Below are 115,343 nucleotides of genomic sequence, written 5' to 3'. Positions count from 1 at the left end.
GGCACGCGCTCGGCGACCGACACCGCTCCCCCGAGCGTCTCGCGCGCCGCGCTCGCGTCGCCGTCGGACAGCCCGGCCGGAAGCGTGAGGCCCGTGCGGTAGCTCGCGGTGAGGATGCTGCCGAGCACGGCCGTGCCGAGCACCGCGCCCACCTCGTACGCCGTCTCCGAGACCGCGGACGCCGCGCCCGCCTTGGCCGGCGGGACGGCCGCGATGATGAGGTCGTTCGAGATGGTCTGCGAGGCGCCGATGCCCGCGCCCAGCAGGCAGAACGCGAACACCAGCAGCCCGACGGACGCGTCGCGGCCCGTGGCCGCGAGGATCACGTAGGCGGCCGCCGAGAGCGCCAGCGCGATCGCGACGACGCGCGACGGGCGGGCGCGCGCCACGATCGGCACGATCACGAGGCCCGAGACGATGACCACCACGGATCCCGGGATGAGCGCGAACCCGGCCGCGAGCGGGTCGAGGCCCGCGACCAGCTGCAGGTGCTGCGTCACGAAGAAGAGGAAGCCGACGAGCGAGACGACGCTCAGCAGGTTGACGAGCACCGCGCCCGTGAAGACCGGCTCGCGGAAGAGCGCGACGTCGAGCATGGGATTCCGGGCGCGCGACATGCGGCGCACGAAGAGGATGCCGGCGACCACGCCCACGACGGGCGCGGCGATCGCGAGCGGCGTGGCGCCCTCGGTCGCGAACGTCTTGATCGCGTAGACGATGGGCGCCACGGTCGCGAGCGACAGCAGGATCGCGATCCCGTCGATCGGACCCGGTGCCGGGTCCTTCGACTCCGGCACGAGCAGGGGCGTGAGGATCAGCAGCGGCAGCATCACGGGCACGGCGACGAGGAACACGGATCCCCACCAGAAGTGCTCGAGCAGCACGCCGCCCACGAGCGGGCCGAGCGCGGACCCGCCGGAGAAGCCCGACGCCCAGATCGCGATGGCGAGGCGGCGCTGCTTCCGGTCGGTGAAGATGGTGCGCAGGAGCGACAGCGTGGAGGGCATGAGCATCGCGCCGAAGAAGCCGAGGGCGGCGCGCGCGGCGATGAGCTGCGACGCGTCGGTCGCGAACGCGGCGAGGGCCGAGACGAGGCCGAAGCCGGCCGCGCCGATCATGAGGAGGCGCCGCCGGCCGTAGCGGTCCCCCATGTTGCCCATCGCGACGAGGAGCCCCGCGAGCACGAGCGGGTACGCGTCGATGACCCAGAGCTGGGCGGCGCCCGACGGCTCGAGGTCGCGCGCGATGGACGGCATCGCGAAGCTCAGCACCGTGTTGTCGATGGAGACGAGGAGCACCGGGAGCATCAGCACCACGAGCGCGGCCCACTGGCGTCGCCCGGCGCGGCCGGTGCCGGCGGTCACGGGGACGGATGCGGTGCGGGGCGTGGACATGACGGGGCTTCCTGACGTCGGGAGGCGCGGGGCGCGCGGACGGGGCCGCGGGAGCGACGGATATCACTGTACCGTCCGGTCGGTACAGCGAGCAAGCCGCCGCTACGCTGGATCCATGCCCGCCGCCACGCCCGACGACCCCGCGCCCGAATCCGAGACCGACGCCGCATCCGACCCGGCGTCCTCCTCCGGCGGGACCGCGCGCGACCGCATCCTCGACGCCTTCGAGGAGCTGCTCGTGCAGCAGGGCGAGCGCGGCACGACCCTCGAGGCGGTCGCCGCCGCGGCCGGCGTCTCCAAGGGCGGGCTGCTCTACCACTTCGGCGGCAAGGAGGCGCTCGTCGACGGCCTGCTCGCGCGCATGGCGGCGCTCGCGCGCGAGGACGTCGAGCGGTTGCGGCGGGCGGAGCGCGGACCCGTCGATCGGTGGATCCGCGGATCGCTGTCCACCGCCACGCCCTTCGACCGCGCGTACGTCGCGACCTCCCGGCTCGCGCAGGGCAACCACCCGCGCGCCCGCGACGCCCTCACGCACCTGCAGGACGAGTGGGCCGCCGTGATCCTCGAGGCCGTGGGCGACCCGGCCGTGGCGCGCGCCGTGCTCCTCATCGGCGACGGCCTCTACTACAACAGCGCGCTGCAGCCGTGGCTCGGCGGATCCGCGCCCGCCGACGAGGCGCTCGACGAGCTCATCCGCGTGGTCGACGACCTCGTGCGGCTCCGCTCGACGCGCGGCTGACCGGGCCCGCCGGTCCCGGACGCGCCGCGAGGGCGGCCGCCGCAGCAGCCGCCCTCGCGGTGGTCGATCCGAGCGGGGATCAGTCGGCGATGTCGATCTCGCGCAGCGACGTCGCCTGGATGGCCCGCCGCACGTTCTCCAGCACGCCGTCCGGCACGGGCGAGTCGACGCTGAGCACGCTGAGCGCGCGGCCGCCGGCCTCCTGGCGGGCGATCTGCATGCCGGCGATGTTGACCTCGGCGTCGCCGAACTCCTTGCCGTAGACCGCGACGATGCCCGGGCGGTCCTCGTACTTCATGACGATGAGGTGGCGGCTGAACGGCACCTCGACGTCGTAGCCGTCGATCTCGACGAGCTTCTCGATCTGCTTGGTGCCCGTGAGCGTGCCTGACACCGACACCTGGGTGCCGTCGGACAGCGCGCCGCGGATGCTGAGGACGTTCCGGTACTCCTCCGACACGGCGTCCGTGATGAGGCGCACCTCGAGCCCGCGCTGCTCGGCGAGCAGCGGCGCGTTGACGTAGGAGACGTTCTCGCTCACGACGTTGGTGAAGACGCCCTTGAGCGCCGCGAGCTTCAGCACGCTGACGTCGTAGCCGGCGAGCTCGCCGCGGACGACCACGTCGATGCTCGTGAGCGCCTCGTGCGCGAGGCCGGAGAACACCTGGCCGAGCTTCTCCATCAGCGGGATGCCGGGGCGCACGTACGGGTCGATGACGCCGCCCGCGACATTCACGGCGTCCGGCACGAGCTCACCGCCGAGGGCGAGGCGCACGCTCTTCGCGACCGAGACGCCGGCCTTCTCCTGGGCCTCGTCGGTGGAGGCGCCGAGGTGCGGCGTGACGATGATGTTGTCGAGGTCGAGCAGCGGGGATCCCGTGGGCGGCTCGCTGACGAACACGTCGAGGCCGGCGCCCGCGATGCGCTTCGACTTGAGCGCCGTGTACAGCGCGTCCTCGTCGATGATGCCGCCGCGGCTCGCGTTGACGATGCGCAAGCTCGGCTTCGCGAGCGCGAACTGCTCCGTGGAGATGAGGCCCGTGGTGTCGGGCGTCTTGGGGATGTGGATGGTGATGAAGTCCGAGGCCTGCATCAGCTCGTCGAGCGGGAGGAGCTGCACGCCGAGCTGCTGCGCGCGGGCCGGCGTGACGTAGGGGTCGTACGCGACGAGCGTGGCGCCGAAGCCCGCGAGGCGCTGGGCCACGAGCGTGCCGATGCGGCCGAGGCCGACGATGCCGATGGTCTTCTCGTAGAGCTCGACGCCCGTGAAGGACGAGCGCTTCCAGAGGCCCTGCTTGAGCGAGGCGCTCGCGTCCGGGATGAAGCGCGCGAGCGAGAGGATGTGGCCGATGGCGAGCTCGGCGGCCGAGATGACGTTGGAGGTCGGCGCGTTCACGACCATGACGCCCGCGGTGGTCGCGGCCTTGATGTCGACGTTGTCGAGGCCCACGCCCGCGCGGGCGACGACCTGGAGGCGCGGGGCGGCGGCGATGGCCTCCGCGTCGATCTTGGTGGCGGAGCGCACGAGCACGGCGTCCGCGTCCGCGAGGGCCGCGAGCAGGGCCGGGCGGTCGGTGCCGTCGACGGATCGGACGTCGAAGTCGGGCCCCAGGGCGTCGACGGTGGCGGGCGAGAGTTCTTCGGCGATGACGACGACGGGCTTGGTCAAGAGCGGTCCTTCGGGCGGGGGCGGCTGGGACCCTCACATGCTAGTGGCCCCAGAATGGGGCGATGAGCGATGTGACGTGGACGACGATCCAGCTCGCCGTGCGGATCCTGCTGGCCCTCGTCTTCGTCGGCATGGGCGTCAACCACTTCGTGCCGAAGGCCGCGCGGGCCATGGCGGCGATCATCCCGCCGTCCTTCCGCCGCCCCGGCGTGCCCTCTCCCCTGGCGCTCGTGCGGTTCACCGGCGTGTGCGAGATCGCGGGCGGGATCGGCCTGCTGGTCGAGCCGCTGCGGCTCGCGGCGGGCATCGCGCTGGCGGTGTTCCTGGTCGCGGTCTTCCCCGCGAACGCCTACGCGGCCCGGCACCCGGAGCGCTTCGGCCGCATCGCGATCCCGCTGGTGCCGCGCCTCGTGGCGCAGGCGGTGCTGATCGGGCTCGTGCTCTTCGCGGGCTGGCCGCTCTAGCGATCCGCCGCCGCTAGACGAGCGGCAGCAGGGCCGCGAGGCCGACCGTGAGCGCGCTCGCCGCGGCGAGGCCCGCGAGCATGACGAGGACGCGCGCGGCGACGGGCCGGCCGCGCGTCGCCAGCGCTCCGAGGACGAACGCGACGACGGGCACGAGGATCGCGCCCACGAGCGTCGCGAGGGTGCCCGGCCGGAGCGATCCGCCGAACGCCGTCGCGATGTCGCGGAACGCCGTGTACTGGTCGACGGCCTGCCACACGAGGATGCCGTGGGCCAGCGCGCCGAGGATCCCGACGACCCACCCGGCGCGCGTCGGCCGGCCGCGGCGCGTCCGCGCGGGAGCCGTCGCGGTCACGCGGACGCTCGCCTCGTCGCCGCTCACCGGGTCACCAGCCAGGGCCACGGGAAGAGGACCACGGCACCCGCGGCGAGCACGAGCATGCGGGGGCCGACGCGCATCCCCCGCAGCGCGGCGACGACGGCGGCCAGCCACAGCGGCGGCGCGAGCACCGTGAGCGCCTCGGTCGCCTGCGCGACGCCGACCTGGAACGCGGACCCCGCGCTCGACGGGTTGTCGCGCACGACGAAGAACCAGGCGATGGTCTCGAGCACCGCGACGGCGCCGAAGAAGGCGAGCCCCACCACCTCGGGCGAGGCGTCGGGGGCGGCGTGGTCGTCGTGGTCGGCCGCGAGGCCGACACGCGGCTCATCGGATCCCGCAGCGGATCCGGACGCGGCGGCCCGGCGCGCGGCCGTCGCCCCGAGGGCGGTCGCCCGGCCGCTCCCGGTCACGGGTGCGGCGTCCGGTCGGCGGCGGGGCACGGCGCGCTGCGGCTCGGGCGACCGGGCGAGCGTGGGATCCGCCTCCTCGCCGGCCCAGCTGAGGGCGTCGTCGTCGGGGGTCCTGGGCATCCCCCGATCGTACGTGCTCGCATCCGGACGCCCGCCTGGTGCCGGGACGCCCTGGGGACGCGCGGACGCCCGGCCGCGCGAGGCGACCGGGCGTCCGGTGGGGATGGGGCGTCGCCTAGCGGGCGACCGAGCCGTCCGTGTAGTCGTCGTCGGCCTTGTTCCACGCGAAGAGCTTGCGCAGCTCGCGGCCGGTCGACTCGATCGGGTGCTCCTCGCCCTTCTTGCGGAGCTCGAGGAACTCGGGCGCGCCGGCGTCCTGGTCCTTGATGAAGCGGTCGGCGAACGCGCCGGACTGGATGTCCGCGAGGACGGCCTTCATGTTCTCCTTGACGTCCGGCGAGATGACGCGCGGGCCGGAGACGTAGTCGCCGTACTCGGCCGTGTCGGAGATGCTCCAGCGCTGCTTCGCGATGCCGCCCTCCCACATGAGGTCGACGATGAGCTTGAGCTCGTGCAGCACCTCGAAGTACGCGATCTGCGGCTGGTAGCCCGCCTCGATCAGCGTCTCGAAGCCGTACTGCACCAGCTGCGAGGTGCCGCCGCAGAGCACGGCCTGCTCGCCGAAGAGGTCGGTCTCCGTCTCCTCGGTGAAGGTGGTGCGGATGCCGCCGGCGCGGAGGCCGCCGATGCCCTTGGCGTACGACCACGCGAGGTCCCACGCCTTGCCCGACGCGTCGACCTCGACGGCGACGATGACGGGGACGCCGCGGCCGGCCTCGAACTCGCGGCGCACGGTGTGGCCCGGGCCCTTCGGGGCGACGAGGACGACGTCGACGCCCTCGGGCGCCTCGATGTAGCCGAAGCGGATGTTGAACCCGTGCGCGAAGACGAGCGTCTTGCCCTCGGTGAGGTTGTCGCGGACGCTGTCCGCGTAGAGGCCGCGCTGGTGCTGGTCGGGCGCGAGGATGACGATCACGTCGGCCCACGCGGATGCGTCGGACGGCGTCTTCACCGTGAAGCCCTGCTCCTCGGCCTTGGCGCGGCTCGTCGAGCCCTCCTTGAGGCCGATGACGACCTCGACGCCGGAGTCGCGGAGGTTCAGCGCGTGCGCGTGGCCCTGCGAGCCGTAGCCGATGACGGCGACCTTGCGACCCTGGATGAGCGAGAGGTCGGCGTCCTTGTCGTAGACGATGTCAGTCACGTGATGGATCTCCTTGTTCTGTCGTCCCCGAGAGGGGCGAGGGGCGGTCGTGCCTGGCTGCCCCGCGCTCGGGCGGGGCGTGGTCGTGATCGTGCGGGAGGGTGCGTGCATGCGCGGAGGGCGCGGTGCGCGGGGAGCCTAGCGGCTGTCCCGCACGGCCCGCCGCGGTCGGCGCTAGGGGGTGCGGAAGACGCGGTCGGTGATCGACTTGGACCCGCGCCCCATGGCGAGGAGCCCCGACTGCGCGAGCTCCTTGATGCCGAAGGGCTCGAGCACCCGGAGGAGCGCCTGCACCTTGCCCGAGTCGCCCGTGACCTCGATGATCAGTGCGTCGGTGGCCACGTCGACCACGCGGGCGCGGAAGAGGTTCACCGCCTCGAGCACCTGCGAGCGGGTCGTGTTGTCGACACGCACCTTGACGAGCAGGTGCTCGCGCTCGACGGCCTGCCCGGGGTCGAGCTCCACGATCTTGATGACGTTGATCAGCTTGTTGAGCTGCTTCGTCACCTGCTCGAGCGGGAGAGCCTCGACGTCCACGACGACCGTGATCCGCGAGAGGCCCTCGATCTCGCTCGCGCCGACCGCGAGCGACTCGATGTTGAAGCCGCGACGGGCGAAGAGCCCTGCGACGCGGGTGAGGAGGCCGGGCTTGTCCTCCACCAGGAGGCTCAGGATGTGGCTCACTTCTCGGTCCTCCCGGTCTCGGCGAGGTCGTCGTCCCAGTCGGGCGCGTGGTCGCGGGCGTACTGCACCGCGCTGTTGCTGAGGCCCTGCGGCACCATCGGCCACACCATCGCGTCACGGCTCACCACGAAGTCGATGACGACGGGGCGGTCGTTCGTCGCGAGCGCCAGGCGGATCGCGTCGTCCACCTCCTCCGGCTTCGTCACGCGGATCCCGAGGGCGCCGTACGCGTCGGCCATCTTCACGAAGTCGGGCACCATGCGGGTGCCGCCGCCCGTGTTGAGGTCGGTGTTCGAGTAGCGGCCCTCGTAGAAGAGGGTCTGCCACTGGCGCACCATGCCGAGCGACGAGTTGTTGATGATCGCGACCTTGATCGGGATGTCGTTGATCGTGCAGGTGGCGAGCTCCTGGTTGGTCATCTGGAAGCAGCCGTCGCCGTCGATCGCCCACACGTGGCGGTCCGGCTGGGCGACCTTGGCGCCCATTGCGGCGGGCACCGAGTAGCCCATGGTGCCGGCGCCGCCGGAGTTGAGCCACGAGTTGGGGCGCTCGTACTTGATGAACTGCGCGGCCCACATCTGGTGCTGGCCGACGCCGGACGCGAACACGCCCTCCGGCCCCGTGATCTCGCCGATGCGCTGGATGACGTACTGCGGCGCGAGCTGGCCGTCCGCGGGCTCCGCGTAGCCGAGCGGGAACTCCTCGCGGAGGCCGTCGAGGTAGGTCCACCAGTCGGCGATGTCCTGCTCGACCTCGGACGCGGCCTTCGCCTCGCGGAACGCCACGGCCAGGTCGGCGATGACGTCCTTCGCGTCGCCCACGATCGGGACGTCCGCGATGCGGATCTTGGAGATCTCGGCGGGGTCCACGTCGACGTGGACGACCTTGGCGTGCGGCGCGAAGAGCGACGCCTTGCCGGTGACCCGGTCGTCGAAGCGCGCGCCGAGCGACACGAGCAGGTCGGACTCCTGCAGCGCGAGCACCGCGGGCACCGTGCCGTGCATCCCGGGCATGCCGAGCTGCTGCGGGTGGGAGTCGGGGAACGCGCCGCGCGCCATGAGCGTCGTGACGACGGGGGCGCCGACCGCCTCGGCCAGCGCGAGCAGCTCCTCGTGCGCCTTCGCGCGGATCACGCCGCCGCCGACGTACAGGACGGGCTTCTTCGCCTCGACGAGCAGCTGCGCGGCGGCCTGGATCTGCTTGCCGTGCGCCTTGACGACGGGCCGATAGCCGGGCAGGTCGATCTTCGGCGGCCAGTGGAACGGCGCCTCGAGCTGCTGCGCGTCCTTCGTGATGTCGACGAGGACCGGGCCCGGCCGGCCGGTGGAGGCGATGTGGTACGCCGACGCGATGGTCGACGGGATGTCCTCGGGCCGCGTGACCAGGAAGCTGTGCTTCGTGATGGGCATCGTGATGCCCACGATGTCGGCCTCCTGGAAGGCGTCGGTGCCCATGAGCGTGGAGAAGACCTGGCCGGTGATCGCGAGGAGCGGCACCGAGTCCATGTATGCGTCCGCGATGGCCGTGACGAGGTTCGTCGCCCCGGGGCCGGAGGTGGCGATGCAGACGCCGGTGCGTCCGCTCGAGGACGCGTAGCCCTCGGCGGCGTGGCCGGCGCCCTGCTCGTGGCGGACGAGGATGTGGCGCAGCTTCGTCGAGTCCATGAGCGGGTCGTAGGTGGGGAGGATGGCACCGCCGGGGAGGCCGAAGATGTCGTCGACCCCGAGGAGCTCGAGCGTGCGGACGACGGCCTCGGCGCCCGTGAGGATCTCGTCGCCCTGGTGGGCGGTCGGCGCCTGCGGCGTGGGGGGCGGGGTGGGCAGAGCTGGCATGTGTGCGCGATTCCTGGGAGAGGGTGCTGGAGGTGAGGAGGGGGTCATCCCGTGATCGCGCCCTCGGCGGCCGAGTGCACGAGCTTGGCGTACTTGGCGAGGACCCCGCGCGTGTAGCGCGGCGGGAGAGGTGCCCACCCCTCACGGCGGGCGGCGAGCTCGGCCTCGTCGACCAGTAGGTCGAGCGTGCGAGCGGCGATGTCGACGCGGATCCGGTCTCCATCGCGCACGAAGGCGACGGGACCTGCGTCCACCGCTTCGGGAGCCATGTGGCCGATGCACAGTCCGGTTGTGCCGCCTGAGAATCGACCGTCCGTCAAGAGTAGTACATCCTTGCCGAGGCCGGCCCCCTTGATGGCGCCCGTGATGGCGAGCATCTCGCGCATGCCGGGGCCGCCCTTCGGGCCCTCGTAGCGGATGACGATGACGTCGCCCTTCGAGATGCGGCCCTCGGTGAGCGCGTCCATGGCGGCGCGCTCGCGCTCGAAGACGCGGGCCGGGCCCTCGAACACGTCGAGGTCGAAGCCGGCGGTCTTCACGACCGCGCCCTCGGGGGCGAGCGAGCCGTGCAGCACGCTGATGCCGCCGGTGGCGTGGATGGGGTCGTCCATCTTGCGGAGGACCGTGCCGTCGAGCTCCGCGAGGTCCATCGACTCGAGGTTCTCGCGCATGGTGCGGCCGGTGACGGTCATGACGTCGCCGTGCAGGAGGCCCGCGTCGAGCAGGGCCTTCATGACGACGGGCACGCCGCCGACGCGGTCGACGTCGTTCATGACGAAGCGGCCGAAGGGCTTCAGGTCGCCGAGGTGCGGCACGCGGTCGGCGATGCGGTTGAAGTCGGACAGCTGCAGGTCGACCTCGGCCTCGCGCGCGATGGCGAGGAGGTGGAGGACGGCGTTGGTGGATCCGCCGAACGCCATGACCACGGAGATGGCGTTCTCGAACGCCTCCTTCGTCATGATGTCGCGCGCGGTGATGCCCTTCGCGATCAGGTTCACGACGGCCTCGCCCGAGCGGTGCGCGAAGTAGTCGCGGCGGCGGTCGGCGCTCGGCGGGGCGGCGGATCCCGGGAGGCTCATCCCGAGGGCCTCGGCCACGCTCGCCATGGTGTTCGCGGTGTACATGCCGCCGCAGGCGCCCTCGCCCGGGCAGATGGCCTTCTCGATGCGGGTCAGGTCCTCCTGGCTCATCGTGCCGGCCTTGCACGCGCCGACCGCCTCGAAGGCGTCGATGATGGTGACCTCCTTCTCGGTGCCGTCCGAGAGCTTCACCCAGCCGGGCGCGATGGATCCCGCGTAGAGGAACACCGAGGAGAGGTCGAGGCGGGCCGCGGCCATGAGCATCCCGGGGAGCGACTTGTCGCAGCCGGCCAGGAGCACGGATCCGTCGAGGCGCTCGGCCATCATGACGGTCTCGACGCTGTCGGCGATGACCTCGCGCGAGACGAGCGAGAAGTGCATGCCCTCGTGGCCCATGGCGATGCCGTCGCTGACGGAGATGGTGCCGAACTGGAGGGGGTAGCCGCCGCCCGCGTGCACGCCCTCCTTGGCGCCCTGCGCGAGGCGGTCGAGGCTGAGGTTGCACGGGGTGACCTCGTTCCACGAGCTGGCGACGCCGATCTGGGGCTTCTCCCAGTCCTCGTCGCCCATCCCGACGGCGCGGAGCATGCCCCGCGATGAGGTGGCCTCGATCCCGTCGGTGACGTCGCGGCTCCGGGGCTTCATGTCGATCTCAGGCATGGCATGAGTTTATGTCCTGCCGTGGAGCAGTCCCGGCCCCCTGGGGGCGGGCGGCCACGGGTGTCGTCAGCCGAAGCCCGGGGGCAGCCGGCCCGCGTCCGCGTCGCCGTCGCGGGCCGGGTCGGCGGGCGTCGGCGCGGCGACCGCCGACTCCGCGTCGCGCGGTCCCGCCCCGCCCGCGACGTGTCCCGCCTCCTCGGCGGCGATGTTCTCGGCGGACCCGACGGGGAGCGTGGACGCGTCCACCTCGTCGGCCGCGCGCAGCTCGTCGTGGGCCCGGTCGATGGCCTCCTCGAGCTCGTCGACGAGGAGGTCCTCGCGGAGGAAGTGGCGGAGGCGGTAGCCCGCGCGGCCGACCATGTGCGCGGAGATCGGGGCCGTGAGCATCTGGAAGAGGAGCACGGGGACGAGCATCGCGACCGTGCTGAGGCTCTGCGACTGGAGGGCGAGGGCGAGGAGCACGAGGATCACGCCGAGGATCTGCGGCTTGGTGGCCGCGTGCATGCGGGCGAGCGGATCCGGGAAGCGGAGGAGGCCCACGCCGGCGGCGACCGAGAGCACGCCGCCGAGGATGAGGAGCACGAGGCTCACGACGTCGAGGGCGTCGGCCAGCGGGCCGGACACGAGGACGCCGCTCACGACGGATCCTGCTTCGAGACGTAGCGGGCGACCGCGACCGTGGCGAGGAACGCCGTCATGGCGAGCACGAGCATCACGGGCACCGTGCGGGTGTGGCCGTTGTAGATCATCTCGGCGCCGAGAACGCAGATGAGCGTGGTGAGCAGCACGTCGGACGCGATGATCCGGTCGAGGATGCTCGGACCGCGCACGATGCGCACGAGCGCCATGGCGGCGGTCGAGAAGAACAGGGCGCCGACGACGACCCAGCCGACCTGCATCACGATGCTCATGCGAGCTCCTCCCCCGTGGTCGAGATGAGCCCCGCCTCGAGGTCGCGGTCGCGCACCAGCTCGTGCGCGCGCTGCCGGCGGGTCTGCAGCAGCGGCTCGCGGCCGGAGTCGCGCCGCTCGCGGTTGACGCGCCACACGTCGTCGGCGGTGCCGAGCGTGAAGACGATGCGGCTCTCGACCTGCAGCGTCGTCTCCCGGACGCGCTCGACGTCCTCCGGCGTGGAGGTTCCGAGCGCGTGCAGGTAGAGGATCGAGCGCTCCCGGTCGGCCTCGACCACGATCGATCCCGGCACGAGCGACACGAGCTCGGCCGTGAGCGTCATGACGAAGTCGCTGCGGGTGTGCAGGTGCACCGCGATGACGGAGTTGACCGGCACGCGGCGCCAGTCGAACGCCATGGCCGCGACCTGGAACGACGCGCGCACGAGGTCGACCGCGAAGCGACCGAGCAGGATCAGCGCCCAGCGGATGTCGAACCGGCCGGACAGCTCCACGGGCGGCAGGTAGAACACGCGCGTGACGAGGAGCGCGAGCACGATGCCGGTGACGACCGAGATGACGGTGACGTGGCCCCAGAGCAGGAGCCAGAGGATCACGAGCCAGACGAGGAGCGGCAGCTGCACGAGGAGCGAGAGCCGCTCGGCGCGGGCCCGGGCCTTGCGCGGGCTCATTCGACGCCTCCCGGGAAGACGGTCTCGACGTAGCCGAGCTCGCCGGATCCGTTGCCGGACCCGGGTCCGGTGAGGCTCTCGCCCGCGCGCTCGGCGAGGGCGTACACGGGACCCGCGAAGACCGTGAGCGCGACGCTGACGACGACCATGCCGGCCGTCGCGCTCGTCATCAGCACGGGCGTCTTCCGCACGGTCGTCACGGCCTCGCCGCCGGGCCGCTCGGAGAGCTGGTCGAGCAGGGGCGACTCGTAGTCCTCGACCTCCTCCGCGCCGCGCCAGAACGCCATGTTCCAGACGCGGGCGAGGGCGTAGAGCGTGAGGAGGCTCGTGGCCGCGCCGGCCGCGATGACGGCGTAGGTGAGCCAGCCGCCGACCTCGGCGCCGGAGTCGAAGAGCGCGACCTTGCCGATGAAGCCCGAGAACGGGGGGATGCCGCCGAGGTTGAGCGCGGGGATGAAGAAGAGGATCGCCATCACGGGCGCCGCCTTCAGCAGGCCGCCGAGCCTGTTGATCGAGGTGCTGCCGCCCGTGCGCTCGATGAGGCCGGAGGCGAGGAACAGCGTCGTCTGCACGACGATGTGGTGGATCACGTAGTAGATGGTCGCGGTCATGCCGGCCACCGTGTTGAGCGCGATGCCGAAGATCATGTAGCCGATGTGGCTCACGAGCGTGAACGAGAGCAGCCTCTTGATGTCGGCCTGGGCGACCGCGCCGAGGATGCCGACGACCATCGTGAGCGCCGCCACGACCATGAGCGCCGTGGAGAGCTGGTCGGTGGGGAACATGACCGTCTCGGTGCGGAGGATCGCGTAGACGCCGACCTTGGTGAGGAGCCCGGCGAAGACCGCGGTGACGGGAGCGGGCGCCGTCGGGTAGGAGTCGGGCAGCCAGAACGACAGCGGGAAGACGGCCGCCTTGATGCCGAACGCGACCAGCAGCATGATGTGCAGGATCAGCTGCACGTCCGGCGGGATCTCGTCGAGCCGCACCGAGATCTGCGCGATGTTCACCGTGCCGAGGGCGCCGTAGATCATGGCGATGGAGGCGAGGAACAGCATCGACGAGACGAGGCTCACCACGATGTAGGTGACGCCCGCCCGGATGCGCGCCTCCGTGCCGCCGAGCGTGAGGAGCACGTAGCTCGCCACGAGGAGGATCTCGAACCCGACGTAGAGGTTGAAGAGGTCGCCCGCGACGAAGGCGTTGAAGACGCCGGCCGCGAGGATCAGGTACGTGGGGTTGTAGATGGACACCGGCGTCTCGCCGTCCCCGTCCTCGAGCCCCTGGCCGATCGAGAACATGAGGACCGCGAGCAGCACGATCGACGAGATCAGCAGCATGAGCGCCGAGAGCCGGTCGACCACGAGGACGATGCCGAACGGCGCCGCCCAGCCGCCGACCTCGACGGACTGGCCGCCCTGCTGGTCCACGAGCACGAGGAGCACGCCGCTGATCACGACCACGACCAGGAGCGCGAGCACCGACACGGCGACCTGCAGGCGGCGCTGACGCGCGGCGACGAGGGCCGCCGCCGCGCCGAGCAAGGGCACGAGGACGACGAGCGGGATGAGGGTCTGGAAGATCGTCAACGGTCCTCCCCCGTCTCCTTCTCGGCGCGCCTCGTACGGAAGTCGCGGTCGTCGTCGTCGTCGGCGGAGTCGTCGATGGCCTCTTCCAGGTCGGATCGGTTGTCGCGCAGCTTGCGGGCGGAGGCGATCGCGGCCTCGGCGTTGGTGCCGAACTCGGTGTCGTCGTCGTCGGGGACCGTGGGCTCCTCTCCGAGGCCCGTGCGGGGACCGCGCATCGCGAGGTCGTCCTCGTCGTCCGTCACCACGTCGGCGTTGGCCAGCCGCCAGGAGCGGTAGATGAGCGCCATGAGGAAGGCCGAGACGCCGAAGGTGATGACGATGGCCGTGAGGATGAGGGCCTGCGGCAGCGGGTCGGCGTAGTCGGCCGGATCCACGTCCGGGTCGTAGATGGGCGCCAGCCCCACGCGGCCGGACATGATGAGGATGAGGATGTTGGTCGCGTTGCCCACCAGCAGGAAGCCGAGCAGCACGCGCGTCATGCTGCGCTCGAGCATCAGGTAGATGCCCGTGGCGTACAGCGCGGCCATGATCACGATGAGGGTGACGGAGACGCTCACACGCTCACCCCCTGCTCGGTCTCCATGCCGTCCGCTCCCTGCTCGACCGTCCGGTCGCTCTCCTCCTGGCGGTCGACCTCCGCGCCGAGGCTGCGGAGCACGTCGAGCGTGAGGCCGACGACGACGAGGTAGACGCCGACGTCGAAGAAGGTGCTCGTGACGAACTCGACGTGGCCCACGAAGGGCACCTCGGTGTCGATCCACGTGGAGGTGAGGGCGTCGGCGCCGAAGACGAGCGGGACGATCGCCGTGCCGACCGCGAAGACGAGACCCGTGCCGAGGACGCGTCCCGCGTCGACCGGGGCCGCGGCGCCGAGCTCGTAGCGGCCGCCCGCCAGGTAGCGCGCGACGAGCGCCATGCCCGCCAGGAGCCCGCCCGCGAATCCGCCGCCCGGCAGGTTGTGGCCCGAGAAGAGGAGGTACACGGACACCACGATGAGGCTGTGGAAGAGGAGGCGCACGACGACCTCGAGGAGGATCGACCGGTTCTGCGGCGCGAGCGTGCGGCCGGCGAGGAGCCAGGGGCTGCGCTGGTCGCGGTGCGAGTCCGTGACCGCGTCGCGCGCGTCCATGCGCGGCCCGCCGACGCCGGCCTCGACCTCGAGCGGCGCCTCGGCGCCCGCGGAGGACGGGTCGTGCCGCCCGGTGAGCCGCGCGAGGAGGCTGCGGCGCGACGGCGCGGTCAGGCGCGGCAGCGAGTCGGTGCGGCGGTTGAGGAAGATGAGGCTCGCGACGCCCGTGGCCGCGACGATGAGCACCGAGATCTCCCCCATGGTGTCCCAGCCGCGGAGGTCGACCAGCGTGACGTTGACGACGTTGCTGCCGTGGCCCTGCTCGTAGGCGAGGCGCGGGAACTCCAGCGAGATGGGCGACGCGACGCGGGCGCCGAGCGCGACGACCGCGACGGTGGACATGAGCGCGGCGACCGCGATGCCGATGGACGCGCGCCAGATCGGGTGCACCGACCGGTTCCGCTCCCCCAGCCGGACGGGCAGGCGGCGGAGCACGAGGACGAAGGCGACGAGCGTGATCGTCTCGATCAGCACCTGCGTGAGCGCGAGGTCGGGCGCGCCGTGCAGGGCGAAGAGCGCGGCCATGCCGTACCCGGTGACGCCCACCAGCACGACGGCCTGGAAGCGCTTGCCGGCGCGGGCGGCGGCGATGGCCGCCACGATCATCACGACGCCGATCACGGGCTGCGCCGGGTGGTCGAACGGCACGGCGGTGGTGGGCCACGAGCGGTTGAGCGCGAGGGCGGATCCGACGGAGCCGATGAGCACGAGCAGGATCACGCCGAGGTAGAACGGGAGCGAGCCGCGCTGCGTGGTCGCGGTGGTGCGCGCGGCGACCCGGTCGATCAGGCGCATCGACGCCCAGTAGATGCGCGCCGCGTCGATCCAGGACGGCACGCGCGACTGCAGCGCGAAGACCCCGTCGCGCAGGCGGAACATCGTGAGGCCCACCACGAGCGTGCCCGCGGAGATGAGGAGCGCGGGCTCGATCCCGTGCCAGAGCGCGAGGTGGTACGTGTGGTCGGGCTCGCCGGAGGCGCCGGCGCTGACGGCCGGGAGCGTGTCCGCGTATCCCGCGATCCAGCCGTCGACGGACGACGCGAGGAAGCCGAGCACGAGGCCGGTGGCGGCGAGCACGGCCGGCGGCACGAGGAAGTCGAGGTGCTCGTGCACGGGCTGGACCTCGTCCACGCCGCGCTTGCGGGCGAACGCGCCCCACATGAAGCGCGCGCTGTAGGCGACCGTGAGGCAGGAGCCGACCGAGACGCCGATGAGCGCGACCCAGCCGAGCCCGCCGCCGAGCTCCGCGTCGGTGAGGAACGCCGTGAGCACGGCCTCCTTCGCGACGAAGCCGAGGAAGGGCGGGAGGCCCGCCATCGAGGCGAGCGCGAGGGCGGCGACGACCGCGAGCACGGGGGCCTTCCGGCCGAGGCCGCTGATCTTGCGGAGGTCGCGCGTGCCGGCCCGGTGGTCGACGACGCCGACGACGAGGAACAGCGTCGCCTTGAACAGCGCGTGCGCGAGCAGCAGCGCGACGCCCGCGAGCGCCGCGTCGCGCGTGCCGTAGCCGACGACCACGGTGAGGAACCCCAGCTGGCTGACCGTGCCGTAGGCCAGGACGAGCTTGAGGTCCATCTGCTTGAGCGCGCGCCAGCCGCCGACGAGCATCGTCGCGACGCCGAGCGAGACGAGCAGGACGCGCCAGCCGGGCACGTCGGCGTAGCCGGGCGCGAGGCGGGCCACGAGGTAGATGCCGGCCTTCACCATCGCGGCGGCGTGCAGGTACGCGCTCACCGGCGTCGGCGCGGCCATGGCGGCGGGCAGCCAGAAGTGGAAGGGCACGAGGGCGGACTTCGAGAGCGCGCCGAGGAGGATCAGCACGACCGCGACGGGGATCAGCGGGCCGCCGGGCGGATCCGCTACGAGGGCGGCGAGGCTCGTGGTGCCGCCGGTGACCGACAGGATCACGAGACCGACGAGCATGGCGAGCCCGCCCGCCGTGGTGACGAGAAGCGCCTGCAGCGCCGCGCCGCGGCTCGCCTTCTTGCCCGTGTAGTGGCCGATGAGGAGGTAGGAGAGGACGCTCGTCGCCTCCCAGAAGGTGAAGAGCACGAACACGTCGTCGGCGAGGACGAGCCCGAACATGACGCCCGCGAACGCCACGAGGAGACCCGCGAACCGGCCGAGCCCCTCCTCCGAGCTGCGGAAGTAGCGCGCGCAGTAGAGGAGGACCAGGGCGCCGACGCCCGTGACCACGAGGGAGAGGAGCCAGGACAGGGCGTCCATCCGCATGTCGAGCGTGATGCCGAGCGACGGGATCCACTCGACGCGCTCGACTACCTCGCCGTCGGGCAGCACGGCCGGGCCCTGCGCGACCGTGTACGCGAACGCGGCGGCCGGCACGAGGGCGGCCACGACGAACGCCCGCACGCCCATGACGCGGGCGAGCAGCGGGATGCCGACGGAGGCGACCAGGAACACCGCGAGGAGGACGATCACGTGCGGTCTCCTCTCACGAGTCGGCTATTTCCCCAGTCTACCTGAGCCCTACCTGAGAGGCCGGGGCGGCCGCCTCAGTCGGGATGGACGGCCGGCTCGGCCCGGAGGTCGGCGAGCACCTGGAGCACCCGCGCGACGTCGTGCGGTCCGTCGACGCGGAAGTCCGCCGCCGTGGCGCCCGTGCCGCTCTTGAGCCCGAGGTCGCCGGCCTGGAGCGCGGCGAACGCGTCCTCGTCGGTGACGTCGTCGCCCGCGTAGAAGACGGCCGTCGCCTCGGCGTACCGGCGCAGGTGCTCGACCGCCTCGCCCTTGGTGGCGTGCCGGACGCTGAACTCCAGCACGTCCTTGCCGGAGCGCACCTTGAGGCCTTCGACCTCCGCGTGCGCCTCCTGCGTGGCGACGAGGTGCGCGATGCGGCTGTGCTTCTCGGTGGCGAGGCGCGTGTGGAGGGCGAAGCCCGCGGGCTTCTCCTCGATCCACACCTCGTCGAGCGAGTCGGCGACCTGGCCGAGCACGTCGGACAGCACGCCGCGCTGGGCGAGCTCGCCCTCGTCGAGCGTGAGCTCGATGTCGTCGCTGTCGAGGCGGATCTCCACCCCGTGCGACCCGACGAGCAGCACCTCGTCCGGCAGGTCGGCCACGGCCTCGAGGCTCCGCAGGGCCCGGCCGGACACGAGCGCGACGCGCGTCTCCGGCAGGGCGAGCAGCGCGAGGACGGCGGCGCGCGCCTCAGGGACCGCGCGCGCCTTCTCGGGATCGTCGACCTCGGGCGCGAGCGTGCCGTCGAAGTCGAGCGCGACCAGCAGGCGCGGCGTGCGCGCGAGCTCGGTGAGCGCCTCGAACAGGCGGCCCGGGAAGCCGCGGCCGCCCTTGGCCTGGATGTCGGTGGTCAGCTCGGCCACGCGCGCTACCAGCCCTCGTCCATGAGGGGCTCGACGACCTCTTCGTCGGGACCCTCGTGGATCGAGGCGGCATGCGTGCGCCCGAGGTCGGCGAGGAACGAGCTCGACCACGCGGCCACGTCGTTCTCGAACACGCGCTTGCGGAGCGACCGCATGCGCTTGCGCTGCTCGGCCTTCGGCATCTCGATGGCGCGGAGGATGGCCTCCTTGAGGCCCTCGATGTCGTGCGGGTTCACGAGGAGCGCGGCCTTCAGCTCGTCCGCGGCACCCGCGAACTCGCTGAGGACGAGCACGCCCTCGTTGGAGTGCTTGGTGGCCACGTACTCCTTGGCGACGAGGTTCATGCCGTCGCGGAGCGCGGTCACGAGCATGACGTCGGCCGCGAGGCACAGGGCCACCATCTCCTCGCGCGGGTAGCCGTGGTGCAGGTAGCTGATGGCGGTGTGGCTGATGGAGCCGTAGTCGCCGTTGATGCGGCCGACCGTGAGCTCGATCTCGTCGCGCAGCTGCTTGTAGGTCTCCACGCGCTCGCGGCTCGGGCTCGCGACCTGCACGAGCGTCGCGTCCTCCACCGTGACGCGGCCCTCGGCGAGCAGCTCGCCGAACGCCTTCAGGCGGTGGCCGATGCCCTTCGTGTAGTCGAGCCTGTCGACGCCGAGCAGGATCGTGCGCGGGTTCCCGAGGTCGGCGCGGATCTGACGGGCGCGCTCCTGGATGGCCGGGTCCTTGGCCATCTCCTCGTAGCTCTTCGCGTCGATCGAGATCGGGTAGTGCTTGGCGACGACCTGCCGGGTGCGGAGCTCGCGGACGGGCTTCGACGGCTTGGTGCCGGGGACGGTGAGCGGGATGCCGCCGCGCACGGGCACGTCGACGGTGGATCCGCGGGTCGTGTACCCGAAGAGCCGCCGGACCGCGCGCGTGAAGTTGCCGGCGTCGGCGACGCGCTGGAAGCCGATGACGTCGGCGCCCAGGAGCCCCTCGATGATCTGCGTGCGCCACGGCAGCTGCGAGTAGATGCCGTAGGGCGGGAACGGGATGTGGTTGAAGAACCCGATGGTGAGGTCCGGGCGCTGCTCGCGCAGCATCTTCGGCACGAGCTGGAGCTGGTAGTCCTGCACCCAGACGGTGGCGCCCGGCGCGGCGGCCTTCGCGGCGGCGTCGGCGAAGCGCTGGTTGACGGAGACGTAGGTGTCCCACCACTCGCGGTGGTAGCTCGGCTGCGCGATGACGTCGTGGTACAGCGGCCACAGGGTGTCGTTGGAGAAGCCCTCGTAGTACTCGGCGAGGTCCTGCTCGGTGAGGGTGACGGGGATGATCGAGATGCCGTCGTCGACGAAGGGATCGACGTCGTGGTCGGCGATGCCCGGCCAGCCGACCCACGCGCCCTCGTTGGCGCGCATCACGGGCTCGAGCGCCGTGACCAGGCCGCCCGGCGAGTGCCGCCAGGAGGTGGTGCCGTCGGCGGCGACGACGCGGTCGACCGGGAGGCGGTTGGACACGACGACGAGGTCGTAGGCGCCGGGCTCGACGGCGCCGTCGCGCGCGTCGGCGGTCGTCGGCTCGGCCGCGGAGGGCGTGGATGAGGGTGGCGGAGTCACGGTTCCCGTCTCGGTTGCGCAGAGCTCTGTGGTACCTGCTCGGTGGGTTGAGGCTACCAGCCCCACCGCCGCCTGACCGGGGGTCGCGCGTCCGCCGGCGTCACATCCGGAGCACCGCGCGGGCCGCGTCGTGCAGCGCGTCGCCGTACGCCGGGCCGTGCGAGGCGGCGTGCACGGCGAGCGGATGCAGCTGGTGCAGCGGCACGCGGGCGCGCCAGCCGGCGGCGAGGGATCCGGTGTCCGCGTACGCGCCCAGGAGGTCGTCGAGGCCCGGGCAGCCGAAGAGCGCGAGCATCGCGAGGTCGGTCTCGCGGTGGCCGCCGTGCGCGGCCGGGTCGATGAGGACGGCTCCGGCGTCCGTCCACTGCACGTTGCCGGACCAGAGGTCGCCGTGGATCCGCGCGGGCGGCGCCTGGTCGTCGAACCGGCCGTCGGCGGCGCGGGCGCACGCGCGCTCCACGTCGGACGCCTGCGCGGAGGTGGCGTTGCCCGCGTCGACCGCGCGGCGGAGGTACGGCAGCACGCGCTCGCGGGCGTACCAGGCGCCCCAGCCCTCCCCCGCGCCGGGTCCGTCGGCGGTGCGCACCGACAGCGGCTGCCGCCCGATGAACGCCGGGCCGTCGAGCCCCGCGGGCGGGGACCCGAACGCGGGCGCGCCGGCATCGTGCGTGACGGCGAGCGCCGCCCCGAGCGCCCGGGCGGCCTGGCGCGTGGGGCGCGCGGGCGCGAGGCGCTCGAGGTCGATGCGGCCGGGCGCCACGCCGAGGACGCGGACCACGCGCGCTCCCCCGTCGCGCTCCGCCTCCGCGAGCCACGCGAGCCCGGCCGCCTCGGCCTCGAAGAAGCCGTGCGGCGCGTCGGGACGCTCCTTCCGGAACGCGTCCGCGCTCCCGCTCGTGCCGGATCCCGCAGTCGCCATGCCCGCTCCTCGCCTCACGGGCGGCGCGTCAGCCGCCCTCCCCGAAGGATCCAGCATGCCCACCCGGCCTGTCCGCGTCGCGCACCCGACACGCGCCGGACCGCCCGCGTATCCCGGGGGCACAGGGGCGGCGGGTAGGGTCGCCGACGTGATCCGAGTAGGCATGAGCACCACCTGCGTGTACCCCCAGCCCGTCGAGAACGCCTTCGTCATGGCCAAGCGCGCCGGCTTCGACGGCGTCGAGATCATGGTGACGAACGACCAGGTCACCCAGGACGCCGACGCCCTGCGCGGCCTGTCGGAGAAGCACGGCCTGCCGATCCTCTCCATCCACGCGCCCGTGCTGCTGCTCACGCACTTCGTGTGGGGGCGGGACCCGAAGGTCAAGCTGGAGCGGTCCGCCGAGCTCGCCCGCGCGGTCGGGGCGCCCGCCGTCGTGGTGCACCCGCCGTTCCGCTGGCAGGCCGGCTACGCCGAGTCGTTCCTCGAGATCGTGCGCTCCATCCAGACGGAGACGGGCGTCGAGATCGCGGTCGAGAACATGTTCCCGTGGCAGGTCGCCGGCCGCAGCATGAAGGCCTACGCGCCCGGCTGGGATCCGCGGGACATGGACTGCGACGCCACCACGCTCGACTTCTCGCACGCCTCCCTCTCCGGACAGGACGCGCTCGAGATGGCCAAGGCCCTCGGCCCGCGCCTGCGCCACGTGCACCTGTGCGACGGATCCGGCTCGCAAGACGACGGCCGCATCCTCGACGAGCACCTCCTCCCCGGCCGCGGCACGCAGCCCGTCGCCGAGACGCTCCGCTGGCTCGCCGAGCAGGGCTGGCAGGGCGGCGTCGTCGCCGAGGTGAACACCCGGAAGGCCAAGACCGAGGAGCAGCGGCTCGCCATGCTGGTCGAGACGCGCGAGTTCGCGCAGCGGCAGCTCCGGCTCGACATGGCGCCGGAGAAGACGCCCGTCGCGCCGCCCGTGGTGTCCGGGTACCAGCGGCTCCGCACGGCGCTCCGTCGCGACCGGTGACCCGCGGGGCGCCCCTGTCGGGCGCCCGCCGCTCCCTCCCGACACGCCCGCGCGTGCCCGTCGGGAGTGCCGCCCGGGCGCACGCGGTTGGATGGGGCAGGGGAACGTCCCCGCACATGATCGACGTCGCGCGCGGCCCCGCCCGCCCGCCGTCGGGACCGGAGACACCATGAGCACCACCGTGCACCTCGAGATCCAGGTCGACGAGAGCCGCCTGGCCGACGTCGCCGACGTCCTCGCCGAGACCCTGCAGGCCACGCGCGCCTTCGCGGGCAACGAGGGCCTCGAGGTCCTCGTCGACGACGCCGACCCAGCCCGCATGATCGTCGTGGAGCAGTGGGCGTCCACCGCCGACCACGACGCCTACGTCGCCTGGCGCGCCACGCCCGATGGCGCCGCGCGCCTCGGCGAGGTCCTGGCCGCGCCGCCCGTGACCCGCGTGTTCAGCGGGCGCATCGCGCTCGCGCTGTAGCGGCGCGCGCACGACGCACGACGAGGGCCGCCCGGATGTCCGGGCGGCCCTCGTCGTCGGTGCGGGCGGGATCCGCGGTCAGCGCCCGCTGAGGTCGTAGGGCCGCTGGTGGGGATCCACCGTGGCGAGGTAGCCGCCGTCCGGGAGCGTCGACGGGACGGCGATCGTGCCGCGCACCGTCGCCGTCGTGCCCGCGACGTCGATCTCGAGGACGGATCCCGTGCCGGCCCGGGAGAGGAACAGCTCGGAGCCGTCGTCGGAGGCGGCGAGGAAGCGCGCGGCGGATCCGGCGCCCGGCGTCTGCCCGAGGGCCGGCAGCCGCACGGTCGTGACCGCGCCGTCGTACAGCCCCGACCGGCCGCGGGCGACGAGGGACAGCGTGTCCGCGCCGCCGGCGGTCACGACCGCGGCCGCGTAGCCCGGCGTGACGACCGCGCGCGTCGACGTGCCCGAGCCGAGCGCCACGCTCGCGACTCCCCGCCCATGCATCGACGATGACGTCAGCAGCGTGGGCGCGCCCGGTCCGGTGCCGGTCTGCGTGCCCACGGCGGTCTCGCCGTCCGGAGCCATGCGCGGCCGGTAGCTCTGCACGGCGGGCTCGGGGTAGGCGCGGGAGAAGGCGGCGCCGAAGCCGGTCCGCGTGAGCGGCACCGTCTCGATCCCGTCGTGCAGCGTCGAGCCGATCACGGTGCCGCGCGCGTCGGCCACCGGGCCGTGCGGGTACGCGCCGAGCGGGGTCGTCGCCACGGGCGCCGGCGTGGTGTCGCCCCCGAGGATCGCCGACACGTCGTACGCGTCGAGGCGCCCGCCCGCGCTCACGACGAGCCGGAGCGGCGAGCCGACGAGGAAGGTCTCCATCTCCTCGGTTCCGCGCTCCCCCGTCGTGGCGAGGGTCACCTCGCTCGTGCGGATCGTCGCGGTGCGCGCCAGCTGCCTGCGGGTGTCGACGACCGTGACCTGCTGCGTGGTGGACCCGTCGATGTCCGAGCCGACCGCGACGAAGCGGTGGCCGGGGTCGTCCGAGATCCAGCCGGCGCGGGTCCACGCGCCGGCGACCGCGGGGATCGGCGTGGACGAGGCGATGCGCGGGACGCCCGACGAGCCGATGTCGACCACGTCGAGCCGCGGCCCCGCCTCGTCGACGAAGGCCACGCGGCCGTGGCCCATCTGGATCACGCCCGCGTGCGTGCCGAGCACGGCGCCGGGCAGCGCGCCCGTGATGCGCCCGGTCAACGCGTCCGCGACGGAGACGGCGTGCGCGGACGGGTCGGCCACGAGCAGCCAGCGGGCGCGCGGTGCCGCCTCCGCGGCGGGGCCGGGTGCCGCGAGGGAGCCTGCGAGGAGGCCGGCGGCGGCGAGGCCGACGGCGAGGAGCGAGGGGATGCGCATGGTGACCGCTTTCTGAGAATGGTTCTCAGAACGATACGGGTCTCCGGGCGCGGGTGCGGCCCGCCGTGCACGGATCGCGCCGCGGCGACCGGCCGACCATGGCCGGCCGCCGCGGGCGTCAGACCGCGACGGCCACCGAGGAGGGCGCCGTCCCGGGCACGAGCCCGAGGCTCTTCGCCCGGCGGGAGCGCCGCGTCACGAGGTACGACACCGCGAGGCTCAGCAGCAGGAACACCGCGAGCACGCCCGCCGCGCCCCACGCGAGGCCCGGGGCACCGCCCGCGATGATCGCCTGCATGCCCGACGCCGCGTAGGTGAGCGGCAGGAACGGGCTGATCGCCTGGAACGGCGCGGCCACGAGCTGCATCGGGATCACCCCGCCCATCGCCGCGGCCTGGATGGCCAGCAGGATCAGCGACACCACGAGTCCCGCGCGCCCGAACGCCTGCCGGAGCAGGTAGTGGATCGCCGTGAAGGCCGCCGCGGTGACGGCCGCGAACCCGAGGGTCGCGGGCAGCAGCGCGAGGGACAGGCCGAGGGCGGCGTGCACGAGCGCGACGAGCAGCACGACCTGGGCGAGCGCGATGAGGGCCGCGCGCGCGAGCACGCGCCCCATCACGCGGCCGGTCCCGGCCGAGGAGGCGAGCAGCCGCCGCGCGGCCGGACGCAGCACGAGGAAGGTCGCGAACGCGCCGAGCCAGAGGCCGATGGGCACGAAGATGGCGGCGATCGCGTCGCCCGGGTTGCCGATCTCGTTCTCGCGCTCCACGGTGAGGCCGACCGGATCCGCGACGACGCCCGACGCCTGGGACGCCTGGTCGGCATCGAGCGACGGGATCTGCTCCGCGCCCTGCGTGAGCCCGGTGCCGAGCTCGGTCGCGCCGGACGAGAGCGCGTCCGCGCCGGTCGCGAGGTCGCCCGCGCCCGTCGCCGCCGAGGTCGTGCCGGTGCGCAGCTGGCCGAGGCCGTCGCTCAGCTGGCGGGCGCCCGAGACGAGGGCGCCGCCGTTGGCCGCGAGCTGCGATGCGCCGGACGCGCTCTGCCCGATGCCCTGCTGCACGCCCTGGATCCCCGCAGCGGCCTGCGTCGCGAGGGCCTGCCCCTGCGCGGCGTACTGGTCGAGCCCCTGCTCGAGCGGCTCGAGCTGAGCGGCGATCGGCGCGCTCTGCGGGTTCGCGGCGAGCTGCTGTCGGATCCCCTGGACCTGCGCCGCGATCTGCCCGGCCCCGCCCGCGTACTTCCCCACGCCGTCGGACACCTGCGAGAGCCCGGCGGCCCCCGTCTGCAGCCGGTCGAGCCCGGAGGAGAGCTGCGAGACGCCGCCCGTGTAGGTGCCGAGGCCGTCCGCGAGCTTCGACGCCCCCTGCTGGGACTGCCCGACGCCGTCGCCGAGCTGCGTGATCCCGTCGCCGAGCGTCGTCGCCCCCGCGGAGAGCTGCGTGGCCCCGTCGGCCAGCTTGTCCGCCCCGGCCCCCGCGTCCGTGAGCGATCCCTTGAGGCCGCCGAAGGTCGTGTAGATGCCGGAGACGAACTGCGAGGTGATCGCGTTGCCGAACACGCTCGTCATGCCGACGCCCACGGCCTGGGTGGCCGCGCCCGTCAGGTATCCGTGCGCGTCGTCCGTCTTCACGCTGATCTCGGCGCGCTTCGGGGCGTCCGTCGACAGCGACACGATCGAGGAGGAGAAGTCCTTCGGCACCGTGAGCACCGCGTAGACCTCGCCGTCGTCGAGCATCCTCTGCGCCTCGTCGGCGTTGGTGATGGTCCAGTCGAAGGCCTGGTTGTCGTCGCTGGTCAGCTGGGTGACGAGCAGGCGGCCGGCGAGCACGGGCGACTCGGTGCCGTCCTGGGCCTTCTGCTGGACGATCTCGTCCTGGTTGACGATGGCGGCGGGCACGCGCTCGACGCCCGTCGCGACGTCCGAGAGCGAGCCGATGAAGAGGCCGGCGACCGCGAGGGGCACGATCGCGACCAGGGCGACGGCGAGGCGTCGGCGTACGGTGCGGGTGGTCATCGGCGGGTCTCCTTGCCGGTCGTGACGGGCTGGTCGATGTCGGGGCGCCCGAGGGCGTCGGGAGCGGGCGCGTCGTCCGCCGCGAGGCGGAGGCGCACGGTGGGCCTGCCGGGGATCCCGTGCTCGTCCGGGAACCACGGCGCGCCCAGGAGCACGGTCGTGCTCTCGTGCACGAGCGCGGGCAGGGCGGCGAGGAACGCGCGCTCGGCGGCGGCGTCCGGGAACGGGTCCACCACGTCGAGCACGAGCACGGGGGCGCGCCCGGCGGCGGCGACGGCCGTCAGGGCGATGGCGCGCTCGAGCGGCAGGAGCGATCCCACGGGGTCGTCGGCGCCGATGCGCCGCGCGCCCGCCGCATCGGCGGCCTGGTCCAGGCGCCCGAGCCACTCCTCCTGACGCGCGCGGGCGCCGCGGCGGCGGCCCATCGGCTCGGACAGGTCGATGCGCTCGGCGAGGAGGTCCCCCACCGTGACGCCGGAGTCGACCCGGTCGACGCGGCCGAGGTCGGCCATGGCGACGCTCGTGAGCACGCGACCGGACTCGGAGGCGAGCGGGTGCCCGGCGACGTGCGCGCGGCCGGACATCGCAGCGAGCCGCGCCCCGAGCGTCGCGCCGAGGAGGCGCCGGTCGGCGACCTCGCCCTCGACGAGCACGAGGGATCCGGCGGGCGCGCTGAGGTCGACGGGCGCGAGCCGGCGGCCCGGTACGCCCACGACGAGCCGCTCCGCCGCGACGGCGGCGCCGGACGCGCGCGCCCAGTCGACGTCGTCCTGGTGCTCGCGGAGGCCCTCGCCCTCGATGTCGACGTCCGGCAGGATCCGGTCGAGCCAGCGCGGGATCCACCACGCGCGCTTCCCGAGCAGCGCCATGGCGGCGGGCACCAGGGTCATGCGCACGAGGAACGCGTCGAAGAAGATGCCGACCGCGAGGCCGAGCGCGATGGTCTTGATGACGCCGGCGCCCTCCGGCACGAAGGCCGCGAAGACGAAGAACATGATGAGCGCGGCGGCCGTGACCACCCGGGCGGCGCCCGAGAAGCCCGTGACGATGGCGCGCTTCGCGTCGCCGTGGTGCACGAAGTCCTCGCGCATGCCGGAGACGAGGAACACCTCGTAGTCCATCGCGAGCCCGAACAGGATCGCCATGAGCAGGATCGGCATGAAGCTGAGGATCGGACCGGGCGTCACGCCGAGCGCGTCCGCGAAGAGGCCCTGCTGGAAGATCAGCACGACGGTGCCGAACGAGACGACGACGCTCAGCAGGAAGCCGACCGCGGCCTTGATCGGCACGAAGATCGAGCGGAACACGATCATCAGCAGGATGATCGAGAGCCCCACCACCACGATGCCGAACGGCACGAGCGCCTGGTCGAGCCGCTGCGAGATGTCGTTCTGCACGGCCGTCGTGCCCGTGACGGAGACGCGCGTGTCGTAGCGGTCCTGGAGGCCGGGCGCGAGGTCGCGGATCGACTGCATGAGCGCCGTGGTCTCCGCCGACTCGGGCGGGCTGTCCGGCACGACCTGGATGATCGCGGTGTCGACCGACGGGTTCGGCGTGCCGGTGCCGACGAACGCCACGTCGTCGAGCCCGCGGATCTCGTCGCCGATCTGCCCGAGCACCCCGATCGGGTCGGTGGTCTGCGTGATGTCGACGAGCACGACGAGCGGTCCGTTGTGGCCGGGCCCGAACGCGTCGGAGACGGTGTCGTACGCGACGCGGCTGGTGGATCCGGCGGGCTCGGTCGCCCCGCTCGGCAGCCCGAGCTGCAGCTGCGACGCGGGCACGGCGAGCAAGCCGGCGATGCCGATCACGATCACGACGGGGATGATCGGCACCTTGGTGACGATCTTGACCCAGCGCGCGCCGAGCGTGCGCTGGGTACCCTCGGCCTGCGCCTTCGCGCGGCGGGCGGCCCGCGAGCCCTCCTTCGGCCGGAGGCGCTCCCCCGCGAGGCCGAGCATCGCCGGCAGGAGCGTGGTCGCGACGCCCATGGCGAGCAGCACTGCGAACGCCGCGCCGAGGCCCATCACCGTGAGGAACGGGATCTGCACCACGAGGAGCCCCAGCAGCGCGATGATCACGGTCACGCCCGCGAAGATCACGGCGCTCCCGGCCGTCGCCACGGCGGTCGCCGCCGAGCGCTCGACGGGCATGCCGTTGGCGAGCTGCGTGCGGTGCCGCATGAGGATGAAGAGGGCGTAGTCGATGCCGACCGCGAGGCCGATCATCACCGCCAGCAGCGGCGAGGCGCTCGACACCGTGACGAACTTCGAGGCGGCCATGAGCGCGCCCGCGGACGCCGCGACGCCGACGAGCGCGCCGATGAGCGGCAGGCCGGCGGCGAGCATCGACCCGAACGTGAGCACGAGCACGAGGCCGGCGAACAGCACGCCGAACGCCTCGGTGACCGTGACGCCGTAGTGGACGTCCTGGAACACCTGGCCGCCGAACGACACCGTCAGCCCCGCGTCCTCCGCCGCCTGCGCGGACTCCTTCAGCGCGTCGAGCGTCGCGGTGGTCACCTGGTCGCTCTGCCCGGAGAACTGCACGGTCGTGATCGCCACGGTGCCGTCGTCGGACACGGCGTCGGTCGCGTACTCGGAGAACGGGGACAGCGCCGTCGTGACGCCGGGGACCTCGCCCGCGGCCGTCGCGGTCGCCTCGATGGCGGCCTTGTCGGCGTCGTCCGTGACCTTCGCGCCGGCCGGCGCCTCGGTCACGATCTGCGCGCTCGCGCCCGCGGCCTGCGGGAACACGGCGGCGAGCCGGTCGATGGCCTCCTGCGACTCGGTGCCCGGGATCGAGAACGACTCCTGGGTCTTCCCGCCGAGCGCGAGGCCGCCGCCCAGCAGGATGCCGAGGACGAGGATCCACGCGGCGACGACGCACCACGGGTGGAGGAACGAGATCCGGCCGAGCCGGTACAGAAGCGTGGCCATGGGCGGGTGGCTCTCCTTGCGTGGGACGTGCGCGTGGGGACGTGCGGGTGCGGAGCGGGATCAGGCGGAGCGGGTGCCGAGGGGGGCGAGGAGCTCCCCCACGACCACGACGAGAGCAGCCCTGATCTCGTCGTCGGGCAGCGGTTCGTTGGTGGACCAGTCGTCGCTCGCGGCGAGGATGTACGCCGCGCCGCCGAGCGCGACGCCGAAGCGCAGCTGGTCGAGCGTGCTGTCGAGCGCGCCGGCCGTCTCGCCGAGCGCGCGCACGAGGTCGTTGGCCCGCTCGATCACGGCGAGGTGCCCGAGCGAGCGGCCCTGCGTGATGAAGAGGGCCACCTCGTGCCGGTGCAGCAGGAGGAAGTCGATGAAGCGCTCGACGAACTGGCGCCTGGCGTCCTCGTCCCCGCGGATGGAGTCGGCGCGGTCGATGACCGCGGCGAGCGCGTCGATCGTCGGCTCGAGGAGCGCGTCGAGCAGCGCCTCCTTGGAGGCGAAGTGGTAGAGCACGCTCGACTTCGAGTAGCCCGCCTCGTCGGCGATCTGCTGGAGCGACGTCGCCTGGAAGCCGTCCCGGGCGAATCGGGCGGCGGCGATGGACCGGAGCTCGTCGCTCGCGGAGGCGCGGGGGGTGCGGGTCACGCGGAGAGCCTATGTCGACCGATCGGTCAGTCCCTGCACGATCGGTCAGACTGCCAGTCGCCTGCCAGGTGGGAGCGGTCGGTCAGCGCGTGAGCACGAACGCGAGCATCGCGAGGCCGACCGTCAGCGGCGCGACCACGAGCCCCAGCAGCATGTAGCGCGACCACTTGATGTGGACCCCCATGCTCACGAGCCGCTCGTGCCAGAGCAGGGTCGCGAGCGAGGCCCACGGCGTGATGAGCGGGCCCGCGTTGACGCCCACGAGGATCGCGACGAGGCGCTCCGGGGATCCCGCGACGGGCTCGAGCGCGAGGTAGGCCGGCAGGTTGTCGACCGCGTTGGCGCTCAGCGTCGCGACGCCCGCGAGCCGGAATAGCGCGGCCGCGTCCTGGCCCTGCCCGGAGACCGCGGCCATGACGGCGGTGAGCCCGAGCGACTGCGCCGCCTCCATCACGATGAAGAGGCCCGACGCGAACACCACGAGCTGCCACGGCAGGAGCCCGAGCCGGAGCACGCGCCGGCGTCGGACGGCCGTGAGGATCGCGAGGACGACGGCCGCGGCGAGCGCGGGGATCCACACCTCGACGCCCGAGACGAGCGCCGGCACGAGGAGCCCCACCACGACGGCGCTGCCCACGAGCAGCACGCGGTCGGTGGGCGCGGTCGGCGGCCCGACCTCGTAGCGCGTGAAGAGGTCCTTGCGGTGGATCACGAGGATCGCGAGCACGGGCACCGCGATGGCGACGAGCGCGGGCGCGACCGTGAGGGCCGCGAACCCGGCCGGCCCGAGGCCGCCGAGCTCGTGCTCCGCGAGCAGGTTGGTGAGGTTCGAGACGGGCAGCAGGAGCGACGCGGTGTTGGCGAGCCACACGGTGGTCAGCGCGAACGGGAGCGGCGGCAGCCCGCAGTGCCGGGCGAGCACGACGACCACGGGCGTGAGCAGCACCGCGGTCGTGTCGAGCGACAGGAAGATCGTGCAGAGGCAGGCGAGAACGACGGTGGCGAGCCAGAGCGCCCACGTGCGTCCGCGGCCGAGGCCGGCGGCCCGCTCGGCGATCCAGGTGAAGAGCCCCGCCTCGCTCGCGAGCTCGGTGACCACGGTGATGGCGACGACGAAGAGGAGGATCGGCCAGACCCGCTCGTACAGGACGCCGAGGTCGTCGAGCGGGAGGGCTCCGGTGGCCACGGCGACGGCGCCGACGACGAGGAGCACCACCCCGATGAGGGCTGTGCGCACGGGCGCCTCCTGTCTGATCCGCGATCACTGTACTCACCGGCCGCCGGGAGTCGGCACCGCCTGCGGAAAGGGGACGCCGTGCGCGACCGGGCGCGCTGCGGCGGCCGGGCGGCGGACGCGGCGGTCGGATCCCGGTACCGTGGAAGCACACTGGGAGGTGTCATGCGCAAGTACATCCTGAACGGCAGCGTCCTCAGCGCCCTCGTCGGCGGCTGGAGCACCATGCAGACGACCCGTCGGGGTCCGCGCGACTGGAAGCTCGGCCTCATGTGGCTCAGCTGGGCCATCACGGTGGCCATCGCCATCGGCACCGTCATCGAGGACTCGCGCGACGGGCAGATCGGCAACTAGCCGCTCCACCACGTGACGCGCACGCCCGCCCGGGCGTGCGCGTCCGTCGTGCGTGCGCTCAGTCGCGCGTGCGCCAGCGGTCGCCGTCGACCTCGAGGTCGATGCGCTCCTCCGCGGGCACCGTGGAGATCGGCCCGGTGAACAGGCCCGCGCGCGTGTCCGCCTGCGCGGTGCCCGAGAACAGGCCCGTCGGCTCGGCATCGGCGGCACGGCGTCCCGCGCGGGGCGCGTCGCCGCGCTCGTCCGGATCCACCATCTGCACGCGCGTCCGCGGCAGCGACTGCGGGCTGTGCTCGTGCAGGAACGCGACGAGGCGCTCGCGCACGAGGCAGCGCAGGTCGAACAGCGTGGGCGCGTCGACGGCGGAGACGAGCACGCGGATCCGCACGAAGCCGCCGACCGCGTCCGTCACCTGGAGCACGGAGACGCGGCCGTCCCAGAGGTCGGTCGTCGCGAGCACCCGGTCGAGCTCCTCGCGCATGCTCGCAGGCGTCGCGCGCCAGTCGAGGTCGAGCTCGACCGCGCCGAGCAGCTCGGACTTCGTGCGGGTCCAGTTCTGGAACGGCGTGGTCGTGAAGTAGGTGGACGGCAGCACCATCCGCCGGTCGTCCCAGATGTGGACGACCACGTAGGTCAGCGTGATCTCCTCCACGCGCCCCCACTCCGTCTCGACGATCACGACGTCGTCCACGCGGATCGCGTCGCTGAAGGCGAGCTGCATCCCGGCGAACACGTTGGCGAGCGTGGACTGCGCGGCGAGGCCCGCGACGATGGACACGAGGCCGGCGGAGGCGAGGACGCTCGCGCCCGCGGCCCGGGCGCCGGGGAACGTCAGCAGGATCGCGCCGATCGCGACCACCACGATCGCGACCACCGTGAGCCGCCGGATGATGAGGACCTGCGTGCGGACCCGGCGCGCGATCCGGTTGTCGGCCACGTCCATCCGGTAGCGGCTGAGCCCGAGGTCCTCGAAGAAGATCGCGAGGGCGCACACCAGCCAGGCGGCGGCGACGATCGTGATCACGTGCAGCAGGTGGTCCAGCCCGTCGCGCACCTCGCCCGGCATCACGGAGGCGCGGAGCGCGATCCAGACGGCGACCACCACGAGCAGCACGCGGAAGGGGCGGCGGACGCGGGCGACCAGCTGCGCCGCCCACTCCCGGCGGCGGGCGACGACGCGGACGGCGAGGGCGACGACCGCGGTGACGAGCAGGGCGGCGGCCACGGCCACGAGCAGCGTGACGGTCACGGCGACGGCGGGCACGGCGAGCAGGGCGGGCAGGTCCACGGATCCTCCAGACGGGTCGGGCGGACCGCGCTGTCCCGGGCATCCAGTCTCGCAGGCGCTCCGGGTGGCGGGCCGCGCGAGGGGCGGGCGGGGGCGCCCGGCGGCGCCCCCGCCCCGGGATCCCCGGCGTGTCGCGGGTTCTCCCGGGCGTGTCGCGCACGAGGATGGTCCCGATCGCGGCGGTGCGATCGGGGAGGCCGTGGATCATGTTCCGGTGGCGCAGAGGCAAGTCCGTCCCGACCGAGGCCGCGCCCGCGGCGTCCGATCCGCGGCAGGCGGGACGGGGACCCGTCGCCGCGCAGGCCGCTCCCCCGCCGCCCGTCGTCTCGACCGCCACCGGTGAGCTGGCCGCGATCGCCGCCCGGCTCCACGGCGGCCCGGTGCGGCCGACGCACGTGCCCGCGCACAAGGCCGATCCCGACGCGCCGACCGCTCCCCCGGCCGACGCCGCCGACCCGGGGCCCGCGGCCGATCCGGATCTCCGCCCGCTGGCGCTCATCGTGCAGGCGGCGCTCGCGCACCACTTCGGCCCCGACGGCGCGTGGGCGCTCGTGCGCCGCACGCCCGACACGACGGCCGGCTTCTTCGACGAGCTCATGACCGCGCACATCGCGCGCGACGTGGCGCTCGCGCTCGGCGCCTCCCCCGCCGCGGCAGCCCTCCCGCTCGAGGACGCCCGGGCGACGGGGGCGTCGGAGCCCGATGCGTCCGGGAGCGACGCCGTCGTGCGGCAGGACGCGGTCGCCCGTGAGCTCGCGGTCTTCGACGAGGATCCGCTCGAGGGCTCGCTCGCCGAGCTCGCCGGGGACCCGCGCCGCGTCCCCGCGGCGCTCCGGGCCGTGCTCCGCGCCTAGGCGACCGCGGCGCGAGCGGGCGCTCAGCCCTTCGGCGCCACTTGCGGGCCAACCCACGGACCCGCGGATCCGGCCGGGTACTCCTCGAGCGGCACCTCGCCCGCGCGCCACGCGGCGACGACCGGCTCGACGATGCGCCAGCACTCCTCCGCCGTGTCCCCGCGCACCGACAGGCTCTCGTCCTCCGAGAGGATGCCGTCGATGACCTGTCCGTAGGGCGGCAGGTCGCCGGGATCGAAGGCGGTGACGAGCTCGGCGCGGTCGATGACGTCGGGGTCGGCCGGGCCGTTCACGTTGAGCTCCAGGTGCAGCTCGTCGGGGGCGATGAGGATGCGGATCCGGTCGGGCTCGTCCGCGCCCGTGAGACCGGTGGGCACGTGCGGGGCGGGCTGGAAGGTCACGACGATCTCGCGCCGGTGGTCCTTCAGCGCCTTGCCCGAGCGCAGCCGGAACGGCACGCCCGCCCAGCGCCAGTTCGCGATCTCGACCGTCATCTCCGCGAGCGTCTCCGTGCCGCGCGCGGGATCCACGCCCTCCTCGTCGGCGTAGGCGGGCAGCTCGCGCCCCTCGACGTCGCCGGCCGAGTAGCGCGCCCGCCGGGAGGAGGCCACCGGGTCGCCTCCCCACGGCCGCGTCGCGCGGAGCACGAGCGCCTTCTGGTCGCGGATGTCGCGCGCGTCGGTGGTGGCGGGCGGCTCCATCGCGAAGACGGCCATCACCTGCAGCAGGTGGCTCTGGATCATGTCGGCCAGGGCGCCCGCGCCGTCGTAGTAGCGGGCGCGCCCCTCGAGCGCGAGCTGCTCGTCGTAGACGATCTCGACGCTCGCGATGTGCTGCGCGTTCCACACCGGCTCGAGGAGGCGGTTGGCGAAGCGGAGCCCCAGGAGGTTGCGCACGGTCGACCGGCCGAGGAAGTGGTCCACCCGGTGCGTGCGCTCCTCGGGCACGAGCGTCGCGAGCAGGCGGTTGAGCGCCTGCGCGCTCGCGAGGTCGGTGCCGAACGGCTTCTCGAGCGACAGCGACGTGCCCTCGGGCAGCGTGATGCGGGTCATCGCCTCGCAGGCCTTCTCCGTCACGGCGGGCGGCAGGGCGAAGTACACGGCAGGTGCGGCCTCGCACGCTCCGATGAGGCGCTCGAGGTCGGCCTCTGCCGTGACGTCCGCGGCCTGATAGGTGGTGCCGGCGAGCACGCGGTCGACCGCGGGGCCCTCGGCGCCGAGCGAGGCGAACGACGTGCGGACGACCTCGCGCCAGCGCTCGTCGTCCCACTCCTCCGTGCCCGCGCCCACCAGCTGGAGGTCGAGGTCGGGGCGGTGGGCGAGGAGCTCGCCGAGGCCGGGGAGGAGGAGGCGCGCGGAGAGGTCGCCGCTGGCGCCGAGGATGAGGAGCGTGGAGGTCGCGGGCATGCCGTCAGGCTACGCGGGGCGGCGGGGATCGGCAGGTGCGCCGTGGGACGATGGGCCATGGCCATGCGCATCGAGGACTACGCACTCATCGGGGACTGCCACACGGGAGCGCTGGTCGGCCGCGACGGCTCCATCGACTGGCTGTGCCTCCCCCGCTTCGACTCCGCCTCCATGTTCGGGGCCCTCCTCGGCACCGAGGAGCACGGCGCGTGGAAGCTCGCGCCCGCCTCCCCCGAGGCCACCGTCTCCCAGCGCACCTACCTCGGCAACACGTTCGTGCTCTGGACGAGGTGGGAGACGCCCGAGGGTGCGGTCGAGGTCACCGACTTCATGTCCATGGGCGACCGGCGGGCCGACGTCGTCCGGCGCGTCCGCGGGATCAGCGGCACCGTGCGGATGCAGGGCGACCTGCGCCTGCGCTTCGGCTACGCGACCGCGCTGCCGTGGATCCGCAAGCTCGACGGCGACGACCCGCGCCTCGTCGCCGTGGCCGGGCCCGACGCGGTCGTGGTGCGCGGTCCCGAGCTCACCGCGACGAACCGCCACCACGGGGTCGCGTTCGACGTCTCCGCGGGCGAGACGGTCGACACGACGCTCACCTGGTACCCCTCCCACCGCAGCGAGCCGCCGGCCTTCGACGTCGACGCCGCCGTCGAGCACACCACAGAGTGGTGGGAGTCGTGGGCCAGCTCCATCGAGCACTCCGGCCCGCACCAGGCCGCGGTCCGCCGGTCGCTGCTCGTGCTCCGCGCGCTCACGCACGAGGACACCGGCGGCATCGTCGCGGCGGCCACCACGAGCCTCCCCGAGCAGTTCGGCGGCGCCCGCAACTGGGACTACCGCTACGTGTGGCTCCGCGACGCGTCGCTCACCCTGGAGGTGCTCCTCGCGCACGGCTTCGAGCACGAGGCCGACGAGTGGCGCACCTGGCTCCTGCGCGCCATCGCGGGCGATCCGGGCGACGTGCAGATCATGTACGGCCTCAGCGGTGAGCGGTACCTCCCCGAGCGCGACCTCGACAGCCTGCCCGGCTACCAGGGCTCGGGCCCGGTTCGCGTCGGCAACGGCGCGTTCGAGCAGTACCAGGCCGACGTCATCGGCGAGGTGATGCTCGCGCTCCAGGCCGCGCGCGACGCGGGCGTCGGCGAGACCGAGTTCTCCTGGCCGCTGCAGCGCGCCCTCATCGGCTTCGTCGAGGAGAACTGGGAGCGGCAGGACAGCGGCATCTGGGAGATCCGCGGCGCCGAGCAGCACTTCACGCACTCGCGGGCCATGATCTGGGCGGCTCTCGACTGCGCCGTGCAGGGCGTCGAGCGGCACGGGCTCGACGGGCCGGTGGAGCAGTGGAAGGCGCTGCGCGACCGGGTGCGCGACGAGATCCTCGACAAGGGCGTGGACCCCGCGACCGGCGCCTTCCGCCAGCACTACGGCACGACCGAGGTCGACGCCTCGCTCCTGATCCTCGCCCAGGCCGGCTTCTGCGCCTACGACGACCCGCACATGCTCGCGACGGTCGAGGCGATGGAGCGGACGCTCATGCACGAGGGGTTCCTGCTGCGCTACGACACGAGCGCGGGCGTCGACGGCCTGCCCGCCGGCGAGTACCCGTTCCTCGCCTGCTCGTTCTGGCTGGTCGAGCAGTACGCCCGGTCCGGCCGCGAGGCCGACGGCCGCGCGCTGATGGAGCGGCTCGTCGCGCTCGGCAACGACGTCGGGCTGCTCTCGGAGGAGTACGACCCGGTCGGGAAGCGCCAGGCGGGCAACATGCCGCAGGCCCTGTCGCACCTCGCGCTCGTGCGAGCGGCGGACGCCCTGGAGGCGGCGGCGGCCGCGCATCCGGACGACCTCGACCGCGCGCACCGGGAGGGCAACGCCGCCCTGGCGCACGCCGAGGCGGCGCGCGGGGCGTAGGCGACGGCGGCGGGATCCGGGTGATCGGGTCCGCGCGCGGAAGGCCCAGGCGGCCCGCCCGTCAGAGCGCGTCGAGGAAGCGCGCGACGGCCGGCAGCGCGTCCGGGTGCCGCGGGGTGTCGGCGTGCGTGGCGCCCGCGAGCTCCACGAGCGGCGCGTCCGGTCGGAGCGCCTTCACGTGGTGCGCCGCGCGCAGCCGCTCGGGGTCCCGCGTGCCCGCGACGAGCAGCAGCGGCACCGCGGATCCGGCGACGACCTGGTCGGGCACGCCCGCGTCCCGCTCCGACTCGCGCATGTAGGCGGCGAGCGCCCGCGCGTCGTCCGCGAGGAAGGCCCCGCGCGTCGCCGCGTCCACCGGGTGCCCGCTGTGCCGCTCCCACGCCTCGAGGAAGCCGGGCATGCCGCCGGTCTCCAGCGCCTCGATGCAGCCGGGGAAGAACACGCGGTCGAAGACGCCGACGCCGCTGCGCGGGGATCCGCCGAGGCTCGACGTGGAGAGGAGGCGGTCGGGGTGGGCGGCGGCCAGCGAGAAGCCGACGCGCGCGCCGAGGCTGTAGCCCACGTGGTGGACGGCGGACGCGCCGACCGCGTCGAGCACGGCCACGACGTCGGCGACCATCAGGTCCATCGCGTAGGCGGCCGGCTCGTGCGGGACGTCGCTCCGCCCGTGGCCGCGGAGGTCGAGCGTGATCACCTGCCGCGTCGGCGACAGCGCGCGCACCCAGCCGAAGCCGCGCCAGATCGCCTGCGACAGGGCCGTGCCGTGCACCAGGACGACGGGCGCGCTGGCCGGGTCACGGGGATCCCCGTCGGCTGGCCGGGAGCCGAAGGTCCGGTAGGCGATGCGCGTGCCGTCGAGGGGGTTGGTCGCGATGTCCACGGGGATCCAGGCTACGCGGATGCCGCGGCGCGACCGGCCGGGTCGTCGCCGTGGAGCGGACGACCCGGTGCACGCGCTGGCCGCGGGCGCCGGGTCGAGCGGGCTAGGCGCCGTCGCCGTCCTCGTCCGTGTGGTGCGGCGTGTCCTCCTCGGGCTCGAAGTGGTCGTTCCCGCCGTCGTGGCCGGCCGCGACGCCCGTCGCGCCCGCGGGGATCGTGCCGTCGTGGTGGGTCATGTCCGTGCCTCCTCTGGTCGCGCGGCCCGTGCCCGCGTCATCGTGGGTGCGTCGCGGCCGGCGGTGTCCTCCCATCCTGCCCGCACGAGCCGCCGGCGCCCCGGAGCATGTCCGTCCGCGGCGCGCTCGCAGGATCCCGTCACGCGGGAAGACGTAGTTAGCATGCCTAATGAGCTAGCCTAAGCACATGCCCGACTCCCCCGACCTCAGCCAGAGCCTGCGCGCCGGCGTGATGCGCCTCGCGCGCCGCCTGCGCGCGGAGAAGGCCGACCACGAGCTGAGCGACAGCCAGTTCGTCGTGCTCGCCCTGCTCCTCCGCGACGGGCCGACGAGCCCCGGCCGCCTCGCCGAGATCGAGCGCGTCACCGCCCCGAGCATGAACCGCACGGTCAACTGCCTCGTCGAGGCGGGCTACGCCGAGCGCTCCCCCGCCCCGGACGACGGCCGCCGCGTCACCGTCTCCATCACGGACGCCGGCCGGACGGTCGTGCAGGAGACCCGCCGGCAGCGGAACGCCTGGCTCTCCCTCCGCCTCGGCGAGCTCACCGCCGCCGAGCGTGCCACCCTCGGCGAGGCCGCGGCCCTCCTCGGCCGCATGGCCGCGTCGTGAGCGCCGTCTTCCGGAGCCTCCGCGCCCCGAACTACCGCATCTGGTTCGCCGGCGCGCTCGTCTCCAACGTCGGCACGTGGATGCAGCGGACCGCCCAGGACTGGATCGTCCTCACCGAGCTCACCCGCTACGACGCCACGGCCGTCGGCATCGTCATGGCGCTGCAGTTCGGCCCCATGCTCCTGCTGTCCCCCTACGCCGGCCTCATCGCCGACCGGTACGACAAGCGCCGCGTGCTCATGATCACGCAGGGCACCATGGCGGTCCTCGGCCTCGGGCTCGGCCTCGTGGTGCTCTCGGGACGGGCCGAGCTCTGGCACGTCTACCTCTTCGCGCTCCTGCTGGGCATCGCCTCCGCGCTCGACGCCCCCGCCCGCCAGTCCTTCGTCTCCGAGCTGGTCTCCGACGACGACCTGTCGAACGCCGTCGCGCTCAACTCGGCGTCGTTCAGCGCCGCCCGCATGATCGGCCCGGCCGTCGCGGGCGTGCTCATCGCCGGGGTCGGCACCGGCTGGGTCTTCCTCATCAACGCCGTGAGCTTCATCGCCGTGCTCATCGCGCTCACGCGGCTCCGCGTCGGCGAGCTCCGTCGCCCGGAGCGCGTCGCCCGGTCGCGGGGACAGCTGCGCGAGGGCTTCCGCTACATCGGCGGGCGTCCCGACATCATGGTGATCCTCGTGATCGTCTTCCTCGTCGGCGCGTTCGGCTACAACTTCCCGATCTTCACCTCCACCATGGCGAGCGTCGAGTTCGGCAAGGGGGCGACCGAGTTCGGGCTGCTCTCCTCGAGCCTCGCCGTGGGATCCGTCGCGGGCGCCCTGCTGTCGGCCCGCCGCGAGCGGCCCCGCATCCGCCTGGTGTTCGTGGGCGCCGCGCTCTTCGGCATCGCGACCGGGCTGGCCGCGATCGCGCCCACCTACCTGCTCTTCGCCGGGGCGCTCGTGATCGTGGGCGTCGTCTCGCAGACCCTCATGACGAGCGCCAACAGCACCGTGCAGCTCACCGTCGAGCCCCGCATGCGCGGCCGCGTGATGGCCGTCTACATGGCGATCTTCGTCGGCGGCACGCCGCTCGGCGCGCCGATCGTGGGCTGGGTCGCGAACACGTGGGGCCCGCGGGCCGCCGTCATGGTGGGCGCGGCCAGCGGCATCGTCGCCGCCCTCATCGCCATCGCGTGGCTCGTGCTGCACCGGCACCTGCGCGTCTCGTACCGGATCCACCGCACGCCGCACCTGCTCGTCACGCACGACGGCGACGGCCGCGGCCGCGACCGCCGAGAGGATGCGCGCGAGGACATCGAGGCCGACGAGGCGGTCGCCCGCCGCACCTGACGCGGGCACACGCGCCGGGCCGGCCCCAGGGTCAGGGCGCGGGCGTCGGAGCCGCGGTCTGCGGCACGTAGCCGACGTCGTCGAGGCAGTAGTCGAGGAACGCGCTCGTCGCGCGGAGGTACTGCCCGGTGTCGAGCGAGGCGCCGTCCGTGTCCGCGCCCGAGCGCAGCGCCTCCAGCTCGTCGACGATCGTCGAGAAGGACGCCACGAGCGGCTTCATGTTCTCCGGGGCCATGCCGGCGAGCGCGGCGTCGCCCTGCTTGACGCGGTCGAGGAGGGGCGGGTCCACCTGCTTCCCGTCGCCGAGCGCCTGCACCAGCTTGGTGGAGTCGGGCAGCACCTGCGCGAGCGTCGAGCAGGTGGCGAGCTCGGCCTCGGTCGGCGGGCCGGGGGCGCGCGTGACGGTCGGCTCGGGGCTCGCGGTGCCGCCGGGAGCGGCTCCCGCGCCCGGGGTCGCGCCGGCGGCCGGCGTCGTCGCCGACGGGGCAGGCGCCTCGGCCCCCGTCGTGCACCCGGCGAGCACGAGCGCTCCCGCCGCCGCCGCGATCACGGGCGCCCACGATCGGATCCGGCGTGCGGGTCTGGGCGTTCGGGCCATGCGGGCCTCCTCGGCGCCTATCACAGGTGATCTGCCCCACGGAAGTCGATCGACGCGGGTGTCAGGGCGAATGCCCCGGACCACTACCGTATTCGGATGACACGAAGCGAGAGCGACCGCAGCACCGTCACGCCCGATCCGGATTTCGTGGCGCAGGACTTCAGCCACGAGCAGGAGGGCTACCAGCACGGCTTGAAACCCCGCCAGCTCCAGATGATCGCCATCGGCGGCGCCATCGGCACCGGCCTCTTCCTCGGCGCCGGCGGCCGGCTGGCCTCCGCCGGTCCCGCCCTCGCGATCGTCTTCCTGATCTGCGGCGTCTTCGCCTTCTTCATCCTCCGGGCGCTCGGCGAGCTGGTGCTGCACCGGCCGAGCTCCGGGTCCTTCATCTCCTACGCCCGCGAGTTCTACGGCGAGAAGTTCGCCTACGCCGCGGGCTGGATGTACTTCCTCAACTGGGCGACAACCGCCATCGTCGACGTGACCGCCGTCGCGCTTTACATGCACTACTGGTCGGCGTTCACGGCGGCCCCGCAGTGGCTGCTCGCCCTCATCGCGCTCGCCGTCGTGCTCGCGCTGAACCTCGTCGCCGTGAAGGTCTTCGGCGAGATGGAGTTCTGGTTCGCGCTCGTGAAGGTCGCCGCCCTCGTCGTCTTCCTCATCGTCGGCATCGTGTGGCTGGCCTGGAGCTTCCCCGTCACGGTGGGCGGCGCCGAGGTGCAGACCGGCTGGACCGTCCTCCAGCAGAACGGCGGGGTCTTCCCGCAGGGCCTCGTCCCCGTCGTCCTGGTCGTGCAGGGCGTCGTCTTCGCCTACGCCGCCATCGAGCTGGTCGGCACCGCCAGCGGCGAGACGCAGGACGTCGAGAAGGTCATCCCGCGCGCCATCAACTCGGTCGTCTTCCGCATCGCGATCTTCTACGTCGGATCCATCGTGCTGCTCTCGCTCCTGCTCCCCTACACGGCGTACAGCGCCGACCAGAGCCCCTTCGTCACCTTCTTCTCGAGCCTCGGATCGCCCCAGGTGGGCGCGATCGCCGGCTCCGTCATGAACTTCGTCGTGCTCACGGCCGCCATGTCGAGCCTGAACGCCGGCCTCTACAGCACGGGCCGCGTGCTCCACTCCATGGGCATGAACGGGTCGGCGCCGAAGTTCACGACCGTCATGTCGAAGGGCGGCGTGCCGTTCGGCGGCATCATGCTGACCGGATCCATCACGCTGCTCGGCGTCGGCCTCAACGCCCTCGTGCCGAAGCAGGCGTTCGAGATCGTGCTGAACGTCGCCGCGCTCGGCATCGTCGCGGGCTGGGGCACGATCATCCTGTGCCAGATGCGCCTGCGCACCTGGGCGAAGCAGGGTAAGGCGAAGGAGCCGACGTTCCGCCTGCCGGGCGCGCCCGTGACCTCGTGGCTCACGCTCGCGTTCCTGGTCAGCGTGCTCGTGCTCATGGCCATCGACTGGCCGATCGGCACGCTCACCGTCGCCTCGCTCGTCGTGATCATCCCGCTCCTGGTCGTCGGCTGGTACCTCCAGCGCGACCGGATCCTCGAGATCGCCCGCGTGCGCGAGGGCATCACCGGCCCCTTCCCCGTGACCGGGCGCGACGCGGCCGACCAGCGCAAGCGCTGACCGCCGCCTGTCAGCCCTCCTCGACGCCGCCGTCCCCCGCCTCGGGGGCGGCGGCGTCGGCGTCCGCCCGGGCGGAGGGCTGCGCCGGATCCGGCCGCAGCCGCCGCCCGAAGGCCACCAGCTCGGCGTCGTGCTGCATGACCCACGCGACCGCGGCGTTGAGGCTCTCCCGCCGCTGGACCCACACCCGCAGCCCATCGGCGCCGAGGCCGCACGCGTAGACCTCGTAGGAGAACGGCGCCGCGAGGTCGTCCCGGTGCCGCAGCACCCAGCCGAGCGCCGGCCCGTCGCCCACGCGGACGAGCCACGCGCCCCGCACGGGGTGGGCGTGCGGGTGCTCCGGCACTGGGCTGATCGCGCCGGTCGCGTCGCCGCTCTGCTTGCTCCACATCCGGATCCCCTCGGGTTCGCCCGACGCGTGCACCGTGCTCGCGCCGACGCCCGGCCGCGTCGAGCCGAGCGTACGCGCGCGCACCGACGCCGCCCCGGGTGCGCCTCACGAGCAGGCCTGGAGGACCCGGTCGATGGCGGCCCGATCCGCGTCGTCGATCGTCATCCCGTACCTGCTCACGACGAAGGCGAAGCGGGTGACGTACAGGCAGCGGTAGGCCGCGTCCGGCGGGAGCCACGTGCCCGGCCCCTGATCCGACTTGTCCTGGTTGGTGGGCCCGTCGACCGCCTGCAGCTCGTCGAAGTCCGTCGCGAGGCGCTCGCGTCGCTCGTCCGTCCACGACCACGCGCCGTGCTGCCACGCCCAGGACAGGGGCACGAGGTGGTCGATCTGCACGGCCGCGCTCGTGCGCGGTCCGCGCACGAAGTCGATCCGGCGCCCCGTGTACGCGTCGTCGAGGTGGCCGGCGACCACGGTGCAGGTCGGATCGGACGACGCGAAGGCGACGCGGACGAGGTCGCGGACGAGCACGTCGTCGCGCTGGTCGCAGCCGTTCCCGTCGGCGTCCGCCCAGGCCGGGCCGAAGGCGTCGCGGTCGTAGCGCGGGTGGCGCTCGCGCCCGTCGGCGCGGATGGCGCCGGCGATCCCGCGCGCGGCCGCCGCGTCGATCCGGCCGTCCCGCACGAGACCCGCCCGCACGAGCGTGCGCACGACGGCGCCGTCGGGGACGTCCGCGCTGAGGTGGCCGCCGCCCGCATCCGGGCCGAGGGCCGTCTCGCGCGCTCCCACGACCACCGCGACGGCCACGATGGCGACGGCGACGGCCGCGAGGAGGACGCGCAGCGCCTGTCGCCTGTCCCGCGGGAGCCGGACGAGCACGCGCCGCCGTGCAGCTCGTGCTCCGCCATCCCTCCGCCACCCTCGCCCGCCCATCGCGCCCCCGTCCCGGGACATGGGTACACGAGCGCCGCGGCTGCCATGCCGCCGTCGAGGGGACCGTGGGCGCGGAGGACCAGGACGACGCGGGGAGGAGGCGTCAGGCGATGTCCGTCCGTGCCCGCCCCCGGACGGGACCGGATCAGATCAGGGCGCGCGCCGCCCCCGCGAGCTGGAGCACGGCGCCCAGGGACGACGGCCCGGGCGTGTTCTGCCCGGCGGTCGCGAGGCGCACGAGCGCGAAGGCGATCACGGCGATGACCACGACCGCGGCGATCACGTAGATCCATATCCGCAGCCCCCCGCGGGCGGGCCGCAGCGGGTTCTGCTCGAGGGGGCCGCCGTGGTCGGGTCGTTCGGGGTGATCGCGCATGATCGCACCCTACGCCGATGGATGCGCCGATCGACGGGCGCTCCGGATGCGCCGACGGGCGGTCCCCCGGAGTCGGGGGACCGCCCGTCGGCGGTGACGCGCTCGATGGAGCGCACCGGGTGGGTCAGGCGGAGATGCTCTGAGCGAGGACGCCGTCGAGGACGACGGACGCCTCCTCGTCGGTGGACTTCTGCGCGAGCGCGAGCTCCGAGACGAGGATCTGCCTGGCCTTGGCCAGCATCCGCTTCTCCCCGGCCGAGACGCCCGAGTCCTGGTCGCGGCGCCACAGGTCGCGGACGACCTCGCTGACGCGGCGCACGTCGCCGGACCCCATCTTCTCGGTGTTGGCCTTGAAGCGGCGCGACCAGTTGCCGGCCTCCTCCTCGACGTCGCCGCGGAGCACGTCGAACACGGCCTCCACGCCCGAGCTGTCGATGACGTCGCGCAGCCCGACGAGCTCGGCGTTGTCGACGGGCACGTCGATGACCAGCTCGCTCTGGTGGATCTGGAGGGTGATGTACTTCTTGTCGACCCCCTTGATGGTGCGGGTCTTGACCGCGGTGATCGTGGCGGCGCCGTGGTGGGGGTACACGACGGTCTCCCCTACTTCGAAAATCATGCAGTGCTGTCCTTCGATACCTCGAGATGTGTGCCGGAGATGTCGCGCACGCGCATGCACAGCCGCGTGGGCGCCGGCGTCGCGCTCCGCGTCGCACGCCGTGGGCGTGGCCGTGGTGCGTGGCCGGTGCACCGAGATCACCGGCCGCCGCGGCGCTCGGCTAGGGGCGTCCGCGGTGATGGTCCGACCCGTATTCTCTCACGGTTCTCCCCCGACCTCCGACGCGGCCGACGGAGGCGGGGGGGGCGGTGGCATCGGTCGGACGTCGCGACGCCCCACCCCGGACGCGGACCTCGAGCGCACGCCCGCCGCCGGGCGCTAGCGGACCTCGATCTCGAAGATCGAGTAGCCGTACGGCGTCGCGCGCTCGACGCCCTGGACGCGGATGAACCGGTGCTCGCCCTGCACGTCGAACGTCTCGGTGCCGCCCGCTCCCGCCCTCTGGGTGGCGAGCGTCGTGAACGGACCCGCCGCGCTGGTCGCCCCCTGGATCAGGTACTCCGACGCGTAGGCGGCCTCCCACTCCACGGCGACCGACGCGACCTCGGCCGCCCGTCCGAGGTCGACGGTGATCGACTGGTCGTCGCTCGCCTCGCTCGCCCACCGCGACGAGGGATCGCCGTCCACCGCGTTCTCCGCCTTCGTCCCCGGGGCCGCCTCGCTCGTGGCGCTGACCTCCGCGCCCTCGGCCAGGTTCCTCGCGACGACGGTGCCGTCCGCCGACCACACCGAGAGGCCGAACAGCGAGTAGCCGTACGGCGTGGCCCGCTCGACGCCCGTCATCCGCACGAAGCGCGCGCGGGCGTCGACGGCGTGGCTGTCGTGCCCGCCGTCGCCGGCGGACTCGGTGACGACCGTCTCCCAGGCGTCTCCGGCCGCGGCGCGGGTCTGCAGCAGGTACCGGGACCCGTACGCGGCCTCCCAGTCCAGGTCGATGCGCGCGACCGACGCCGCGGAACCCAGGTCGACCTCGATCCAGGCGTCGTCGACGGCCGTGCTCGACCAGCGCGAGGTCGGCGATGCGTCGACCGCGAACACGGCGGGGGTGCCCGCGTTCTCGGTGGACGACGCCGTGACGCTCCTGCCGTACGCCACGTCGGCGAGCGCCCCCGGTGCCGGGACCTCCGGCTGCCCGGATCCACCGTCCCCGTTCGCGCGCACGGTCACCGTCGCCGAGGCCCGTGCGCCGTCGAACTCGGCCGTGACCGGGAACGCCCCCGCGGTCGCGCCCGCGGTGTAGGTGCCGTCGGCGGCGATCGTGCCGCCCTCCGCCGCGAACGACGCGGCGGTCCGGCCGCCGTTGCCCTCGGCGTCGAACGCCCAGGCGGCGAACCCCACGTCCCGCCCGCTCACGACCGCGGGATCCTGCGGGGTGACCAGGAGCTCGGCGGTGTCGATCGCGGAGGCCGACGGGGTCCCGGTCACGCCGAGATCCCAGATCGAGTAGCCGTAGTCGGAGAGGCGCTCGAGCCCGAGGATCCGCAGGTACCGGCCGGTGGCCTCCACGGCCACGTCGTCGGTCGTGGGGGCGGACTTGGACACCGTCCTCACGGTCGTCCACGGACCGTCCGCGTCGTCAGCGACCTGGATCTCGTACTCCGCGGCCGCCGCGGTCTCCCAGCCGACGTGCACCGACGAGATGTCGTGCTGAGCGCCGAGATCGACCCGCAACCACTGCTCGCCCGCGCCGTGCGCGCTCTCCCAGCGCGTGCTGGACGAGCCGTCGACCGCCGCCTCCGCCGTGTTGGCGCCGTCGGAGGTCGACGCCGCGACGGGCTTGCCCCGCGCGATGTCCGTCCCGGGCGCGATGACCGCGACGACCGACGTCCCGGATGCGCCGTCCGCCGAGGCGCGGACGTAGCCGGCGCCCGTGGCGCGGGCGCTCAGCACGCCCGTGCCGTCGACGCTGCCGTCGGCGGTGGTCTCCCAGCTGACCGGACCGGTGCCGATCGGGTCGCCGTACTGGTCGAGGCCGGTCGCGGAGAACGGCGTGGTGCCGCCTTCCGTGACGCGCACGAACTCGGGCGACACCGCGAGGGCCGTCAGGACGGGGCGGGGTGCCACGCGCAGCTCGTACGCGGCCGTCGTCGACCCGGAGGCGGCGGTGACGGTGATCGGATCCGCGTCCTCCGTGGCCGAGAACGTGCCGTCGGCGTCGATGGACCCGCCGCCGTCGACGCTCCACCGCAGGTCGTCCAGGGGGATGGTCGCGCCGTACTGGTCGTAGCCGACCGCGGTGAACCGGAGAATGTCGCCGCGCTGCACGGTCTTCGCGGACTCCGGAGCGGTGACGACGATGCGGTCGAGCGCGGCGTCGAGGTGGTGCTGCACCAGGGTGCGCGCGGGGACCTGGATGGTGCCGATCACCGCGTCGCCGTCGTAGACGTCGTAGCCGGCCTGAGCGTCCGTGCCGTTGAACACGGCGTAGCTGTAGACCCCCGTCCGGGCGTCGCGGTACACCTGGCTCGTCGGGTTGGCCACGTGGCGCGTCAGCACCTCGCTGCCGAGCGAGCGGTTGGACATGGCGTTGTAGTACACCGCGCCGGCCATCGAGTCGCTCGTGACGACGGGGTCCCCCGTCTTCGACAGCTCCGCGTGCATCTCGGCGTAGAAGTCGGGGTCGCTCTGCGCGGTCAGGCCGAGCACCACGTTCCCGAGCGCGTCGCCCATGCGGCTGTAGACGCCGGCGGCCTGCGCGGTGTCGACGCCGCTCTCGTAGCCGGACACGTCGTAGGCGTGCAACGCCCGCTGCACGTCGGGGTCGGCCGTGTAGCCGGTCGAGAGGTAGTCGAAGAGCGCCCAGCCCGGCGCCCACTCGTCCGGGTCCGCGTCCGGGCGATCCGCCGGCGGGGTCGCGGGAGCGAACCCGGCAGGGAGCGACCCCGGCGTCCAGTGCTCGTCGGGGAAGGTCAGCTGGTCGTCATCGCCGACCGCGAAGCGGAGCTCACCGGTGGCGGCGTCGAAGAGCGGATTGGCAGCCACCTCCGCGGTCGTGTGGTCCGGGTTGTTGAGGTAGGCCTTGCGGACGACGTCCTTGAGCGTGTTCACCGAGTCGGTCGGGCTCTTCGTGACGACACCGCCGTACCAGGTGCCGGTGCCGGAGGCCTGCTTGGCCGCGAGACCGAGCAGACCCTCGATCTCGTCCTCCGCCCCTCGACCGACGATCGCGGGGCGCTCGTCGAACATGTCGTCGAGCAGGCTCTTCGAGAAGCCGCGGTCCCAGCCGAGGTAGTTCAGCCACGGCCCGGTCGGCAGCCACTGGATGCCGAAGATCCACGCCGGGTCGCCGCTGAAGTAGGTGGCGAACGCCTGTCCGGAGTCGCCGAGGATGCCCGTGGTGCTGTGCGCGTACGCGTCGGGGAACACGCCGACGCCCGTGCCGTGGGCCGCGTCCGGGTTGCCGTTGTAGTCGAGGTAGTAGTCCATGACCGCGGCCCGCTCGGTGACGTAGCCCATCGCGCCCGTGGCCTGCATCCCGGTGTCGCCGAGCGCCGAGCCGAGCAGGAAGAGGCCGGCCCACGACTGGATCGCCTCGGAGCTCGACTCCTGGTTGTTGCCGGTGCTGGAGCTGTACCCGCCGGCGTAGGAGTGGCCCTCGAATACGTCGAAGGTGCGCAGGTACGGGAAGTCCTCGTCGTCCCTGTCCCAGTTCGCGTACTGCTTGGCCACGAGGGTGGCCATGGGGCCGTACTCGGCCGCCCACTCGGGGTCCTCGAAGGCGAGGAGGCCCGCGGCGAGGGTGAAGTAGCCGTAGTGGAAGTGGTTGTCGGTGAACTCGAGCGATCCGTAGGAGTCGCCGAACCCGACCAGGGCCTTCCACGTGTCGTACCGGGCGAAGAACCTCTCCTGCTCGCCGGGCGCGTAGGTGAACCAGTCGCTGAGCGCGGTCGTCAGCGAGGCCTTGAGCTTCTCGTACGACGCGGTGTCGCCGATCTGCTTCGCCATCGTCATGTACTCGGCGAGCTGCAGGACGTCCTTGCCGCCCCAGTAGGTGTCGCCGCCGTACCCGGTGCGCTCGGCGTAGCTGCGGACGAAGTCCCTCATCACGGCCACGTCGTAGTCGTCGGCGCGCCCGGTCTCCTGCGGCGCGGGCGCCACGGGCGTGATCCCGGTGAACGGGTAGGCGACCTCCCAGCCGCCGTGCCCGACCGCCGTCCTCATGAGGCCGCGCGGCGTCGCGTAGGTGGACGGCGCGAAGTCGATGTTCGTGGTCGTGCTGTTGTACGTGTGGGGCAACCAGCCCTGGACGGTGTCGAGGTCGGTGCCCTGCAGCGCCTCGGTCTCGATCGCGTAGGTCTCGACGACCTCGGCGCGCTCGACGCTGTACTCGTGCTCCATGGTGGTGTCGCGAGGGACGGCGAAGGCGTGCTCCGACATGGCGTCGAGGTCGGCGCCGGTCGCCGGGAGGGCGCTCACCACCAGGTATCCCGCGGTGAGGGAGGCCTCGATCGTGTCACCCGCGAGGTCGAACGAGCTGCCGTGGGGCGCGTGCACGCCGAAGGCGCGGTCGTCCTGGGTGATGGTGAACGCGTCGACCGTCGCGGGGAATCGCAGCGGCGTGCCGTCCGCGGCGGCGAACGTGGCGCCGGCGCCCACGGAGATCCTCGGCACGACGTCCTGGAACTCGAACCAGGCGTAGGGCGCGCCGCGGGCGATGGTGACGTCCATGAACCGGGTCGCGGACTGGGGCATCCGCCAGCTCACGTTCCAGTCGCCCCAACGCAGCGCATCAGCCCGCGTGGCCCGGAACGCGGTGCCGAACCGGTCGCCGATGCCCTCCGGCACGTCGGTGCGGACGATCTGGTCGACGAGCACGTGCGCCCAGCCGGCCGGCATGTCGTCGACGATCTGGATGGTGGCCCTCTGCCCCGCGTGGGCCGTGACGTCCCAGGTGACCCAGCGCAGGATCTCCGACTGCTCGCCGGTGGCCGCCGCGACCGTCGCGCCGTCGATGACGAGGCGCGCCTCGGTGCGGCCCGGGTGGGCTCCGCCACCGACCAGGAGGCTGATGAAGTCGCGGTCCACGGTGAACTCGGGCGAGGTGAGCGTGCCCATGGCGCCGTCGCCCTTCTCGGCGGTGAAGGAGTTGACGAGCCCCTTCCCGAGGTACCCCTCGACCGCGGTCTGCCCCGCCGCCGTCCCCTTCGTCGGGGCGGCGAACGCGTCGCCGGTCGAGGTCCAGCCCGCGGGGAGCGCGGCGTCCTCGAAGCCCGCCATGTCGACGTCCGAGGGGTCGGGCTGCGGCGGCACGCTGCCCTGCACCTGGATCGCCGAGTCGTCGAGCATGCTGGTGCCCTGGTCGTTCCACTCGGTCGGGTACGCGATGCGGGTGCCCCGCTCGGTGTTCGACACGACGAACGGATCGGCCCAGAGGTTGCCCGAGTACCTGCTCACGAGGAGATCCGACCACCACTCGTTGGTGGGGACCGGTTCGCCGCTCATCGACGGATCGATGTACAGCTCCTTGTCCACCACCGCGCTCACGTCGCGCCCCGGACGGTCGAGCGACTTCGGAGGCGCCGCGGCGTAGGAGCCGGCGCCCACCGGCACGGGCGTCGAGGCGCCCGGCGCGGCTGCCGCAGCCGCTGACGCGGCCGGCGCTGCGGGGCTCGAGACGGTGAGGGTGAGCGCGGCCATGGCTGCGGCGACCAATGCGGCGGATGCGCGGAGGGTCGGCAGCGAGGAGGGTCGGATCATCGGTCTCTCTCGGAACGTGGGAGGAGCGGCGGGGAAGGGACGCGGGCGCTGGTGCGCACGGTCCGGCACCGCCGTGACGGAGCACAGCGGGCACGGCGTCAGCGGTCGCCGGGGACATCGCCCCCTCCGCCCTGATCCCGCCCGCTCGATCGCACGTCGATGCCGAAATAATTCTATGAGCCGGGAAATGGGGCTGTCCTAGCCCAGAACGGGGCTGATCCCGTCGAGTCGAGGCTGCCCTCCTCGGGCAGCCTCGCTCGCGCGGGTGCGGCGAGAGCTCCTCCCGCCCCGACGCTCCTCGCACCGTCCGGCGGCGCACGGTCCGCCCGGTCGCGTCCGGCGAGGACCATCCCCGGCGCCGGGTCGGGGCCGCGCGACGACGAGGATCGCGCCCTCGGCCGGGAGGCGCGGGACGAGGAGGATCCGACGGCATCCGCCGCGTCGAGCGATCCGGAATCGCCCCGTCGTCGCGATGGCGGCGTCAGGGACGACCGCGGTGACGGCGAGAGGAAGGAGGAGACCGGCGAATGGGGAAGAGGGGACGCCGCTGGATCTGGTGGTGCACCCCCTCGGACTTGAACCGAGAACCCACTGATTAAGAGTCAGTTGCTCTGCCAATTGAGCTAGAGGTGCAGGTGAGGACCCTGTCGTGCGGGGTACCGGACCGAGAGATGACACTAGCACCACGGCGAGGGCCGACGCGAATCGACGCCGTGGAGCCCCGGATCGGGCGTCGGCCGAGCGGCCCTAGCATGGTCGTCGACACCCGCGAACGAGAGGCTCCCCCATGACCGAGACCACCCGCCTCGAGAAGGGGCAGACCGCCCCGGACTTCACCCTCCCCGACCAGGACGGCTCGCCCGTGAGCCTCTCCGACCTCCGCGGCCAGGACGTCATCGTGTACTTCTACCCCGCCGCGGGCACGCCCGGCTGCACGACGCAGGCGTGCGACTTCCGCGACAGCATGGACTCCCTCCAGGCCGCCGGGTACCGGGTGCTCGGCATCTCGAAGGACCCGCAGGAGGACCTCGCCCGCTTCCGCGAGGAGCAGGGCCTCGGCTTCACGCTCCTGTCGGACCCCGACCTCGAGGTGCACCGCGCCTACGCCGCGTACGGAGAGAAGTCGCTCTACGGCAAGAAGGTCACCGGCGTGATCCGCTCGACCGTCGTCGTGGACGGCGAGGGACGCGTCGCCCTCCCGCTCTACAACGTCAAGGCGACGGGGCACGTCGCGTCGCTGCGCAAGAAGCTCGGCGTCGACGCCTGACGCCCGGCAGCGGGACGCCGCCGCTCAGTCGCGACGACGGGTGGCGGCCATCACCGAGCGCGTGAACAGCAGCACGAACACGAGCACGGACGGCACGATGAGGCCCCACCCGAGGTCCTGACGGGCGTCCGGGCCCTGCAGGCTGCCCACCCCGACGGCGATCTGCAGCACCTGCCACGTCACGGCCGCCGGCCGCACCCAGCTCCGGCCACGCAGGATCCCCCGGACGACGGCGGCCAGGAACACCGCGGCGAGCGCGGCCAGGGCGATGAGCGCGACAGCGCTCGCGAGCGACGCCGGCGTCGAGGTGAGCAGGTCGACGACGAGGAGGGCCGTGACGCCCGCCATGCCGAGAGCCTCCAGCGCGACGACGACCACGAGGAGGATCACGGCAGGAGAACGGCGGGCGGGTTCCGCGGACTCGCGCGGATCGAGGGCATCACCGGTTCCGGTCACAGCACGTTCCCATACAAAGCTATTGATTGATCGTTGGCTCTATGCGACGATATTCGAGGTCGAGTTCGTTCACAGGGTGGTGAGCAGATCCGAAACCGAGCTTACAAGGGACGAATCCCCGAAGCTGAGCATCTCACGAGGAGGGGCCACGTGCCCCGTCCCGATGCGGTTCCCGGACGCCTCGCCCCACCCCCATCCCGCGGCAGATCTGCCGTGCAACGAGTACCGACCCGAGGAGCACCCCTATGGACTGGCGTGACAAGGCAGCCTGCCTGACTGTGGACCCCGAGCTGTTCTTCCCCGTGGGGAACACCGGCCCGGCCGTCGACCAGATCGACAAGGCCAAGGCCGTCTGCGGCCGCTGCTCCGTCACCGAGATGTGCCTGCAGTACGCCCTCGAGACCGGACAGGACTCGGGCGTCTGGGGCGGACTCAGCGAGGACGAGCGTCGCGCGCTCAAGCGCCGCGCCGCACGCGCCCGCCGCGCCAGCTGACGCACGCACCACGCACCACCGACGAGAGCCGGGCCGCCCACGGGCAGCCCGGCTCTCGTCGTCCGGCGCGCTGGTCGACCGGTCGGAGCGCTGGCTCAGGCCGTGACGGGGGCCAGCCAGCGCAGCGGCACCTCGATGGTCACCTCGGTGCCGCTGCCCATGAGCGTGTGCCAGTCGATCGTGCCGCCGAGCTCCCCCTGGATGAGCGTCCGCACGATCTGCGTGCCGAGCCCCGTCCCGACCTTGCCCTCGGGTAGCCCCACGCCGTCGTCGCGGACGCTGACGGTGAGCGTCTCCTCGGTGCGCGCTGCCTCGATGGCCACCTCCCCCGAGCGCCCCGCCAGGCCGTGCTCGACCGCGTTCGTCACGAGCTCGGTGAGCGCGAGGGCGAGCGGCGTCGCGTAGGCGCTCGGCAGCACGCCGAAGCTGCCCAGGATCTTCGGATGCACCCGGGTGTTGTGCGCGGAGGCCACCTCGGCGATGAGCAGCAGCACGCGGTCGAACACCGCGTCGAAGTCGACGTTCTGGTTCAGCCCCTCGCTGAGCGTGTCGTGCACCACGGCGATGGCGCCCACCCGGCGCTGGGCGTGGCCGAGCGCCTCACGCGCCTCCTCCGTGTGCGACCGGCGCGCCTGGATCCGCAGGAGGCTCGCGACCGTCTGGAGGTTGTTCTTCACCCGGTGGTGGATCTCGCGGATCGTCGCGTCCTTGGTGATCAGCTCGCGCTCCTGGTGGCGCAGCTCCGTCACGTCGCGGCAGAGCACGACCGCGCCGACCCGCTCTCCGTGGCTGCGGATCGGGATGGCGCGGAGCGACACGGTGACGCCGCGCGACTCGATGTCCGTGCGCCACGGAGCCCGACCGGCGACGATCAGCGGCAGCGACTCGTCGACCGTCAGCCGCTTTCCGGTGAGCAGGCTGGACGTCGCGTCCGCGAGGGACTCCCCCTCGAGCTCCTCGGAGAAGCCCATGCGGTTGAAGGCGCTGAGGGCGTTGGGGCTCGCGAAGGTCGTGATGCCGTCGACGTCGAGACGCAGGAGACCGTCGGACGCGCGAGGCGCACCGCGCCGGGGACCGGTCGGCGAGCCGAGGTCGGGGAAGTCGCCGTCGGCGATCATCGCGAAGAGGTCGTTGGCGCACTCGTTGAACGTCAGCTCCTGGCGGCTCGGAGTGCGGGTCTCGCTGAGGTTGGTGTGGCGCGTGATCACGGCGATGGGGGTGTCCGTGACCTCGGGGCTGCCCTGCGCCAGGCGACGCAGCACCGGCACGGCCCGCACGCGGGTCGGCGTCTCCTCGTACCAGTCCGGCGCGGACGAGTCGATGATGCGGGCGGTCTCGTGCGCGTCGGTGACCTGCTTGCGCCACTCCGCCTTGATGGGCTGCCCGACGAAGTCGCGGTAGAACAGAGTGGCTGAGCTCGACGGCCGGGCGTGCGCGACCGCGACGAAGCTGCCGCTCACGGTGGGGACCCACAGCACGATGTCCGCGAACGCGAGATCGGCGAGGAGCTGCCAATCGCCGACGAGGAGGTGCAGCCACTCGACGTCCGCGTCGGAGGACAGACCCTGGGCATGCACGAGATCGCTGAGCGTGGACACGGCTACAGCCTATGCGGGCCGGGCGGGCGCCTCCCCCGCCGGATCGACGCCTCGACGCCGGGCGGCTTCCGCACGTCGCACCCGCCGCGGTGCGTCCTCGGGAGGCAGGAGCGTCGTGCGGGTGAAGCGCGACCACTCGACGAGCGCCGGCGACCTCGGTGCGACGTCGCGGAGCGTCGCGCCGGCCAGCACCGCGGCATCGAGCGATTCCCTATCCTCCGGGACGTACGCCGCGGCCTCCACGCTCCCGAACCGGAAGAGGGTGCGTCGCACCTGGCTGGCGGCGTCCCATCCCCCGGCGCTGGGGCGGACCCGGTTGACGAGCACGGAGACCCGCGACGGGTCCACGATCTCCAGGAGCTGCACGTACGCGCGGAAGAAGCGCGACAGACCTACCGTGTCGGCGGAGACGACGGCGACGACGTGGTCCGCGCCGCGCAGCACCGCATGCGTGGCCGCGTTGCGGCGGGGCGCGAACATGTCGCTCGAGATCTCCTCGTCGTCCTCCAGGTTGAACGAGGCGTCGACCACGGTGTAGTCGCGCCAGCCCCGGCACGCCTGCAGCACGGCGGAGACCCGGCCCTCCGCGAGCTCCGGCCACCTGTCCGGGCGCGAGATGCCGGTCAGGACCGAGAACCCCGGCGCCCGCGTCGACGGGTGGTGCTGGGCGATCCGCTCCAGCTCCTGCACCGTGAGGCTGTCGGCCGCGGCGAGGCGGCAGGCGGCGGCGAACCCCGGTGCCTCGTCCAGCAGACCGAGCGTGGCAGCGACCGTCCCGCCGTGGACGTCGGCGTCGACCAGCACGGCCGATCGACCCGCCGCCGCGACCTCGCCCGCGACGGCCAGCGCCGTCGTGGTGCGCCCCGGAGCTCCCTGCGGGCCCCAGACGGCGATGACCCGGCCGGCAGGTCGCCCTCGGCCGACGGCGTCGTCGGCGTCGTCCCGATCCGGCTCCGGGAGGATCGGAGCTGGCACGCGCGGGCGTCGGACGAGCCCGAGACGGGCTCGCAGCGGTCGAGCTCGGCGGTCCGGTGCCGATCGCGTGCGAGAGCTCCCGCCCGAGCGCGAGGAACCGTCGACTCCATCCCGGCCGCCGTGCGGGTCGGCGCGGACATCGGCGTCACGGGCAGGCCGTCCGGCCCCGGCGTCGGCGAGCCTGGCCCGATCGGGTGCGTCGTCCGAGGCGAAGCGCTCGGGAGAGCCCATCTCCAGGTGCGAAGCGACGGCGTCCTCACGTCGGACGCCTGCAGCCGTCCGGCCAGTGGCCGCCCCGAGAGGGCGCACCGAGAGCAGCAGCTCCTCGATCTCGCGCCAGGTGGCACCCTCGTCCACGACCTCGTGGTGTCCGAGCGTCTGCGCGTTGCGACGGTCGGCCTCGCTCGACGCCACCGCGACCGCGCGTGCGCCCCGATCGTCGAGCGCCGCGAGCACGTCGCGGTCGAGCGTCGTCGCGGATGCCGCGATGACCAGGTGCAGGGGGTCGATGGCGGTCGCCCGGACGGCGGAGATCACCTCCGCCGCGCCCGTGACGCGGGCGAGGACCGTGTGACCGGCCTCGACGACGTCACGGAGGAGCGCGTCCTCCACGCGCGGCGGGAGGGCGAGGATGAGGGAAGCCACGCTCAGGCCCCCGCATCGCCGACGGGCACGAGGGTCATCTGGTCGCGCGCGTCGGTGGAGGAGAGGACCGCCGCCACGTCCTCACGCGGCACGGTCACCTGCACCTGCGTGTGGTCCTGATCCGCGACGAAGCCCTCGGGTCGGATGACCTGGGTGACGGTGGCCCCCGAGACGATGACGCGTGGCGCGTCGTAGGCGTTCGTGCCCGAGCCCTTCGCCGCGGCCGCCCAGATGTCGACCACCGTGCCCGGGGCGACGAGGTGGTCGGCGCCCGCCGACGTGGGGATGACGACCGATGCGGTGGTGCGGGCGTCCGCCGACGAGACGGATGACCGTGGGACGAGCTCGCCGGCGCCCACGAAGCGGGTGACGACGAGCCCGTCGGCGGAGTCCGGGGAGACGTAGAGATCGTCGGCGCCGTCGATGCGGACGCGCACGGGCACGAGGTCGGAGGCATGGACCGTCGCCCCCGCGTCGAGGGCGGACCCCGCGGCCATGACGACCACCGACGAGTCCGCGGACCGCAGCAGCGCCACCACTCCGCCGGTGGACACGAGGACCAACACCAACCCGACGATGAAGCGGGGATCCAACCAGACGGGACGGCGCGCCGGACGCGCGGGACGAGGGGTGGGAGGCATGCCGGTCAATGTCGGGGACGGCGCGCGCGGGCGTCGTGCGTTGTCCACATGCCGCCGCGACGCGGACGATCAGACCCGCACCAGGATGATCCCCGCGAGGGGCACCAGCCGGTACCCCGAGACGGCCGACTCCCGGCGAGAGGTGCCCGCCTCGTGGACCGCGACGTCGACGTGGTCGCGGGCGACGCGATCCAGCGTGCCGCCGACGACGGTGTCACGGAGGCGCAGTTCGACGCGCGCCCGACGTCGGCACAGGTCCCGGAGGACGAACGGCAGTCCGATCCGATCGACGATGCCGCGTTCCGGCGGGAGCTCGGAGACGGGCGCGAGGCTCGACCGCACCTGCTCCCGATCCAGGGCGAGCGCGTGGATGGACGCGAGCGGGAGGATGCACGCCCGCTCCTCGTGCGACGGCGCATCGCCCGGGACGGTGAGCTCCCCCGACAGCCAATCGCGTCCGAGCACCTTGGCACGGAGGTCGATCCACGTGCCGTCCGACAGCGACAGGCGCAGCGGTCGCGCCTGATCGGACGCGGTGAGGGCCCTCAGGCGGTCGCGCATGACGGTACGCGCGACGCGCACCCGCTCCTCCTCCGCGCGCTGGTCCCGCTCCTCGGCGAGCCGCGCCGTCTCCCACTGACCCTCGAGGTCGTCGAAGAGGTTCTCCCACCTCATCGGTCGCCGGCCCCCGGCGTGGGGAGCGAGCGGCGCGGCGGCGGGGACGGCTGGCACATCCGGGTCACCTTGGGTCCCTTCCTTGAGATCCGCTCTCAGTTCTCCACATCTTGTGCGCTGGACGTGCGCCGAGCCTCTCGCACTGTCACAGTTGACAAGTCATCGTGGTCCCCCCGATCGGGGGGGAGCACCGGGATGGGAGTGACGCATGAGTGAAGCAGTGCCACGGGAGGATCTCCCTGACCGCCGGAGCACCGTCGCCGGGAAAGCCGAGGGCGCATCCACCCGTCGTCCCGGTGCGCGCAAGCCCGCAGCAGCCCCCTCGAAGGCGACCAGCCCGGCGGCCGGTTCATCCTCCGCGACCGCACCCGCGGCCACAGCGACCGTGCGCGGCACGGTCCGCAAGCGCTTCGATGTGGACGACTTCTTCGGGCGCCAGCCCTGCAGCAGCGAGGACCTCCCTCCGTCCGGTCCGCTGCTCGAGAACCTCACCCGCTGCGTCATCGAGATCCTCGCCGGAGCCCGCGAGCTCGACCAGATCGCCCGCTGGGTCAGCGACGACGTCTACCGCCACCTCCTCAAGCGCGTGGTCCTCAGCGCTCGGGCCCGGCGCACGAAGGGGCAGTCGGTGACCCGACCGGTCTTCACCATCGGCACGGTCACGTCCTTCTCCCCTCGGGACGGCGTCATCGAGGCCGTCATCGTGGTCCATGGACGAGCACGAGCCCGTGCTGTCGCCATCCGGCTCGAGGGCCTCGACCGACGCTGGCGCGCGACGGCCATCAACGTCCTCTAGCGACTCCCCGACACCACGAAGGGCGCGCCTCCCGCGGGAGGCGTGCCCTTCGTCGTGTGACAGGCCACCAAGACCTCGGGCCGACAGGCGACCTGTCGGCCCGAGGACGACCTACTTCCGCCGATCGGCCTTGCGGCGCTCCTCGCGGTTCTGCGGAGCGGCTGCCGGTGCACCGGTCGGCTGGCCGAAGGCACCGCGGGCAGGCGGACCCTGCGGGGTCTCCGGCTCGTCCTCGCCGACGAGCACGGCGTCCTCCGCCTGCTGGTCCTTCTGCGCCTTCGCGGTCGCCGCCTTCTCGATCTGGCCGCGCTGGTTGCGCACCTCGACACCGCCGTCGTCCGTGGGAGCGGTGTAGCGGAGCTTGTCCGCCGTGGCCTGGTTCGCCGCGAGGCCCTTCGCCTGGATGCGCGGGCCCACCGACTCGGCATCCGCGGGAGCCTGCACCTCGACCTCCAGGTTGAACAGGAAGCCGACGGTCTCCTCGCGGATCGCGCCCATCATCTGCTGGAAGAGCGCGAAGCCCTCCCGCTGGTACTCGACCAGAGGATCGCGCTGCGCCATGGCACGGAGGCCGATGCCGTCCTTCAGGTAGTCCATCTCGTAGAGGTGCTCGCGCCAGCGGCGGTCGATGACCGAGAGCACCACGCGACGCTCGAGCTCCCGCATGGCGGCCTCGCCGAGCTGCTCCTCGCGCTTCGAGTAGGCGAGCTTCGCGTCCGAGAGGATCTCGCGGCGGACGAAGTCGCGGTTGACGCGGCCCTTGCTGCCGGCCTCCGTGATGACCTCGTCGATCGTGATGGAGATCGGGTACAGCGTCTTGAGCTCGGTCCAGAGGGCGTCGAAGTCCCAGTCGTCGCCGTTGCCCTCCCCGATGTGCGAGTCGAGCACGTCGTCGATGACGGTCTCGAGGAAGCGCTGCGAGCGCTCCTGGAGGTCATCGCCCTCGAGGATGTGGCGCCGGTCGCCGTAGATGGCCTCGCGCTGGCGGTTGAGGACGTCGTCGTACTTGAGCACGTTCTTGCGGATCTCGGCGTTGCGCGCCTCGACCTGGCCCTGCGCGCTGCGGATCGCACGGCTGACGACCTTGGACTCGATGGCCACGTCGTCCGGGACGCTGTCGCGGCCCATGAGGCTCGCCGCGGCGCCGTTGTTGAACAGGCGCATGAGGTCGTCGGTGAGCGACAGGTAGAACCGGCTCTCGCCCGGGTCGCCCTGACGGCCGGACCGGCCGCGGAGCTGGTTGTCGATGCGGCGCGACTCGTGGCGCTCGGTGCCGAGGACGTAGAGGCCGCCGGCCTCGATGACCTTCGCGGCCTCCTCGTCGACCTCGGCCTTGACCTGGGCGAAGACGTCGTCCCACTCGGTCTCGTACTGCTCCGGGGTCTCGACCGGGCTCAGCCCGCGCGCGTTCATCGCGGCGACCGCGAGGAACTCCGCGTTGCCGCCGAGCATGATGTCGGTGCCGCGGCCGGCCATGTTGGTGGCGACCGTGACGGATCCGAGGCGGCCGGCCTGGGCGACGATGGCGGCCTCGCGCGCGTGGTTCTTCGCGTTCAGGACCTCGTGGCGGACGCCCTTCTTCGCGAGGAGCTTGGAGAGGTACTCGCTCTTCTCGACGCTCGTGGTGCCGACGAGGACGGGCTGGCCCGCCGCGTGACGCTCCGCGATGTCCTCGACGACCTGCTCGAACTTCGCCTTCTCGTTCTTGTAGATGAGGTCGGACTGGTCCTTGCGCTGCATGGGCCGGTTCGTGGGGATCGGGACGACGCCGAGCTTGTAGGTGCTCATGAACTCGGCGGCCTCGGTCTCGGCCGTACCGGTCATGCCCGAGAGCTTCTTGTAGAGGCGGAAGTAGTTCTGCAGCGTGACGGTGGCGAGGGTCTGGTTCTCGGCCTTGACCGCGACGCCCTCCTTGGCCTCGATGGCCTGGTGGATGCCCTCGTTGTAGCGACGGCCCATGAGGATGCGGCCCGTGTGCTCGTCGACGATGAGCACCTCGCCGTTCATGACGACGTAGTCCTTGTCCTTCTTGAACAGGGCCTTGGCCTTGATGGAGTTGTTGAGGAAGGAGATGAGCGGCGTGTTCGCCGACTCGTACAGGTTGTCGATGCCGAGGTGGTCCTCGACCTTCTCGATGCCGGCCTCGAGGACGCCGACCGTGCGCTTCTTCTCGTCGACCTCGTAGTCGACCTCGGGCACGAGGCGCTTGGCCACGGTCGCGAACTCCGTGAACCAGCGGTTCGCGTCGCCCGCGGAGGGGCCCGAGATGATGAGCGGCGTGCGGGCCTCGTCGATGAGGATGGAGTCGACCTCGTCGACCACGGCGAAGAAGTGGCCGCGCTGGACCATGTCGGACGCCTGCCACGCCATGTTGTCGCGCAGGTAGTCGAAGCCGAACTCGTTGTTCGTGCCGTAGGTGATGTCGGCGGCGTACTGCTCGCGGCGCTGCTGCGGGGTCTGGCCCGCGAGGATCACCCCGGTGGTCATGCCGAGGGCGCGGAAGACGCGGCCCATGAGCTCGCTCTGGTAGCTCGCGAGGTAGTCGTTGACCGTGATGACGTGGACGCCGCGCGAGGCGATGGCGTTGAGGTAGGCCGGGAGCGTGGCGACGAGGGTCTTGCCCTCGCCGGTCTTCATCTCGGCGATGTTGCCGAGGTGGAGGGCCGCGCCGCCCATGATCTGGACGTCGAAGTGGCGGAGGCCGAGCGTGCGACGGGAGGCCTCGCGGACGGCGGCGAAGGCCTCGGGGAGGAGGTCGTCGAGGGACTCGCCGTTGGCGTGGCGCTCGCGCAGCTCGACGGTCTCGTTCTTGAGCTCCTCGTCGGTGAGGTGCGTGAAGTCCTCCTCGAGCTGGTTCACCGCCTTCGCGTAGTTCTGCAGCTTGCGGAGCGTGCGCCCCTCGCCGACGCGAAGGACCTTCTCGAGTACTGAGGCCATCGGTGTCTCCCTGCGTAGATGGGCGGGCGCCGGATGACGACGACCGCCGTGACGGCGCGCGGATGTCGCCGCCGACGAGCTTCGCCATAGTACCGGCTCGTCCGGCCCTCATCCCGGGAGCGCGCTGACCCGTGCACCCGGCGTCATGCACGAGGCCCCGCACGCCGGAGCGTGCGGGGCCTCGTCGGGAGGAGCGGGTCAGCGGCGCAGGGACCGCGATCCGGCACCCGCACCCGCGAGCTCCTGCTCGCCCTCGGCGAGGCCGATGACGCCGTAGTCCCAGCCCTTGCGGCGGTAGACCACGCTCGGACGGTCGGTCTCCGCGTCGATGAAGAGGAAGAAGTCGTGACCGACGAGCTCCATGTGCTCGAGGGCCTGGTCGACGGTCATAGACTGCGACGGGAAGACCTTGGTGCGGATGACCACGGGGCAGTAGTCGTCCTCGTCGACGGGCTGGTCGACCGGTGCGACGCTCTTCCCGTTGACGCGCTCGATGAGCTCGGCGTCGGCCGGGTCGAGGTCGATCTGCGCGAAGCCCTCGGTGGCGGCCTCGTGCAGCGAGACCGGCCGGTGGTTGCCTCGATGGATCTTCTTCTTGTCCTTGGCGCGGCGCAGCCGTTCGAGCATGCGGCCGAGGGCGAGGTCGAAGGCGGCGAACTTGTCGGCGGCGCTGCTCTCGGCGCGGATGACGGGGCCGGGGCCCACGAGCGTGATCTCCACGCGGTCGTCCCCGGCGGATCCGCCGGACTTCTCGCTGTGCCGCGAGACCTTGATGTCGAGAGAGATGGACTTCTCGGCGAGCTGGACGATCTTGTCGGCCTTCTCGGTGGCGTACACGCGGAATCGGTCGGTGATCTCCGCGTTGCGGCCGGTGATGTTGATGTCCATGACGTACCTCCAGATCATGACGCGTCGCCCGCTGGAAGAGGGCGATCACTTTCACGCCTTTCGGGCGAGCCTAGACCTCGGGCTCCTCGCAGCGCGAGGCATCCGGCGGGTGGATCGCGGGCGCATCGGACATGCACAGGGAGCGACGGGTCGATCAGCGTGCGCGTGACGCTGCGCCGAGGGAACGACCGGGGACGGCCGTGAGGACCGCGCACGCGACGACCTCGCCTCCCGCGCTCCGGATGGCACGGCAGGTCTCGCGGAGGGTGGCGCCCGTGGTGAGGACGTCGTCGACCACGAGGACGCGGCGGCCGGTGAGGTCGACGCGCGCCGCGAGGCAGCCGTCGACGTTGGCCGCGCGCGCGGCCACGCCGAGGCCGGCCTGGTCGGCGGGCCGGCGGGTGAAGCGGAGCGGGTGGCGCCGCAGCCCCGTCACGCCCGGCGCCCGCAGCGGGACGATGCCGGCGCGGGCGAGCAGGACCTCGACGGGCGCGTAGCCGCGGCGCCGGAGGGAGGCAGGGGGCGACGGTACCGGGATCACGTCGAGGGCGCGCGCGGGAGCGGCGGCGGGACCGGCCTCGCGCTCGGCCGCGGAGACCGCCGCGCGGACGGCGCGGATCAGGGTGGCCGCCGACGCGCGCGCGGCGTCCGTGCGGCCCTCCTCCTTGAGGGCGGACAGGAGCCGGGGCCAGGGCGGGGCGTACGCGCTCCCGCAGCCGACCGGCACGACGACCGCGGGCACGCGACCGCGGGGTGACGGCACGGCGGGCAGCGCGAGCGACCGCACGAGGGGCGGGCACGGGATGGCGGCCAGGCAGACCGGGCACACCGCGCGGTCCGGGGCGCCGCACCCGGCGCAGGTCACCGGGGCGACGACCGCGAGGGCGTCGAGCAGGGCGGAGCGGAGCGCGGGCAGGAGGCGGGAGGACGGGGAGGACGGGGAGGGGGCGAGCTGCCCGGGCACGGGGATCACGCGCGCAGGGTCGCACGGGCCGGGCCCCGGATCGGCGGGCGCGGCGGATCCGTGGAGGGCGTCAGCGCTTGGTCGCGACGAAGGAGACGCCCGTGGCCGTCTGCTGCCACGTGCTGCCCCGCGGCGTGAGCAGGGCGCCCGCGCTCGTGAGGACGCGCAGGCCGCTCTCGTCGTTCGCGCCCGTGATGGAGACGCCGTCGGCCGCCGACCCCATGTCCTTCGACGGACCGCCCACCTGGTGCAGCTCCACCTGGCGCTCGCCGTCGGGCGCGAGGGTCAGGGTGGCGACGTCGAGCTCGTCGACCCACGTCGCGTCGAGCGGGGTGCCGGGCGACGCCAGGAGCTCGAGCGGCGTCGTCGTGAGGGAGGTCGGGACGCCGTCGTCGCGCACGATCGACGCGACGAGCAGCTGCGGCCCGGCGCCCGTCTCGAGCTGCACGAGGACGCGGGCGCCGTCGCGCGCCACCTCGAGGGAGACGACGCGGCCGGTGGCGGTCCAGCTGACGGTGACGGGGTGGCCGACGCCGTCGGGGCCCCACGCGACGAGCCCGCGGGGATCCGACGCGGGCGTCGACCAGACGTAGCCCTGGGCGTCGAGGGACGGCGCGACGAGGCCCGGGCGCGTGTCCAGGAGGACGGCGTCGCGGTCGCCGTCGCCCACCGACCAGACGCCGGACGCGTTGCGCACCGCCGCCTGCCGGCCGTCCGCGCTGAGGGTCGCCGCATCGGCCCCGAGGGCGGCCACGCGCGTGCCGAGCGTGCCGAGGGGGGCGACCTCTCCCCCGCCGAGGTAGCCGAACTGGCCCTGCGCGAGGACCAGCGGGCGCGACTCGGCCTGCGGGTCCTTGACCGGGCCGCGGCCGCCGAGGTCCGACACGGTGAGGGGCGTGCCGTCGACGAGCATCTGCACGTCGAGCACCGACGGGATGTTGGACAGGCTCTGCCGCAGCTGCAGCTTCATCCGCTGCTGCGTGACGCCGTCGGCCGCGCGCGCCTCCGTCGAGAGGTCGACCTGCGGCGTGCCGCCCGCGGTCGTGACGGCCGAGGACGCCAGCCTCGTGCCCTCGGGGAAGGCCGTGACGACCGCGGGCTGGGACAGCCACGGCGACGGGCCCTGGAGGAGCGACTTCACGATGCGGGTGCTGACGCTCTGGGACGCGCGCGTGACGAAGAACCGGAGGTCGGGCACGAGGAACGAGAACGTGGGGTCGAAGAAGTAGAGGGCGTGCGCGCTGAAGATCTCGCGGAAGTAGGTGGAGCGCAGGGCGATGCCGTCGGGCGCCTTCGCGATGCGCCACTCGCCGCGCTCCTGCACGAGCTGGAAGGACAGGTGGGTCTCCTGATCGCTGCCGACCTCGCGGTAGTGGCCCTGCCCGTCGACCGTGGCGATGGTCGTGACGGAGTAGCTGTACGTGCCGTCGACCTCCTCCGAGGTGGTCGCCTGGCCCTCCCAGACGACGACGCTCGCGAACGGATCCCAGCGCGACGCGAAGTCGGACGAGAGGAACTGGCGCGCGACGCCGTACTGGTCGGCGGAGCTCGTGGCGGCGTCGACGAACCCGGCGATGACGTCGTCGGGGCCGTCGCCCGCCTGCGGGCCGTCCGGCTGGTAGCTGACGCCGGACTCGTCGGTGACGGTGGCGGGGTCGCCCTCGGAGACGGGGCCGCCGGACGGGATCGAGACGCAGCCGGAGAGGAGCACGGCGCAGGCGGCGACGAGCGCGACGGAGGCCGCGCGGGCCGAGCGCCGGGGCGCGCGGCGCGGGCGGGGATCAGGTGCTGGGGACACGGGCGTCCTCCTCGTCGGCGCGGTCGTCCGCGGGGTCGTCGGGCGGCAGCGCGACGGGCGAGCTGTCGAGGGGGACGTCGGGGCGCCGGGGCAGGGTCAGGCGGAAGCAGGATCCCTCGCCCGGCCGCGACCACAGCTGCAGCCAGCCGTGGTGCAGGTTGGTGTCCTCCAGCGAGATGGCGAGGCCGAGGCCCGTGCCGCCCGTGGTGCGCTGGCGCGACGGATCCGCGCGCCAGAACCGGTCGAAGACGTGGCCCATCTCCTCGTGCGTCATGCCGACGCCGTAGTCGCGGACGGCGAGCGCCACGGCGTCCCGGTCGCTGTCGACCGTGATGACGATCGGGCGGCCCTCGCCGTGGTCGACGGCGTTGCCGACGAGGTTCGTGACGATGCGGCGCACGCGCCGGGCGTCCATCTCGGCGTCGAAGTAGCCGCCGGGGGCGACCAGCCGGAGCTCGGAGCCCTTCTGCGCGGCGAGGCCCTCGAACTCCTCGATCGAGTCCTCGACGAGCCGCACGAGGTTGGTCGGCTCGGTCACGAGGTCCACCGCGCCCGCGTCGAAGCGGCTGATCTCCAGCAGGTCGGCGAGCAGGGTCTCGAACCGCTCCACCTGCGTGTGCAGCAGCTCGGCGCTGCGGGCGGCCGGCGGGCTGAAGTCCTCGCGGAGGTCGTAGAGCACGCCGCCCGCGAGCCGGATCGTGGTGAGCGGCGTGCGCAGCTCGTGCGAGACGTCGGAGACGAAGCGCTGCTGCAGCTGCGAGAGGTCGGCGAGCTGCGTGATCTGCGACTGCAGCGAGTCGGCCATGCCGTTGAACGAGCGCGCGAGCGTCGCGATCACGTCCTCGCCCTTGACCGGCAGGCGCTCCTCGAGCTGCCCGGCCGCGAGCTTCTGGCTCGTGTCGGCGGCGACGCGGATCGGCGCCACCACCAGGCGCACCACGAGCCACGCGATCGCCCCGATGAGCACGATGAGGAAGAGGAACGCGAGGAGGATCGTGCCGGCCACGAAGTCGAGGGTCTGCTGGATGTCGCCGAGGTCGTAGACGAGGTACAGCTCGTAGCGGCCGGCCGACGGGATGTCGATGCTCGAGCCGACGACGATGCCGGGGCTCGTGGCGCCCTGGTCGCCCACCGGGATCGCCACCGACTGCCACTGCTGCGTGCCCGTGCCCTCGCCGACCGCGCGACGGAGGTCCGCGCTCAGGAGGCTGTCGACGTAGTCGGCGGTGGACGCGTTCTGCAGCACGTTCCGCGCCTCCGTGCCGGGCGTGCGGCGGAAGGCGAAGTCGGAGAGGTTGATGGCGCTGCCGCGGAGCTCGTCGAAGACCTGCGTGCGCAGCTGCTCGAGCTCGGTCTGGTCGCTGGCGTCGGACGACGTGAACTGCTCCTGCATCCGGCTGGTGGCGCTGTTCGACTGCTGCAGGACGGTGTCGAGGCGCTGGCGGAAGAGGTCGCTCGAGATGCTCTGCGTCATGAGCACCCCGATGAGCAGCACCGTGACGCCCGAGAGCGCGACCGTGATGAGGACGGTGCGGAACTGGAGGGACACCGACCAGATCCGGGTGAGGCGGCGCGGCCACGACCTCCAGTCGACGAGCCACACGGGCAGCGGGCGCATGGGGCTAGGCCGCGGCCCCCGCGCGGTAGCCGACGCCGCGGACGGTCATGACGATGCGCGGGTTGTCCGGGTCGTCCTCGACCTTCGCGCGCAGGCGCTGCACGTGGACGTTGACGAGGCGCGTGTCGGCCTTGTACTGGTAGCCCCAGACCTGCTCGAGCAGCATCTCGCGCGTGAAGACCTGCTGCGGCCGGCTGGCGAGCGCGTGGAGGAGGTCGAACTCGAGGGGCGTCAGGTTGATCCGCTCCTCGCCGCGGCGCACCTCGTGGCCCTCGACGTCGACCACGAGGTCGCCGACCTGGAGGAGCCCGGGCGACGCGGCGGCCGCGGGGCGCAGGCGCGTGCGGATGCGGGCGACGAGCTCCTTCGGGTTGAAGGGCTTGACGATGTAGTCGTCGGCTCCGGACTCGAGGCCCTTGACGACGTCGGCCGTGTCGGACTTCGCCGTGAGCATGATGATGGGGACGCCGGACTCCGCGCGGATGAGGTCGCACACCTGGATGCCGTCGAGGCCGGGGAGCATGAGGTCGAGGAGCACCAGGTCGGGCTTGCCCTCGTGGAACGCGGCGAGCGCTTGGCCGCCGTCCCCGCAGAAGGAGGGCTCGAAGCCCTCGGTGCGCAGGACGATGCCGATCATCTCGGCGAGCGCGGTGTCGTCGTCGACCACCAGGATCCGTGCTGTCATCTGAAGGTGTTCCCTGTCCTCGTAGGCCCCCAGGGTAGCCGGTGGATCCGCGGCATCGGCCGGGCCCGTCCGGCGCGGGACTTCGCGCGCGGCCTGTGGGAGGCTGGCGAGCGTGACCGATGACCAGAGCTGGCAGGCCCCGGGCGGCGCACCGTCCGGTCAGGGAGGGTCCCCGGATCCGGATCGCACGCGGTCGGACGCGGGACACGCGGCACCGCAGGCGCCCGGCTCACCCCCGGCCCCGCCGTCCGCGCCCCCGCCCGGCGTCGGGTTCCCGCCGCCGCCCGGCTGGGGCGCCGCGCCCGGGTGGACCCCGCCGCCGAAGCCCGGCCTGCTGCCGCTGCGGCCGCTGGGACTCGGCGCGATCCTCGCCGGTTCCTTCCAGACGCTGCGGCGGAACCCCGGCGCCACGGTCGGCAGCGCGCTGCTGATCCAGGGGCTCGTCGGCGTGGTGACCCTCGTCATCGTCGGCGGCGTCACCGGGTTCGTCGTCACGCGCATCCTCTCGGCCCGCGAGGCGGACCAGGGGCCGCTCATCGCCGGGGGCGTGGCGGCGGTCGTCATCGCCGCCATCGTCACGCTCGTGCTGTCGATCGTCGCGTCGGCGTTCCTCCAGGGCGTCGTCGCGAGCGAGGTGGCGCGCGGCACGCTGGGCGAGCGGCTGCGGATGCGGGCGCTGTGGCGGCTGGCCCGCCCGCGGATCCTGCCCCTCGTGCTGTGGAGCCTCTCCCTCACGGCCGCGTGGACGCTCGTGTTCGCGGTGCTCGCCGGGATCGTGGCGCTGCTGGTGCTCGCCGGCGGCGCGGGCATCGCCGCGGGGATCATCGTGGGCGTGCTCGGCGTGATGGGCCTCGTGGTCGTCTCCGCCTGGGTCTCGACGCGCCTCGCCCTCGTGCCGAGCGCCATCGTGATCGAGCGGCTCCGGCCTCTGGCGGCGGCCCGGCGGTCGTGGTCGCTCACGATCGGATCGTTCTGGCGCGTGCTCGGGATCCTGCTGCTCACCGCGGTGATCGTGTCCGCGGCCACGAACGTGGTGACGGTGCCGCTGACGCTCCTGACCTCCATCCTGCAGACCGTGCTGTTCCCGAACGGGGAGCTCGACTTCCAGACCTTCGACGCCTCCGTGGTCTTCTACATCGGCTCGCAGCTGGTGACGCTCGTGGTGAGCGTGGTGGTGGCCAGCGTCGGTGCCGTCGTCACGTCGGCGAACGCGGCCATCCTCTACATCGACCTGCGGATGCGGCGCGAGGGGCTCGACCTCGAGCTCGCGCGCTTCGCCGAGGAGCGCGCGGCGGGCGCCTCGTCGGCCACCGGGCCGGATGCGCGCGACCCGTACGCGGCGCCCGCGGGCGCCGCCGGTCCGGGACGCGCGTGACAGGCTCCCCCCTCCTCACCGCGGCCGCGCGCGCGGCCGCGGTGCCGCTGGATCCCGACGCCGACGACGCGCGCCGCCTGCTCCTCGACGAGCTCGCCAAGCCCGAGTACGAGGCCGCGCGGCCGAACGCGCTCGACCTCGCGGCGCAGGCCGTGGGCGACTGGATCGCCTCTCTCCTCGGCGGGGCGGGCGGGGGCCTCGCGGACCTCGCACCCGTGGTGATCGGCGTGCTCGTGCTCGCGGTGGTCGTGGTGGCGTTCCTCGTGTTCGGTTCGCCGCGCCGGGACCGCAGGCGGGCGGCGACGGGCGGCGACGGGCTGTTCGGATCCGACGACCGGCGCTCGGCCGAGGAGCTGCGGCGCGCGGCCGAGGCGTCCCGTCGGGCGGGCGACCTGGCGGAGGCCGCGTCCGACCTCTTCCGGGCGATAGCGCGCGAGCAGGCCGAGCGCACGATCGTGGCCGTGGATCCGGGCACCACCGCCCGCGGGTTCGCCCGGCGCGCGGGATCCGCGCACCCGGCCCACGCCGCGCGACTCGTCGTGGCCGCCGACGACTTCGACGCCGTCCGCTACCTCGGCCGGCCGGGCACCGAGGAGATGCTCGACCGGCTCTCCGCGCTCGACCGCGACCTCCGCACGGCCGTCCCCGTGCTGCACGAGCCCGTGGGCGCGGGTCCCCGGTGAGCGCGCCCGCGCCCACGACGGTCGCGCCGGCCGCCGCCGTCGCGACGGCCGAGACCCGCACGCCGCGCCAGGCGCTCCGGCGGGCCGGGACGTGGATCGCGCTGGCCGCCCTCGCCGTGGTCGTCGCGCTGGCGTCGCTCGCGGTCTCCGGCGCCGCGCGCCAGGGCGACGCGCTCGCCCCCGACAACCCCGCGCCCGGGGGCACGCAGGCGCTCGCCCGCGTGCTCGAGGGCCAGGGGGTGGAGGTCACGCTCGCCACGACGCTCGAGGAGGCGCGTGCGGCCGTGGGGGACGGCGACGACGCGACGCTCGTGCTCGGCGCCACGTCCGACCGCCTCGACGACGACCGGCTGGCGGAGGTCGGCCGCCTGTCAACGCGCACGGTGCTCCTCGCCCCCGACTTCCGCACGCTGCAGGCCATCGCGCCCGACGTGGCGGCGGGCGGCGCGGCCGAGTCCGCCGACCGCGCGCTCGACGCCGCGTGCGCGCTGCCCGCCGCGCGGGCCGCCGGATCCGTGCCCGACGACGCGCCCGTGTTCCGGTACCTCGGCGACGACAGAGCGGCGGCCGTCACGTGCTTCCCCGACGACACCGGCGACGCGTCCGCGCTCCTCCAGGTGCCGGCGACGCTCGCGCCCGACGGCACCGTGACCGTGCTCGGCGCCGATCCGATCCTCACGAACGACCGCATCGCCGAGCAGGGATCCGCCGCCCTCGCGCTGGGCGTGCTCGGCGAGCGGCCGCGGCTCGTCTGGTACACGCCGTCGCCCGACGACGCCGCCTCCGACGCGCCGCCCACGCTCGGCGAGCTGACGCCCGGGTGGGTGACCCCGGCGATCCTGCTGCTGGGCGCCGCCGCCCTCGCCGCCGCCGTGTGGCGCGGCCGCCGCTTCGGACCCCTCGTGGTCGAGCGGCTGCCCGTCGTGGTGCGCGCCGACGAGACCGCCGAGGGCCGCGCGCGGCTCTACCAGCGGGCGGACGCGCGCGGGCACGCCCTCGACGCGCTGCGCGTGGGCACGGTCGACCGGATCGCCTCGACGCTCGCGCTCGGCCGCCTCGCCACCGTCGACGACGTCGTGGCCGCGTCCGCCGCCGCCCTGCTCGAGGACCCCGCGCGGATCCGCGCCCTGCTCCTCGACGACCGCCCCCGCACCGACCGCGACCTCGTCGACCTCGCCGGGCGCCTCGCCGCCCTCGAGCGCCGGGTCGCCCGCGCCGCCGACCCGACCGACCCCACCAGGAGAATGGATCCATGACCGACGACCTCCGCACCAGCCTGCTCGCCGTCCGGACCGAGGTCGGGAAGGCCGTCGTCGGGCAGGACGGCGCCGTGACCGGCATGATCATCGCCCTCCTCGCGCGCGGCCACGTCCTCCTCGAGGGCGTGCCCGGCGTCGCGAAGACGCTGCTCGTCCGGGCGCTCAGCGAGGCCCTCCGCCTCGACACCGCGCGCGTGCAGTTCACGCCCGACCTCATGCCGGGTGACATCACGGGATCCCTCGTCTACGACTCCCGCGAGGGCGCGTTCTCGTTCCGCCGCGGGCCGGTGTTCACGAGCATCCTGCTGGCCGACGAGATCAACCGCACGCCGCCCAAGACGCAGTCGGCGCTGCTCGAGGCGATGGAGGAGCGGCAGGTCACGGTCGACGGCGAGAGCCACGCGCTGCCGGATCCCTTCCTCGTCGCGGCCACGCAGAACCCCGTCGAGTACGAGGGCACCTACACGCTGCCCGAGGCGCAGCTCGACCGCTTCCTGCTGAAGCTCGTGCTCGACCTGCCCGAGCGCGAGGCCGAGGTCGAGGTGCTCCGCCGGCACTCGGCGGGCTTCGACCCGCGCGACCTCGAGGCCGCGGGCGTCCGGCCCGTGCTCGACGCCGACGGCCTCCGCCGGGCGCAGGCTGCCGTGCGCGAGGTGCGCGTCGGCCCCGACGTGCTCGCGTACATGGTCGATCTCGCACGGGCGACCCGCCGCTCGCCGTCGGTGCAGCTCGGGGTGTCGCCGCGCGGATCCACGAGCCTGCTCGCCGCGAGCCGCGCGTGGGCGTGGCTGAGCGGCTTCGACGCCGTGACGCCCGACCACGTGCAGGAGATGGTGCTGCCGGTGCTCCGCCACCGCATCGCGCTGCGCCCCGAGGCGGAGCTCGAGGGCGTCTCCGTCGACGCCGTGCTCCGCGGGGTCATGGCGCAGGTGCAGGTGCCGATCTAGTGGCGCGCCGCTAGATGGCCCTCACCGGACGCACGGTCGCGCTCCTCCTCCTGGGGATCGCGCCGCTCGTCGCGCTCGGCGACGGGTCGGACGCGGCCTACGCGCTCCTCGCGGGCTGGATCCTCCTGGTCGCCCTGCTCGTGGCGACCGACCTCGCGCTGGCGGCCAGCCCCCGGGCGGTCGCGCTCGAGCGGAGCCTGCCCGCGCGCATCCGGCTCGACGAGACCGGCGAGAGCGTGCTGCTCGTGACCAACCGCGGATCGCGCACGCTCCGCGGCGTGGTGCGCGACGCCTGGCAGCCGTCCGCGGGCGCGTCCTCCACGCGCGACCGGGTGCGGATCCCCGCCGGCGAGCGCCGCGCGATCCGCTTGACGCTCACGCCGACGCGCCGCGGCGAGCGCCGCACCGAGCGCGTCACGATCCGCTCGCACGGCCCGCTCGGCCTCGCCGCCCGCCAGGCGACGCTCCTCTCCCCCGGCGCCGTGCGGGTCCTGCCGCCGTTCCGCTCGCGCCGCCACCTGCCCTCGCGCCTCGCCCGCATGCGCGAGCTCGACGGCCGGACCGCGCTCATGGTGCGGGGCCAGGGCACCGAGTTCGACAGCCTGCGCGACTACGTGCGGGGCGACGACGTGCGCTCCATCGACTGGCGCGCGACCGCCCGCCGGCAGGACGTGGTCGTCCGCACCTGGCGGCCCGAGCGCGACCGGCGCGTGGTGCTCGTGCTCGACACGGGGCGCACGGCGGCGGGCCGGATCCGCGACGAGACGCGGCTCGACACCGCGTTCGAGGCCTCGCTGCTGCTCGCGGCGCTCGCCACGCGGTCGGGCGACCGCGTGGACGTGGTCGCGCACGACCGCCGCGTCCGGGCGCGGGTGCGGGCGGGATCCGGCGGCGACGTCGTCTCGCGCATGGTCGACGCGCTCGCGCCCGTGGACCCCGAGCTGCTCGAGACCGACTGGACCGCCGTGCCCGCGCTGGTGCGCCGCATCGTGTCGCAGCGCTCGCTCGTGGTGCTCCTCACCGCCATCGACTCCCCCGGCAGCGCGCGGGCGCTCCTGCAGGTGCTGCCGCAGCTGACGCGCACGCACCACGTCCTGGTCGCCGCGGTGGTGGATCCCGGGCTCGCCGAGCGCGCCGCCGACCGCTCCGGCCGCGCCGCCGTCTACCGCGCGGCCGCCGCGGAGCGCGCGCTGCTCGACGTGGCGCGCGTCGAGGCCGCCGTGCGGCGGCTCGGGGCGGACGTCGTCACGGGAGCGCCGGCGGACCTGCCGCCCGCGCTGGCCGACCGCTACATCCGGTTGAAGGCCACCGGGCGGCTCTGAGGCGGGATCCCGGTGCTCAGCCGGTCGCGGCGGCCGGATCCGCCGACGGCACGGGGAGCGCCCCGCCGCTGAGCGCGCGGATCGCCCGCTCGAGCGCGTCGCGCATGTCGATCTCGGGCCGATAGCTCCACTGCAGCTGGAGGCCGTCGCTCACCGCCACCGCGACGCGCGCGAAGGAGTCGGGGTCCAGTCCCGCGGGCAGCTCCACCGCGAGGGCGCGCACCTGCGCGGCGACGGATCCGACCACGCGGTCGTAGCGGTCCGCGATGTAGGAGTGCGCGGGGTGCTCGGCGCCCGCCGCGTCCACGACGAGGCGCGAGTACAGCGCGACGAGGCCGGGCGTCGCGGCGTTGCGCGAGCTCGCGCGCAGGAGCATGCCGACCATGTCCGCGGGGTCCCCGTCGGGGACCGCCTCGCGGTAGTCGGCCGCGGAGTGGGCGTCGCGCTCCTCGAGCACGGCGGCGATGAGCGCCTCCCGCGAGTCGAAGTAGTGCAGGACCCCGGCCTTGCTGATGCCCACGGCGTCGGCGATCTCCTGCAGCGACGACGCGGAGTAGCCGCGCTCGGCGATGAGGGCGAGCGCCGCCTCGAGGATCTCGCGGCGACGGGCAGCGCCCTTGGCGTACCGCCGCGGGCCCTCGTCGACTGCCATGGCACGACCCTAGCGATCCGCGAGGGCCCTAAATACCTACCGCAGGTCGGTTTCGCGTGCTACCGTCATGCCGATCCCGCCGACGAGGGCGGGCAGGAACCTGGAGGCACCGTGGCCGACGCAGTCCGAGATCAGCACACCGAGGGCGCGTCGCGCGCCCGCAGCGGACAGCCGGACGGTGCGCGCCCACCCGGATCCCGCCGGGCCGAGATCGGCATGCCCATCGCGCTGCTCGGCCTCTTCGTGGCGCTGATGCCGCCGATCATCGTGTCGCTCGCGCTCAAGGTCGCCGAGGTCGCGCCGGACGACACCGCCGGCACGCTCAGCCTCGTGCTCGGCCTCGGCGCGCTCGTCGCCCTGGTCGTGAACCCGCTCGCCGGCCGCCTCTCCGACCGCACGCCCGGCCGCTTCGGCATGCGCCGCCCCTGGATCATCGGCGGCGTCGTCCTCGGGTACGGCGCGCTCATCCTCCTCACACAGGCCACCACCGTGCTCGCGCTCGTGGGCGCCTGGATGCTCGTGCAGGGCTCGTTCAACGCCGCCATCGCCGCGCTCATCGCCGTCATGGCCGACTCCGCCCGCCCGCGCAACCGCGGTCGGGTCGCGGCGGCCATCGGCGTCGCCCAGAACGGCTCGCTCGTGGTCGGCACCTTCATCGTGCAGCTGTTCACGACCACGACGCAGCAGGTGCTCGTGCCCGGCGCGGTCGGCGTCGCCGTGGTCGTCGTCTTCGCGCTCGTCTTCCGCGACCGCGTGCTCACCGAGCGCCCGACCACCCGCCTCAGCGTGCGGGAGCTCCTCGGATCGTTCGTGTTCGACCCGCGCCGCAACCCCGACTTCGGCTGGGCCTGGCTCATGCGCTTCCTGCTCACGGCCGGCGCCGTGACCGCCACGAACTACCTCGCCTTCTACCTCATCGACGACCTCGGCGTCGCGCAGGCCGACGTCGCCAACGCCGTCTTCGTCGCGACGCTCTTCAACGTGATCGGCGTCGTCGCCACCACCTTCGTGGCCGGCTGGCTGAGCGACCGGCTCGGCCGCCGCAAGGTCTTCGTGGCCGCCGCCGCGCTCGTCGCCGTGATCGGCCTCGTGATCCTCGCCCTCGCGCCGAGCCTCGCCGTCGTCTACGTCGCGCAGCTCGTCATCGGCGCGGGCATCGGCTCGTTCTACGCGGTCGACCTCGCGCTCATCACCGACGTGCTGCCGAGCGACGCCGACAACGGCAAGGACCTCGGCGTCGTCAACATCGCGCAGGCGCTGCCGCAGTCGCTCGTGCCGACCGCCGCGAGCGGCGTGGTGGGGATCGCCGGCTACCCCGGCCTCTTCCTCGCCGGTGCCGCGGCCGGCCTCCTCGGCGCGGCCGCCGCGTTCCGCGTGAAGGGCGTCCGATGAGCGCCGCACGCGAGCAGGATCGATCCGACGCCGACGTCCCCCGAGGAGCACCCATGGACCCGCACGACACCACCCCGCTCGACCCCGACACGACCCGCCTCGAGGAGCTCGCCTCCCGCCTCACGCTCGAGCAGAAGGTGCAGCTCATCACGGGACGCGACTTCTGGACCACCTGGCCGGTGGACGGGATCGGCCTGCGCCGCATGCTCGTCTCCGACGGCCCCAGCGGCGTCCGCGGCGAGGTCTGGGACGAGCGCTCCCCGTCGCTCAACCTGCCGTCGGCGTCCGCGCTGTCCTCCAGCTGGGACACCGGGATCGCCGCCCGCTACGGCCGCGCGTCCGCGGTGGAGGCGCGCCGCAAGGGCGTCGACGTGGTGCTCGGCCCGACCATCAACCTGCACCGCTCGCCCTACGGCGGCCGGCACTTCGAGGCGTTCAGCGAGGATCCGCTCCTCACCGCCGACCTCGCCGCCGCCTACGTGGCGGGCGTGCAGGAGAACGGCGTCGGCGCGACCCCCAAGCACTACGTCGCCAACGAATACGAGACGGACCGCTTCACGGCCGACAGCGTCGTCTCCGAGCGCGCGCTCCGCGAGCTGTACCTGGCCGCGTTCGAGAAGGCCGTCGTCGAGTCGCGCGCGTGGCTCGTGATGAGCTCGTACAACTCCATCAACGGCACCACGTCGACCGAGAACGACCTGCTCGAGACGCCGCTCAACTCCGAGTGGGGCTTCGACGGCGTGGTGGTGAGCGACTGGACGGGCGTCCGCAGCGTGGACGCCGCGCGCGCCTCGCAGGACCTCGAGATGCCGGGCCCCGTCGGCGCGTGGGGCGACGCGCTCCTCGACGCCGTGCGCGACGGCCGCGTGCTCGAGTCCGACGTCGACCGCAAGGTGGTCCGCCTGCTGCGCCTCGCCGCTCGCGTCGGCGCGCTCGAGGGCTTCGACGCGGTCGCGCCCGAGCCCGTCGCGGTCGAGGACGGCGTCGCGTTCGCGCGCACGGCCGCCGCGGCCGGCTCCGTGCTCGTCCGCAACGAGGACGCGATCCTGCCGCTCGACGCCTCCTCGCTCCGCTCCGTCGCGGTCATCGGGCACAACGCCGTCGAGGCGCGCACGCAGGGCGGCGGCAGCGCGACCGTCATCCCCGAGCACGTCGTCACGCCGCTCGACGGGATCCGCCAGGCCCTCGGCGACGACGTGGACGTGAGGTACGCGCGCGGCGCGGTCGTGCAGAAGGGGATCCAGGAGCTGCCGCTCGCGGAGATCGTCAACCCCCGCACGGGCTCCCCTGGCGCGCTCGTGCGCTTCCTCGACGCCGACGGGCAGGAGATGTTCACGGAGGACCGCCGCGCGACCACGCTCATGTACTTCGGCGGCGACGCGCCCACGGGCACGGCGGCGGTCATCGAGATCACGACCCGGTGGACGCCCGCGACCACGGGCGAGGTGCTCGTCGGCTTCAGCGCCACCGGCCGCGGCCGCGTGTACGCCGACGGCGCGCTCCTCCGCGAGGACGGTGCCGCGCCCGTGGGCATGGACCTCGGCGCGAGCCTCCTCTCGCCGCCCTCGATCTCGGCGCCCGTCGCCGCGGCCGCCGGGCAGCCGGTGGACCTGAAGGTCGAGTTCGAGCTGACCAGCGCGCCCGGCGGCCTCGCCGGCATCCTCGGGATCACGGTGGGCATCGAGGCCGACGAGTCGGCGCCCGAGCGCCTGCTGGACGAGGCCGTGGAGGCGGCGACCGGCGCGGACGTCGCGATCGTCGTCGTCGGCACCAACGCCCAGGTCGAGTCCGAGGGCTTCGACCGCGACTCGCTCGCGCTCCCCGGCCGCCAGGACGAGCTGGTGCGCCGCGTCGCCGCCGCGAACCCCCGGACGATCGTGGTCGTCAACTCCGGATCCCCCGTGCTCCTCCCCTGGCGCGACGACGTGCAGGCGCTGCTCCTCGCCTGGTTCGGCGGCCAGGAGTTCGGCGGCGCCCTCGCCGACGTGCTGTTCGGCGCCGTGGAGCCGGGCGGCCGCCTCCCCACCACCTGGCCCGCGACGGAGGAGGACGTGCCCGTCCGCTCCGTCACGCCGGTGGACGGGAAGGTGGTCTACGACGAGGGGATCCACGTCGGCTACCGGGCATGGCTCCGCTCGGGCGCGACCCCGGCCTACGCGTTCGGGCACGGCCTCGGCTACACGACCCACGAGATCGACGACCTGCGGGTCGCCGAGGACGGCGCCGGCGGGATCACCGCGACCGTCACCGTGACGAACACGGGCGACCGCGCCGGCAAGCAGGTCGTGCAGGCCTACCTGTCGCGCCCGGGATCCGCGGTCGACCGGCCGGTCCGCTGGCTCGCGGGCTTCACGTCCGTGGAGCTCGACGCGGGAGCGTCCGCCGAGGTCGACGTCGCGATCGGGGCGCGGACCTTCGCGCACTGGGACGGCGGCTGGCAGCGCGAGCCCGGCGCGTTCCGCCTGCACGTCGGCACGTCGGTGACGGCGACGCCGCTGGAGGCCGAGGTGGATCCGGCGGCCTGACCGGCGCCACCCGCACGACCCGCGAGGCGGGCGGCACGTCGGATCCCGCGGCTCAGCCCGCGACGATCCGCCGGCCGCCCGCCTCGAACTCGTCGAGGTCGCCCGTCGCGCCCGCGCGCACGGCCCGGCCGCCGACGACCACCATGTAGAAGAGGAACGCCCCGAGGGCGACCGCGCCGATCGCGATCTTGAGCGGCACGGGCCACGGCTGCGGCGTCACGAAGCCCTCGATGATCCCGGACACCAGCAGCACGAGCACCAGCCCCATGGCCACCGTGATGAGCGCGCGCCCGTCCTCGGCGAGCGCCTGACCGCGCGTGCGGGCGCCGGGCGCGATCCACGCCCACGAGATGCGCAGGCCCGCGGCGGCCGCGACGAAGATCGCGGTCAGCTCCAGCAGGCCGTGCGGGAGGATGTAGGAGAAGAACGTGCCGCCCTCGCCGTAGGAGAACATGACCGCGGTCGTCGTGCCGAGGCCCTGCGCGTTCTGCAGGATGACGTACGGCACCCACAGGCCCGTGATGCCGAAGGCCACGCACTGCGCGGCGATCCACGCGTTGTTCGTCCAGACCTGACCCGTGAACGACGCGGCCGGGTTCTCGCTGTAGTAGTCGATGAAGTCGTCCTCGACGTACTTCCGCAGGTCGGCGTCGCTGCCGAGGCTCGCGATCATCGACGGGTCGCGGAGGATCCACGTGGCGTAGAGCGCGACGATGGCGACGGTCGCGAGGGCGACCGCGAGCGTGAGCCAGCGGATCCGGTACAGCGCCGCCGGCAAGTCGACGGCGAGGAACACCGGGATGCGCGCCGCGACGTTCGTGCTCTGCCCGGTGAAGCGCATGCGGGCCCGCGAGAGCGCGACCGAGAGCCGGTCGCCCTGCGCGGTGGATCCGGCCGCCGCCTGGATCGCGGACAGCTCGGCCGCGCCCGCCTGGTACCGGTCGACGAGCTCGTCGGCGTCGGGTCCGGTGAGCCGGCGCCGGCCCGCGATGCGGGCGAGCCGGTCCCAGTCGTCCCGGTGGGCGGCGGTGTAGGCGTCGAGGTCCATCTGCTTGACTATATGCATGGCGGCAGCCGACGCGCACGACCCGGACGTCACGGACGGTCCCGACGCGCTCGTGGTCGGCGAGGCCGTCGCCCTCGACGTCCGTCCCGCCGGCTTCGTGCTGCGGGCCGCCGGTGCCGCGATCGACGTGGTCGCCTCCCTGGTCGTGGGCCTCCTGCTCGTGCTCCTCATCGGCCGGCTCGCGGGCGCGGGCCTCCTCGACGACGCGTCGAGCGCCGCGTGCGCCATCGCCGCCGTCGTGCTCGCGATCGTCGTCCTGCCCGTGATGGTCGAGGTCGCGTCGCGCGGCCGGTCGCTCGGGCGCTGGGCCGTCGGCGCGCGCATCGTGCGGGCGGACGGCGGCGGCATCGGCCTCCGGCACGCGGTCGCCCGGGCGCTCGTCGGGATCCTCGAGATCTACCTCACGCTCGGCGGGCTCGCCGCGCTCGTGGGCCTCCTCAGCCCGCGCGCCCAGCGCCTCGGCGACCTCGTGGCCGGCACCCGCTCGCAGCACGAGCGCGTCCCTGCCTACCCGGCTCCCCTGCCGCCCGTGCCGCCGCACCTCGCCGCGTGGGCGTCCGAGGCGGACGTCGGCAGGCTGCCGGACGCGCTCGGCCGGCGCCTCGCGCGCTTCCTCGCGCAGCGCCAGGCTATGACGCCGGCCTCCCGCGCGCGCCTCGCCGCGGAGCTCGCGAACGAGGCCGCGGTGCACGTGTCGCCGCTGCCGGCCACGGATCCCGAGTCGTTCGTCACGGCCGTCGGCGCCGTCCGCCGCGAGCGCGAGCACCGGGCGCTGATGCTCGAGCGCGAGCGCATGGCGTCGCTCGAGCCGATCCTCGCCGGGCTGCCGCACGGGTTCCCGGCGCGCGGCGGATCCCCGGCCGACTGAGAAGCGCGCCCGCCCCACGCGACGACGCCGCCCGCCCCGCTGAGGGGACGGACGGCGTCGGCGCGAGGGTCGCGGATCAGTACCGGTAGTGGTCCACCTTGTACGGCCCCTCGACCGGCACGCCGATGTAGGCGGCCTGCTCGGGACGGAGATCCGTGAGCTCCACGCCGAGCGCGTCGAGGTGCAGGCGCGCGACCTTCTCGTCGAGGTGCTTCGGCAGCACGTACACGCCGATCGGATACTGCTCGTTGCGCACCCACAGCTCGATCTGCGCGAGCACCTGGTTCGTGAACGAGTTGCTCATCACGAACGACGGGTGGCCCGTGGCGTTGCCGAGGTTCATCAGGCGGCCCTCGGAGAGCACGAGCACGCTGCGGCCCGACGGCAGGCGCCACTCGTGCACCTGCGGCTTGATCTCCACCTTCTCCACGCCCGGGAGGCGCTCGAGGCCGGCCATGTCGATCTCGTTGTCGAAGTGGCCGACGTTGGCGATGATGGCCTGGTGCTTCATGCGCTGGATGTCGTCCACGCGCACGACGTCGACGTTGCCCGTGCCGGTGACGAGGATGTCGACCGTCTCGATGACCGACGAGAGCTTCGCGACCTGGTAGCCGTCCATCGCCGCCTGGAGCGCGCAGATCGGGTCGACCTCGGAGACGATGACGCGCGCGCCCTGGCCGCGCAGCGCCTCGGCCGCGCCCTTGCCCACGTCGCCGTAGCCGACGACGAACGCGACCTTGCCGCCGATGAGCACGTCGGTGGCGCGGTTGAGGCCGTCGGGCAGGGAGTGGCGGATGCCGTACTTGTTGTCGAACTTGCTCTTGGTGACCGAGTCGTTGACGTTGATCGCGGGGAACAGCAGCTCGCCGTCGCGCGCGAGCTCGTACAGGCGGTGCACGCCCGTGGTGGTCTCCTCGGTGACGCCCTGGATGTCGGCGGCGCGGCGGGTCCAGCGGTCGGAGGACGCGGCGAGGCTGCGGCGGAGCGTGTCGAGGATCACGCGGTACTCGTGGCTGGCGTCCTCCGGCGTCTCGGGCACGACACCCGCGAGCTCGTACTCGCGGCCCTTGTGCACCAGGAGGGAGGCGTCGCCGCCGTCGTCGAGGATCATGTTCGGGCCCGTCCAGTCGGCGCCCGCGGCCTGGGCCTCGCCCGACCAGTCGAAGATCTGCTCGGTGCACCACCAGTACTCCTCGAGCGTCTCGCCCTTCCAGGCGAAGACGGGCACGCCCGCGGGCGCGTCCGGGGTGCCCGCGCCCACCGCGACGGCGGCCGCGGCCTCGTCCTGCGTGGAGAAGATGTTGCAGCTCGCCCAGCGCACCTGCGCGCCGAGGGCCGTGAGGGTCTCGATGAGCACGGCCGTCTGCACGGTCATGTGGATGGATCCGGCGACGCGCGCGCCCGCGAGCGGCTGCGACGCGCCGAACTCCTCGCGGAGGGCCATGAGGCCCGGCATCTCGTTCTCGGCGAGGCGGATCTGGTGGCGTCCGGACTCCGCGAGGGAGAGGTCGGCGACGCGGAAGGGCAGAGCGGTGGACGTGGCTTCCGGGAGCAGGGTCATGCCCCCAGTCTCGCATCCGACGCGTGACGCCCGGCCGTGGATGACGACCGGGCGCCCGCCCTGCTACCGGAAGCGGCGCAGGCGCAGGCTGTTCGTGACGACGAACACCGACGAGAGCGCCATGGCCAGGCCCGCGACCAGCGGGTTGAGGAGGCCGAGCATCGCGACCGGGATCGCGGCGGCGTTGTAGGCGAAGGCCCAGAACAGGTTGCCGCGGATCGTGCCGAGCGTGCGCCGCGCGAGCCGCACGGCATCGGCGACGAGCACGAGGTCGCCGCGGACGATCGTGATGTCCCCCGCCTCGATGGCCGCGTCGGTGCCCGTGCCCATCGCGATCCCAAGATCGGCCTGCGCGAGGGCTGCGGCGTCGTTCACGCCGTCGCCGACCATCGCGACGACGCGGCCCTCGGCCTGCAGCCGGCGGACGGCGTCGAGCTTGCCCTCGGGGAGGACGCCCGCGATGACCTCGTCGATGCCGACGTCGGCGGCGACGCGGTGCGCGGCGCCCGCGGTGTCGCCCGTGAGGAGCACGGGGCGGAGGCCGAGCGACCGGATCCGGCGGACGGCCTCGGCGCTCGTGGGCTTGACGGTGTCGGCGACGGCGAGGACGCCGCGGACGGCGCCGTCCCACGCGATCGCGACGACGGTGGATCCTTCCGCCTCGGCCTCGCGGAGCGCCGGGGCGAGCGATGCGTCGGGCTCCGCGGCCCACTGCTCCGCGAGCCACGATGGCCGGCCGACCGCGACCGCGCGGCCGTCGACGACACCTTGCACGCCGAGGCCCGCGCTGGCGACGAAGCCCTCCACGGCCGGCAGGGGTCCCGCGCCCGCGGCCTCGACGACCGCGCGCGCGACCGGGTGCTCCGAGCGCTGCTCGAGGGCCGCGGCGACGCGCACGAGCTCGTCGGCGTCGACGCCCGCCGCGGGCACGGCCCGCACGAGCGACATGACGCCCGTCGTGACGGTGCCGGTCTTGTCGAGCAGCACGGTGTCGATGCGCCGGGTGGACTCGAGCACCTCGGGCCCGGTGATGAGGATCCCGAGCTGCGCGCCGCGGCCCGTGCCCACGAGGAGCGCGGTCGGCGTCGCGAGGCCGAGGGCGCACGGGCACGCGATGATCAGCGTCGCGACGGCGGCGGTGAAGGCCGCCTCGGGCGGGAAGCCGAGCAGCAGCCAGCCGACGAGCGTGCCGACGGCGAGCACGAGCACGACCGGCACGAAGACGGCCGAGACGCGGTCGGCGAGGCGCTGGATCCGGGCCTTGCCGGTCTGCGCCTCCTCCACGAGCGCGGCCATGCGGGCGAGGCGGGTCTCCTCCCCCACGCGCGTGGCGCGCACGACGAGGCGGCCGCCGGCGTTGAGGGTCGCGCCCGTGACGTCGTCGCCGGGGCCGACCTCGACGGGCAGCGACTCGCCCGTGAGCAGCGAGCGGTCGACGGCGCTGGATCCGTCGACGACCACGCCGTCGGTGGCGATGCGCTCGCCCGGCCGCACGACGAACTCCTCGCCGACGCGGAGGTCGCGGATCGGGATCCGCCGCTCGACGCCGTCGCGCACGACGGCGACGTCCTTGGCGGCGAGGTCGAGGAGCGCGGCGAGGGCGGCGCCGGACGCGCGGGCGGCCCGCGCCTCCAGGTAGCGGCCGCCGAGGAGGAACACGGTGACGGCCGCGGCGACCTCGAGGTAGACGTCGCCGGATCCGCCGCCGGGCTCCCCGACGAGGCTCATGGTCATGCGCATGCCGGGCTCGCCCGCGTCGCCGAGGAAGAGCGCGTACAGCGACCAGAGGAACGCGGCCGCGACGCCGATGCTCACGAGCGTGTCCATGCCGACGCCGCCGTGGCGCGCGCTGAGGGCCGCGGACCGGTGGAACGGCCACGCGCCCCAGACGGCGACGGGCGCGGCGAGCGCGAGGGAGAGCCACTGCCAGTCGTCGAACTGGAGCGCGGGGATCATCGCCATGAGGAAGACGGGGACGGTGAGGGCCGCGGAGACAACAAGCCGCTGGCGCAGCGCGAGCTCGTCGGCGTCGGGGCGGCGGGCGGCGGGCGCTGCCGGGGCGGGCGCGGGCGACGCTGCGGATGCGGGATCCGCTGCGCCGGCGTCGGGCGCGTCGGATCGGACGCGCGGAGCATCGACCGCGACGGGCGCGCGCTCGGCGGACGTGGATCCGGACGCGGCGGACGCGGCGGACGCGATCCCATCCACCGCCGCGCTCCCCCACCCGGCGCGCTCGGACGCCCGGTACCCCGTCCGCTCGATGGTGCGGATGGCGTCCTCGACGCTCGTGCCCGCGGGCAGCTGCACGCGCGCCCGGTGGGTGGCGTAGTTGACGGCGGCCTCGACCCCGGGCATCCGGCCGAGCTTCCGCTCGATGCGCATCGCGCACGACGCGCACGTCATGCCCTGCACGTCGAGGTCGACGCGCGTCAGCACGGCGCCGTCCTCGGCGGAGGGCGCCGCGTCATCGGCGGCGGGCGCGGATCCGGATGCGGGGTCGGTCACGTCAGAGCCCCGCGACGTACCCGGCCTCGTCGACCGCGGCGCGCACGGCGGCGGGGTCGAGGGGCGCGTCGCTCTCGACGGTGACGGTGGAGTCGCCGCCGACGACGAGGTCGACGGCCACGGAGGAGACGCCCGGCAGCTCGCCCACCTCCTCGGTGACGCTCGCGACGCAGTGCGCGCAGGTCATGCCGGTGACGGGGAAGGTCGTGGTGGTCATGGGGTCTCCTTGGTGTCGTTCGATGTCGATGGGCGGCGGCGGATCAGGACCGGACGAGCCGGGCGATGGCCGCGGAGGCCTCGCGCACCTTGTCGTCCGCGACCTGGCCGCCCTCGCGCGCGGCCTCCGCGAGGCAGTGGGCGAGGTGGTCGTCGAGGAGCTTCAGGGCGACGGTCTCCATGGCGCGCGTGACGGCCGAGACCTGCGTGAGCACGTCGATGCAGTACGTGTCGGACTCGACCATGCGCTCGATCCCGCGCACCTGGCCCTCCGCGCGCCGCAGCCGCTTGAGGATGTCGTCCTTGCCCTCGCTGTACCCGACCATGGCGGCCACCTCCCGTTCCCGCCCATGGTACCCCCTGGGGGTACCTACGGGAACCCCCAGGGGGTATGGCGTCGGTGCCCGCGCACGACGACGCCGCGCCCCTCGAGGAGGGACGCGGCGTCGGAGGTCGTGCGGGTGGAGGATCAGGCCCCGCGGATCAGCCCCAGGAGCTCGTCGCGGAGGGCGGCCATCTTCTGCTCCGTGGACGCCTCGACGTTCAGGCGCAGCAGCGGCTCGGTGTTCGAGGGCCGCACGCTGAACCACCAGAACGCGCCGTCGGCGCCGACCGGGCCGTCGACCGTGAGGCCGTCGAGCTCGTCGAACTCGCCGCGGCCGCGGAAGGCCTCGACGATGCGCTCGTAGGCGGCGGGGACGTCGTCGACCGTGCTGTTGATCTCGCCCGACAGCGCGTACGGCGTGTAGCGCGCCGAGAGGTCGGACATGAGGCCGTCGGTCTGCCCGAACTCGGCGAGCAGGTGCATCGCGGCGAGCATGCCGTTGTCGGCGCCCCAGAAGTCGCGGAAGTAGTAGTGCGCGGAGTGCTCGCCGCCGAAGACCGCGCCCGTGGCGGCCATCTGGTCCTTGATGAGCGAGTGGCCGACGCGCGTGCGGACGGCCGTGGCGCCCGCCGCCTCGATGGTCTCGGGCACGATGCGCGAGGTGATGAGGTTGTGCAGGACCGTGACGTCCTCGTCCGGCGACTGCGCCTTCACGCGCGAGATCTCGCGGAGCGCGACGACGGCGGCGACGGCGCTGGGCGTGACCGCCTGCCCCTTCTCGTCCACGACGAAGCAGCGGTCCGCGTCGCCGTCGAAGGCGAGGCCGAGGTCGGCGCCGTGCTCGACGACCGCCTTCTGCAGGTCGACCAGGTTGGCGGGCTCGAGGGGGTTCGCCTCGTGGTTCGGGAAGGCGCCGTCGAGCTCGAAGTACAGCGGGATGATCTCGATGGGCAGCTCGGGCAGGCCGGCCGCGGTTCCGAGCACGGCGGGGACGGTCATGCCGCCCATGCCGTTGCCCGCGTCGACGACGACGCGCAGCGGGCGGATGCCGGAGAGGTCGACGAGCTGGCGCAGGTAGCCGGCGTAGTCGGCGAGCACGTCGCGCTCGCGCACCACGCCCGCGGGCTCGACGGGCGCGATGCCGTCCGACAGGAACCCGATGGCGCGGTCGCGGATGGCGCCGAGGCCCGTGTCGAGGCTGATGCCCTGGGCGCCCGCGCGGGAGAACTTGAGGCCGTTGTAGGTGGCCGGGTTGTGGCTCGCGGTGAACATGACCGCGGGGGCGTCGAGGGATCCGGACGCGAAGTACGTCTCGTCGGTCGAGCACAGGCCGATGAGGAGGACGTTCCCGCCGCGGGCCGTCGCGCCCCGGGCGAACGCCTGCGCGAACCCGGGCGAGGAGTCGCGCATGTCGTGGCCGACCACGATCTCCTGCCCCGCGGCGCCGAGCTCGTCGACGAAGCCGGCGCCGAGGGCGGTGACCAGCTCCTCGGTGAGCTGGCTCCCGACGAGACCTCGCACGTCGTAGGTCTTCACGATGGCGGTCAGCGTCTCGGCGGCAGTCGTCGTCATGCTCCGAAACCTACCTCACCGAGCACGCCGTGCCGGACGATCTGCCAGCCCTGCGGGGCCGAGAGGCGGGCGGCGTGGCGGTCGCACAGGTCGTAGCTGTGCGGCTCGGAGTCGTGGCTGAGGGGTCCGAGGACGGCCATGGAGTCCGCGTAGACGTAGGTGAGGGTGGTCGTGGCGCCGCCGGTGCAGCCGACGCGGGAGCAGGGCCTGTTCGTCATGTCGGGCCCACACTACCGCCGACCCCGTGCCCGTACGATGGGGCCATGCCACGATCGCGCCGCCGGGGAGGCCACGTCTCCATCCGGGGCTCCTGGCGGGATCGGCACGGCCGCGGCCTCCGCTCCCCCGTCACCGGGCCGGAGCTGCCGGTGCTGCGCACGCGCGCCGACGTCTTCGACCAGACCATCGCGTCCGCCGCCGAGTACCTCCGCGGCCTCTGGCCCGACGAGCTCGACCGCGTCTCGTTCGAGGTCGCCGCGCTCCCCGCGGAGAACAGCGAGCGGGACGGCATCGACCGGTGGAGCGTCCTCGCCGACGAGCGCCGCGTCATCTTCTACCGGCTCCCCATCGAGCGCCTCGCGCACCTGCACGAGGACGACGAGTACCACCAGCGGGCCCTCGTCGAGGGCTGCGTGTACCGCGCGGTCGCCGAGCTGCTCGGCAAGGACCCGTGGGAGCTCGCCCCCGACAGGTACGACCCGCACTAGCGGCGGATCCCGAACGGGCGTCAGGCGTCCGCCGCGTCGCGCGCGCGGAGGTCGTGCCCGGTCGGCCTCAGGGGTGGACGCGCAGGGGGTCGGCGGCCGGCAGCACCGGCACGACGGGCAGCGCCGCGGAGCGCCCCGGCTCGGCGAGCGTCACGGTGGCCGTGAGGCCGGCGGTCCCCTCGAGCAGGTAGGTGCGCCCGGCCTCGACGGCGGCCGAGACCTCGGATCCCGCGGGCACGTCGAGCGACACGGCGGCGGATCCGTCGGTCGGGCGCGCCGTGACGGCGGCCGCCTGGTCGCCGGCGTTGCGCAGGTGCAGGAGCGGCGCCGGACCCACGGGCACGGACACGAGCGCGTCCCGCGTGAGCGCCTCGGCCGACGGCAACCAGGCGAAGTCGGTCGCGCCGCTCTCCGCCGCGCCGGACACGCTGCGCACGGCCGCCGTGACCGGGACCGAGCTCTGCACCGTGACGGAGTAGCGGCCGTCGGGGAGGTCGGCGACCGGCACGTCGATCGTGCGGCCCGCGTCGGCCTGCACCGTGAAGGTGGTGCCCGTGCCGTCGGTGCCCTCCTCGGGGGCGACGCTCACGCTGACGTCGGCGTCGGCGGATCCGGGGACCACGATGCGCACGGCCGTCGACAGGTCGGGGTCGGCGCCGCCGTCCGAGCCCGCTCCGACGGTGGATCCGCCCTCGTCGGCGGGGGGCGCATCCCCGCCCTCGACGGGTGCGACGGGCGCCGCCTGCGAGTCGATGCGGAGGCCGGTCATGGTGAGCGCGGTGGACGGGGCGGCGGCCGGGCCGATCCAGTCGACGCCGCCCGCGAGGAGCCCGCGGACCGTGCTCTGCTCGAGACGGGCGACGACCTGGCCGCCGCGGCTCTGGACGTGCACGGCCGGGGAGGAGAGGTCGGGGGCGAGTCCCGCGAGGCTGAGCACGCGGCGGCCGCCGGCCGGCACGGAGATCCCGCTGGCGCCGGGAGCGCTGACGGCCCCGTCCTCGCCCGTGATGGCGAGGTCGACGGTGGAGGAGACGCCGGACGGGTTGTCGAGCACGACGAACGTGGTGCGGCCGGTGGTCGTCGCGCCGCCCACGAGCCACACGTCGGCGGCGGCCTCGGCGCACGACGCGGCGGCGAGCCCCGCGAGGTCGGCCTCCGTCGCGATCTCGGACGCCGCGCCCGCGAGGTCGGTCGGCGCGTCGTCGACGGCGCCCGCGACGGCGAGGACGGACGGCGCGCTCGACGCCGCCCCCTGCACCTCGGGGGCCTGGATGCGCGAGGTGCGGACGGCGGGGGCCGAGCCGGTCGACCCGGTCGTCGCGGATCCGCTCGTCACGGCGGCGCTCCCCACCGCGACCGCGGTGGTCGTGGAGGCCGCGTCCGCCGCGGGCGGGCGGAGGAGGGAGCCGGCGCAGACGCGCTGCTGGTCGGTCGCGACGGGCGTCACGAGCACCGAGGGGGCGCTCGCGTCGCCCGCGGCGGGTGGGAGGAGGAGCGCGCCGGTCACGACGACCCCGAGCACGGCGACGCCGACGATCCCGGTGGTCACGCGCGTCGCGATGCGCACGGCGTCACGCCTGGCCATCTGTCCTCCTGCGGTCGTCGTCGTCGTCGGTGGCGCGGGCGCGGTCGTCGTCGCGGTCGCCGGCGGGCACGACGTCGTCGGCCTCCCCGTCGTCGCCGGCGCGGCGCTCCCCCGCCTGGCGGATGTCGCCGAAGGAGGCGGCCTCCACGGCCTCGCCCGTCGGCTCGTCGATGTAGGCGGGGGTGCCGCGGTCGTCGTGCGCGGGCCGCGGCTCCTCGGCGTCCGCCGGCCGTCCGTCGGGGGCGACGACTGTCTCGCGGTAGGCCGGCAGCGGGCGGCTGCGCGCCGCCAGGCCGCCGGTGGGGATCGCGAGGAGCAGGGTGAGCGCGAACACGAGCGCCTGCGCCGCGAGCACGCCCGCGCGCCCCGGGTCGTCGAGGGCGCCGGGACCCGCGACCTGGGCGACGAGGTCGTCGCTGCCCACGAAGCGCCAGAGCAGCCCGGCCTCGGTCTGCCCGACGGCCGTGAACACGGGGTCGTCGTCGAGGGCGGCGCGGGCGCGGTCGTGCACGGCGGCCTCCGCGTCGCCCGCGGGCGTCTCGAGGAGCACGTAGCTGATGCCGAGCCGCTGCAGGTCCTCCGTGGCGTCGAGGCCGGAGCGCGAGGACACGTTGCCCGCGAGCTCGGCGACGCGGGTCTGGGTGTCGGACAGCGGCCCGATGGTCGAGTCGACCGTGGACACCTGCTCGAGCGTGCGGCCGGCTCCGCGCTCGACGTCGGCGGACAGCGAGGCGTCGTCCGCGGCGCGGAGCACGAGCGTGCCGACCGCGGGATCCGTGGCGGCCTCCGCGACCACGAGGCCGGGCAGCGAGGTGTCGGTGGTGGCCCGCACCGCGGTGGATCCGGCGACGGCGGCGGAGACGAGCGGCAGGGCGAGCACGACCAGGGTCACGGCGGCCACGATCCCCGGCACGACCGAGCGGCGGCCCAGCGTCGCGAAGCCGAGCACGAGGGCGCCGGCGAGGCCGAGCCAGAGGAGGCTGAGGCCGGACCCGGGCCAGACGGCGACGACGTCGGATCCGGTCGACTGCACCACCGTCCGCGCGGCCATCACCGCGGTCGCGAACCCGAGCACCGTCACGCCGAGCGCGAGGGCGGCACGGTGCGATCCCCGGAGGAAGAGGGCCGCGATCGCGCCCAGCACGAGCGGCGCGACCAGCACCGCGACCACGATGAGCGGGACGGCGTCCGGCAGCCCGGCGCCCAGGCCGTCGACGAAGGCTGACCAGCCACCGAGGCCGGAGGTCGGGAAGCCGAGCGCGAGGCCGGGGACGTCGGCGGGCGTGAAGCCAGCGGGGACGGCCGGGTCGGCGGCGAGGGCGAGCGGCTGGCCCTGCATGACGCGGTAGACGACGAGGGGCGCGACGAGGGCGACCAGCGGCACGGGGATCGTCACGAGCCGCCCGGCGCGGCGCCCGGCCCGCACGGTCGCGACGAGCCACAGCACCAGGACGGCGGGCACGAGCGAGGGGGCGGACGCGCCGACGGCGGCCATCAGGATCCCGGCCACGGCGGACGCGGACCACGAACGCGGCGCGCGCAGCACCGCGAGCGCGAGCCACGGGAGGAGCAGGTGCGCGAGGACGGCGGGCAGGCGGCCCTCGCCCAGCGCGATGAGCAGCGTGGGCGCGAGGGTCCAGACGAGGGCGGCCAGCGCGCGCAGCCAGGCGTTGCGCGTCAGCTGCGCGGCGCACAGCCAGGCGGCGAGCGCGGCCAGGGGCAGGGCGGCCACGAAGAGGCCGAGGACCGCGAGCGACGGCTCCCACGCCGTGACGCTGCCGAGCACGGCGAGCACGTACGCGAACGGGTCGGAGGGGGCGACGGGTCCCGCGCCGGATCCGCGGACGCCGATGCCGACCTGCGCCCACAGCGCGCCGGCGCTCGGGCCGAGCGGGAGGAGCTGGCCGCCGACGAGGGCGGTGCCGGTGAGCCGCGGCAGCCACATCACGGCGGAGAGGAGGAGGGCAGCCAGCACGGTCCAGCCGCCGCCGGTGGCGAGGAACTCCACGCCGTCCGAGACGCCCATGTGCTCGACGCGGTACTGCTCGCGGGCCAGCGACCGCCGTCGACGACCGACCGCGAGCGGCTGGCGCAGCGACGCGATGCTCGACCACGGCGCCGTCCGGGTCGCGGCGAGCCGGCGGCGGCTGGCGCGGATCCGTCCGGGCGCCACGGCCACGCGCACGGCCGCGCCGATCTCGCCGGGCGCGGCGGTCGGGCGCTTGCGGAGCATCTGCAGCAGGGCGCGCAGGATGGCGAGCGGCACGAGCGAGAGCCAGTGGAACGGCACGGCCGCCGGCGGCGCGTAGGAGAGGCGACGGTGGAGCTGGGCCTGTCGGCGCAGGCGACGGCGGCGGCGGCGCGGCGTGCGCTTCCCGAGGAAGGCGGTGCCGGGGGCGGTGTCGCCCGCGGAGGCGACGCGTGCCGCGGGGACGACCACGACGCGGTGGCCGGCGAGGCGCGCCCGGACGCAGAGGTCGAGCGCGTCGTCGATGACGGGCAGCGCGTCGTCGAATCCGCCGAGCTCGTCCCAGAGGCGGTGGCGCACGAGCATGCCGCCCGCGGCGACGCCGAGGACGTCGCTCATGTCGTCGTACTGCGCCTGGTCGAGCTCGACGTCGACGACGGGCACGGCCGCGCCGAGCGTGGTGAGCGTGGTCCCCATCTCGTGGATGTAGCCGGGGTGGTCCCACTCCATCAGCTTCGGTCCGGCGACCGCGACGCTCGGCGAGGCCTCCACGGCGGCGAGCAGGCGCTCGAGCGCGTCGGGCGCGGGCGCGTTGTCGGCGGAGAGCAGCCAGAGCAGCTCGTGGTCGCCCTCGGGCGCGGGGATCACGCGGACGGCCTGGTCGACGGCCTGCCCGAACGTCATGCGCGCGGGGGCCTGCACCATGCGCGTCGGGTCGGACGCGGCGAGGAGGGCGGCGGATCCGTCGCGGGAGCCGAGGTCGACCGCGACGACCTGGTCGGGCCGCCGGGTCTGCGCGGCGAGGGCCGCCAGGGTCCGCTCGAGGAACGGCGCGCCCTCGTGGGCGACGAGGATCGCGGTTACTCGTGGCTGCATGACAGGGGAGACCCTACGTGGTGCGCGGTGGGGATCCGCCGCAGCGGGACGGCGCGCCGGAAGCCGGGCGCCGCGGTGGCGCGAGCGGCCGGGTCAGACGGCGCGCTTGCGGAGCTTGCGGCGCTCGCGCTCGGAGAGGCCGCCCCAGATGCCGAAGCGCTCGTCGTTCTCGAGCGCGTACTCGAGGCACTCGCTGCGCACCTCGCACGATCCGCAGATCTTCTTGGCGTCGCGGGTGGAGCCGCCCTTCTCGGGGAAGAACGCCTCCGGGTCGGTCTGCGCGCAGAGCGAGTCGGCCTGCCACGCGAGCGGGTTGCCGTCGTCGACGCTGCGGACGCCCGGGACCCCGAGTCGCACGGGGTCGACGAACCAGTCGTCGGGGACTCCGGCGTGGTACTCAGGTAGTGCCATGTCACGATCTCCCCACGCGGCCGGGGCGCCCGGCCGGCCCCAGCTCATCGTCATAATTACACCGGTGTAACTCCCTCGCGTCAAGCCGCGGAGGGTAAACCCTCAGCCGGTCCTCGAGGGTTGCGACGCGCCGCCGCTCGCCGTCGGCGCTATTCCGCGGCGCCGGCCTGGCGGGCGGCCCAGGCGCTCGTGACCATGTCGTCCAGGGAGTGGCGCATGGCCCACTCGATGTCCCGCGCGGCGAGCTCGCCCGACGCGACGATCCGGGCCGGGTCGCCGGGGCGGCGGTCGCGCACCTCCGGCTCGAAGCCGATGCCGGTGGCCTCGGCGATGGCCGTCATGATCTCCCGGACGCTCACGCCGGCCCCGCTGCCGAGGCAGTACACGGGCTCCACGGGATCGCCCGCCTCGAGCCGGCGGGCTGCCGCGACGTGCGAGGCGGCGAGGTCGACGACGTGGATGTAGTCGCGCACGCACGTGCCGTCGGGCGTCGGGTAGTCGCCGCCGTTGATCCTGGGCGTGCGGCCGTCGAGCAGCGCGTCGAAGACGAGCGGGAAGAGGTTGTGCGGGCTGGTGTCGAAGTAGCCTTCCTCCCCCGATCCCACGACGTTGAAGTAGCGCAGCGACGCGTGGCGGAGGCCCTTCGCGATGCCCTGGTCCCGGAGCAGCCACTCGCCGATGAGCTTCGACTCGCCGTACGGGGACTCGGGGGCCTTGGGCGTCAGCTCGTCGACCAGGTCGACGTCGGGCGTCCCGTAGACGGCCGCCGAGGAGGAGAACACGATGCTGTCGACGCCCGCGCGCTCCATCTCCTCGAGGAGGACGGCCGTGGCCGTCACGTTCTGCTCGTAGGTGTGCAGCGGACGCTGGACGGACACGCCCGCGTACTTGTAGCCGGCGACGTGCACGACTCCGCGGATGTCGCCGGATCCCAGCACGCGGGCGAGCAGCTCGCGGTCGAGCACGGATCCGCGGTGGAAGGGCACGCCCTCCGGCACGAACGACGCGTGCCCGCTCGAGAGGTCGTCCAGGACGACCGTGTCGATGCCCGCCCGCGCGAAGGCGGAGACGATGTGCGAACCGATGTAGCCGGCGCCGCCGGTGACCAACCATGTCATGCGGCAACCCTATCGACGGGCGTCGGGCCGCCGGTCACGCGTCGGCGTCGTCCGCGTCGTCCGCGGCGGCGGGCGCCGGGGTCGTGGCGAGGAAGGCCTCGCCCTCCCCCGTCACGACGAGCCGGCCCTCGTCGGGCGTGACGAAGACCGCGTCGCCGCGGCGGATCACGACGGACGAGACCTCGCCGCGGAGCGTCATCTCGCCGGACGTGCACAGCACGATCGCCGGCCCGTCGACGTCGACCGCGCTCGCGCCCGCGTCGCCGTCGGCCGCGTCGCGCGTGGCCGGGGAGACGTGCGCCAGCAGGAAGTCGGGCACGTCGGGCCGGTACAGCTCGACCCCCGGCGCCGCCTGCTCGGGCGCGAGGTACGGCACGGGGAGCGCCTGGAACTCGAGCACGTCGAGGAGCTCCGGCACGTCCACGTGCTTGGGCGTGAGGCCGCCGCGCAGCACGTTGTCGGACGCCGCCATGAGCTCGATGCCGAGGCCGTGCAGGTACGCGTGGATGTTGCCGGCCGGCAGGTAGAGGGCCTCGCCGCGGCGGAGCGTCACGCGGTTGAGGAGGAGCGACGTGACGATGCCGGGATCGCCCGGGTACGCCGCGGCGAGCTCCCGCACGGTGCGCATCTCGGTCGAGAACTCGCGGCACTGGCGGTCGGAGGCGAGGCTCGCGAGCAGCGTGACGCGGTCGACGAGGCGGCGCACCTCGGATCCGCCGCCCATCAGGAAGGCGAACACGTCGCGCAGCACGTCCGCCTCGGAGCCCGTCAGTCGCGACAGCACGGTGCGGATGACGGCCGGGTCCGAGTCGGGCCCGGACGCGTCGAGCGTGAGCAGCAGCGTGAAGACGTCCCGCACCTCCGCGAGCGGCCGGAAGCCGCAGAGCGCGTGGAACTCGTCGCTGAGCGCGAAGATCAGCTCAGGCTTGTGCAGCGGGTCCTTGTAGTTGCGGTGCGCGGCGTCGATCGGGATGCCGCGCTCCTCCTCGTCGCGGAAGCCGAGGCGCGCGCGGTGCAGGTCCGGGTGGGCCTGCAGCGAGAGCGGACCGTCGGCGGCGAGCACCTTGAGGAGGAACGGCAGGCCGGGACCGTCGCCCGGACGGAGGCCCCCGGCGAGCGGGCCGAGGGTGGTCGCGGGGTCGATGCGGATCCACTCGGCCAGCGTCGTCGCGCCGCCCGCCGTCGACGGATCGACGACGCGGGTGGGCGAGCCGCCGTGCGCGCCGAGCCACAGCTCGGCCTCCGGCCCCCCGGACGGCTCGCGGCCGAGGAGCTCGGCGATGGCGGTCGTCGACCCCCATGCGTAGTCGCGGGGGGTGTTGGCGAGGGCAGTGAACACGCGGGATCCTGTCGGGCTTGGCGGCTACCTACAACGCCCGAGGGGGCGCGTCCGGTCCGGACGCGACCAAAGTACCAACCGATGGCGTCGCCGCCGGGACGCCGACCTAGGCTCGGCCGCAGGCGCCCGTCCCCGAGGGCGCCGACGAACCGCAATGGAGCATCGTGTCCCTCACCCCCCTCATCGGCGACTTCTACGGCTACGAGAACCGGCTCGGCGACCGGGAGAAGGAATCCCTCGCCGACCTCCGCGCCTACCTCGGGGCCGAGGTCCGGCCGCACGTCAACGGGCTCTGGGCCCGCGCCGAGTTCCCCCGGCACGTGGTCGCCGGCCTCGCCGAGCGCGGGATCTTCGGCATGCCCTACCCCGAGACGCGCCCCTTCGAGAACTCGGCCGTGTACCGCGGCTGGGCGGCGCTGGAGCTCGGCCGCGTCGACGCGAGCATCGCGACCCTCGTGGGCATGCAGAGCGGGCTCGTGATGGGCAGCGTCGCCGTCGCCGGGTCCGCCGAGCAGCGCGCCGAGTGGCTGCCGCGCTTCGCGTCGGGCGAGATCCTCGGCTCCTTCGGGCTCACCGAGCCGCTGTCCGGATCCGACTCCGCCCGGGGCCTGCGCACGATCGCGACGCGGCGCGGCGACGAGTGGAGCATCACGGGATCCAAGCGCTGGATCGGCAACGGCACCGTGAGCGACGTCACCGTCATCTGGGCGAAGGACGCCGACGACGGCCAGGTGAAGGGCTTCCTCGTCCCGAACGACTCCCCCGGATTCCGGGCGACGCGGATCGAGGACAAGCAGGCCCTCCGCATCGTGCAGAACGCGGACATCGAGCTCGACGGCGTGATCGTGCCGGAGGCGAACCGCCTCCAGAACGGCACGTCGTTCGCCGACACGGCCGCGGTGCTGCGCCTCACGCGCGCCGAGGTGGCGTGGGCCGCCATCGGCATCTCGGTCGGCGCGTACGAGGCCGCCGTCGCGTACACGGGCGAGCGCCAGCAGTTCGGCAAGCCGCTCGGCGCGCACCAGCTCATCCAGGACCTCCTCGTCCGCAGCCTCGGCAACATCACGGCGTCGATCGGCCTGGCGACGCGCGCGTCCGAGATGGTCGACGAGGGCACGCAGTCCGACGAGCACTCGGCCCTCGCGAAGGCGTACGCCACGAGCCGGATGCGCGAGACCGTCGCCTGGTGCCGGGAGGCGTTCGGCGGCAACGGCATCGTGCTCGACTACGACGTGGCGCGCTTCTTCGCCGACGCCGAGGCCATCTACTCCTACGAGGGCACCCGCGAGATGAACACGCTCATCGTCGGCCGCGCGATCACGGGGCACGCGGCCTTCGTCTGATGGACAGCGGGACGGCCGTCGCCCCGGCGATCGCGGCACCGGCGCCCCCGGACCGCCTGGGCGGCGGGACGCGGCCTCGGGGCCGGATACCCTGATGGGCATGCCCACCGCCAGCCGCCGAGCCCTCCGGAGCTTCGCGACCTTCGTCCTCGTCACCACGTTCGCGGGTGACATGTGGCGCGACAGCCTCAGCTGGTGGGGCTTCGGTGCCATCGCGCTCGCCGTGCTGGTCACCTCCGTCACCCTGCTGGTCCGCGCTCGGCCGCTGCCGCGCGTGCGCGTGCTGCCGATCCCGCTGCTCGCGTTCACGGGGATCGCCGTGCTGTCCATCGCGTGGTCGCAGTACCGGCCGGAGTCGGCGCTCGGCGTCCTCATCCAGCTGTCGACGTCCATCGCGGCGCTGACGCTCGTCGTCCTGCTGTCGTGGTCGGAGATCGTGCAGGGACTCGGCCGCGCGTTCCGCATCATCCTCGGGCTGTCGCTCGCCTTCGAGCTCTTCGTCGCGGTCGTGGTGCGCGGGCCCGTCATGCCGTTCTTCACCGACTATGGGCCCCGCGCGCCGGCCGCATTCGCGTGGACCCGCGGGGAGATCCTCAGCGGCGGTCGGATCCAGGGCGTCGTCGGCAACGCGAACCTGCTCGCCATGGTGGCGCTGCTCGGCCTCATCGTCTTCTCCCTGCAGTACGCGGCGCGCACGGTCCGCCGCCGCGACGCCGGCATCTGGATCCTCGTGGCCCTCCTGACCCTGACGCTCACCGGCAGCTCCACGGTCCTGGTCGCGCTCATCATGACGGTGATCGTCGCCGCGCTCGCGCTCGTCGCCCGACGCGTCGGCATCCGCGGGCGGCTCGTGCTGGCGGCCGGCGTGGCCGTGGCGGCCGTGGTCGGCGCGGGCGTCGTCGCCACGCGCACGGCCGAGGTGTTCGAGCTCCTCGGCCGCTCCCCCGACCTCACGGGCCGGTTCCAGATCTGGGAGTCCGTGCTGGGCCTCGCGCAGCAGCACCCCGTCGTCGGCTGGGGCTGGATCGGCTACTGGGCGCCCTGGGTGCGCCCGTTCCAGGGCCTCGCCGTCCGCAGCGGCGTCACGTACCTGCAGGCCCACGACGCGTACCTCGACGTCCTCCTGCAGGTGGGGGCCGTCGGGCTCCTCGCCTTCGCCTGCTTCATCATGACCACCTACGTGCGCTCGTGGTGGGCCGCCATCGACCGTCCGCAGCACCGCAGGGACCGCGTCGAGCCGTACTCCACCCTCGCGCTCGCGCCGCTGCTGCTCATGACCGCGCTGGTCGTGCAGAGCCTCGCCGAGAGCCGGCTGCTGTACGAGGGCAACTGGCTGCTGCTCGTCGTCATCGCGATCGCCACGAAGTCCGGCATGGTCGCGCGCGAGGAGGTCCCGGGGCCCGACGACGCGCGCCGCCGTCCGGTGCTGCCCGAGACGCCGTCGGCCACCGCGGTCACCCCGCGCCCCCCGGTCGATGCCCCGATCCCCGCGGCCGTCCCCTCCGCCTCGGCGCCGTCCGCCGCCGCCGACCCCCGCGTCGCCTGATCCGCGCGGCCGCCCGGTGTCCCGCCGACCGCCCGTGATGGCCGACGCATGACCCGTCCCGCCCGCCTGCCGCTCCCGGACCGCCTGCCCGACCTCCTCGGGTCGGCCCGCTTCTCCGCCGCCCTCACCCACTGCATCCTCGGCACGGCCGTCCTGTCGCACGCGATCCGGTCCACCATGGGCTGGGCCGGGCTCGTGGCGATCGTCACGGTGCTCGTGGCGATGGCCGCGGGATCCCTCGCGGCGAAGCGCGGCGACTGGGAGTGGCGGGGCCTCCTGCCCATCTCGCTGCTGGTGCTGGTGGGGTGGTGCGCGGCGACGCTCCTCTGGACGGCGTACCAGCCGGACGCGGTCGGGGGCGTGCTCTACCTCGCGGCGTCCGCGTTCCTCGCGGTGTACGTGGGCGTCGTCCGCGACCTGATCCAGATCGTGCGGGCGGCCGGGGACGTGCTGCGGCTGGTGCTGGTGTCGTCCCTCGCCCTCGAGGTGCTCGCGGGGCTCCTCATCGACGGCCCCATCCCCTTCCTCGGGATCCGCGGGGCGCTCGAGCGCCTCGGCCCGATCCAGGGGCTGCTCGGCGAGCGCAACGCCCTCGGGATCGTGGCCCTCGTCGCCGCCGTGACGTTCGCGGTCGAGCTCATGACGCGATCGGTCTCGCGCGGCCGCGGCGTCTTCTCCCTGGTCGTCGCGCTCCTCGTGGCCTCGCTCACGCGATCGTCGGTGATCCTCGGCACGTTCCTCGTGCTCGTCGTCGCCGCCATCGCGATCCTCGGCCTCCGCCACCTCGCGCGTCAGGCCCGGCCCCTGGCCAACAGCGCTGTGCTGGTGCTCGCCGCCATCGCGGCCGTGCTGGTCGTGGCGTTCCGCTCCCCCGTGCTGCAGGTGCTGCAGGCGCGGCCCGACTACCTGCAGCGCGTGGCGCTCTGGCGGGAGATGCTGCGCCTCATCGACCTCAACACGATCGAGGGCTGGGGCTACGTCGGGTTCTGGCGGCTCGACGCGTACCCGTACACGGCGCTCGACCTCGTCAGCCGCGGCGCCCAGGAGACCGGCCGCAACGCCTACCTCGACATCTACCTGCAGGCGGGGCTCGTCGGGCTCGTGCTGTTCGCCGCGTTCTGCGCCCTCGCGCTCGGACGCTCCTGGGTGCTGGCGACCACCAAGCGCGGCGTCGGCTACGTCTGGACGGCACTCGTGCTCGTCGTCCTCGTGGTCGCCTCGCTCGCGGAGAGCGTCACGATCGTGGAGTGGGGCTGGGTCCTGCTCGTGATCTGCGCCGTCAAGGCCGCGCAGGGCCGCAGCTGGCGCCACGGGCTGCCGGAGCAGCACCGGCCCGGGTGACGCCGACCGCGCGTCCGGGCCGCGGGATCAGCGGACGGCCTCGTCGCGCGGCCGGCGGAACGAGAAGAACTTGTGGCCCGTGTAGGTCGCCACGGTGATCACGATGGTCACGAGGACCTGGGCGACGATCGGCTCGAGGGGCGTGGTCTCGACCACCAGCGGCAGCAGCAGCATGTTGGCGAGCAGCGGCACCAGGTTCACGAGCGTGTAGCGCGAGAAGTCCGGGAGGAGGTTGCCGCTCACCTTGAAGACGAGCTTCCGGTGCAGGGTGAACGAGACCGGGAGCTGCACCGCCCACGCGATGATCAGGACGACGGGGTACGGGATCAGGTGCTCCCACAGCAGGTAGAACAGCGCGAACCACGCCGTGCCGAGGACGGTGTTGAAGCCGCCGACCAGCAGGAACGCGACGCGCTCGTCCTTGATCAGCCGGAGCAGGATGCCCGGGGGCGGGGTCTGCTCGCGGGGATCGTCGACGTCGTGCGCGTGCTGGTCCATGGGTCTCCTCGCCGCACCGGGCGCTCGAGGCGCTGGCCGACGGGCCGCGCCGTGGTCGTCCGGTGCCGCACCACTGTATCCGCTGGAGCCTGACCGCCCCGCCCGCCGACCGGGCCGCGGGGACCCGCGCGACCCGGCTCCGACGACGTGCGTCAGGCTGCGGCGCCGACGGGGATGCGCGCGAGCGCCGGCGGCCCCATCACCGTGATGGTGGGCGATGACGTGCCCGCGAGGGCGACCAGCCTGTCCCAGCTGGACACCGGCCGCGCCTGTCCTCCCTGGAGGAGGAACACCGTCGCGGACGTGCTGCCCTTGACGAAGACGGGCCCGCTCACCGTGCTGCCCGTGGGATCGAGCGCGGCGCACGTCGTGGGCGCGAGGTCGGTGACGGCGAGGCCGGTCGAGCCCGGTGAGGCGAGGGCGACGACGCTCCCCTGCGTGGCGAGCGACGTGACGCCGGCGCACCGCACGAGGAGTGACAGGTCGGCGGACGCACGGGGGTACCCGTCGACCGTGGCGGGGGCGACGGTCGCGAACGAGCTCCCGAGGCCGAGCTCGGTCGTGACGGCGAAGTCCGGGACGCGGATCTTCCGGTCGAGGCCGTCCACGAGGAAGACGTCGGCGCTGTTCGACGCCTTCGCCAGGGTCCCCGGCTCGAGGGCGACGTGGCCGGTGGTGTACCGGGCCCCCACCGACGCGCGCATGGTGGCGGCGAAGGGCGAGCGCCCTCCGTTGAGGACGAGGACGGCGTCCCACGTGGAGACCGGGTACTTGACCCCTCCGCTGAGCAGGTACGCGACGGCGCTGCCCGGGAGGACGAAGAACGCGCTCATCTCGCCGGCGTCCGGGACGGCCTGGAGCTGGCCCGGATCCAGGTTGACCGCGTCCCCGCAGCCGTATCCGTAGGAGGCGACCAGGTCGCACGAGGCGAACCGGTGCCGACGATCGGCCTGGACGAGGGCGACGGCTCCCGACGCGGGATCGCGCACCAGCTCGGACGCGGGGACGCCGGTGCCGAGCGCGTCGAGGTAGGACCGCGGGACGGTGCTGATGCCGCCGAGCGCGTCGAGGGACTGGTAGACCCCGAAGTCGGGGACCTGGTGCTTCTGGCCGCCGCTCACGAGGTAGACGGTGTCGTCCGTCGCCGTCTTGACGAACGACGAGACCGGTCCGTCGCTCGTGCTGCCGAACCAGTCGGTGTACAGGCGCCAGAAGTTGCGGTTGCCGTACGAGGAGCACGAGTCGCCCGTGCCGTAGAGGTTCCGCAGCGCGGCCGCGTTGGGCTGGTACGGCGTGTAGATGTAGAGGCCGGCCGTGGCCTGGTTGCGGATGGTGACCTGCGAGGATCCGCAGTCCGCGTTCGGGTGCCAGAGGATGCGGTTGCTGCGCCCGGCCTGGTAGTTCCAGCGCGTCGGCGTGGACTGGTAGACCTTGAACTGGTGCGCCGCGTTGTACACCTGGTTGAAGAAGCCGTAGTAGGTGGAGTCGCAGGCGGCAGTGTCGGGGCAGCCGTACCCCGTGGCGCTGCGGTACTGCCGGTCACCCGGCGTGCTGTCGGTGACGAGACCCTGCTCCTTCTCCAGGAGCACGAGGAGGGCGGCCTGGCTCACGCCGCACGCGCGGCCGACCCAGTAGACGATGTCGGCGCCGCTGAGGCGCGAGGCCTGCAGGTCCGAGCAGCGGCTGTCGGACGCGCGCGCGGGCGTGCTCTGGACGTAGTCCTTGAGGCACACGTAGCCCGAGGCGCAGCTGGGGACGCGCGCCTGCAGGAAGGACTGGACGTCGCCCTGGGACATCGCGTCGCCGTCGTAGAACTTGGCGTCGCTGATGATCATGCCCGGGTCGAAGTCGGCGCCGGATGCCGCCTGCGCGGGTTCGGCGGATCCGCCGATCGTGCCCGTGCCGACGAGCCCGACCCCGAGCGCGACGGCCCAGACGGCCAGGCAGGCGATCAGCCGCGAGCGTCGGCGCGCACGCCGGACCTTGTCCACCCCGTTGTCGAACAAATGCGTCCCCCTGCGTCCCCGTGCCGTGAGATGCGATTCTCACACACGAAGGGGCGTCCGCCGCACCGTGGTGCGGATCGGACGCCCCTCGAGGTTCAGCGGACGATGCGTCGGCGGTCGGCTAGCGCTTCCGACGCGGGGCCGTCGGCTGGTCGACGCCGAAGGTGCGGGCCCAGGTCTCCGGGCTCGTGACCGTGGGCAGGGCCGCGCGGTACGCGGCCTTGAGCTGCGGCCAACGGGCGAGGATGCGCCAGCGGAGCACGATGCTCGTCCACAGCATGCGGCGGAAGAGCGCCGGATCGCGGCGGTGCAGGAGCGCGGCCGACCCCTCCGCGTTGGACACGAGGACGCTGTCGAACGAGGGGACGACCCACCAGCGGGCGTCCTCGAACGAGAGGTGCGCCTCCGGACCGCGGCTCGCGGCCGGGCTGAGCGGGGCGAACGCGTGGCGCGCGACCGTGCGGGCGAGCCACAGGACCCGGGCGATCCCCGCGGGAGCGCCTCCCCCGCGCCGGCGCTGCGGCTTGTCCGGCGCGACGATCTCGGGCAGGGCAGCGCGGTCCTTGATGGGGACGCCGTCCGTGAAGCCCTGGGCGAGCTCGCGCGTGCGGGCGAGGCGCGTCACCATGTCCTCGTGGAGGCCGCGCGGCCCGCGGAGGATGTTCCGGTACGCCTCGTGGCGCGCGGCGAGCGCGAAGTACTGCATGGACACCAGATGCCGGACGTCCGTGGCGAGGTTGGCCGTGAGGAACCGGCCCCCGCGCTCGTAGGGCGAGTGCAGCAGCGCCGCGATGAGGCGGTTGCGCGCGTGGAAGAACGCCTGCCAGTCCTGCGAGTCGTCCTTGTCGACCCACGACACGTGCCACACCGCGGCTCCCGGGAGCGTGACGGTCGGCACGCCGACCTCCTTCGCCCGCAGCGCGTACTCGGCGTCGTCCCACTTGATGAACACGGGCAGCGACAGGCCGACCTGCTTGATCGTGGAGACGGGGATGAGGCACATCCACCAGCCGTTGTACTCGGCGTCGACGCGGCGGTGCATCCACCGGGTCTGGCGCAGGTTCGACGCGCTGAAGTCGTGGCGCGTGGGCGTGACGGGACCCCACATGAAGTTCCACATGTCGAAGCCCTCGGCGTACGCGTGGAGCTTGCTCTTGTCGTACATGTCGAACATGTGGCCGCCGACGATGGTGGGCGTCCGCGCGTAGTCCGCGAACTTCACGGCGCGGCGGATGCTCTCGGGCTCGAGCGTGATGTCGTCGTCCATGACGAGGACGTAGTCGCTCGCGCCCTCCTTGAGCGTCTCGTACATGCCGCGGGAGAAGCCGCCGGATCCGCCGAGGTTGGCCTGGTCGATGACGCGGAGCTTCTCGCCGAGCAGCTCCTGCGCCCGCGGGAACGCAGGCTGGTCCGCGACCTTCTGCGTGCCCTGGTCGGTGACGTACACGTGGTCGAGGAGCGCCGCCACGTCGGGCTTCTCGCCGATGTCGGTGAGGAGCTTCACGCAGTACTCGGCGCGGTTGAGCGTGGTGATGGCGATGCTGACGGATCCCGCGGCACCCGTGGTGGGGGCGGTGCCGGCTGGCGCGTACCAACCGGCCTCGACGAGCGCGAAGTCGGCCTCCTCGCCCATCAGATCGAACCAGTACCAGCCGCCGTCCGCGAAGAACGTGAACGGGAGCTCGAAGCGGGAGGTGGTGGATCCGGACACCGCGGCGCCGTCGACCTTCTGGATCACGCCGCGCGCGTTCGAGCGGTAGACGATGACCTGGCCCTCGCCGCTGGTCTCCACCTCGAGCACCACGCCGTCGAGCGTGGTGCTCGCGCGCCAGTAGGAGGCGGGGAACGCGTTGAAGTAGGTGCCGAACGACACTTTCCGGCGATGGGGCACCTGGAAGCCGCGGTCGCCGCGGATGGCGCTGATGATGCCCATGTCGCTCAGGCGGACGACGGCGTTGTGCGTGTCCGCGTCGACCACGCGCAGCGGCGAGCGCCGGCGCTTCTCGGGCGCGACCGGGATGCTCGTCCAGTAGTCGGCGTCCACGTACAGCGGGACGATGTCCGGGTCGTGCTCGGACGGCAGGATGACGCGCTGGATCAGGTCGAGCTCCACGGGAGCGCCCTCGTCGGCGGCGGCCATCAGGAGGCGTCCTTCGCGAGGACGGGCTTGAGCTTGTTCTCGTACATCGAGAGCGCCGCGCCGATGGCCATGTGCATGTCGAGGTACTGGTACGTCCCGAGGCGGCCGCCGAAGAAGACGCCCTCCTCCTGCTTGGCGAGCTCGCGGTACTTGAGCAGGCCCTCGCGGTCGGCCGCGGTGTTGACGGGGTAGTACGGCTCGTCGTCGCCCTCGGCGAAGCGCGAGTACTCGCGCATGATGACCGTCTTGTCCGCCGGGGCGTCGCGCTCCGGGTGGAAGTGCCGGAACTCGTGGATGCGCGTGAACGGCACGTCGGAGTCGGCGTAGTTCATGACGGGCGTGCCCTGGAAGTCGCCGACCGGGAGCACCTCGCGCTCGAAGTCGAGCGTGCGCCACGACAGGGCGCCCTCCGAGTAGTCGAAGTAGCGGTCGATGGCGCCGGTGTAGACGACGGGCACCTTCCCCACGACGGAGGCCCGGTTGACCTCCTGGGTCTCGTCGAAGAAGTCGGTCTCGAGGCGGACCTCGATGTTCGGGTGGTCGGCCATGCGCTCGAGCCACGCGGTGTAGCCCTCGACAGGCAGGCCCTCGTGGGTGTCGTTGAAGTAGCGGTTGTCGTACGTGTAGCGCACGGGCAGGCGGCTGATGACCTCGGCGGGCAGGTCCGTGGGATCCGTCTGCCACTGCTTCGCGGTGTAGTCGCGGATGAACGCCTCGTAGAGCGGGCGCCCGATGAGGGAGATGCCCTTCTCCTCGAGGTTCTTCGCCTCGCCGGCGTCGAGCTCGGAGGCCTGCTCGGCGATGAGGTCGCGCGCGGCCTGGGGGCCGTGCGCGGAGCGGAAGAACTGGTTGATGGTGCCGAGGTTGATCGGCAGCGGGAAGACCTCCCCCTCGTGCTCCGTGTAGACGCGGTGCACGTAGGGCGTGAAGTCCGTGAAGCGGTTGACGTACTCCCACACCGTCTCGTTCGACGTGTGGAACAGGTGCGCGCCGTAGCGGTGCACCTCGATGCCGGTCTCCGGGTCCTTCTCGCTGTACGCGTTGCCGCCGATGTGGTCGCGGCGGTCGATGACGAGGACCTTGAGGCCCAGCTCCTCGGCGACGCGCTCCGCGATCGTGAGTCCGAAGAAACCGGACCCGACCACTACGAGATCAGGGCTCATGGCACATTCCTTTGCTGGGGTGGCGCCCGACGGGCGCTCGACGGGACTGGTCAAGGGTAACGGGGGATCAGGCGCGGGCCCGCGGGACCGTCCGGTCGCGCGTGATCAGGCGCCGGTACAGCCCGCGGCGGACGGCCTCGGGGATGAGGCGGTAGCTGCCGCGGACCAGCACGTTGCGCAGGGCCTGCGAGAGCGAGGTGAAGCGGCGACGGCGGAACTCCCGCTGCAGCCGGAGCTCGGCGACGAGCTGCGCGACGCCGCCGCGACGGGCGTAGGCGCCCGCGCTCACGCGGTACATGACGAGCGGATCCGGGAGGTTCTCCACGCGGGCGCCCGACTGGATCATGCGCGCGAAGAGGTAGTAGTCCTCCATCAGCCCGAGCGGGAGGTAGCCGCCCGCGCGCTTCACCGCCTGGCGCCGGTACACGACGGTGGGGTGGTTGAACGGGTCGTGGAAGCGCGCGTAGCGGGAGATGGCGTCGGCGCCGACCGGCGGGGTGCGGCGCCCGGCGATGGTGCCGACCTCGTCCGCGAACTCGTACATCCCGGTGCCGACCAGGTCGAGCCCGCCCGAGATGAGCGCGAGCTGGCGGGCGAAGCGCTCGGGGAGGCTGATGTCGTCGGCGTCCATGCGGGCCACGACGTCATGCGCGCAGGCCTCCAGCCCGCGCTCGAGCGCGTAGGCGAGTCCCATGTTGCGCGCGAGCTCGACGGTCACGACGGGGACGGGCGACGCCTCCGCGAGCTCGGCCATGGTGCGCGCGAGCTCGGCGGACACCGGGCCGTCGCGGACGACGACGACCTCGTCCGGGCGGAGCGTCTGGTCGTCGACGCTGCTGCGGAACGCCCGGCGGAGGAACTCGGGACGGTCGCCGCGGTACACCGGGAGGAGGAGCGAGAAGGCCTCGGTGGGCATGCGCGTCCCCTCTGCTGCGGTGGCAGCGTCACGTCCGATGGATGGGCGGACCCGGCCGCCAGGGCGACGGGGGTCGAGCGGCCCAGTGTAGCCGGGGGCGGCGGGGCGCACGCGGGCCCGCACGGCCGGCCGGCCGGGACCCGGCTCCTCGGAGGAGCCGGCTGATAGCATCGACGCCCGTGCCCTCCCCCGTCTCCCCCGTCCGGATCGACCGGAGGAAGCCCGCAGGACGCCTGACGTCGGCCATCGCCGTCTCGCTCGCCGTGCTCCTCTTCCTCGTGACCCAGGTGGGCATGCTCGTGCACCGCACGGGAAGCGTCGTGACCTCGTTCCGCGACTACTTCGTCTACGACCAGCTGTCGTACCTCTCCATGGTGGTGAACTTCGCCCGCGGCGACTTCGCATCCGTGGAGCCGTTCACCGAGACCGGCCGCAACACCTACCCGCACCTGTACTACATCGTCCTCGGCGCGTTCGGCCACCTCACGGGCCTCGGACCCGTCGAGTCCTGGAACATCGTCGGCACGGCGCTGCAGGCGTGCCTCGTCGCGGCCATCGGCATAGCGTGCATCCGCGTCACCGGCCGCGCCTGGACGGGCGCCCTCGGCTTCGTGCCCCTGCTGCTCGGGACGTTCGCGTGGACGCAGGGCCCCGGCCAGTGGTTCTGGCAGATGAGCTCGCACGCCGTCCTGTGGGGCCCGTTCGGGGTGCTGTTCACCCTCAACGGCGAGGCAGCGGCGCTCTCCGTCGCGGGCATCGCGTTCCTCGGGGCGCTCGTGCCCTTCCTCCGGGGCTCCTCGCGCCGCGCGCGCCTCGTGGCGATGACCGTCGTCGCGGTCGTCGTCGGCGGGCTGCTGAACGTCCACGTCTACTCGTTCCTCGCCACCGTGTTCCTCTCCTTCTACGTCGTGGCGGCGTACGCCGTGCTCGAGCGCCCGCGCCGCCGGCTCCTCGTCCTGTCCGCCGCCCTGGTGCCGGCGTCGCTCGCGCTCGCCGTCGTCGTCGCGGGCGCGGTCGGCCCCCTGCCCGCGTTCGTGGTCGGGCTCCTCCCCACCGTGCCGGGGCTCCTCGCCACCATCGGGCGGACGCGGGGCCTCGCGCTGATCCCGATGGGCGCCGCGCTCGCCGCGACGCTGCCGCAGATCGTCACGACCGTCCTGGCGTCGGCGGCGGGCGACCCGTTCCTCTCCTACCGCGTCGCGTCGAGCAAGGACCTCGGCGTCGACCTGCCGCTCGGGCCGATCGCCGGGGCCGCGCTCATCGTGCCGCTCGTCCTGATCCTCGTGGCGGGGATCCGCGCGCGGCGCACCGTGTGGACCGCGTACGCGGGCGGCGCGATGCTCGCCTGGGCGATCACGTCGACCAACGACCTGTGGCGGGCGAACCAGGAGCCCTACCGGCTGTGGATCGACGCGTTCCTGCTCATCGCGGTGACGATCGTCCCGGTCCTCCTCGACGTGGCGGTCCGCACCCTGCGAGCCCGGGACGCGGACGCCGACGACGCCGACGCCGACGCCCACGGGGAGCCGGCCGGCCCCGGGCGCGCTCCGCGCCGGACCCGGGCGCTCGTCGCGACCTGCGCCGCCATCGTCGTCGCGATCGGCGCCACGAGCGCGCTCGACTGGGGGCGCTTCTTCTCCGCCGGGCGCGAGCTCCGGCAGATCACCTTCGCCGAGCCGCTGGACCGCGCGATCGCCGACGTCACCGCCGGCGCGACGGACGGCTCGATCGTCGCCGGGGCGTGCCTCGATCCGCAGATCGTGAAGATCGACTCGGGACGATCGGTCGCCCACTACAACCTCGGCATGGCCTGGCCCGCTGACCGCGACGCCGTCGACGACGCGCGGGCGGCGCTGGCCGCCGGCCGGGTGGACGCGGAGGCGACGGAGCGCGCGGGGATCCGCTGGTACCTCGCGCTCTCCGACTGCGCGGGCGACGCGGATCCGGCATCCGTGCCCGGCCTCGAGGAGGTCGACCGCGTCGTCTACGACCCAGCCACGGGGGCTGCCGCGGTGCTCTACCGCATCGACATAGGCTGAGCCGATCGCCCGGCCGATCGCCGACCAGGATCCGACACGACACGCACCTACGAGGGATACCGACACGTGACCGCAGAACGCCTCCCCACGCCCGCGCCCCTCGTGAGCTTCATCCTCCCCGTCTACAACGAGGAGGGCAGCATCGAGCTGTTCTCCCGCACGCTGACGGAGGCGCTGGAGTCGGCCGACCTCGGGATGCGCTTCGAGTTCGTGTACGTCAACGACGGGTCGGCGGACACCTCGCTCGAGCGGCTGCACGCCCTCGCGGCCGCCGACGACCGCGTCCAGGTGATCGACTTCTCCCGGAACTTCGGCCACCAGATCGCCGTCACGGCCGGCATCGACCACGCCTCGGGCGACGCGGCCGTCATCATGGACACCGACCTGCAGGATCCGCCCCGGGTCGCGGTCGAGCTCATCCGCCGCTGGCAGGACGGCTTCAACGTCGTCTACGCCCAGCGCCGGACCCGCAAGGACACCCTCTTCAAGAAGGCGACGGCGGGCGCGTTCTACCGCACCCTGGCGCTCGTGGCCGAGATCGACATCCCCCGCGACACCGGGGACTTCCGGCTGATCGACCGCAAGGTCATCGACGCCGTGAAGCGCTTCCCGGAGCGCAACCGCTTCCTGCGCGGCATGGTCTCCTACGTCGGGTTCCGGCAGACGAACGTCCAGTTCGACCGGGACGAGCGGCACTCGGGCGTCACGGGCTACCCGCTGCGGAAGATGATCAAGTTCGCGGCCGACGGCATCCTCGGCTTCTCGACGTTCCCGCTGAAGCTCATCCAGCTCGTCGGCCTCGTCGTGTCGGCGCTCAGCGCGCTGGCCGTCGTGTACGTGCTCGTCAGCCGCGCCATCGACCCGTCGAGCGTCGTGCCCGGATGGACGTTCACCGTCATCGCAATCCTGTTCGTGGGCGGCGTGCAGATCATCATGCTCAGCGTGCTCGGGAGCTACCTCGGGCGGGTGTACGCCGAGGTGCAGAACCGGCCGCTCTACCTGGTCGCGTCGCACGTCGGCCGGCCCGCCGATCCCGCGGACGGCACGGTGCAGACGGCGTCGTCCGAGGTGCCCTACCGACGCGACTGACCCGAGCGGGCGTCAGCGGCCGGCGGTCTCCTCGAGGCGCCGGATCCCCGCGGTGATCTCGCCGAGGCCGCCGAGGACCTCGTGCGCCGGTCGCGGAGGACGGCCGAGCCCCTGGCGGACGCCGTCGGCGAGGCCGCGCAGGAGCAGGCGCCGGTCGCGGGAGCGCCGGATGGTCCGGGTCCAGTTGACGAGCGCGGCGCCCGTGTAGAGCACCCGCTCGACGGGCGACAGCGCCCGGGAGCGCAGCAGCATCCAGATCTTGTTCCGCACCTCGAAGACGAAGCGGGCTCCCGGATCCACGTCGGTCGACCCGAACGTGCGCGTGCGGTGCTCGACCGTGCTGCCGTGCACCAGGTACCCGCGGCCGCGCCGCAGCAGCCGCGCCGAGTACTCGAAGTCGTCGTTCCAGAGGAAGTAGTCGGCCATCGGGAGCCCGTGGGCGCGGATGGCGTCGGCCTCGATCATCATCGACACGAAGGACGCGGTGCGGACGGGCGTGCAGCCGCGCTGGGCGGCGCGCGCGACGCTGGCGCGGCTCGCCGAGGGACGGGTGCGCGGGGTGTTCATGGGGTGCGGGCGCCCGTCCGTCCAGCGCACGGCGGACGCGAGCACGACGGTGCCGCGCGGTGCCGCGGCGCGCGCCCGCAGCAGCTCCTCGAGCGCGGGGGGATCCGGGACGGTGTCGTCGTCCATGAGCCAGACGAGCTCGGCGTCGTGCACCGTGAGCGCGCGCTCGATGCCCACGGTGAACCCTCCCGCGCCACCGGTGTTCGTCGGCAGCGTCGTGAGCGCGACCTCCGGGAAGCGCTCGCGGATGACGTCGGCCGACCCGTCCGTCGAGGCGTTGTCGATGACGACCACGTCGTGCAGCGGCACGGTCTGGGCGCGGAGCGCTCGCAGGGTCTCGACCACGAGGTCACGGCGGTTCCACGCGACCACGACCGCGACGACGCGCGGCGGCACCCCGCTCATCGTGCGGTCACCCGACGACGACGGCGCACGACGAGGCGGCCGAGCACCCACGCCGCGGTGAGGAGGATCACGAGTGCGGCGGACGCGACCTGCACCTGCCAGCCCGGGCTCCAGAACGACACCGTGACGGTCTTCCCCACGTCCGCGGCCGTGACGTCCACGCCGAGCAGGAAGCCGTCGACCGGCGTCGTGCGCAGCTCGGCGCCCGACACCCGATAGCCCGGCCACGGGATGAGCGCGAGGGCGACCGTGCCGCCGTCGGCCGGGGCCGCGTCCACGCGGAAGGTGGATCCCATCGGGTCGTCGTGCAGCAGGGTCACCCGCGTGCCGTCGGACGTCCACGCGACCCCGCCCGCGCCCTGCAGCGGGGTTCCGCGCACGATCGTCCGCGTGGCCGGGGTGTCCTCGACGACGCTCCAGCCGGACGGGACGTCCTCCCAGTCGCTGCGCGCGACGGTCTTCGCGGGATCGCTCCCCGGCTGGGCCTTGATCACCTGCACGGTGCTCGCGCCGATGAGGTCGACCAGGTCGACCCCGGTCTCGGAACCCTGCACCGGCTGGAACAGGCGCTCGTAGAGCGCGCTGCAGGTGAGCCCGTTGAACTGCATGCAGACCTTGTTGCCGTAGCCCGGGTAGTAGACGGACGAGTACGCGTTCTGGACCGGCTTGCCGGTGACGTACCAGGAGTTGCCGAGGAGCGTCTCCGCGTAGTCGGTCGTCTGCGGGAAGCCGACGACGAGGATGTCGCCCTCCGCGCGCGGGAGCTGCGTGCTGTAGGCGCTGACGTCCGCGGGGAGGTCGTAGGTCTCCAGCGGGGACTGGGGCGAGCGGTAGTGCTGCGGCACGAGGAGGGCGACGGTGCCCACGATCGCCACCACGGCCATGGCCGCGGACCGGGACCGGTCGGTGGCGCGCGCACGGTCGGCGATGCGACCGAGGACGGCGGGTCCGCGACGCGGTCGCCAGCCGACCGCGAGCCCGTACACGAGGAGCACGAGGGCGCCGACGAGCGCGACCGCGACGATCGCGGGCTTGAGCGCGCGCGGGTCCTGCGTCAGGAGCAGCGCCCCGTTCACCGCGACGATCGCCCACGCGGCGTAGAGGTGGCGGCGCGTGAGGACGCGGCGCATGCTGCGCGAGAAGCCGAGCGCGAGGACGACGAGGATGACCGCCGTGAGGTACGGGACGATGCGCACCGGGTAGCGCAGAGGCCCGATCTCCGACGGGGCGAGCACGCCCGCGATCGCGGCGACGCCGATGATGAGGATCGACGGCCGCCCGCGCAGCAGGGCCCACAGCCGTCGCCAGTCGATGAGCACGAGCAGCGGGAGCAGCCAGGAGATGTACGTGATGGGGGCGCCCGGGATGTTGCCCACGTAGTAGTCCATGAACGGGCTGCCCATGGGCATCCCCGAGATGGCCAGGTCGCTGAGGTCGACCGTGAGGAACCCGTCGTTGCCGATGGAGTTGGAGCGTCCCGAGACCGACGAGGTCAGCACCCCGGGCAGATGGACCAGGATCGCGAAGAGCCCGGCGACCACGGAGAGCCCGAGCGCGCGGAGCACCTCGGGACGGCGGCGGCGGATGAGCGCCTCGACGAGCAGCGCGCCCAGTGCCGCGGCCAGCATGAGCGTCGCCGCGGCGTAGCCGATGCCCACCACGGTCACGGCCGCCAGGACGGCTCCGACGGGATTGGCGCCCGCGCGCACCACACGTCGCGACAGGCCGACGGCGAGCGGCCAGAACGCCCAGGCCATGAGGCCGTTGACCCAGGAGGGGGCGTCGAAGTAGAGGGTGAAGCCGGCGAGGGGCACGGCGGTGGCCACGACAGCGGCCCAGGGGCGGGTCATGCCGTAGGCGCGCGCGAGCACATAGAGACCGGCGGAGGCGATGGCGAGGCAGACGAGCTTGACGATGGTCGAGTACAGGGCGGCGTTCGACATCAGCTGCGAGCCGAGACCGACGGCCCAGAGGAAGGGGCTGTAGATGCCCCACGCGCCCTCGGCCTGGTAGTTGCCGGACTGCCACACGGTCGGGTTCAGCAGGGACCAGTTGCCCTCGAGGATCCGCCGACCGATCTCGAACCACTGGCCGTACGCGCCCGCCTCCGTGTCGTTGACGAAGTAGTAGCCCCGGAAGAAGAGCATCGGGATGATCGCGCCCACGATCGTCGCCATGACGGCGGCCAGCGGCCAGGACAGCTTGCTGCGCATGTGTGAGAGGGGTTCCGTTCGTCGCCTGAGGTCCACCCGTGACGCGTGCAGCCGCCGGGACCGCAATCACCCTAATGCCTAGCCCCTTGCGAGCCGGCCGCGACGAGATCGCAGGTCCGCACGCACGGCAGCGGCCTCCCCCGCGCGGAGCAGCCTCCCGCACGCGGAGCGTCGTCCACGCCAGCGGGACGTCGGCGACATCCACCCGGCACGCGCCCCGGGCGGCGTCCCGGCGGCCGGTCCCGGCGTGGGCTCACGGCCACGGATCAGGTCGTCCGTCGAGATGGCGCCCCGGCCGGACGGAGGATCCGGTCGTCCAGCGGGGCACCTGCGCGAGACGGTACTACACGCCCCACATGCCGCAGATCACGAACCAGGTCGGATCATCGACGACCATCACGTCCTTCAGGTTCAACGGGGGGACATACCGCTTGCCACGGGCATCGCCCCCGGTCTGGTCGATGTTCGCGTTGTACGCATTGAGCACGATCCGCCATTTCAGGTACTCGGCCTCGCTGGCGAACTGGTGCCGACCGGCGTTGCCGTCCTCCGTGCGGAACCCGCCTCCGAACACGGCTACCGTGCCTGTCGCGCCTCTGGTTATGTACATGTCTTCCTCATCTTCTTCCGAAACGGAGATCGTCGGGATCGGCTTGGTGACCCCGAGCCGTGAATTGACGTACGGCACGGGATCGAAGTCGTCCTGCACCGTGTAGGACATCGCGTGGTCACCGGTCCGCATCTCCAGGTGCAGATGCGGAGTGTCCGTGCCGGTCGACCCCAGATAGCCGATGTGCTGCCCCAGCGCGACCCTCGTGCCGGGCCTCACCGTCGGAGCGTCTCGCATGTGCGCGTAGCTCGCGTACATGCCGTCATCGTTCTTGATGGTCACGTAGTTGCCGAACTTGTTGTTCTGGACCCCGGACGGCTGTTGCGCGTATTCGCCACGGACGACGACGCCGGAGGCGATGGAGTAGATCCGCGTCCCGATGTTGTTGTCGCCGACGTTGAAGTCCGCCCCGCCGTGTCGTCGACCGCCCTTGCGTGGAGCGTCCCATTCCTGGCCCCATCGGGTCTGCGGCAACAGGACCGTGTCGAAGGGCCATCGATAGGGGATCAGCGCCGCCGCAGCCGCACCGGTCGGCGATTCCATGAGCGGCACCGTGGCAAGACCGGCGATGGCGGTCGAGAAGCCGATGACCACCGCGCGCCGACCCACGAGCCTCGGATTGTTTTCGATTTCGATCAGGTCCTCCTCTGTCGGCCTGGAGGATTTCTATCCTCACCACGATGCGAGGACCAGTCGTCGGAAGAGACGACTTGCGGCACGGCCGGAGGGGCCCCGTCGCCATCGACCGGAGAGCAGCCAGCTCCCCGTCCCGGGTGCGCGAGAGCCCGAGGCTCGTACCAGGACGATCACCGTCCATGCCCGCACGCGCAGCACGGCGCGCCGTGGGGTCCCGGCGTCCCGATGCGCGGGGCGCGGACGCCTTCATCGCGCGACGCCCGTGGGGCTGTGGGCGGCGGCCTCCCGGGTCGCGGGCAGGCGTCGTGAGAGGATGGCCCCCGTCCGCACGCGCACCGCGGTCGCCCACGGTCTCCGTCGCACGTCGCACGATGACGTGCACCGGGTGGGGCTCGACCCGGGCGCGTCCCCTCCTGCCCTGCCGAAGGAGAGCCACGTGGCCCCACGCGTCTCGATCGTCATCCCCGCCTACAACAACGCCGACTACCTCGCCGAGACGGTGGACTCCGTGCTGGCGCAGACGTTCACCGACTTCGAGGTCGTCATCGCGGACCACTCCTCCACCGACGGCACGTGGGACGTGATGCAGCGCTACGCCGACGAGCCGCGCGTCCGCCTGCTCCGCACCGACGCGGGCGGCGGGGCCCTCCGCAACTGGAACCGCGTGAGCCAGGAGGCCCGGGGCGAGCTGATCAAGCTGGTCTGCGGCGACGACCTCCTCTACCCCACCATCCTCGAGCGGCAGGTCGCCGAGCTCGACGCGTCGCCGTCGGTCGTGCTCGTCGCCTCCCCGCGCGACATCGTCGACGCCGACAGCCGTCCGATCGTGCGCGACCACGGCGTCTCCGGATCCCGCATCGCCATCTCCGGCGCCGCCGCCGTCCGCCGCACCGTCCGCTCGGGCACCAACATCTTCGGGGAGCCGGGCTGCGTGCTCATGCGCCGGGCCGACCTCGAGGCCGTCGGCTGGTGGGACTCCCGCTGGCCCTACCTCATCGACGAGACCACGTACGCGAAGGTGCTGCTCCGCGGGGACTTCGCGTCCGTCGGCCCGAAGGCCCTCGCGGGGTTCCGGATCTCCGACTCGCAGTGGAGCGTCCGCCTCGCGGGCGAGCAGGCCAGCGCCGCCGCGGGCTTCCACCACTGGGTGCTCGACGAGCACCCCGGCGTGGTGTCCCGTGCCGACGTCCGCCTCGGGGACGCGATGGCCCGCGCCAAGGCGCTCTCCCGTCGGCTCGTGTACCTCTACCTCGGCCGGCGCATGTCCCGGTCCGCGGGGCGCGCGGCGTGAGCGGCTCCGCGCCGCAGGACGCGGTCGACGCCGCGCTGCCGCCGGACCACACCGTCTCCGTCGTCATCCCCGTGTACCAGGGCGAGCTGACGCTCGAGGCGCTGCTCGCGGAGATCCAGCCGTTCACGGTGCCGCAGATCACCCGCGACGGCCACAGCTACGCCGTCACCGAGGTGCTCCTGGTCTTCGACAACGGGCGCGACGGATCCCCCCGAGTCATCCGGGACCTCAAGCGCCTGCACCCGTTCGTCCGGCCCATCTGGCTGAGCCGCAACTTCGGGCAGCACGCCGCGACCCTCGCGGGCATGGCGTCCTCCGGCGGCGACTGGATCGTCACGCTCGACGAGGACGGGCAGCACGATCCGGGCTTCATCCCCGACATGCTCGACGTCGCCATGCGCGACCTCGCCTCGGTCGTCTACGCGAAGCCCACGAACTCCCCCTCCCACGGGCTCCTGCGGAACGTGGCCTCGCGCGGCGCGAAGGTCGTCCTCAACGCCATGTCCTCGGACCAGGACGCCGAGCAGTTCCAGAGCTACCGGCTCATGCTCGGCTCCGTCGGCCGGAGCGTCGCCGCGTACGCGGGGTCGGGCGTGTACCTCGACATCGCGCTCGGCTGGGTCGCGAACCGCGTCTCGACATGCGACATCACGCTGCGCGACGAGGGCGAGCGGCAGTCCGGCTACTCGCCCCGCCGCCTCTTCTCGCACTTCTGGCGCATGGTGCTCTCCAGCGGCACGCGGGGCCTGCGGGCCGTGAGCGTCCTCGGGGCGCTCTTCCTCGTGGTCGCGCTGATCTTCGTGATCGTCATCGTCGTCAGCCGCCTCACCGACAACTCGGTGCCGGCGGGATGGGCGTCGACCATCGTGACGATCCTCGCCTCGAGCGGCATCATCCTGTTCTCCCTCGGGATCATCGCGGAGTACGTCGGCGTCGCGGTCGGCATGGCGCAGGGCCGGCCCGCGTACCTGATCGTGCGCGACCCCCTGGACGGCCCGCACGGCCGTCCCCCGCGCGGACACGTATGACGACCGCCGTCCCCGTCTGGGTCATCGGCGCGCGGGGCCTCCTCGGCGCGTCGCTGCTCGACGCGCTGACGGCGGATCCCCGCTGGGCTCCCGTCCCCGCCGAGCCGCTGCCCTGGACGACGACGGACGAGCGCGTCATGCGCGCCGCCGCGCGGACGGGAGCGGAGCGGCTCCTCGCAGCCGGCCGCACGGCCGGCCGCTGGGCCGTGATGTGGTGCGCGGGCGCCGCGGTCACCGGGAGCACGCGCGCGCAGCTCGACCACGAGCTCGGGCAGCTCGAGGCGGTGCTCGACGAGATCGGCCGGGCCGCGGAGGACGCCCCGGCACCGGGCGGCGCGCTGTTCTACTCGTCGTCCGCGGGCGGCGTGTACGCGGGTGCGGCGAGGCCGCCCTTCACGGAGGCCACGGAGCCCCGGCCGCTCGCCCCCTACGGGGAGGCGAAGCTCCGCGCCGAGGCGCTCGTCCGCGCGTTCGGCGAGCGCGCCGGCGTGCGCACGCTGATCGGGCGCATCGCGAACCTGTACGGGCCGCGCCAAGCGGTCGGCAAGCCGCAGGGGCTCATCACGCAGCTGGCCCGCGCGAACCTCTCCCCCACGCCGGCGTCGATCTACGTCCCGCTCGAGACGGTGCGGGACTACCTCTACGCCGACGACTGCGCCCGGCTCGTGCGGGACGCGACCGCGCGCCTGCTGGAGCTGCCGGCGGACACGCACGTGGTGAAGATCCTGGCGTCGGGGCAGCCCGTCACCATCAGCGCGCTCCTGGGGCACTTCACGGCGCTCGGCAAGGCGCGGCCGCACGTGATGCTCGGCCTGTCGCCCCTCGCGGGCTACCAGGCGGTGGACCTGCGCCTCGAGAGCGTCGTGTGGCCCGACCTCGACGAGCGCGACACCATGCCGCTGCCCGCGGGGATCCAGATCACCGCGCAGGCCCTCATCTCCGGCCTGCAGTCCGGCGAGCTCACCGCGCGATGACGCGGGGCGGCCCGACCGGCGGCGACGCCCCTACGCGTCGAGCAGCGTGACGAGGTAGCGCCCGTACCCGCTCTTGATGAGCGGTCGCGCGAGCTCCTCGAGGGCGTCCCGGTCGATCCAGCCGGCGCGGTACGCGATCTCCTCGATGCAGCCGATCTTGAAGCCCTGGCGGTCCTCGATGACCTTCACGTACTCGGAGGCCTGCATCATGCTCTCGAACGTGCCGGTGTCGAGCCACGCGGTCCCGCGGTCGAGCACCTGCACGCGCAGGCGACCCGCCTGGAGGTAGTGGTCGTTGACCGCCGTGATCTCGAGCTCGCCGCGCTCGCTCGGCTGGATGCCCTTCGCGATCTCGACCACGTCGTTGTCGAAGAAGTAGAGGCCGGGCACCGCGTACGCGCTCTTCGGCTGCGCCGGCTTCTCCTCGATGGAGACGGCCGTGAAGTCCCCGTCGAACTCGACCACGCCGTAGGCCGTGGGATCGGCGACGTGGTACGCGAAGATCAGCGCGCCGTCGATCTCGGTGTTCTTCCTGAGGCTCGTGCCGAGGCCCGCACCGTGGAAGATGTTGTCGCCGAGGACGAGCGCGACCGAGTCGTCGCCGATGAACTCCTCGCCGATGACGAACGCCTGCGCGAGGCCGTCGGGCGAGGGCTGCACGGCGTACTCGATGCGCATGCCGAGGTGCGAGCCGTCGCCGAGCAGAGCCCGGAACTGGTCGTTGTACTCGGGGGTCGTGATGATGAGCACCTCGCGGATGTCCGCCATCATCAGCGTCGACAGGGGGTAGTAGATCATCGGCTTGTCGTAGATCGGCATCAGCTGCTTGCTGATGCCCTTCGTGATCGGCCAGAGCCGGGTGCCGGATCCGCCGGCCAGGATGATGCCCTTCATGGGTCAGCTCACCTTCTGCGAGTCGTGGAAGGCGCGCATGTCCGACCAGGTGGGGAGGAGTCCGGCGGCCGCCGCCTCGGCGAGCGTCGGCGCCTCGAGGTCCTTCGGGGAGAGGAGCGGCTCGCCCGCCTCCTCGGGGAAGACGAGGCCGAGCTCGGGG

95 protein-coding genes and 1 tRNA gene (1 of these 96 running past the window's edge) are annotated in these 115,343 nt (G+C 73.4%); 30 read left to right on the top strand and 66 right to left on the bottom strand.

Annotation, left to right across the window (positions count from 1 at the left end; translation table 11 throughout):
* A protein-coding gene (locus JOE38_RS00475) for an MFS transporter (RefSeq protein WP_204574388.1) crosses the window boundary here: on the bottom strand, positions 1-1,394 show its 5' portion. Its footprint begins 148 nt before the window's first position; the window shows 1,394 of its 1,542 coding nt (coding positions 1-1,394); it begins with the start codon at positions 1,392-1,394; its stop codon lies beyond the left edge, outside the window.
* A gap of 115 nt (positions 1,395-1,509) precedes the next feature.
* Between JOE38_RS00475 and JOE38_RS00470 the strand changes: the two genes are divergently transcribed.
* Positions 1,510-2,133, top strand: coding sequence for a TetR/AcrR family transcriptional regulator (locus tag JOE38_RS00470; protein WP_204574387.1), 624 nt, complete (start codon positions 1,510-1,512; stop codon positions 2,131-2,133).
* Positions 2,134-2,212: 79 nt separating this feature from the next.
* Here the strand turns inward: JOE38_RS00470 and serA are convergent, their stop codons facing one another.
* Entirely contained in the window at positions 2,213-3,802 is a 1,590-nt protein-coding gene (gene serA / locus JOE38_RS00465) for a phosphoglycerate dehydrogenase (RefSeq protein WP_204574386.1), read from the bottom strand.
* 62 nt (positions 3,803-3,864) lie between these two features.
* On the opposite strand from serA, the gene JOE38_RS00460 reads away from it, so the two are divergent.
* The gene (locus tag JOE38_RS00460) at positions 3,865-4,266 is read left to right on the top strand and encodes a DoxX family protein (RefSeq protein WP_204574385.1); all 402 of its coding nucleotides are present in this window, start codon (positions 3,865-3,867) and stop codon (positions 4,264-4,266) included.
* Positions 4,267-4,279: 13 nt separating this feature from the next.
* Here the strand turns inward: JOE38_RS00460 and JOE38_RS00455 are convergent, their stop codons facing one another.
* The 15 genes from JOE38_RS00455 to JOE38_RS00385 form a co-directional block, all read right to left on the bottom strand.
* The gene (locus JOE38_RS00455) at positions 4,280-4,648 is read right to left on the bottom strand and encodes a hypothetical protein (protein WP_204574384.1); all 369 of its coding nucleotides are present in this window, start codon (positions 4,646-4,648) and stop codon (positions 4,280-4,282) included.
* Positions 4,645-5,178 (bottom strand): hypothetical protein, encoded by a 534-nt coding sequence (locus tag JOE38_RS00450; RefSeq protein ID WP_204574383.1) that lies wholly within the window; start codon positions 5,176-5,178, stop codon positions 4,645-4,647. Before JOE38_RS00450 ends, JOE38_RS00455 begins: the two co-directional genes overlap by 4 nt.
* Before the next feature lie 115 nt (positions 5,179-5,293).
* Positions 5,294-6,319: a ketol-acid reductoisomerase gene (gene ilvC, locus JOE38_RS00445; RefSeq protein WP_012298794.1), complete on the bottom strand. Its 1,026-nt coding sequence runs from the start codon at positions 6,317-6,319 to the stop codon at positions 5,294-5,296.
* Between the two features lie 174 nt (positions 6,320-6,493).
* Positions 6,494-7,003, bottom strand: coding sequence for an acetolactate synthase small subunit (ilvN, locus tag JOE38_RS00440; RefSeq protein WP_015489796.1), 510 nt, complete (start codon positions 7,001-7,003; stop codon positions 6,494-6,496).
* Complete coding sequence (locus JOE38_RS00435) at positions 7,000-8,883, bottom strand: acetolactate synthase large subunit (RefSeq protein ID WP_204574382.1); 1,884 nt, start codon at positions 8,881-8,883, stop codon at positions 7,000-7,002. The genes ilvN and JOE38_RS00435 overlap by 4 nt, the downstream gene beginning before the upstream one ends.
* The gene (gene ilvD / locus JOE38_RS00430; protein WP_204574381.1) at positions 8,880-10,574 is read right to left on the bottom strand and encodes a dihydroxy-acid dehydratase; all 1,695 of its coding nucleotides are present in this window, start codon (positions 10,572-10,574) and stop codon (positions 8,880-8,882) included. Before ilvD ends, JOE38_RS00435 begins: the two co-directional genes overlap by 4 nt.
* Before the next feature lie 66 nt (positions 10,575-10,640).
* Positions 10,641-11,213 carry a monovalent cation/H(+) antiporter subunit G gene (gene mnhG, locus JOE38_RS00425; protein WP_204574380.1) on the bottom strand — a complete coding sequence of 191 codons (573 nt, stop codon included), beginning with the start codon at positions 11,211-11,213 and terminating at the stop codon, positions 10,641-10,643.
* On the bottom strand, positions 11,210-11,485 hold the full coding sequence (locus tag JOE38_RS00420) for a monovalent cation/H+ antiporter complex subunit F (protein ID WP_086513751.1): 276 nt from the start codon (positions 11,483-11,485) through the stop codon (positions 11,210-11,212). The genes mnhG and JOE38_RS00420 overlap by 4 nt, the downstream gene beginning before the upstream one ends.
* Complete coding sequence (locus JOE38_RS00415; RefSeq protein ID WP_204574379.1) at positions 11,482-12,156, bottom strand: Na+/H+ antiporter subunit E; 675 nt, start codon at positions 12,154-12,156, stop codon at positions 11,482-11,484. The genes JOE38_RS00420 and JOE38_RS00415 overlap by 4 nt, the downstream gene beginning before the upstream one ends.
* Positions 12,153-13,745, bottom strand: a complete 1,593-nt coding sequence (locus JOE38_RS00410; protein WP_204574378.1) for a Na+/H+ antiporter subunit D — start codon at positions 13,743-13,745, stop codon at positions 12,153-12,155. The genes JOE38_RS00415 and JOE38_RS00410 overlap by 4 nt, the downstream gene beginning before the upstream one ends.
* Positions 13,742-14,302: a Na(+)/H(+) antiporter subunit C gene (locus JOE38_RS00405; RefSeq protein WP_204574377.1), complete on the bottom strand. Its 561-nt coding sequence runs from the start codon at positions 14,300-14,302 to the stop codon at positions 13,742-13,744. Before JOE38_RS00405 ends, JOE38_RS00410 begins: the two co-directional genes overlap by 4 nt.
* Positions 14,299-17,313: a Na+/H+ antiporter subunit A gene (locus JOE38_RS00400; RefSeq protein ID WP_204574376.1), complete on the bottom strand. Its 3,015-nt coding sequence runs from the start codon at positions 17,311-17,313 to the stop codon at positions 14,299-14,301. The genes JOE38_RS00405 and JOE38_RS00400 overlap by 4 nt, the downstream gene beginning before the upstream one ends.
* A 74-nt stretch (positions 17,314-17,387) precedes the next feature.
* Positions 17,388-18,215: a trehalose-phosphatase gene (gene otsB / locus JOE38_RS00395; RefSeq protein ID WP_204574375.1), complete on the bottom strand. Its 828-nt coding sequence runs from the start codon at positions 18,213-18,215 to the stop codon at positions 17,388-17,390.
* Positions 18,216-18,220: 5 nt separating this feature from the next.
* Positions 18,221-19,813, bottom strand: a complete 1,593-nt coding sequence (gene otsA / locus JOE38_RS00390; protein WP_204574374.1) for an alpha,alpha-trehalose-phosphate synthase (UDP-forming) — start codon at positions 19,811-19,813, stop codon at positions 18,221-18,223.
* A gap of 100 nt (positions 19,814-19,913) precedes the next feature.
* A complete protein-coding gene (locus JOE38_RS00385; RefSeq protein WP_204574373.1) occupies positions 19,914-20,732 on the bottom strand; it encodes a fructosamine kinase family protein in 819 nt (272 codons plus the stop codon).
* 148 nt (positions 20,733-20,880) lie between these two features.
* Here JOE38_RS00385 and JOE38_RS00380 point away from each other — a divergent pair, with 148 nt between their 5' ends.
* Together JOE38_RS00380 and JOE38_RS00375 are read left to right on the top strand one after the other, a co-directional pair.
* Positions 20,881-21,756: a sugar phosphate isomerase/epimerase family protein gene (locus tag JOE38_RS00380; RefSeq protein ID WP_204574372.1), complete on the top strand. Its 876-nt coding sequence runs from the start codon at positions 20,881-20,883 to the stop codon at positions 21,754-21,756.
* 169 nt (positions 21,757-21,925) lie between these two features.
* Positions 21,926-22,228, top strand: coding sequence for a putative quinol monooxygenase (locus tag JOE38_RS00375; RefSeq protein WP_204574371.1), 303 nt, complete (start codon positions 21,926-21,928; stop codon positions 22,226-22,228).
* A 78-nt stretch (positions 22,229-22,306) separates the two neighbouring features.
* On the opposite strand, the gene JOE38_RS00370 is transcribed toward JOE38_RS00375, so the two are convergent.
* The 5 genes from JOE38_RS00370 to JOE38_RS00350 form a co-directional block, all read right to left on the bottom strand.
* The gene (locus JOE38_RS00370) at positions 22,307-23,617 is read right to left on the bottom strand and encodes a hypothetical protein (protein WP_204574370.1); all 1,311 of its coding nucleotides are present in this window, start codon (positions 23,615-23,617) and stop codon (positions 22,307-22,309) included.
* Positions 23,618-23,735: 118 nt separating this feature from the next.
* A complete protein-coding gene (locus JOE38_RS00365) occupies positions 23,736-25,631 on the bottom strand; it encodes a YhgE/Pip domain-containing protein (RefSeq protein WP_204574369.1) in 1,896 nt (631 codons plus the stop codon).
* Positions 25,628-28,570, bottom strand: coding sequence for an MMPL family transporter (locus tag JOE38_RS00360; protein ID WP_204574368.1), 2,943 nt, complete (start codon positions 28,568-28,570; stop codon positions 25,628-25,630). The genes JOE38_RS00365 and JOE38_RS00360 overlap by 4 nt, the downstream gene beginning before the upstream one ends.
* A 60-nt stretch (positions 28,571-28,630) precedes the next feature.
* On the bottom strand, positions 28,631-29,209 hold the full coding sequence (locus tag JOE38_RS00355; RefSeq protein ID WP_204574367.1) for a TetR/AcrR family transcriptional regulator: 579 nt from the start codon (positions 29,207-29,209) through the stop codon (positions 28,631-28,633).
* A gap of 82 nt (positions 29,210-29,291) precedes the next feature.
* Positions 29,292-30,446, bottom strand: a complete 1,155-nt coding sequence (locus tag JOE38_RS00350; protein ID WP_204574366.1) for an SLC13 family permease — start codon at positions 30,444-30,446, stop codon at positions 29,292-29,294.
* Between the two features lie 162 nt (positions 30,447-30,608).
* On the opposite strand from JOE38_RS00350, the gene JOE38_RS00345 reads away from it, so the two are divergent.
* Positions 30,609-30,797 (top strand): hypothetical protein, encoded by a 189-nt coding sequence (locus tag JOE38_RS00345; RefSeq protein ID WP_119434711.1) that lies wholly within the window; start codon positions 30,609-30,611, stop codon positions 30,795-30,797.
* A 58-nt stretch (positions 30,798-30,855) separates the two neighbouring features.
* Here JOE38_RS00345 and JOE38_RS00340 read toward each other — a convergent pair whose 3' ends face one another.
* Positions 30,856-32,085, bottom strand: coding sequence for a mechanosensitive ion channel family protein (locus tag JOE38_RS00340; RefSeq protein ID WP_204574365.1), 1,230 nt, complete (start codon positions 32,083-32,085; stop codon positions 30,856-30,858).
* A 206-nt stretch (positions 32,086-32,291) separates the two neighbouring features.
* Here JOE38_RS00340 and JOE38_RS00335 point away from each other — a divergent pair, with 206 nt between their 5' ends.
* Positions 32,292-32,939: a hypothetical protein gene (locus JOE38_RS00335; RefSeq protein WP_239544713.1), complete on the top strand. Its 648-nt coding sequence runs from the start codon at positions 32,292-32,294 to the stop codon at positions 32,937-32,939.
* Positions 32,940-32,962: 23 nt separating this feature from the next.
* Here JOE38_RS00335 and JOE38_RS00330 read toward each other — a convergent pair whose 3' ends face one another.
* Positions 32,963-34,345 (bottom strand): glucose-6-phosphate dehydrogenase, encoded by a 1,383-nt coding sequence (locus JOE38_RS00330; RefSeq protein WP_204574363.1) that lies wholly within the window; start codon positions 34,343-34,345, stop codon positions 32,963-32,965.
* A 57-nt stretch (positions 34,346-34,402) separates the two neighbouring features.
* Here JOE38_RS00330 and JOE38_RS00325 point away from each other — a divergent pair, with 57 nt between their 5' ends.
* The gene (locus tag JOE38_RS00325) at positions 34,403-36,256 is read left to right on the top strand and encodes a glycoside hydrolase family 15 protein (RefSeq protein ID WP_204574362.1); all 1,854 of its coding nucleotides are present in this window, start codon (positions 34,403-34,405) and stop codon (positions 36,254-36,256) included.
* A 61-nt stretch (positions 36,257-36,317) separates the two neighbouring features.
* On the opposite strand, the gene JOE38_RS00320 is transcribed toward JOE38_RS00325, so the two are convergent.
* Together JOE38_RS00320 and JOE38_RS15890 are read right to left on the bottom strand one after the other, a co-directional pair.
* Positions 36,318-37,136 (bottom strand): alpha/beta fold hydrolase, encoded by an 819-nt coding sequence (locus tag JOE38_RS00320; RefSeq protein ID WP_204574361.1) that lies wholly within the window; start codon positions 37,134-37,136, stop codon positions 36,318-36,320.
* 103 nt (positions 37,137-37,239) lie between these two features.
* Positions 37,240-37,371 carry a hypothetical protein gene (locus tag JOE38_RS15890; RefSeq protein WP_275577750.1) on the bottom strand — a complete coding sequence of 44 codons (132 nt, stop codon included), beginning with the start codon at positions 37,369-37,371 and terminating at the stop codon, positions 37,240-37,242.
* Between the two features lie 187 nt (positions 37,372-37,558).
* On the opposite strand from JOE38_RS15890, the gene JOE38_RS00315 reads away from it, so the two are divergent.
* Together JOE38_RS00315 and JOE38_RS00310 are read left to right on the top strand one after the other, a co-directional pair.
* On the top strand, positions 37,559-37,981 hold the full coding sequence (locus JOE38_RS00315) for a MarR family winged helix-turn-helix transcriptional regulator (RefSeq protein WP_015489770.1): 423 nt from the start codon (positions 37,559-37,561) through the stop codon (positions 37,979-37,981).
* A complete protein-coding gene (locus tag JOE38_RS00310) occupies positions 37,978-39,312 on the top strand; it encodes an MFS transporter (protein ID WP_204574360.1) in 1,335 nt (444 codons plus the stop codon). Before JOE38_RS00315 ends, JOE38_RS00310 begins: the two co-directional genes overlap by 4 nt.
* A gap of 31 nt (positions 39,313-39,343) precedes the next feature.
* Here JOE38_RS00310 and JOE38_RS00305 read toward each other — a convergent pair whose 3' ends face one another.
* Entirely contained in the window at positions 39,344-39,910 is a 567-nt protein-coding gene (locus tag JOE38_RS00305; protein ID WP_204574359.1) for a hypothetical protein, read from the bottom strand.
* 96 nt (positions 39,911-40,006) lie between these two features.
* On the opposite strand from JOE38_RS00305, the gene JOE38_RS00300 reads away from it, so the two are divergent.
* Positions 40,007-41,539 (top strand): amino acid permease, encoded by a 1,533-nt coding sequence (locus JOE38_RS00300; RefSeq protein WP_086520724.1) that lies wholly within the window; start codon positions 40,007-40,009, stop codon positions 41,537-41,539.
* Between the two features lie 10 nt (positions 41,540-41,549).
* Here JOE38_RS00300 and JOE38_RS00295 read toward each other — a convergent pair whose 3' ends face one another.
* The 6 genes from JOE38_RS00295 to JOE38_RS00270 all read right to left on the bottom strand — a co-directional run bounded on the left by JOE38_RS00295 (position 41,550) and on the right by JOE38_RS00270 (position 50,188).
* Positions 41,550-41,930, bottom strand: coding sequence for a hypothetical protein (locus tag JOE38_RS00295; RefSeq protein ID WP_204574358.1), 381 nt, complete (start codon positions 41,928-41,930; stop codon positions 41,550-41,552).
* Positions 41,931-42,035: 105 nt separating this feature from the next.
* Positions 42,036-42,863, bottom strand: a complete 828-nt coding sequence (locus JOE38_RS00290; protein WP_204577096.1) for an HNH endonuclease family protein — start codon at positions 42,861-42,863, stop codon at positions 42,036-42,038.
* Positions 42,864-43,008: 145 nt separating this feature from the next.
* Entirely contained in the window at positions 43,009-43,239 is a 231-nt protein-coding gene (locus tag JOE38_RS00285; RefSeq protein ID WP_204574357.1) for a hypothetical protein, read from the bottom strand.
* A 124-nt stretch (positions 43,240-43,363) separates the two neighbouring features.
* The gene (locus JOE38_RS00280) at positions 43,364-43,858 is read right to left on the bottom strand and encodes a CarD family transcriptional regulator (RefSeq protein WP_012298114.1); all 495 of its coding nucleotides are present in this window, start codon (positions 43,856-43,858) and stop codon (positions 43,364-43,366) included.
* A gap of 318 nt (positions 43,859-44,176) precedes the next feature.
* Positions 44,177-49,555 carry a discoidin domain-containing protein gene (locus JOE38_RS00275; RefSeq protein WP_204574356.1) on the bottom strand — a complete coding sequence of 1,793 codons (5,379 nt, stop codon included), beginning with the start codon at positions 49,553-49,555 and terminating at the stop codon, positions 44,177-44,179.
* Positions 49,556-50,112: 557 nt separating this feature from the next.
* Positions 50,113-50,188 (bottom strand) — tRNA-Lys (locus JOE38_RS00270).
* A 154-nt stretch (positions 50,189-50,342) separates the two neighbouring features.
* Between JOE38_RS00270 and bcp the strand changes: the two genes are divergently transcribed.
* Positions 50,343-50,822, top strand: coding sequence for a thioredoxin-dependent thiol peroxidase (gene bcp, locus JOE38_RS00265; RefSeq protein WP_204574355.1), 480 nt, complete (start codon positions 50,343-50,345; stop codon positions 50,820-50,822).
* A 24-nt stretch (positions 50,823-50,846) separates the two neighbouring features.
* Here bcp and JOE38_RS00260 read toward each other — a convergent pair whose 3' ends face one another.
* Positions 50,847-51,278, bottom strand: a complete 432-nt coding sequence (locus JOE38_RS00260) for a hypothetical protein (RefSeq protein WP_204574354.1) — start codon at positions 51,276-51,278, stop codon at positions 50,847-50,849.
* Positions 51,279-51,523: 245 nt separating this feature from the next.
* Here JOE38_RS00260 and JOE38_RS00255 point away from each other — a divergent pair, with 245 nt between their 5' ends.
* Complete coding sequence (locus JOE38_RS00255; protein WP_012037746.1) at positions 51,524-51,772, top strand: WhiB family transcriptional regulator; 249 nt, start codon at positions 51,524-51,526, stop codon at positions 51,770-51,772.
* 95 nt (positions 51,773-51,867) lie between these two features.
* Here the strand turns inward: JOE38_RS00255 and JOE38_RS00250 are convergent, their stop codons facing one another.
* From JOE38_RS00250 to JOE38_RS00235, 4 genes are all read right to left on the bottom strand, one after another.
* On the bottom strand, positions 51,868-53,370 hold the full coding sequence (locus JOE38_RS00250; protein ID WP_015489761.1) for a sensor histidine kinase: 1,503 nt from the start codon (positions 53,368-53,370) through the stop codon (positions 51,868-51,870).
* 9 nt (positions 53,371-53,379) lie between these two features.
* Positions 53,380-54,990 carry an AAA family ATPase gene (locus tag JOE38_RS00245; protein WP_204574353.1) on the bottom strand — a complete coding sequence of 537 codons (1,611 nt, stop codon included), beginning with the start codon at positions 54,988-54,990 and terminating at the stop codon, positions 53,380-53,382.
* 2 nt (positions 54,991-54,992) lie between these two features.
* Positions 54,993-55,631 carry a hypothetical protein gene (locus JOE38_RS00240; RefSeq protein WP_204574352.1) on the bottom strand — a complete coding sequence of 213 codons (639 nt, stop codon included), beginning with the start codon at positions 55,629-55,631 and terminating at the stop codon, positions 54,993-54,995.
* Between the two features lie 69 nt (positions 55,632-55,700).
* Positions 55,701-56,306 (bottom strand): hypothetical protein, encoded by a 606-nt coding sequence (locus JOE38_RS00235; RefSeq protein ID WP_204574351.1) that lies wholly within the window; start codon positions 56,304-56,306, stop codon positions 55,701-55,703.
* 385 nt (positions 56,307-56,691) lie between these two features.
* Here JOE38_RS00235 and JOE38_RS00230 point away from each other — a divergent pair, with 385 nt between their 5' ends.
* Complete coding sequence (locus JOE38_RS00230; RefSeq protein ID WP_307838813.1) at positions 56,692-57,102, top strand: Rv3235 family protein; 411 nt, start codon at positions 56,692-56,694, stop codon at positions 57,100-57,102.
* Positions 57,103-57,213: 111 nt separating this feature from the next.
* Here the strand turns inward: JOE38_RS00230 and secA are convergent, their stop codons facing one another.
* From secA to mtrA, 6 genes are all read right to left on the bottom strand, one after another.
* Positions 57,214-60,039 (bottom strand): preprotein translocase subunit SecA, encoded by a 2,826-nt coding sequence (gene secA / locus JOE38_RS00225; RefSeq protein WP_204574349.1) that lies wholly within the window; start codon positions 60,037-60,039, stop codon positions 57,214-57,216.
* Positions 60,040-60,237: 198 nt separating this feature from the next.
* Entirely contained in the window at positions 60,238-60,927 is a 690-nt protein-coding gene (gene hpf, locus JOE38_RS00220) for a ribosome hibernation-promoting factor, HPF/YfiA family (protein WP_204574348.1), read from the bottom strand.
* A gap of 154 nt (positions 60,928-61,081) precedes the next feature.
* Complete coding sequence (locus tag JOE38_RS00215) at positions 61,082-61,900, bottom strand: ComF family protein (RefSeq protein ID WP_204574347.1); 819 nt, start codon at positions 61,898-61,900, stop codon at positions 61,082-61,084.
* A gap of 61 nt (positions 61,901-61,961) precedes the next feature.
* Positions 61,962-63,689, bottom strand: a complete 1,728-nt coding sequence (lpqB, locus tag JOE38_RS00210; RefSeq protein WP_204574346.1) for a lipoprotein LpqB — start codon at positions 63,687-63,689, stop codon at positions 61,962-61,964.
* Positions 63,673-65,307 carry an MtrAB system histidine kinase MtrB gene (gene mtrB, locus JOE38_RS00205; RefSeq protein WP_012037736.1) on the bottom strand — a complete coding sequence of 545 codons (1,635 nt, stop codon included), beginning with the start codon at positions 65,305-65,307 and terminating at the stop codon, positions 63,673-63,675. Before mtrB ends, lpqB begins: the two co-directional genes overlap by 17 nt.
* Positions 65,308-65,311: 4 nt before the next feature.
* A complete protein-coding gene (mtrA, locus tag JOE38_RS00200) occupies positions 65,312-65,992 on the bottom strand; it encodes an MtrAB system response regulator MtrA (protein WP_119403025.1) in 681 nt (226 codons plus the stop codon).
* A gap of 112 nt (positions 65,993-66,104) precedes the next feature.
* Here mtrA and JOE38_RS00195 point away from each other — a divergent pair, with 112 nt between their 5' ends.
* From JOE38_RS00195 to JOE38_RS00175, 5 genes are read left to right on the top strand one after another with little or no spacing between them, the layout of a single operon-like run.
* Positions 66,105-67,367: a hypothetical protein gene (locus tag JOE38_RS00195; RefSeq protein ID WP_204574345.1), complete on the top strand. Its 1,263-nt coding sequence runs from the start codon at positions 66,105-66,107 to the stop codon at positions 67,365-67,367.
* Positions 67,364-68,050, top strand: coding sequence for a DUF4129 domain-containing protein (locus JOE38_RS00190; protein WP_204574344.1), 687 nt, complete (start codon positions 67,364-67,366; stop codon positions 68,048-68,050). The genes JOE38_RS00195 and JOE38_RS00190 overlap by 4 nt, the downstream gene beginning before the upstream one ends.
* On the top strand, positions 68,047-69,306 hold the full coding sequence (locus tag JOE38_RS00185; protein WP_204574343.1) for a DUF4350 domain-containing protein: 1,260 nt from the start codon (positions 68,047-68,049) through the stop codon (positions 69,304-69,306). The genes JOE38_RS00190 and JOE38_RS00185 overlap by 4 nt, the downstream gene beginning before the upstream one ends.
* The gene (locus JOE38_RS00180; RefSeq protein WP_204574342.1) at positions 69,303-70,256 is read left to right on the top strand and encodes an AAA family ATPase; all 954 of its coding nucleotides are present in this window, start codon (positions 69,303-69,305) and stop codon (positions 70,254-70,256) included. The genes JOE38_RS00185 and JOE38_RS00180 overlap by 4 nt, the downstream gene beginning before the upstream one ends.
* Before the next feature lie 14 nt (positions 70,257-70,270).
* Entirely contained in the window at positions 70,271-71,578 is a 1,308-nt protein-coding gene (locus JOE38_RS00175; protein ID WP_204574341.1) for a DUF58 domain-containing protein, read from the top strand.
* A gap of 16 nt (positions 71,579-71,594) precedes the next feature.
* Here the strand turns inward: JOE38_RS00175 and JOE38_RS00170 are convergent, their stop codons facing one another.
* On the bottom strand, positions 71,595-72,230 hold the full coding sequence (locus tag JOE38_RS00170) for a TetR/AcrR family transcriptional regulator (protein ID WP_204574340.1): 636 nt from the start codon (positions 72,228-72,230) through the stop codon (positions 71,595-71,597).
* Between the two features lie 111 nt (positions 72,231-72,341).
* On the opposite strand from JOE38_RS00170, the gene JOE38_RS00165 reads away from it, so the two are divergent.
* Both JOE38_RS00165 and JOE38_RS00160 read left to right on the top strand, forming a co-directional pair.
* Positions 72,342-73,622, top strand: coding sequence for an MFS transporter (locus JOE38_RS00165; RefSeq protein WP_204574339.1), 1,281 nt, complete (start codon positions 72,342-72,344; stop codon positions 73,620-73,622).
* A 53-nt stretch (positions 73,623-73,675) separates the two neighbouring features.
* Positions 73,676-76,147, top strand: a complete 2,472-nt coding sequence (locus JOE38_RS00160; protein ID WP_204574338.1) for a beta-glucosidase family protein — start codon at positions 73,676-73,678, stop codon at positions 76,145-76,147.
* 52 nt (positions 76,148-76,199) lie between these two features.
* Here JOE38_RS00160 and JOE38_RS00155 read toward each other — a convergent pair whose 3' ends face one another.
* A complete protein-coding gene (locus tag JOE38_RS00155; protein WP_204577095.1) occupies positions 76,200-77,195 on the bottom strand; it encodes a stage II sporulation protein M in 996 nt (331 codons plus the stop codon).
* A 16-nt stretch (positions 77,196-77,211) separates the two neighbouring features.
* Between JOE38_RS00155 and JOE38_RS00150 the strand changes: the two genes are divergently transcribed.
* A complete protein-coding gene (locus JOE38_RS00150; RefSeq protein ID WP_204574337.1) occupies positions 77,212-78,081 on the top strand; it encodes an RDD family protein in 870 nt (289 codons plus the stop codon).
* A gap of 76 nt (positions 78,082-78,157) precedes the next feature.
* On the opposite strand, the gene ahcY is transcribed toward JOE38_RS00150, so the two are convergent.
* The 6 genes from ahcY to JOE38_RS00120 form a co-directional block, all read right to left on the bottom strand.
* Positions 78,158-79,642: an adenosylhomocysteinase gene (gene ahcY / locus JOE38_RS00145; protein ID WP_204574336.1), complete on the bottom strand. Its 1,485-nt coding sequence runs from the start codon at positions 79,640-79,642 to the stop codon at positions 78,158-78,160.
* A 63-nt stretch (positions 79,643-79,705) separates the two neighbouring features.
* A complete protein-coding gene (locus tag JOE38_RS00140; RefSeq protein WP_204574335.1) occupies positions 79,706-82,147 on the bottom strand; it encodes a heavy metal translocating P-type ATPase in 2,442 nt (813 codons plus the stop codon).
* A gap of 1 nt (position 82,148) precedes the next feature.
* On the bottom strand, positions 82,149-82,364 hold the full coding sequence (locus JOE38_RS00135) for a heavy-metal-associated domain-containing protein (protein ID WP_204574334.1): 216 nt from the start codon (positions 82,362-82,364) through the stop codon (positions 82,149-82,151).
* Between the two features lie 43 nt (positions 82,365-82,407).
* Positions 82,408-82,689, bottom strand: a complete 282-nt coding sequence (locus tag JOE38_RS00130; RefSeq protein ID WP_015489737.1) for a metal-sensitive transcriptional regulator — start codon at positions 82,687-82,689, stop codon at positions 82,408-82,410.
* A 143-nt stretch (positions 82,690-82,832) separates the two neighbouring features.
* Positions 82,833-84,260 (bottom strand): phosphomannomutase/phosphoglucomutase, encoded by a 1,428-nt coding sequence (locus tag JOE38_RS00125; protein WP_204574333.1) that lies wholly within the window; start codon positions 84,258-84,260, stop codon positions 82,833-82,835.
* A complete protein-coding gene (locus tag JOE38_RS00120; protein ID WP_015489735.1) occupies positions 84,257-84,478 on the bottom strand; it encodes a DUF3499 family protein in 222 nt (73 codons plus the stop codon). Before JOE38_RS00120 ends, JOE38_RS00125 begins: the two co-directional genes overlap by 4 nt.
* A 45-nt stretch (positions 84,479-84,523) precedes the next feature.
* Here JOE38_RS00120 and JOE38_RS00115 point away from each other — a divergent pair, with 45 nt between their 5' ends.
* On the top strand, positions 84,524-84,967 hold the full coding sequence (locus JOE38_RS00115; RefSeq protein ID WP_086520751.1) for a metallopeptidase family protein: 444 nt from the start codon (positions 84,524-84,526) through the stop codon (positions 84,965-84,967).
* Positions 84,968-85,034: 67 nt separating this feature from the next.
* On the opposite strand, the gene JOE38_RS00110 is transcribed toward JOE38_RS00115, so the two are convergent.
* The 5 genes from JOE38_RS00110 to manA form a co-directional block, all read right to left on the bottom strand.
* Positions 85,035-86,552 (bottom strand): DUF5719 family protein, encoded by a 1,518-nt coding sequence (locus JOE38_RS00110; protein ID WP_204574332.1) that lies wholly within the window; start codon positions 86,550-86,552, stop codon positions 85,035-85,037.
* Positions 86,539-89,616, bottom strand: coding sequence for a glycosyltransferase family 2 protein (locus tag JOE38_RS00105; protein ID WP_204574331.1), 3,078 nt, complete (start codon positions 89,614-89,616; stop codon positions 86,539-86,541). The genes JOE38_RS00110 and JOE38_RS00105 overlap by 14 nt, the downstream gene beginning before the upstream one ends.
* Before the next feature lie 93 nt (positions 89,617-89,709).
* Positions 89,710-90,027, bottom strand: coding sequence for a WhiB family transcriptional regulator (locus JOE38_RS00100; RefSeq protein WP_012298082.1), 318 nt, complete (start codon positions 90,025-90,027; stop codon positions 89,710-89,712).
* 149 nt (positions 90,028-90,176) lie between these two features.
* The gene (gene galE, locus JOE38_RS00095) at positions 90,177-91,145 is read right to left on the bottom strand and encodes a UDP-glucose 4-epimerase GalE (protein WP_204574330.1); all 969 of its coding nucleotides are present in this window, start codon (positions 91,143-91,145) and stop codon (positions 90,177-90,179) included.
* A 34-nt stretch (positions 91,146-91,179) separates the two neighbouring features.
* Positions 91,180-92,484 carry a mannose-6-phosphate isomerase, class I gene (manA, locus tag JOE38_RS00090; RefSeq protein ID WP_204574329.1) on the bottom strand — a complete coding sequence of 435 codons (1,305 nt, stop codon included), beginning with the start codon at positions 92,482-92,484 and terminating at the stop codon, positions 91,180-91,182.
* 164 nt (positions 92,485-92,648) lie between these two features.
* Between manA and JOE38_RS00085 the strand changes: the two genes are divergently transcribed.
* From JOE38_RS00085 to JOE38_RS00075, 3 genes are all read left to right on the top strand, one after another.
* On the top strand, positions 92,649-93,827 hold the full coding sequence (locus JOE38_RS00085; RefSeq protein WP_204574328.1) for an acyl-CoA dehydrogenase family protein: 1,179 nt from the start codon (positions 92,649-92,651) through the stop codon (positions 93,825-93,827).
* A gap of 100 nt (positions 93,828-93,927) precedes the next feature.
* A complete protein-coding gene (locus tag JOE38_RS00080) occupies positions 93,928-95,373 on the top strand; it encodes an O-antigen ligase family protein (protein ID WP_239544712.1) in 1,446 nt (481 codons plus the stop codon).
* Between the two features lie 48 nt (positions 95,374-95,421).
* The gene (locus tag JOE38_RS00075) at positions 95,422-96,714 is read left to right on the top strand and encodes an O-antigen ligase family protein (RefSeq protein ID WP_204574326.1); all 1,293 of its coding nucleotides are present in this window, start codon (positions 95,422-95,424) and stop codon (positions 96,712-96,714) included.
* Positions 96,715-96,741: 27 nt separating this feature from the next.
* On the opposite strand, the gene JOE38_RS00070 is transcribed toward JOE38_RS00075, so the two are convergent.
* The 5 genes from JOE38_RS00070 to JOE38_RS00050 form a co-directional block, all read right to left on the bottom strand.
* Positions 96,742-97,212 carry a GtrA family protein gene (locus JOE38_RS00070; protein ID WP_204574325.1) on the bottom strand — a complete coding sequence of 157 codons (471 nt, stop codon included), beginning with the start codon at positions 97,210-97,212 and terminating at the stop codon, positions 96,742-96,744.
* A 152-nt stretch (positions 97,213-97,364) separates the two neighbouring features.
* A complete protein-coding gene (locus JOE38_RS00065; RefSeq protein WP_239544711.1) occupies positions 97,365-99,218 on the bottom strand; it encodes a hypothetical protein in 1,854 nt (617 codons plus the stop codon).
* Positions 99,219-99,339: 121 nt separating this feature from the next.
* On the bottom strand, positions 99,340-101,358 hold the full coding sequence (locus tag JOE38_RS00060) for a glycosyltransferase (protein ID WP_204574324.1): 2,019 nt from the start codon (positions 101,356-101,358) through the stop codon (positions 99,340-99,342).
* Positions 101,358-102,521, bottom strand: a complete 1,164-nt coding sequence (glf, locus tag JOE38_RS00055; protein WP_204574323.1) for a UDP-galactopyranose mutase — start codon at positions 102,519-102,521, stop codon at positions 101,358-101,360. Before glf ends, JOE38_RS00060 begins: the two co-directional genes overlap by 1 nt.
* Before the next feature lie 67 nt (positions 102,522-102,588).
* Positions 102,589-103,437 (bottom strand): glycosyltransferase, encoded by an 849-nt coding sequence (locus tag JOE38_RS00050; protein ID WP_204574322.1) that lies wholly within the window; start codon positions 103,435-103,437, stop codon positions 102,589-102,591.
* A gap of 179 nt (positions 103,438-103,616) precedes the next feature.
* Between JOE38_RS00050 and JOE38_RS00045 the strand changes: the two genes are divergently transcribed.
* Complete coding sequence (locus tag JOE38_RS00045) at positions 103,617-105,476, top strand: hypothetical protein (RefSeq protein ID WP_204574321.1); 1,860 nt, start codon at positions 103,617-103,619, stop codon at positions 105,474-105,476.
* A 66-nt stretch (positions 105,477-105,542) separates the two neighbouring features.
* Positions 105,543-106,565: a glycosyltransferase gene (locus JOE38_RS00040; RefSeq protein WP_204574320.1), complete on the top strand. Its 1,023-nt coding sequence runs from the start codon at positions 105,543-105,545 to the stop codon at positions 106,563-106,565.
* Positions 106,566-106,577: 12 nt separating this feature from the next.
* Here JOE38_RS00040 and JOE38_RS00035 read toward each other — a convergent pair whose 3' ends face one another.
* The 3 genes from JOE38_RS00035 to JOE38_RS00025 all read right to left on the bottom strand — a co-directional run bounded on the left by JOE38_RS00035 (position 106,578) and on the right by JOE38_RS00025 (position 110,969).
* Positions 106,578-107,537: a glycosyltransferase gene (locus JOE38_RS00035; protein ID WP_204574319.1), complete on the bottom strand. Its 960-nt coding sequence runs from the start codon at positions 107,535-107,537 to the stop codon at positions 106,578-106,580.
* Positions 107,534-109,750 carry a hypothetical protein gene (locus JOE38_RS00030; RefSeq protein WP_204574318.1) on the bottom strand — a complete coding sequence of 739 codons (2,217 nt, stop codon included), beginning with the start codon at positions 109,748-109,750 and terminating at the stop codon, positions 107,534-107,536. Before JOE38_RS00030 ends, JOE38_RS00035 begins: the two co-directional genes overlap by 4 nt.
* Before the next feature lie 343 nt (positions 109,751-110,093).
* A complete protein-coding gene (locus JOE38_RS00025; protein ID WP_204574317.1) occupies positions 110,094-110,969 on the bottom strand; it encodes a M23 family metallopeptidase in 876 nt (291 codons plus the stop codon).
* Positions 110,970-111,432: 463 nt separating this feature from the next.
* Here JOE38_RS00025 and JOE38_RS00020 point away from each other — a divergent pair, with 463 nt between their 5' ends.
* Genes JOE38_RS00020 through JOE38_RS00010 form a run of 3 tightly spaced genes read left to right on the top strand, consistent with a single transcriptional unit; the run spans position 111,433 to position 114,289 of the window.
* Positions 111,433-112,287 carry a glycosyltransferase family 2 protein gene (locus JOE38_RS00020; RefSeq protein ID WP_204574316.1) on the top strand — a complete coding sequence of 285 codons (855 nt, stop codon included), beginning with the start codon at positions 111,433-111,435 and terminating at the stop codon, positions 112,285-112,287.
* On the top strand, positions 112,284-113,315 hold the full coding sequence (locus JOE38_RS00015) for a glycosyltransferase (RefSeq protein WP_204574315.1): 1,032 nt from the start codon (positions 112,284-112,286) through the stop codon (positions 113,313-113,315). Before JOE38_RS00020 ends, JOE38_RS00015 begins: the two co-directional genes overlap by 4 nt.
* On the top strand, positions 113,312-114,289 hold the full coding sequence (locus JOE38_RS00010; RefSeq protein WP_204574314.1) for an NAD-dependent epimerase/dehydratase family protein: 978 nt from the start codon (positions 113,312-113,314) through the stop codon (positions 114,287-114,289). Before JOE38_RS00015 ends, JOE38_RS00010 begins: the two co-directional genes overlap by 4 nt.
* Before the next feature lie 30 nt (positions 114,290-114,319).
* Here the strand turns inward: JOE38_RS00010 and rfbA are convergent, their stop codons facing one another.
* Positions 114,320-115,183, bottom strand: coding sequence for a glucose-1-phosphate thymidylyltransferase RfbA (gene rfbA, locus JOE38_RS00005; protein WP_204574313.1), 864 nt, complete (start codon positions 115,181-115,183; stop codon positions 114,320-114,322).
* Positions 115,184-115,343: the final 160 nt, after the last annotated feature.

This window comes from Clavibacter michiganensis, from assembly GCF_016907085.1.
In the GTDB taxonomy this organism is placed as follows: domain Bacteria; phylum Actinomycetota; class Actinomycetes; order Actinomycetales; family Microbacteriaceae; genus Clavibacter; species Clavibacter michiganensis_O.
This window is presented reverse-complemented; position numbering and strand designations above follow the sequence as displayed.

Coding starts and splice junctions, on each gene's coding strand:
- rfbA (WP_204574313.1), bottom strand. CDS start 115,183: ATGAAGGGCATCATCCTGGCCGGCGGATCCGGCACCCGGCTCTGGCCG.
- JOE38_RS00035 (WP_204574319.1), bottom strand. CDS start 107,537: ATGAGCGGGGTGCCGCCGCGCGTCGTCGCGGTCGTGGTCGCGTGGAAC.
- JOE38_RS00030 (WP_204574318.1), bottom strand. CDS start 109,750: ATGCGCAGCAAGCTGTCCTGGCCGCTGGCCGCCGTCATGGCGACGATC.
- JOE38_RS00050 (WP_204574322.1), bottom strand. CDS start 103,437: ATGCCCACCGAGGCCTTCTCGCTCCTCCTCCCGGTGTACCGCGGCGAC.
- JOE38_RS00155 (WP_204577095.1), bottom strand. CDS start 77,195: ATGGACCTCGACGCCTACACCGCCGCCCACCGGGACGACTGGGACCGG.
- JOE38_RS00010 (WP_204574314.1), top strand. CDS start 113,312: ATGACGACCGCCGTCCCCGTCTGGGTCATCGGCGCGCGGGGCCTCCTC.
- JOE38_RS00105 (WP_204574331.1), bottom strand. CDS start 89,616: ATGCAGCCACGAGTAACCGCGATCCTCGTCGCCCACGAGGGCGCGCCG.
- JOE38_RS00325 (WP_204574362.1), top strand. CDS start 34,403: ATGGCCATGCGCATCGAGGACTACGCACTCATCGGGGACTGCCACACG.
- JOE38_RS00110 (WP_204574332.1), bottom strand. CDS start 86,552: ATGGCCAGGCGTGACGCCGTGCGCATCGCGACGCGCGTGACCACCGGG.
- bcp (WP_204574355.1), top strand. CDS start 50,343: ATGACCGAGACCACCCGCCTCGAGAAGGGGCAGACCGCCCCGGACTTC.
- JOE38_RS00450 (WP_204574383.1), bottom strand. CDS start 5,178: ATGCCCAGGACCCCCGACGACGACGCCCTCAGCTGGGCCGGCGAGGAG.
- JOE38_RS00335 (WP_239544713.1), top strand. CDS start 32,292: ATGTTCCGGTGGCGCAGAGGCAAGTCCGTCCCGACCGAGGCCGCGCCC.
- JOE38_RS00365 (WP_204574369.1), bottom strand. CDS start 25,631: ATGACCACCCGCACCGTACGCCGACGCCTCGCCGTCGCCCTGGTCGCG.
- JOE38_RS00130 (WP_015489737.1), bottom strand. CDS start 82,689: ATGGTCGGGTACAGCGAGGGCAAGGACGACATCCTCAAGCGGCTGCGG.
- JOE38_RS00120 (WP_015489735.1), bottom strand. CDS start 84,478: ATGACGAACAGGCCCTGCTCCCGCGTCGGCTGCACCGGCGGCGCCACG.
- JOE38_RS00255 (WP_012037746.1), top strand. CDS start 51,524: ATGGACTGGCGTGACAAGGCAGCCTGCCTGACTGTGGACCCCGAGCTG.
- JOE38_RS00075 (WP_204574326.1), top strand. CDS start 95,422: ATGACCCGTCCCGCCCGCCTGCCGCTCCCGGACCGCCTGCCCGACCTC.
- JOE38_RS00170 (WP_204574340.1), bottom strand. CDS start 72,230: ATGGCAGTCGACGAGGGCCCGCGGCGGTACGCCAAGGGCGCTGCCCGT.
- JOE38_RS00415 (WP_204574379.1), bottom strand. CDS start 12,156: ATGAGCCCGCGCAAGGCCCGGGCCCGCGCCGAGCGGCTCTCGCTCCTC.
- JOE38_RS00235 (WP_204574351.1), bottom strand. CDS start 56,306: ATGAGGTGGGAGAACCTCTTCGACGACCTCGAGGGTCAGTGGGAGACG.
- JOE38_RS00080 (WP_239544712.1), top strand. CDS start 93,928: ATGCCCACCGCCAGCCGCCGAGCCCTCCGGAGCTTCGCGACCTTCGTC.
- JOE38_RS00345 (WP_119434711.1), top strand. CDS start 30,609: ATGCGCAAGTACATCCTGAACGGCAGCGTCCTCAGCGCCCTCGTCGGC.
- JOE38_RS00240 (WP_204574352.1), bottom strand. CDS start 55,631: ATGCCTCCCACCCCTCGTCCCGCGCGTCCGGCGCGCCGTCCCGTCTGG.
- glf (WP_204574323.1), bottom strand. CDS start 102,521: ATGAGCCCTGATCTCGTAGTGGTCGGGTCCGGTTTCTTCGGACTCACG.
- JOE38_RS00370 (WP_204574370.1), bottom strand. CDS start 23,617: ATGCGCATCCCCTCGCTCCTCGCCGTCGGCCTCGCCGCCGCCGGCCTC.
- secA (WP_204574349.1), bottom strand. CDS start 60,039: ATGGCCTCAGTACTCGAGAAGGTCCTTCGCGTCGGCGAGGGGCGCACG.
- JOE38_RS00330 (WP_204574363.1), bottom strand. CDS start 34,345: ATGCCCGCGACCTCCACGCTCCTCATCCTCGGCGCCAGCGGCGACCTC.
- JOE38_RS00135 (WP_204574334.1), bottom strand. CDS start 82,364: ATGACCACCACGACCTTCCCCGTCACCGGCATGACCTGCGCGCACTGC.
- JOE38_RS00460 (WP_204574385.1), top strand. CDS start 3,865: ATGAGCGATGTGACGTGGACGACGATCCAGCTCGCCGTGCGGATCCTG.
- JOE38_RS00290 (WP_204577096.1), bottom strand. CDS start 42,863: ATGGGCGGGCGAGGGTGGCGGAGGGATGGCGGAGCACGAGCTGCACGG.
- JOE38_RS00060 (WP_204574324.1), bottom strand. CDS start 101,358: ATGGCCGCCGCCGACGAGGGCGCTCCCGTGGAGCTCGACCTGATCCAG.
- JOE38_RS00100 (WP_012298082.1), bottom strand. CDS start 90,027: ATGGCACTACCTGAGTACCACGCCGGAGTCCCCGACGACTGGTTCGTC.
- JOE38_RS00375 (WP_204574371.1), top strand. CDS start 21,926: ATGAGCACCACCGTGCACCTCGAGATCCAGGTCGACGAGAGCCGCCTG.
- JOE38_RS00360 (WP_204574368.1), bottom strand. CDS start 28,570: ATGGCCACGCTTCTGTACCGGCTCGGCCGGATCTCGTTCCTCCACCCG.
- JOE38_RS00125 (WP_204574333.1), bottom strand. CDS start 84,260: ATGACGACGACTGCCGCCGAGACGCTGACCGCCATCGTGAAGACCTAC.
- JOE38_RS00280 (WP_012298114.1), bottom strand. CDS start 43,858: ATGATTTTCGAAGTAGGGGAGACCGTCGTGTACCCCCACCACGGCGCC.
- JOE38_RS00160 (WP_204574338.1), top strand. CDS start 73,676: ATGGACCCGCACGACACCACCCCGCTCGACCCCGACACGACCCGCCTC.
- JOE38_RS00070 (WP_204574325.1), bottom strand. CDS start 97,212: ATGGACCAGCACGCGCACGACGTCGACGATCCCCGCGAGCAGACCCCG.
- ilvD (WP_204574381.1), bottom strand. CDS start 10,574: ATGCCTGAGATCGACATGAAGCCCCGGAGCCGCGACGTCACCGACGGG.
- JOE38_RS00470 (WP_204574387.1), top strand. CDS start 1,510: ATGCCCGCCGCCACGCCCGACGACCCCGCGCCCGAATCCGAGACCGAC.
- JOE38_RS00285 (WP_204574357.1), bottom strand. CDS start 43,239: ATGCGCGATCACCCCGAACGACCCGACCACGGCGGCCCCCTCGAGCAG.
- JOE38_RS00150 (WP_204574337.1), top strand. CDS start 77,212: ATGGCGGCAGCCGACGCGCACGACCCGGACGTCACGGACGGTCCCGAC.
- mtrB (WP_012037736.1), bottom strand. CDS start 65,307: ATGCGCCCGCTGCCCGTGTGGCTCGTCGACTGGAGGTCGTGGCCGCGC.
- JOE38_RS00275 (WP_204574356.1), bottom strand. CDS start 49,555: ATGATCCGACCCTCCTCGCTGCCGACCCTCCGCGCATCCGCCGCATTG.
- JOE38_RS00300 (WP_086520724.1), top strand. CDS start 40,007: ATGACACGAAGCGAGAGCGACCGCAGCACCGTCACGCCCGATCCGGAT.
- hpf (WP_204574348.1), bottom strand. CDS start 60,927: ATGGACATCAACATCACCGGCCGCAACGCGGAGATCACCGACCGATTC.
- ahcY (WP_204574336.1), bottom strand. CDS start 79,642: ATGACCCTGCTCCCGGAAGCCACGTCCACCGCTCTGCCCTTCCGCGTC.
- JOE38_RS00180 (WP_204574342.1), top strand. CDS start 69,303: ATGACCGACGACCTCCGCACCAGCCTGCTCGCCGTCCGGACCGAGGTC.
- JOE38_RS00315 (WP_015489770.1), top strand. CDS start 37,559: ATGCCCGACTCCCCCGACCTCAGCCAGAGCCTGCGCGCCGGCGTGATG.
- mtrA (WP_119403025.1), bottom strand. CDS start 65,992: ATGACAGCACGGATCCTGGTGGTCGACGACGACACCGCGCTCGCCGAG.
- galE (WP_204574330.1), bottom strand. CDS start 91,145: ATGACATGGTTGGTCACCGGCGGCGCCGGCTACATCGGTTCGCACATC.
- JOE38_RS00420 (WP_086513751.1), bottom strand. CDS start 11,485: ATGAGCATCGTGATGCAGGTCGGCTGGGTCGTCGTCGGCGCCCTGTTC.
- JOE38_RS15890 (WP_275577750.1), bottom strand. CDS start 37,371: ATGACCCACCACGACGGCACGATCCCCGCGGGCGCGACGGGCGTCGCG.
- JOE38_RS00295 (WP_204574358.1), bottom strand. CDS start 41,930: ATGTGGAGCAAGCAGAGCGGCGACGCGACCGGCGCGATCAGCCCAGTG.
- JOE38_RS00435 (WP_204574382.1), bottom strand. CDS start 8,883: ATGACCCCCTCCTCACCTCCAGCACCCTCTCCCAGGAATCGCGCACAC.
- JOE38_RS00305 (WP_204574359.1), bottom strand. CDS start 39,910: ATGGCCCGAACGCCCAGACCCGCACGCCGGATCCGATCGTGGGCGCCC.
- JOE38_RS00115 (WP_086520751.1), top strand. CDS start 84,524: ATGCCACGATCGCGCCGCCGGGGAGGCCACGTCTCCATCCGGGGCTCC.
- JOE38_RS00385 (WP_204574373.1), bottom strand. CDS start 20,732: ATGGCGACTGCGGGATCCGGCACGAGCGGGAGCGCGGACGCGTTCCGG.
- JOE38_RS00175 (WP_204574341.1), top strand. CDS start 70,271: ATGGCCCTCACCGGACGCACGGTCGCGCTCCTCCTCCTGGGGATCGCG.